Genomic DNA, 112928 nt, shown 5'->3' on the forward strand with positions numbered 1-112928 from the left:
GGCCAGGCTCCCCTCCTGGTATTGCTTGCGCCACGCGAACACCTGATTGGGATTGAGCCCGTGCCGTCGGGCGACCGCCGAAACCGTGGCTCTCGGTTCCATCGTTTCCTGCACGATGGCGAGCTTTTCTTGAACTGAACGGCGCCGCCGCCGCTCAGGTTCGGTCAGAACTTCGATGCTTTCCACAATTTGCCTAGGCTTGAAACTAGTCACAAGACTACCTCTTATTTTAAGAGGTGCCGGGTGTCCTGAGATTCAAGGGGCCGCTCCATTTCCGTACCAATCTGGAAACCGCAACTGCACCATCAATCTCGCGTGCAACTGCGCGACTGATTCAATGTCACCCAGTTCGATTTCTACAAGTTCGTGACGTGCCATGTTCCCCCCTAGAACAGGGTCTTTAGTACATGCCGGATGACGGGTCCATTAAATTTCCCTTCCGAGGGAGTGACCACCGTTGAGAATTTCGAGGATCTGCTTAGTGTCGGAAGGCATCGGAAGTCGCCTTTGGCGCTGCCCTCCTGGCCGGGTAGTCCGGGGACTGAGACCGGCCAGGAGCGGGCGGTCGACATCCTCGGCAGAATTGCACACAATCCGGCAATACGGTCTAGCAAAAGCGGGGTTATTGAAGCGCGTTCGATCACTAAACGATCGGTCGTCGGTCATCAGTAGGGCTCGCGGAGAATTGGACTGCGTGGCTCGCCGATCAATGGCAGTCCGGTCTGCTGGCTGTTGGATGAGAATGCCTAAAAATGATGCCCTGAGAACGTGCGGATATGCCCATTTGCCATGCATGCGAGTTGCTCCCATCTCAAGTACAAGAATCCTGCGATGAACCAGATGACCCATATGTCGTTTGTGAACAATGTCATATCCGACTGATGGGCAGGTCGCTCCGACCCGTAGAGTGGTTCAATCTGACTAAGAGGCATGGATGGGAGAAATATCTTCTCCATGACGACTTCTACGATCAGGATGGGGAGGCCATTAAGCCGCTTGATGATGTAGAGGAACCCCAAAAATACCCAGCTCCTGGGCTGGACCAGTTTCGTGACTCACCGGAACTGCTTCTGGATTACTCGACCACCCGATGGGCGCTGGATGAAAGCGTCCAGGCTGCGTGGCGCGCATTGCCATCTGAAGATGTTGCGCGCTGTTTGCGCACACAGCTCACGACGCCAGGCAGCTTGACACGATGCTCCGTGGCACTACGGGTAGCGGCATTGATCGGGCCCGAATGCGCGGACGTGACGGAATTGGCGTGGCAACTCTTTCCGGAGCGCGCATCATTTAGAAGTCTAGTGGATGCGACCGTGAACTGTTTGCCCCTCGAAGCAGGCTTCGAGCGGACGGCTGCGGCACTCCAACAGATGTCGCCCGAACATCGTTCGCTGCATTTTGGAACTTTGGCCCAGTTCCGCTCAATCAAAACGCTGGACTGGATCGAAGCTCACGTCCCATCTGGCGTCACCGAGTCTTGGGGAAACCTAGCCGCGGCCTCGAATCTGAGTTGGAGGCGAGCCGAAACCTGGTTCAGGTCTGGCCGGCCTCTGAGTCTGGTGGCTCTCGATGCCCTTTGTGCAATCGCGGATCCGCGAACCGTGTATCTTCGCCAAATCCGACCTGTGCTCATTGATCCCCCGAGCGAACGTGAATTGCGCGAGACGATTCACGTATTGATTGAATCCGACGACGCTATACGTGTAAGGCAACGGTCCGCGAAGATACTGGAGTCGACAGCAAATCTCGTTATCTAGACAGGGAACGCTCGGAGCGCAAGCAACCGACTGTTGCAGTTGAACGGTCGCTTGGTGACAGAACGAATATCCGCTAAGGGTCGGTCAGAACCGGCTGGATGACTGGCGGCCAGCACGGTACCGCTACGAATGGCTCATCGGTCCGGGATTGCTGTCGGTGCACGTACCGCCCACCGCCCGACGTCGGTGTTCCCATCGAAACGCGTGCAGGCAGTAATATGAGCGCTTCCTCCCTCGACTGGAAATACCGCGATGCAAGTATTGGTTGACGCAGACGCCTGCCCTGTTGTTGTCAAGGAAATGTTGTATCGGGCCGCGCAGCGAGTCGAAGTGTGCGTCACGCTGGTAGCAAATACGTATATGCGCACGCCGCCGTCTCGCTTTATCAAGGCACTGCAAGTGCCGGCCGGCTTCGACGCTGCCGATGACCGTATCGTCGAATTGGTCAGCAACGGTGACCTCGTGATTACGGCGGACATACCTCTTGCCGCCGCCGCCCTCGAAAAAGGCGCTTATGTGCTCGACCCACGAGGAAGCTGGTTTAGCCGTGAGAACATCCAGGAGCGCCTAACGATGCGTGAGGTGATGGACCAGCTCCGCAGCTCTGGCATCGACACCGGCGGTCCGGCGCCATACGCCGCACAGGATAGCAAGGCATTCGCTGGCCAATTGGATCGGTTCCTGGCACGCCATGCGTCTCCAGGTGCGACCACCTGAAGCGTGCAACCCACAGCAAGCTGGAGCTGGTAGTGTGGTTCCGGGAGGTCTCTTGCCGGCCAGGAACTGCCATTGCCAATTTGGTCGGTCAGCGTCCGTTATGCATCCATGAACAGACCCTGCAATCGTCGACCACAAGGCTAGGACCGGGTGACCGGCCCGATCTCAATGCGCCTTGCTCGTCCGCTCCGGGCATTCTTTGTGGCTTATGGCTTCTTTGGCGGCACATTCCCATCATCCGACCACAAATAATCCTTAAACATTTCTTTGTAAACTGGGTGCATTAGGAGAACCTTCTCTCCGATAAATGCCGCCGCCTCAGCGAACGTCATATTCATCAACGTCCGATTATGAATTTCATAGGCTCGCAGCATCGGCTTGTCGGGATATTTCACGAGCAAGCATTCCTTCTCTGCGTCATATTCGAACTGGATACCTTTGGAGGTCATAGTGGTGTCTCAAAACGAGATAGTCGTGTACGAATTCCCGCTGTTCCGAAACGGAGACATTCTGCATACCGGTTCATAGCCGATCTCATGCAAATTGCTGCGCCTACTGAGCCATATCATCGATCGAGTACCGGTCCTTGTTGGGTTAGGACATAGCCCGAAGCTGCGCGGTAGATGGCTATCGCACTGATGTGGCACCGCAACCGGAGTTGGCCTACCGGCAACTGACCTTAAGACTACGATTGCCAACAGCAGCACTCGGGTGTTCACCCTCGTTGGCCAGGGAACGCTCCTGACAGTCCGCGCGCAAGATCGCAGGCGTCATCCCAAAGACGGCGCGTCAACACCCCAGCGTCTTCCTCGCGGGCAAGAGCTGCCGCTTCTCCGGACCACAGCAGCGAGAGATCGTCTTTTCCCGCCTTCTCGAAGATGGCGCGTACCGGATCGATCGCACCGGTAGCGCGTGGGAACGCCGGGGCCTCGGGGTTCATCGGTCCCTGCTCACGCATGAACCGCGTCATCTGCCCGCGTGCCGGCCGTCCTGTGTAAAGGTTGGTGAGACGCGTCATGTCGTCGCGCCCAGCGCGTATCGCCGCGCGGTGCAGTTCGGACCGGCCGGCCTGAGGCGTCAGCAAGTAGGCAGTACCCAGTTGGACCGCGCTGGCGCCGAGCGCAAATGCCGCTGCTATGCCTCGACCATCGGCAATGGCGCCAGCGGCAATGACCGGCACCTTGACCGCGTCCACCACTTGCGGCAACAGCGCAAAGAGGCCCGGTTGGGCGCCGATGTCATCGGTCAGGAACATGCCCCGATGGCCGCCGGCTTCCGCGCCTTGCGCAATGACAGCGTCGACTCCACGCGCCTCCAGCCAGCGCGCCTCCTCGACCGTGGTGGCCGATGACAGGATCGTGGCGCCCGTGGCACGCACGCGCGACAGCAGGCTCTCCTCCGGCAGACCGAAATGAAAGCTCACCACCGCCGGTTGCATCTCTTCCAGCACCTCGCACATCGCCGCATCGAACGGCGCCCTCCCGGCTGCGCGCTGTGCGGCAGACAAGCTCAGGCCAGCTTCCTCGTAGTACGGTGCCAACCGCGCCACCCACCGTGCCTCGGCTTCATCGTCCGCATCGGGCGGCGTGTGGCAGAAGAAATTGACGTTGAACGGGGCCGATGTGGCCGCGCGGATGGCCTGCATCTGTTCTCGAAGCTGCTCCGCACCAAGCGCTGCGCAGGCAAGCGAGCCGAGCCCACCGGCTTCGCTGACGGCAATCACCAGTGGACTCAGGGAGCCCACCATCGGCGCCTGAATGATCGGGAGGCGGGACGGAAGCATGCGCATAGTGTTCTCGGACAGGGGATCAGTCTCGTGCGACATTGTGCCCGATTCGGCAGATCCAGACGTTCCCTGACGCTCCCTTCATCAATCACGGGCTTCAGTTCTTCAGCCGGTCTCTCGTCTCGAGTCGCCTACGACAATCATCTCCATTGGGGCCGAGGTTTTCGGCCGATTCAGCCCTTCTGTGCTCTGGTGACAAATGCCTAAGGTCGGTCTGGGAGCGCCTACGGTATCCTCCAAAAGAAAACAGCCGACATCGTCGGCTGTTTTCTTTGCGGGCGCGCCTGTGGCGTCAACCCGCAGGCCTACTGGCTACTGGCTCGCGATTACTGCTTCTTGACAGCGGCTGCGGGCGCGGCGCTTTCTGCCTTGACCGTAGCCTTCTCGGCCTTGGCCGGCGCAGCAGCCTTCTCGGCGCTCACCTTGGTTGCCTTGGCGTGCTTGGCGGCGTGCTTGTGGGTCGCGGTAGCGGCAGGCGCTTTCGCAGCCGGCGCCGTAGCTGCCGGAGTGGCCGGCGCCGCGGGAGCGACCGTGGCGGCAGCCGGGGCAACCCCTTGAGCAAAGGCGGCACCAGTGATGGCGAAAGCGGCAACGGCAGCAAACAGCTTCTTCATGATCGACAATCCTTCTGAGAGGTTTAGGCGCTGCGATGTGCCGCGCTTAGCCAAAAAACGGGGCAGCCTCACGCTCAGTTGACTGCTAACTCGTGACAATCCGTAAGGATTGTTTCTGCAGAGGCAGGGCGCGTTACAGACGACTAAACGTGCCGCTATCAAGGACGACCATCCGTACGACGCCCTTCTGCAAAAGGGGCCGCGCTATACTTCGCGGCGATGCGTCTAGTGCATCCCCACCCCGCACCACGAGAACCCGCCTTATGACCGAAGCCACCGCCCTGACGCCCGACGAACTCCAGGAGCTTGACGATCTGCTGGACGACCTGCGCCAGCGCGCTGATGAAATCCCGCAATGGGAGTTCTGCGACGGCTTTCTCACCGCCCTGGTCTGCACGCGCCGCCGCATCCCGGCTGCCGACTACCTGCCCATGCTGCTGGGCGACGGCGCGGCGCTCGACGTGACCGAGGGCAGCCCGCTGCCGTTGCTGCCGGCGTTCCGTGAAGCGGCCCAGCAGACCCGCTTCATGGAACTGTGGCAGCGTCGATGGAACGAGGTGGAGCATCAGCTCGACCAGCCCCTGGAGACGCTGGAGGACGAACACACCTTCCATCCCGAGGTCATGGACATGCGCGGCGCCATCTTGAGCCTGCCCCAGGAAGAGCGCGCGGAGATAGAGGGACGGGAAATCCCGTCGTTTGGCCAGGTGTGGGCGCTGGGCTTCATGTTCGTGGTGGAGAACTGGCCCGAGGAATGGGCCGCCCCACGCGACAAGGAAGCCGCCCAGTGGCTGGACGACGCGCTCGACGCCATTGTCGCCCTGACCGAGGCCGACACCGGCCAGCCCGAGGTCTGCATGTTCAGCGAGGATGGCCCGCCCAGCACCAGCCAGGCGCGCGTGGAAACCTTCGGCGAGGCGATCTGGGCTGTCTACGACCTGCGCCAGATCTGGAAGAGCCTGGGCCCGCGCGTGGAGGCCGCGGTGAGGGGCGACCAGCCCGGCCGCAACGACCCGTGCCCTTGCGGCAGCGGCAAGAAGTTCAAGAAGTGCCACGGGAAATAACGGATTCACAGTGTCAGCCCCCATTCATTCCGACGACGGGCCGATACTGCTACAAGCTAACCCTTTCGGATCCCGTCGCGTCACCATTAGGCCGCCCCTCCAAAGCCTCAGAAAATGTGCCTGATCCCGGCGACCACGCCGGTCTGGTTGACACCGGGCGCCACCGTTCCGCCGTTCACCACGCCGAGCGTGGATGCCCCCTTGTTGTCCATGAACGAGGCGTTGAGGTAGAGGTCCGGGCGCTTCGACAACGTATAGGCCATTGCCAGGGCATAGCTCATGGCATCGTTGGAAGAGTCGCGGCGGTCAGTGCGATAGACGCCAGCGCGCACCACGAACGCGGGCGTGAAGTTGTATGACCCGCCAATCCAGTACAGATGGGCGCGCAGCGACGGCGTGGCAATCGTGCCCTGCAGAAAGCGATAGCCGGCCGTGGCGGTGAAGGCTCCATCGGTCCACAGCAGGCCGGTGGCGTAACGCCGTTCGATGTTTTCTGCCGACGCGGCCGAAGTACCGCGCCGTTGGTCGTAGGCCAGCACCATGCCAAGCTTGCCAATGGTATACGACGTGCCTGCACCGATTTCCTGTCCGATGCGAGGATTGCCTGGCACTTCGCTGCCGCTGGCGATCGTCGAGTCGTAGCCCGCGCTGTACATGCCGGTGATGGTCAGGTTGCCAAAGTTGCCGGTGTACTTGATCGCGTTGTCCGCACGGTTGGCAAACTGCGCGTCCTGCGCCAGTAGCCCGTAGCTGGTGTAGCGCACGGGATCGAGCGGCACAAACAGATCGTAGAGCGTGTTGATCTGCCGGCCCAGCGAGATCAGTCCCCATTGATTCTGCAAACCCACGTAGGCTTGCCGCCCGAACAGGCGACCACCCTGCCCTGACGTGCCGGTGTCGCTGTTGAAGCCGCTTTCCAGCACGAATACAGCACTGAGCCCGCCGCCCAGGTCTTCCTTCCCGCGTAGGCCCCAGCGCGATCCGGTCACGTTGCCGGGCGACAGGCGATACACAGAGCCAGAGCCGTTGGTACCTGCATGGTTCAGGAATTCGATGCCCGTATCGACCAGGCCATACAACGTGACCGCGAGGCCACCGCCATGATGCAGCGTGCTGCCATGCCGGAACCCACGCGCACGGCCATCCGCAAGGAAGCGGATCGTGTCGCAAAAGCCGCGCAGATACGCGACAAGGCAGCGCCGCGCGCCAATCCGCAAGCGATACCGAACCATGCGTCCACGCAGGCCGTGGCGCTCAATGCAGGAGCCAATCCATGAATCGCATTCGGTATGGCCTGTTTGTCGTGGCAATGCTCGCCGCGCCCGTCATGGCCCAGCAACCATCGGCGCCTGGCGCCACGCGCGCGAGCGACGCGCCGGTGGGCGAGACCACGCGCACACTGCTCGACATTCAACGCGATGGCTCGCAAGCCGGGCCGATGCAGCCGCTGACCGGCGATCAGGCCGCGCTCGGCTACGCACGCTACATGCGCAGCTTCACGCATCCGTTGCCGGAGTTCTTCACCACGATGGCCACGGGGAGCCCGTTGCGCGGCGGCGCCGGCAGCCAGCAGCCAATGAACGGACAGTAGCCGCCTGTCATGCCCGCGCGTGCCAGCATCCGTCGCCAGCGCGGCGCCGTCAGCCTGATGGCGCCGCGCTGATTGCCACCGTGGCCATCGGTGCCCTGGTGTCGATCGATGTCGGCTTCCTGTTCTACAGTCAGCGGCAGTTGCAGAAGTCGGTAGACCTGGCCGCGTTGTCCGGTGCGCAGCAACTCAAGCGTGCCGATGAGCTGGACACCACCACGCTCAACGTCATGGCATCGGTGACGGCAGCGGCCAGCCAGAACGGCTACAACCATGCGGTGAGTCCGGATTGTGCGGATGCGTCAGCGGGCCAGGGCGATGGCATGCGCGCCTGCCTGGGACTTTGGGACCCAGCCGATCCGGCAAACGGCGATAGCGTGCGGCACTTCAATGCCGGCTACGACGCCACACGGGTGTCGCCCAATGCCGTACGTGTGCAGGCAACGCTGACGGTGCCGTTGATGTTCGTGCTGCCGGGCGGACAGTCGCGGCAGTTGCACGCCGAGGCCATCGCGGCCGGCAGCCCGCCTGTTGCGTCTTTTTCCATCGGGAGCGGTGTACTGAACCTGAATTCCGCGAGTGGCGTTCTGGGGTTGCTGCTTGGCAATACCGTCAGTCTTTCAGCCATCGATTGGCAGGGTCTGGCGAGCGCCAATGTCTCGCTTGAGCAACTGCGACTGCAGGCCCGGGCGGGCACGGTGGACGAACTGCTCAACACCACGCTTTCGATCCGGGAGTTCTATGCCCTCGTTCTGACTGCCGCAGGCAAGCAGTCCCTGCTTGGCGCGGCGCTCGGTAGCCCGGAGACACAACTGGGACTCAACGGCGTGGGCACCAATCTGACGCTGGCGCAACTGCTCGATCTCGGTGTGCTGACGCCGGCCGCGTCATCGGCTGCCGAGGTGGCCGTCAATGTGGCGTCGTTGCTGACAACGGCCGCTTACGTGGCGCGGGGCACCAGCGCCGTGGCGCTCAATATTCCCAACCTGACCGTGCCGCTTGCGCCGCTGGGCAGCGCTACCGGAACCGCGTCACTGACCGTCATCGATCCACCCAAGGTGGCGGTCGGCCCCGCGAAGCAGCTTGCCGACGGCTCATGGAAGACCACCGCGAGCACGGCGCAACTGGGCCTGAACCTTGCCGTGCACGCCAATGTCGGCCTGCCGCCGCTGGTGTCCGCCAGTGTCGATCTGCCGCTGCTCCTGAAAGCCGCCAAGGCCAAGGGCGATCTGACCGCCATCCAATGCGCCGCCACGCCAGCCCAGCGGACCGCGACCATCCGGGTCGATCCAACGCTGCTGGAATCGTGCCTGACCGACAACCAGCGCGAATGCACGCCGGCCAGTCAGCGCACGCTCGGGAAGGTCAGCGTCCTGACGCTGGCAATACCACCGCTGATTCCGGAAAGCGTGGGGCAGGCGAACCTGATCGTGTATCCGAAGCGACAGAGCGCGACGGTCACGCCGGGCAGCGACGTCGTTCTTCATCCCGGCGCCGAGGCTTCCACATCGGCGGTTGCGCCAGTCAGCCAGACCGTTGGCGATCTGGTGCGAAATCTCAATCCGGTTTTATCGGTGGATCTGTTCGGCCAGAAAGGACTCGGCCTGGCGCCGGGTGACCTGCTGACACCGCTGATCGTGCCAGTGGGCGCTTTACTCAATAGCGTTGCGATGTGGCTGTTAAACACGCTGGGTATCGACATTGCAAACGCCGATGTCCGGCTCAACGGCGTGGACTGCAACAACGCCGAACTTGTGTTTTGAAAAGTCTTGACGACCATGAAAGCAGAGCGCTGGGCCTACGAGAACCTTGAAGTCCATGTGTGGGAAGGCCAGTACGAAATCGCCGACCGCGTGGCGCGCTTCCTGACGCCGCTAGGTGCCGAGGTGGTACGCGCGGGCGCGCTTGACGCGTTGCCCCACGAGGCGCGCGTAAAGCCGTGTATTGCCGTAATCAGCGCCTCGGCGATCGGTTCGGCCAAGTTCACGCTGGACTGGGAAGCCGCGCACGGCATGCCCGTGATCTGGGTTGGCGCGCCGGACCGCGAGAACGATCCGGGCCGCTTCCGCCGGAGTACGCGCATATCCTGCCTCATGACTTCAACGGTGCCGATCTGCGCAACCAGATTGCCAAGCTGATGCCACAGCTGTTGGCCGCGGCCGAGGCCCGGCCCGATGTGGCGGACCTGGTGGCGGAATCGGCCGCGATGACGCAATTGCTTGAGCAGGTGGACACTTTCGCCAACTTCGACAGCAACGTGATGCTGTATGGCGAGACCGGCGCGGGCAAGGAGCGCATCGCGCGCCTGTTCCACGAACGGAACAGCCACTATGGCAAAGGGCCGTTCGTGGCCGTGAACTGTGGTGCCATCCCGGACGGACTGTTCGAGTCGCAGTTCTTTGGTCATGCCAAGGGCGCATTCACCGGCGCCATGTTCGCGCACCGCGGCTTCTTCGAGCAGGCGACGGGCGGCACGCTGTTCCTGGACGAAATTGGTGACCTGCCGCTGTTCCAGCAGGTCAAGTTGCTGCGTGTACTGGAAGAAAATGCACTGACGCGGCTTGGGTCGACCATTGCCGTGAAACTCGATTTCCGGCTTGTAGCGGCCACCAACAAGGATCTGCGCGAAGCGGTGCGCGACGGGCGCTTCCGCGCGGATCTTTATTTCCGGCTGGCCGTGATCGAATTGCAGATCCCGAGCCTTGAGGATCGCGGCCCGGGCGACAAGGTCGGGCTGCTGCAATCCTTCCTGCGCCATATGATGGGGCCGGCCACGTACGATGCGCTGCCGCCGATGCCGGACTGGCTCAAAGGCGCTGTGGGTACGGCCTACTTTATCGGCAATGTGCGCGAGCTGCGCAACCTGGCCGAGCGCGTGGGCATCACCGTGCGGCAGTTCGGTGGCTGGGACGAAGAGCGCATTCGCCCGCTGTTTCGGGGGCTGCGCCCCGGCGCGTTCGACGGCACCGAGCGCGGCGACCCGCGCGGCGATAGCGAGGAACGCCGCCGCATCATCGCCGCGCTCGATGCAAACGGCTGGCGCCGGCAGGACACGGCGGCCTGCCTGGGCATCAGTCGCAAGGTGCTATGGGAGAAGATGCGGAAATTCCAGATTGCCGACAGCGAAGCGGAGCCGGTCTGACAGCCGCTGGCTTCCTGCACAGGTTTCGATCAGTCGTGTGCGCCGTAAGGACTGGCCCCCGCACTTTCCGCCGATATCCCAGGCAAGGCATGTTGTTGCTCACCCCGGTTTGCGTCGCCCTCGCGCACGCGGCTTTGCATCTTGCTGCCCGGCCCAGGCCGGCGACGACAAGTGTTCGGCAAAGTAGTCCGCCAGCGCCGTAATCTTTGCCGGCCTGGCACGTGCCGAGGGCGTCACGAAATACAAGCCTCCGCGCGTGAGGTGCCAGCCATGCAGAAGCGTCTCCAGCCGTCCATCGGCCAGATACTCGCCGGCCATGAACTCCGGCAGTTCAGCAATCCCCTGCCCCGCTAGCAGCATTGGCAGTAACGCTTCCGAGTTGGTCACCCGCAACGGGCCGACCGGTGTCACCGGATGTTCTTCGCCCGCGTCATTGACGAACCGCCACACATCGCTCCGCGCACGATACGCATAGGAAAAGCATGTCCTGCCGGCGAGGTCGCGGGGATGGGTCGGGCGGCCAAAGCGATGCAGATATTCCGGCGCAGCGACGACGATCTGCGAAACGGGACACAACTGCCTCGCAATCAACGAGGAATCCGGTAGTGCGGCGATCCGCAGCGCGGCATCGAATCCTTGCGCCACGATGTCTACCGTGGCATCGGACAGATGCAGGTCGATCGACACTTCCGGGTAGGCTTCGAAGAAACCGGGCAGCAGCGGTGCCACCCATCGGACGCCGAAGGACATCGGCACCGCAAGCCGGATCAGCCCGCGTGGCTTGACCGACAGTTCTCGGGCGACATTCTCCGCGGCCTCCGCCTGCCGATAGAGATCGCCCGCCTGCTCGGCGATCGTGGCGCCGAATTCTGTCAGCGCCAGTTGCCGGGACGTGCGATTGAAAAGCCGCCCGCCGAGCCGCGCTTCGAGTCTGGCGACGCCGCGCGACACGGTCGCCACCGAAACCCCCATTGCGCGGGCGGCCGCCGCAAATGACCCTTCCTCCGCAACCTTGGCGAACATGGCCAGCCCTTCGAAATCCGGAAACTTCGTCATTTCATTTTTGCAACGATGGTTTGCGATCAATTCTATTTCGAAAAGTCGAGTGCGTCGATATTCTTCTCACATCGCATCACCCTTTCAGAACCTTCTGACATCAGACAAGGAGAAGCATCATGACCGGCAAGCTCGCAAACAAGATCGCACTCGTCACTGGCGGCACGAGTGGCATCGGATTGGCCACGGCCAAGCGCTTCGCCGCCGAAGGCGCGCATGTGTATGTGACGGGTCGCCGGCAGGCTGAACTCGACGCAGCCGTCGATGCCATTGGCAACGCGACTGGCGTCCGGGTGGATTCGTCGAAGCCCGAGGAGCTGGATGCGCTGTACAAGCAGATCGGCGCCGAGCGGGGGCGCCTGGACGTGCTGTTCGCCAATGCCGGCGGCGGTACGATGGTGCCGCTTGGCGACATCACGGAAGCGCACTACCACGACACCTTCGACCGTAACGTCAAGGGCACCCTGTTCACGGTGCAAAAAGCGCTGCCGCTGCTGGCCAAGGGCGCATCGGTGATTCTGGCGGGGTCGACGACCACCATCGAGGGCACGGCCGCATTCAGTGTCTATTCCGCGTCCAAGGCGGCCATCCGTGCTTTTGCGCGTAGCTGGATTCTGGACCTGAAGGACCGCGGCATCCGCGTCAACACCATCAGCCCGGGCGCCACGCGCACGCCGGGTCTGGTGGAACTGGCCGGGCCGGACGCCACGCAACAGCAGGGACTGCTGGACTATCTCGCCTCACGCATCCCGATGGGGCGTGTGGGCGAGCCGGCGGAAATCGCGGGGGCCGCCCTCTTCCTTGCATCCGACGATGCAAGCTTCGTGAACGGTGCGGAACTGTTCGTGGACGGCGGACAGGCGCAGGTTTAAGGGCAGCCGGCGGCGACTTGGGTCGCCGCCGGCAGATCCTTACTTGGGAGCAACTGCCCAGTAGGTGCGAGCGTTCGTGAATTCACGGATGCCCGCGGCGGCCAGTTCTCGGCCGTAACCGGACTTCTTGGTACCGCCAAACGGAATCCGCGCGTCCGATGCCGTGATGGCATTGATGAACGCTGCGCCGCTCGTGATTTGCTTGGCAACGGCCAAGGCCCGCTTGTTTGAGCCCGCCCACACGCTCACGGACAACCCAAACGGGGTTGCGTTTGCCAGTCGCACGGCATCGGCATCATCCTTGGCGACGGCGATGGCGGCCAGGGGCCCGAAGGTCTCTTCATCGAACGCCGCCATACCCGGTTGCAGGTTGCCCAGGACCGTTGCTTCGTAGAAGTTGCCCGGCCCTTCCACGGCCTTGCCCCCAGCCAGCAGGACCGCGCCCGCTTCCAGCGACTGCTGGACTTGGCGATCCAGAGCGTCACGCAAATCCTGACGCGCGAGCGGTCCCATCTGGGTTGCCGAATGGGTTGGATCGCCAACGACCAGGTTCTTCGTGGCTTCCACGAAACGCTCAGCGAACGCCTTGGCGATGCCTTCGGAGACGATGAATCGCTTGGCGCATACGCAACTTTGGCCGGCATTGTGAAAACGCGCCTTGACGGCCGCGGCCACGGCTGTCGTCAGATCCGCGTCGTCCAGAACGATGAAAGCATCCGAGCCACCCAATTCCAGGACGGACTTCTTGGACGCGCGTCCCGCGGCAGCGCCAACAGCCGCACCAGCGCGGTTCGAGCCCGTCAGCGTAACGGCTGCAATGCGATCATCCTGGATCAGTCCGTCGATGACCTGGGGTACCTGCGGTTCGGCCACGACCAACGTAGTCACCACGTTCTTCGGCACGCCGGCATCGAGGAACAATCGCTCAAGAGCCAGTGCGCAGCCCGTGACATTGGGTGAATGCTTCAGAAAGACGCCGTTGCCTGCGGTAATCGCCGGAATAGCGAATCGCATCACCTGCCACACCGGGAAATTCCAAGGCATGACGGCCAGTACGAGGCCGATGGGTTCATAGCTGACCCAGGCATCGACGCCATCGATATTGACCTTCTCATCAGCCAGGATGCGCTCGGCATTGTCTGCGTAGTAGAGCGCTGTGACTGCGGACTTCTCCATCTCACCGGCGGCCTCCGCGCCAACCTTGCCCATCTCCGCAGTGATCAGTTCAGCGAACGACTTGCTTTGCCGGCGCAGTTCTTCAGCGAGGCGGCGCACGGCCGCGACGCGGACTTCGAGCGGCTGTTTGCCCCACGCCGCTGCGGCAGCGTGCCCGGCATCGACAGCGTGTTCGATTTGCTCCGCACCCCACCCTTCGTAGGTTTGAAGGGCTGCTCCGGTGCTCGGGTTATAGGTCGTAATGGTATTGGTGTTGGTATTGGTCATGGCTATCCTGTCTGCCAGTATCGTTCGGTACCTGCGCCTCGAAGCCACTTTCGCGCGGGGCGCTATCGTTGCTTCAGGCGTGGTGGAAGAGCTGGGAGCAGATCGTGTTGACCTGGCTACCCTTCACCACGCAGCGATCTGCTGCCTTGCGCCATTCGGCAAAATGCGGCGCGGCCCGATGGGCGTCGATGGCCGCCTCGTCGTCATAGAGTTCATAGAACATGAAGTGATGCGGATTCTTCGTGTCCTGCGTGACATCGAAGTACTTGCAGCCGACTTCATCATTGAACGTACGTGTGGCGTTCTCCTTGATTGCAGCAAGGAATTCTTCGAGGCGTTCCGGATAGACGTCGAGGGAAACAATCAGGGCGATCATCGATAAATCCTTTTCAGGTGTTGGCGGCCGGAAGTGCCGTGCCGGTTTCGGTAGCAAGCTTGACCATGCTTTGCCAGGTGGTATCGGCAAGTGAGATGCCGGCCTCTTTCAGATGAACCGTGTTCCGGTCCTCAAGCTCGCCTGGGAAAAAGATCTCTTCAATACCGTGGGCCTTTGGAACCGATTTGACCTCGTCGATCAGCGCCTCCATACGCTGCTCGAATTCAGCGAGCGGCATGGTCGATTTGACGTCGATCGTGATCAGGAGGTGTCCGCAGCCGCTGGGGCGGTTCGCTTCATAGGGGCCTGCGACATTGGAGCCGAAGTGGCTGCCAGTCAACACACCGGCAAGGACGTCCATCATGAAGGAGATGACGTAGCCCTTGTGACCTGCCATCGGCAGAATCAGGCCGTGAATGGCCTCCCTGGCATCAGTCGTCGGTACGCCGTCTTCGTCTGCCGCCCAGGTATTCGGAATCTCGACGCCGCGCTCGGCAGCGAGGTAGATCTTGCCGCGCGCCACGGCGGTGTTCGCGATGTCCATCACCGCGACGCCACGGCTGCCGGCCGGCGCCGCGATGGACCAAGGATTCGTACCGATACTCTTGGCCTTGCCGCCCCACGGGGCCATAGCGGGGCTGGCGTTCGTGGCGAACATCGCCACGCAACCCTCCCTGGCCGCCATACGCGTGAAGTACGCAGCCGTGCCAAAGTGGTTTGAGTTGCGGACGCCGACGGCGCTGATGCCGTGCTGGCGAGCGCGATGAATGCCGAGTTCGACGGCATTTGCCGACAGTACCTGGCCAATGCCGTGGTGACCGTCCATGACAGTCACCGCGCCGCCGTCCATCACGATTTCAGGCTTTGTGACGGCCGTCATGACGCCGCTGCGCAGGCGCTCTACATACCAGGGCAGACGGAGCATGCCGTGCGAGGAGTGGCCCCAGAGTTCCGCGACCACCAGGCTATCCGCCAACAGGTGTGCGTCTTCGGTAGGGACACCGAGGGATTCAAGAACCGCTGTCCCGAAACGGGTCAATGCTTCGGCGTGAACGGTGGTTGGCATGTCAATCTCCAGATAATGCGATGTTCGTTTTTCGGGTGACGACCGGGCCGGTCAGATGGGATAGGCGCCGGTCAGTCCGCCCACAATCAGCATGACCAGCCCGACCGCAACGGCGCGCCAGATGGTCTTCCTGGCGTGCTCACCGAGCTCGACCTTGGCGAGGCCTGCAAGCAGAAGAAAGGAAGGCACAAGCGGACTGGATTGGTGCAGAGGCTGCCCGACGATTGCGGCCCGCGCCATCTCTACTGCCGAGATACCGTAGTGCGAGGCGGTCTCCGCGAGGATCGGCAGCACGCCAAAGTAGAAGGCGTCGTTGCTGGTAAAGAAAGTCATCGGAATGCTGATGACCCCAGTCACGATAGCCAAATGGGGTCCCCAGGACGCCGGGATGATTGCCACGAGCCACTTGGCCATCGCTTCAACCATCCCGCTTCCGCTCAGCACACCCGTGAGCACAGTCGCCGCAAACACCATGCCGACCACGCCGACGATGCTCGAAGCGTGAGACTTGATCTGCTCGGACTGATCCGCCACGCGGGGGAAGTTGATGACGAGTGCAACGGCCACGCCAATCAGGAAAACCACCGGCGACGGAATTACCTCGATAACGAGGAGCGTCATCACGGCCAGCGTCAGAAGCGCGTTGACCCACACGAGGTGCGGACGAGCATGGGGGCGCTTGATAATGTGCCCGTCATTCGAGAAGGGCGCGGAAAAGTCATCGTCATCCTTGCACGACGACGCAGCGGATGCGTCCACGCGCATGGAGGCCATGCCGCCAGGATGTGGCAGGGTCATGGCACCCGCCTGGGTACCGCCGAAGCTCGACGAACCGGACGTAGCCGCCGGCCGCCGCGCACCCGAGCCCAGTAGACCAGAGTCAGGCTGGATGGCAAGAATTCCGAGCCGCGTACGTTCCGCCCGTCCCAGCACGTATGCAAGAAACAGCAACGCGCACACGGAAGCGAAGATCGCGGGTGCCATCGGCACAAAGATGTCCACGGGGTTCAGCTTGAGTGCCGCTGCGGCGCGTGCGGTAGAACCACCCCACGGCACCGTGTTGAAGATGCCATTGGCTGTCGCTGCGATACATGTCAGCACCCAGGGGTTCATGCCAAGCCGGAGGTAGATCGGCAGGAAGGCCGAAGTCACGATGATGAACGTCGTCGAGCCGTCACCGTCGAGCGACACAATCGCGGTGAGGAGCGCCGTGCCGATCGCAAGACGGATCGGATCATTGTGGACGAATCGCCGAATCAGCTTGATGAGCGGGTCGAACATGCCGACGTCGATCATCATGCCAAAGTAAATAATGGCGAAGAAAAGCAGGCATGCCGTCGGCGCCACGGTCTTGATGGACTTGATGATCGACTGCCCAAGGTCGAGTCCTCCACCAGCGATCAGCCCAAAGACGATCGGCACCAGGATGAGCGCTGCCACCGGCGTGAGCCGCTTGGCCATGATCAGGGTCATGAATGCGGCAATCATGCCGAAACCGAGAATTACCAGCATCGTTGTCTCGCGTCGTTGTCTGGACCGGCAGGCGGGTATGACTTGCTAATTTGCCTGTGGGGACTGACGAGACATTGGCTCGTCGGCCGGTCATATTTTTTGAGGGCGCACGAGCCCTTCGCCCCGGCTTGATCCGGGTCGGTTCCTCGCGCTGCAAGGTCCGCGGTTATCGGCCGCAGACCTGAGATGGAGCTATCGGCGTTGCAAGATCAGCGCTTGCCGTGTTCTGCCGAGACCGGGTTCGTGGCGCCCGTTTCGGTCAGCGTGCGTGTCGCGTCGACCGTCGCGTAGATCCACATGATCTTCATTGGCTCGGTCTTGGACACGTTGCGGAAGCGGTGGTTGACGTTCGGCGGGATGAAGGTGACGTCATGCGCCTTGAGACGGTACTCGAGACCATCGATATCCAGGATCGCCTCACCTTCCATCAGAACGACGCTCTCCTGGCAGTTATGGCTGTGGAAGGGGATCTCCACACCACCATCGAACGACGTGTAGCCAGTGATGAAGCTGGTCGTGCCCAGTTCACGCGAGACCAGCGGCGTAGTACGTGCGCCACCGCCACGCTCATGCGTCGGCAGCGTTTCGGGCTTCAGGAGGACGGCGCCGGAAGGGGTCTTGCTGGTCATGCTTTGTCTCCGATCTGGATTTGCGGTCGGCTGCGGGTGAGCTGGCTGCGTGGGGAAGAATCACGACGCAGAGCGATAGCGCTTTGCATCCCGTGCCGCGCGCAAATCCCATTTGCAGCGCTGCTTGGCTGAACGAAGTATAGCTTTTTGTGATTACATAATGCAAAGAGGAAAACTTAGGCGTTTACCCGCAGCGCTGTGAAAGATAGGCGCTCAAAGTGATTACAGCGAATCGGCAGCCACCAAGAAATGCACTTTGTGCATCAATAATTGAGATTAGGAGCGGTCGTGCGCGCATCCCGCTCGGCACGGGTCAAGGCCCCCCCCCGAAGTCGCGCTCAGGACCATAGACGGCACGGATGGGGATGGAATGTGCTTGGCCGCCGCGCTGACTGCGGCAGCCAAGGGAGAAGCAGAAGCGGCGTTGTCGAACCGAGGCGGTCCTGGAAGTGCTCTATGCGTTAAGAAACAGCAATAGGCAGAGTGCGCGCGAACGCGTTGGTCAGGCGGCGCTCTTGAACACGGACTTGCTGCGCACCTTTCGTTGACGAGCGCCTTCGAGGTGCTCCCGCATCAATCCCGCCGCCTTCAAATTGTCTTGCGCGGCAATGGCGTCGAGGATAGCCAGGTGTTCGATCGCCTGCTCCTGGCGGGGCTTGCGGTCTTTGGCCTGCCCGTACTCGATGAGTCGTCGTAGCGAGTCCATTCGCTTGATGGATTGCACGAGAAAACGATTGCCCGACCACTTGGCAATCGTTTCGTGAAAGCGACTGTTGGACTCGAACAGCTCGATCGGTGTCATGGTCTTGTACCCGCCTTCCACAATTGCGCTCTGTTGGCGGCGCAAGGAGGCAAGCTCGACAGGATCGGCGCGGAACCACGGGCTCAAAAGCCCCGTGGGTTCCAAGGCAGTCCGATAGAGGTAGCTTTCCTCGTAGGCCTGTGCCGAGTCGATCATTGGCAGAAACGTCCAGCCATGCCCGATGGAGCGTTCGACCCACCCCTCCTCCTGGATTTTGGACAGCGCCTTGCGCAATGCACTGCGCGCGACATTGTATTGCCGCATCATGTCGGCTTCGGTCACAAAGTCCGGCAGTGCGCCGCTTAAGCGGTCTTCCGCGATCTTCAGATGCAGCGGATCGTCAGGCTCCTGCGAAAGCTCCTGGGCGATCGCCGACAGATCGGTGGCATTCTTGTTCAGGAAGAAGCCGCGATTGTGGTCATGGACAACCGCGCCAACCTCCACAAGATAGCGCAGCGCAACATTCACTGGTGACCGCGACACCCCGATCCGTTCGGCCAGAACACTCTCCGCAAGGTGATCGCCGGCACGAAGCGCGTCCAGGCGCGCCAAGGCAACGATTTCCCGCGCCACGCGAGTTTGCAGTTGAGAGAGATTCATGGTTCGACCGGCGGTTAGAGGTAGGGCCACCGAGTCATTTGGGGCACCCGGCGTCAACGATTCAAATGGCATTTTGCCATGACAACCGCCAATCGCCCACGCTCCCACCAGATCAGTCAATGCGCATCCCCAGCTGCTGGATCAGCTTCGACCACTTGTCGTTTTCCTTTCGAATCAGGGCAGCGAATTCGGCTCCGCCGGCTGCGGTCGGCTCGTAGAGTTGGCTCCGCAGCTTGTTGGCGTTCTCGGAGTCCTTCAGCCCGGCCAGAAGCGCCAGGCTCAGCTTTTGGCTTACCGCCGCAGGCGTTCCCTTCGGCACAACCGCCCCCGCCCAGGAAGTTGCCTCATATCCCGGGACGGCTTCCGCCATAGCGGGTACGTCGGGCAAGGCGCTGGCCCGCTTTGCCGAAGTGACAGCCAAGGCCCGAAGTTTGCCGGACTTGATGTGCGGTAGTGCGGCAAGGGGGTCCGCAATACATGCATCCACTTCTCCCCCCAGAACCACCACGACTGCCGGCGCACCGCCTTTGTAGGGCACATGGACAAGATCGATCTTTGCCAACGACTTGAGCATCTCGCCGCCCAGGTGATTACCGCTACCGTTGCCGGCGGAGCTGTACGCGAGCTTGCCGGGCCTGGACTTTGCCAGCGCAATGAACTCCTGCAGATTCTTCGCCGCCACATTCGGATTGACCACCAGGATGTTGGCCACGGATGCCATCCACACGAGGGGATCGAAATCGCTCACCGAGTATCCCGGCCGCGAATACAGGTGCGGGTTGAGCGCCATCGTCGACAGGTTGACGAAGGTCATCGTGTAGCCGTCGGGTGCGGCACGGGCGCCAAGGACCGTTCCGATGTTCCCGGCGGCCCCTGGTCGGTTGTCAATCACGATAGGCTGCCCCAGCAACCCTTGCGCTTTACCTTGGACCGTCCGGCACAGCAGATCCGCGCCACCGCCAGCAGCCTGCGGCACGATGAACGTAATGGGTTTCGAGGGAAAGGCGCTCTCTGCCATCGCAAGACGCGGGGACATCGAAGCAATGCCGGCCAGCGGCGCCGCAAGAATGCCTTGCATGAGAGTCCGACGGCGTTGGTTGGGAACGGAAGTCATGTGTTGTCTCCTGTTTGACTTTATTTGCTTATCTCTTTTTATGATCAAAGAATGCATAAAACCGGGTGGCAATCGATCCGTGGACGCCGGGCGCGATCCGCGTGGCCTCTTCGCCACGAAATTCAGTAAATCTAGGGTTTACATAGGTAAATTTCGCTCGATCAGGCTTTCCAAGCGAGTGGATTGCCAGCGGATCGCTTGCCGAAACTACCCCGGCGGCGATCTTCACTATTGCCTTTCAGGATTCATAAATGCATTTACGCGCATCATTGACACGCGCGCGGATCAGGACGAGACATGCCAACGATTGCTTATACGGGTTGCCGCACGACGGCTAAACGCAATGCACGAGGCCAGGGGATCGAAGTGTTCCTGCTCGACGGAGAAGGAAGGTGGACCCACCAGCAGAGCGTTGCGGGCATGGTCAATCCATCGTATCTGTTGGTCGACCAGGAGCGGCTTCGTCTTTTCTGCGTGCACGGCGATGAAAGCGAAGTCAGCGCATTTCGCATTGACGAGGCCAACGGTTCCCTGACCAGGCTAAATACCCAATCCACGCAAGGCACCAACCCGGTCCACCTATGCTTGACCCAGTCGGGCACCGACCTTGTGGTCGCAAACTATGCGAGCGGAACGGCCGTTGCCCTTCCTGTCATGGACGACGGCCATCTGGGTCCCGTCGCGAGCACCCTCCACTTCACAGGCCAACCCGGGCCGAACGCTGGTGAGCAGCGTGGTCCGCACCCCCACCAGGTATTGCGTTTGCCCGGTACAGACCGCTTTGTCTTCCCTGACAAGGGGACCGATGCCATTTGGTTCGCCGAGTTCGACGGCATCCGCGGAACTTGGCGGCAGGACTCCGTTCGTCGCGTTGCGGCTCGCCCGGGTGCCGGCCCCCGTCACGGGATCCTTCACCCATCTCGCCCATTGCTCTACATCGTCAACGAGCTGGACTCAACGCTGGCTACCTACCAGCTCGCTGAATCGGATTGCAAACTCGTTGGGATGTCGGACTTGCTGCCAAGCGGCTTTAAGGGACACAACCAGGCCGCAGGCATTGCTTTGAACCAAGCCGGCGATCACCTGTTTGTGAGCAACCGTGGGCACGAAACGCTTTCGACGTTGGCCATTGCCCCTGCGACCGGGATACCGCAATTGACGGGATGGGTGCCCTGCGACGGGAAGATTCCGAGATTCATCACTCTCGGTCCAGCGCAGGCCGGTCTCGTAGTCGCACATGAGGGATCGGACACCATCCGCATCTTTCCATTCCATGACGCGTCATGCCGAACCCCCTTGGGAGCGTCCCAGCAAGTAGCCAGCACCGGCAGCCCAACTTGCGTGGTTTTCGTGGCGCTCTGACGCACGTATCTCGGCAGGAGTACTCGATGCCTTCGCGCCTGACGAGATGACCGCGAAGTGACACCGTGGAACCGACGGCTCCGGCCATGAAGCGTCATCCCGTGTTGTAAGCGTCTAACACCCCCACCGCAGGCTTGGCTTCTCGATACCGTCTGATGTTATTTTGGCGGCGTTCCAGGCTCCGGCCTTGCCGGATTCAACGCAACGATCGACAGCAACCATCGAGGAGACGCCGTGAATCGCCACAAAGCGACCACGCTGAACTGGGCTGAAATTCGCAGCGATACCGCGGTCACGCGGCACTCGACGATGGTGGAGCTCGTGGGCTGGATGGTACCGCTCGATCCAGGCGTGGAGGCAGTCGACTACTTCTTGCTGGCCGCGGAGGAGCCTTGCTGCGGCAGTTGTCCGCCGTGTGACCCACTGACCAGCGTGGAAGTCTTCGCAAGTGGCAACCTGGCGCTTCACGCGGGATCTGTTCGTCTGCGCGGCCGCCTCGTGCGCCTGCACGATGATCCCTCTGGCTGGTGGTATCGGTTGGAAGATGCGGAGCTGGCGCTAACGCCCGACGCTGCCGCAACCTCCACGCTCAGGCCGAATCGGCGGGCGTTTCTGGCTCTGGGGGCTGCTTTGGGCCTCGCAGCCTGCGCCTCCGGTCGATCTTCAAACCAGTCCGGGCCGGGCGAATCCGATTCAACGCCGTGGCACCCATCGGCCGGTCTTGTCACGATTGATATGCACAGCCATGCGGGTCGCATAACGGTGTCGCGCGATCCCGCGATTGGCGCGCATCGTCCGTTCACACCAGTCAGCGCGCCAATGATCGCGGGTGGCATGAACGTCGTTTGTCTTGCGATCGTTACGGATACCCTTGTCACCCGTGTTTCCGCCGATCGTCGACGCTTCGAAGCGTGGCGCAAGCCGGAGCCTGGCGAGCTTTATAAGCTTTCCCAGGATGAATTCGCGCGCGCGAAGGCGCTTGTCGAGCATGAGCGGCTGAGCATCGTCACGCATGCGAGCGCACTGACGTCGGCCGACGCAAACGGACCTCGCGCGATCATTGCGGCAGAAGGCGCTGATTTCCTGGAAGGCAGACTTGAGCGTGTCGACGAAGCCTTTGCACTTCATAGTCTTCGGCACCTTCAGTTGACGCACTACCGGGTCAACGAACTCGGCGATATCCAGACTGAAGCCCCGGTTCATGGCGGCCTCAGTGATTTCGGCGCCGACGTGGTACGCCGCTGCAATGCGCTGGGCATCGTCGTCGACGTGGCACATGGAACCTTCGATCTTGTAAAGCGCGCGGCCGCGGTGACGACCAAGCCATTGGTCCTATCGCACACAGCGCTGGCCACGCGCGTCAATGGACGCAGTCGCCTGATTTCCGCCGATCATGCGCGGGCAGTCGCCGATACGGGCGGCGTGATTGGTGTGTGGCCAAACTCCAGTACGTTTCATGACCTGCAAGACATGGCACTTGGCTTCAAGCGCATGGCCGATGTAGTGGGTGTCGACCACGTAGGGTTGGGTACCGATATGCTCGGATTTATCTCCCCGCCTGTTTTCACCAGCTATACGCAATTGCCTTCGCTCGGCCGCGCCTTGCTGGCTGCCGGCTTTTCCCAGCCCGAAACGGAAAAGATTCTGGGCGGAAACTATCGGCGCGTCTTCGCGGCTACGGTGCGGAGCTAACCAGCATGTCGTAGTTCCGGCGCCTCCCATTGTCAGATTTCGCTGACAAACGGTCGCCATCAGGCGGCATAGGCTAACGCTTGCCGCCAGCCGCACCGCTCGGCGAAAGCATGTCGATCAGGGCTTGCATATAGCCGCGTACAAACTGGTCGGCACGCAGGCTGATGACCGCCAATGATTCGGGGAATATATCGGTCTCGATCATCGCCAGGTCAGTGTCCCTGTCTGGTTCCAGCGCCATCTGCTGAAGTACGGCAACGCCCAGGCCAGCGGCAACGTATGCCTTGACGACATTGGCATCGGTAGCCCTGACCACAACACGTGGGGAGAGCCCGTGGCGCTCGAACTCGCGTAGCACCTTCCAGCCTGAATTGAAGCGCTCGTCGTAGGCCACCAATGGGTATTGCGCGATGTCCTTGAGCGTGACCTTCTTCCGCCGCAATAGAGGATGGCCACGGGGCACGATCAGGCAACGGCGAATCGGATAGGCATCGAGCGTGACGATGCCCTCGGGCACGCTTTCTGGCAGCGTGGAGATGCCAAGGTCCACAGCGCCTTCGCTAACCCATCGCAGGATTTCCGTGGGTGTGCCCTGCGCCAGTTCCAGATCGACCTCCTGAAAGGCAGATCGGAATCGCTTGATCACATCGAGCAGCGCATACCGGGCATGGATGTGTGTAGTGCCGATACGCAGCGATCCGCTGTTCACCGTCTGGGCAGTACGCGCGAGATTTGACAACGCGCGCGTGTCATTCAGGACGCGCCTGGCAAGCGCCGCCGCTTCCTGTCCTGCATCGGTGAGGCCAACCAGCCGGTTTCCGCGCCGCACGAACAAATCGATACCGATCTCGTTCTCAAGCGCACGAATCAGCTTGCTGACCGCAGGCTGCGTGGTGTGCAGCGCTTCCGCCGCGCCCGAAACGCTCAGCTTGCGGTCAATCACGGCCTGGATGCAGCGAAGTTGTTGTAGCGTCATATCATGCCATTTTGGTAATGATTGTCTCCAAACATGTCATTTTACAGAATGGTTTGATCGACCCAGAATCACTGCTATCCCGTTTCATGACAGAGGCATCGGCAATGACCAGCAGTGTTTTCGACCAGGCCATTCAGCAGCACATGTGGAGCACAGACGAGATGCGCGCCGTATTCTCGGAAGAGAATCGGGTGCAGAAGTGGTTGGACTTCGAGGCAGCGCTGGCGCTGGAACAGGGAGAGCTGGAGATCATCCCAAAGGCCGCGGCACGGGAAATTGCCGCGCGGGCGCGTGTCGAACACCTCGACCTCGACCACCTTGCGATGGAAGCTCGCCGCATCAAGCATCCGTTGGTGCCGGCGGTGCGCGCTCTGCAGCGCTTGTGCGGCAGCGACGTGGGAGAGTTTGTGCATTTCGGCCCGACGTCTCAGGACGTGTACGACACCGGCATGATGTTGCAGGTCCGGGAAGCGCACCACGTGCTGACGCGAGACTTGGCCGCGGTGGCGCGCGTGCTGTACCAGCTTGCCGACACGCACAAGCGTACCCCGATGGCCGGCCGCACGCATTCGGTACAGGCTTTGCCCATCACCTTCGGCCATAAATGCGCGATATGGCTGGCGGAACTTGGCCGCCACAACGAGCGACTCATCGCGCTGGAGGCGCGTACCTTTGTCGGCCAGATGGTCGGAGCGGTTGGCACCAAGGCGTCTTTCGGCCCGCACGCCATCGAGCTGGAAAAGCGGGTCATGGCGCGCCTGGGATTGAATGTGGCGGAGATAAGCTGGCAGCCAGCGCGGGACCGCCTTGGCGAGTATGTCGGGGTGCTCGGACTGCTTGGCGCGACGCTGGGCAAGATCGCCAATGAGATCATGAACCTGGAATCCGACGAAGTTGGCGAAGTGGCCGAGCCTTTCCACGAAGGCAAGGTGGGCTCCTCCACCATGCCCCATAAACGCAACCCCGCGGTTGTAGAGACGGTCGTCACCCTGAGTCGCGCCATCCGCTACAGCGTGGCGATGATGCACGATGCGCAGATGGTTGAGCACGAACGCGATGTCGCCGCTGTGCGGATGGAGTGGAAAGCGATTCCCGAAGCCTGCATGATGACGGCGGCCATGCTGGACATGATGCATCAGGCGCTGTCCGGTCTGACGGTGAACACTGACAGGATGCGGGCCAACCTGGACCTGCTCGGTGGATTCCTGATGTCTGAGCGGGTGATGTTCGCGCTCGCCGAGAAAGTCGGCAAGCAAAGCGCGCATGAGTTGGTCTACGCCGCCTCCATGCAAGGCATGGAGGCTGGCATCACCTTCGAGCAGGCCCTGTTGCGCGACACCGCGGTCCGCGACGCACTGGATCCCTCGTCACTCAGGCAACTGCTGGACCCGTCCACGTATGTAGGGTTGGCGCCAGCAATCGTTGAAGCCGTCCTCGAAAGAACCCGCGCAAGCGGCTGGCTCAACTGATCGCACCAAAATCAAACATAAACGGAGACCACGCAATGTTGAAAGCCGCCAAACACCTGGGAAGACTTGTCGCAATGACGCTATGTGCAGCCGCCTCGGTGGCGCATGGCGCACAAGCCGACGCCTATCCAAGCAAGCCCGTTCGCGTGATCGTGCCGTATGCCGTTGGCGGCGGAGGCGATATCGTCGGGCGGCCGCTGGCTCAGTATCTTTCACAGCGTACCGGACAGCGTTTCATCATGGATAACCACGGCGGCGCAAACGGCAATATTGGTATGGACATGGTGGCGAAGGCGCCCAACGATGGCTATACCCTGGTACTGGCGCTGACTGCGCAACTCGCCGTCAACCAGAGCCTGTACCGCAAACTTCCGTACAGCCCCGTCAACGATTTCGAGCCAGTGTCCTTGCTGGCTTCGGCGCCATACTTCCTGGTGGTGCACCCATCGGTGCCGGCGCACAATCTGGATGAATTCATCAAGCTGGCCAAGGCCAATCCGCGCAAATACACGTATGGATCGTCGGGCAACGGCAGCGGTCCGCACCTGTCGATGGAATTGCTGAAATCAAAGGCGGGCATCGACCTCGTGCACGTTCCCTTCAAGGGCGCCGGGCCGGCCATGCCCGCACTGCTGGCCGGTCAGGTGAGCGCCATGTTTGCCAGCTATGGGCTTGCGGCGCAGCAGATCAAGGCAGGCAAGCTGCGGGTACTGGCCGTGTCGACCGCAAGTCGTGCAGCGTCGATGCCTGACGTTCCCACCATCGCCGAAGCCGGCGTGCCCGGCTACGATTCCAATGTGTGGTACGCGCTATTGGCGCCGCGCGGCACGCCGAAGCCGATCATTGCGCGCCTGAACAGCGAAATCGCCGCGCTGATCAAGAGTTCGGATCTGCGCCAGCGCTTTCTGACCGACGGCATCGTACCGGTCGGTTCCACACCGGAAGAACTGGGCGCCTATATCAAAACCGAGAGCGCCAAGTGGGGGGCCGTGGTGCAGCAGTCGGGCGCAACCATCGACTAATATGGCCCGTCGCTGTCAGTAGACGCGAGCGAATTCGCCGGAACATGGCGCACGCTCGCCGCGCAGCCGGCCTTTGTCACGCACCGCTACGGCAACAGCATCCGCATCGGTGCCAAAGCAGCCGGCCCGCTTCACGCCCGCGTTGCTGGATGTTCCGTGCCCGCACCGGGTGGCGGCCCGAGCCGTGCGGCGAATACCTGCCGGCAGATATCGAGGAAATCGCGACTCAGGATGTTGCCTTCGGCCTGCAGCGCAGTGGCCGCGATGACGGGCAGCCGAACATCGGGAATCAGCGGCACGGCGCGCAATCCCAAGGCCTCCGCACCCTGCGCGGTAGCCGCTTCGACGATGCCGACCCGCTTGCAGCGCGCGGCAAGCGCCATTACCGAGTGATAGGACAGCGCCTGCACGCTCGACTTCACGTCGATGCCGAGATCACGGCAGGTTTGCGCAAGCAGTCGCCCGATAGGATCGTCCGGGTCCGGGCCGATCAGCGCATGCTCGCCGAGAAAGGCCAGATCAATGGCATTGACCGGTGGCAGTACGCTGGGCGGGCCGATGCACATGAGCCGGCTCATTGCCAGCAGTTCCTCACGCACCGCTGGATGCGGCACGTTGTGGAACAGGATGCCGATGTCCGCGTCCAGCAGCGCGAGGTCCACCGCCGCCTGATCGGAGTAGATGGCGCGCACGGTGATGTGCGCGTTCGGATAGCGCAGCGTCATCTCGGCAACGGCATCCGCCACGAGTGTCTCTGCGAGCGCTGGCGCCGCGATGATGCGCAGGGTATCCGAACGCTCGCCACGCAGGTTCTCGGCCAGCTTGCGAATTGCACCGAGCTGCGTGTCGAGCTTTTCCATCTCCGGATACAGCTGCAGTGCCTCCCGCGTGGCGACAAGACGCCCGCGCACGCGCTGGAACAACGCGTAGCCGAGCTGCCGCTCAGCGCTATGCAGAATCTGTGTGACGGCCGGCTGGCTCAGGTTCAGCAGCTCGGCCGCCGCGCTGAGCGTGCCGGTGACGCGAATGGCATTGATGACCTCGATATGGCGCAGTCTCATCGGCACTTCTCCCAGTTGCGGCTTCGGTGACGACTATGCGCCTGCGCCACCTATGCCTTCTGCGGCAGCGCGCCATCCGCGGTCTCGTCCGCCGTATCGGCCATGTCGGCCGAAAATTTAGCACGTTGCCGGCGGAAGAAAACCAGACAGACAAGCGCTAGCGCCACGGTTGCCATCACGTAGTAGGCAGGAATCATCTTGCTCCCAGTCACCTTCGACAGCCATGCGCACGCCAGCAGCGACAGCCCCCCCACCACCGTGAAGTTGAGGTTGTGGATCAGCGCGAGGCCCGTGGTGCGCGTACCGTGCGGGAACAGCTCCGCGAGGAATGCCGGCATCGCCCCCTGGAACACCATCACGCAAGCGGTCAGCCCCGTCACGCAGATCACGTAGACCGGCACGGTCGGCACGTTCACCATCCAGAGAAACGCTGGCACGGTAAGTACCGCGGTCAGCAGCGTGCCGAGCGTGATCATGGCAAGCCGGCCATGACGATCGGACAGCGCGCCGAACACCGGTGGCAGGAGGATCTGCGCAAGGGCATAGCCCATCGCGCCATACATTCGAGTCCGCGACGGACAAGCCCAGTTCCTTCTGCGCATAGAGCGGGATATAGATGCCGAGCAGATAGTTGGTCGAGGCCGCCAGCGAGTACACGCCGATCGCGCACGCGATGCGCGCCTTCGCGGTGGCCAGCGTCGTACGTACTGGATTCGCTTCATGGCGTCCGTTCTTGAACTCCGGCGTCTCATCGACGCGGCGACGTAGCCAGTAGCCGAACGGCACGATCACGAGGCCAAGAATGAACGGCAGCCGCCACGCCCATGCAGCGATCTGCTCGCTTGGCACCGAAGCCGTCAGCACGTACGTCACCACGCTGGCCAAGCCCGTGGCCAGCCCGATTCCAACCACCTGAAAGCTGGCGAAGTAGCCACGCCGATGCCGGGGTGCATGCTCGGTGACGAACGACACCGATGTCCCGAACTCACCGCCCGCGGAAAAGCCCTGCAGGAACTTTCCAGCCACGAGCACGACCGTGCCCGCGAGGCCCCACGCGGCGTACGACGGCGCGAACGCGATCATCGCTGTGCCAACGCCCATCGCCCAGATGGTCAGCATCATGCCGGCCTTGCGCCCATGCCGATCGGCATAGCCACCGATGACGAGCGCGCCCAGCGGCCGCACGAAGTAGCTCACGCCAAAGGTGGCAAGCGTCACCAGCAGCGAAGTGTAGGGATCGGCCGTGGGAAAGAACACCCTGGCGATATAGACGGCAAGAAAGCCGTAGATGAAGAGGTCGTAGAACTCCAGCATGTTGCCGACGAGCGCCGAACCAATGACGCGGCGAAGGCGGCTGCGGGTAGCCTGATCGAGGGTATGTGTTTGCGACATGACGGACTCCGGTGTGTTCGACGGGGCCGCCATCAAGCGGTCAGGAAATCGAAAGCGGTCAGCGCGAAGGCTTCCGCGAGCGCGCGCAACTCGGTAATCGACACGTGTTCGTCGGGCGCGCCCATGTTGCGCGGCGTGAGCCCGCAGACGACGGTCGGTACACCCGCGCGGCGGTACAGCCGCGCATCGGAAGCGCCGACGCGCATGTTCACCACCGACGGCACGCCCGTGACCTCCTCGCAACAGCGCCGCAATGTCGTGACCACCGCATCCTCCGGTGACGTCCAGCTGGGTTCGTAGCGACGATCGATGATCGCTTCGACGCCGGGACACTTCTGCAGGATCTGCGCCAGCTCGTGCTCCACATCCGCCACGCTCGTCCCCACGGGCAACCGCAGATCCACGGTCGCCTCGGCTGCGTCCGCGACCAGATTGGGCAATCGACCGCCGTGAATCGTGCCGATGGTCATCGTGATCCGGCGCAGTACGTCGCTCTCGCCGGTCCCGGACAACGCTTCGGAAACCGCACTCGCCTCCCGGATCGCGGCCAGCACTGTCGGCGGCGCCGCCACCTGCATGTCACGCAGGCCCGTCATCGCATCGAGCGCACGCAGCAGCTTCTCGATCGCGCTATCGCCCTTGTGGACATGCGCTGCGTGCGCGGACTTGCCAGATGCACGCAGCGTCAGCCAGATCATGCCCTTCTCGCCGAAGCGCAGCACGCGCATCGAACCCGTGTCCGCGCTGATCATCGCGTCGCCGCGTGCGTGCGGCACGTGGTCGAGAAGGTACTGCGTGCCAGCGACGCCCATCGTCTCTTCATCGCCCACGAACGTGGCCACCACCTCGCCGCGCCACGCATGCCGGCAGTTGGCGAGCTGTCGCATCGCAACAAGAATGGCCGCGATGCCGCCCTTCATATCCGACACGCCCAGACCGAAGAGATCGCCGCCGCGCACCTCGCCGCCGGGGTCAGCGCTCCACGCCTCGGCATTGACGAGCGGAAACGTATCCATATGTCCATTGAAGACCAGCGTGGGGCCCGGTCCGTTACCCTTGAGCCGCAGCACAAGGTTCATCACGTGCGGCAAGGTGCCGTAGCGCTCCACGTCCAAGCCGGGAATATCCGCGGCAATGGTCGCGATGGCATCGGCCATCGCGTGCGTGTCGCCCGGCGGGCATGCGCTGGGTATCGCCACAAGGCGGCGGGCGATGTCGATGGCATCGACCGAAGCAGCGCGTGCGGCAGATGCTAGCCGTGCACGCGCATCGTGCGGGTCCGCTGCTGCCGGGTTGGCCGAAGCCGAGGTGTCGAGGGTGTCTTGCATGGCGAATGGACGGAGTCGAAAGGGGGATCGGTATGTGCCGCGTCTCGTCGATGACGATTGCGTGAACCCATCTTCGACGCCGTAAGGGGCGCCGTCCAATTAGCAAGTCACACGTGCCTATAAGAGAAATTAGACCTCCGCACCCTCCTGGCGCATGCCGCACCGCACCAATGACGGGCGTGCGCCACAATAGGGAAGGCAGGACGGCCTTTGCCGCGGATGAAGGACTTGCACGAATATTTCGAAGGCACGATGGCTTCGATCGCGGCGGTCATGCGCGGCGCGTGCTGGGGCATTGCCAACGACCTACGATGTGGCATGGGCCCCGACGTCAAGGATCATTGGGCAGGCCACGGCCAGTTGCCGTCATTCCCGGCAATCGTCAATGACCGCAATGGATTTGAACGCAGCCCGTCAGCGGCCGGACGAAGCCCGACCCTTGCATGCCGATGGCAGCGGAAATCGAAGTACGAACTCTCAGCCGGAGGTCACGCCTTGTGCTTCGGGAACAGAAGCTCGAATTCCGTGAATTCATACTCCACGGACTGGCAGGAAATCGAAGCGCCCCAACTGCGCAAGACGTCCCTGCAAAACGCCAGCCCGATTCCTGTCCCCCGGTGCGCGGGATAGGAAAAAAACGGCTGGAACATGCGGGCCAGAATATGCGCGGGGACACCTGGCCCCGTATCCCGAAACAGGACATAGACCTCGTTGTCCCGCACCTCGCAGCGAATCAGAATCTTGCCCTTGCCTGCCCGCTTGATCGCCTCAAGCGCATTCTTGGTCAGATTGGTGATCACCAGCTCGAATAGCTGGGCGTTACCCAGCACGTGGAGCGGTGCCGACGCTTCGATGGTGACGATATCCTGATGCGCGGGTTCGAACGGAAACCGGTCAATACTCTCCCGAACGGAGTGCACCAGGTCGAATACATCCTGTTTGGCCGCCTTCGGGTCTTTGGAATTCGCAACAAGCAAATCGATGCTGCTACTGACATGCGCAAGATCGGCCTGCAAGCGGTCAATGGCCTGCAGAAGACCTTCACGATGCGCTGCCTGCGCGTCCAGCGCCGCCGGCAACCTGCCTTTTAGTCCCGCAACGGTCATCGTCAGACTCATCAGCGGCGTGCGTAGTTCGTGCGCGACCGTTGCCAGGGCGACGGCCATCCCCCGCCGCTTTTCTTCGACCAGCAACTGACGGTCCAGCTTGATCACGACAAGCACGGCGATGACGAACGCAATGATCGGCAGTTGCAAAAGCAACGGTTGCCAGGGAATACCCGCAATGGAGTGACCGGCCACCACAAACAATGCAAATGCGCCGGCCGCTCCCGATAGCAAGGCAATCGTCGCGAACGCCGAACTGAAGTGGTATAGGACCACCACCGCGATGATGACCGACTCTGCCCATACCAGAGAGCCATTGTTCTCCAGGTAGAAGAAGATAAAAGCGAACGGCATCCCGACGGTAATGGCAAACAGCGCATAGGCCGAGAGCCATCGCTTTTGCGACAGCGCGGACGCGAACAACAGCGGCACAAACAGCGCCGTGCAGATCAGCCGGAGCCACAGGTTCTCGTAAGCCTGGGGAAAAACATAGGACCAGATGACGTAGTAAAGCGGGTGGCCAATCACCCCAAGCGCACCCACCATCTGGATGCGACGCAGGCGCACGACGCTTTCCTCGTCGAGCAACGTCGTCCTGGAGGCCGTCTCAAATACGGCACGCCGGGCATCCCTGACGAGTCGAACCCACAACGATTCGCCCCCTGCCTGCTCTTGCATGGCTTCCATCTCGAGCTTCTGACCCCTGGAAGTTTACGGCGCTGAGCTGCCTATTGAATGGGTATGGCCGCGATGCGCGCGGCGTGTCGATGACCACTCCGCCAGCCTGACCTCGTCCCGAATCTTCGCAAGAACATCGATCAGCCGGTCCATATCGGAGGGGGTGAGTTTCGCATGCAGCGTAAGGCGCATCAATGCCCTATTTTTGGGGGTAGCAGGCGAGCAAAAAACGGCACCGAAGATGCCATGCCGTTGCAGAGCGTTGCGCAGAACCATGACCTGGGGTTCCGTGCCGGCCTCCAGCCCGATGATCTGCTCGCTCCCGTCGCTGATGTTGTAGCCAAGCTCGGTGATGGCCGCGCGCGTGGTCCGGGTAATGGCATGCAGGCGCTCCCTGCGATCGTCCGCGCGCGCGATGAAATCCGTCGCGGCATCGAACCAGGCGATTTCATGGCGCAGCAGACCAGAGCTGAAGATGGCCGGGCGCGCCTCCACCGCAAAGAAATCCTTGAATCTGGTGGAACAGGCCACAAACCCCGCGCGGCCGGCGAACGCCTTGGCCAGCGACGCTGTCCGGAAGTGGACGCGCTCCGAGAGCCGGAGCGCCGGGACAAGCCCTCCTCCCGCCGGGCCATGCGTGCCCAAGGAATGTGACTCATCAACCACCAGAACACTACCCGTCGCTTCCGCCATCTGAACATACGCTTCCAGCGGCGCCACGCTGCCCGTGGTGCTATAGACGGAATCCACCATGATGACGCCCGGACCCAGACGCTCGATCTGGCGTGCGGCATGGGCGAAGTCGTTGTGGCGGACCGGCACGGCCTGTGCCCCCGCCGCGCTGATGCCTTCCCACAGGGAGGCATGACCGTTCATGTCGATGTAGACCGGCACTCCCGGCCCCGCAATGCACTGCACCAATCCGACGTTGGCCGCCCATCCCGACTGGGCGATCAGGCCATCTTCCGCCTGCATCAGCGTGGCGAGCTTTCGTTCGACCTGCTGTTGTGGCGTGTCGCCGTGCCGGAAAACCGAAGACATCAGCAGCTCCGGCGCCTCGTCAGTTAGCGCCCGCGCCTGCGCCTGAACCAGCGCCGATTCGCCCAGCAGGCATAGATAGTCGTTACTGCTCAGGTGCAAGGCGTCTGGCCCCGGGACGCGGCCGTGCAGCAGGTGATCCCCTCCCCAGAGCTTTTCCATTCTGTCGACAAAATGGGCAGCCATCCGATCCGAAATCCAGGCCGGTAATGGCGCGGACTGAATACGACTGACAGATTTTGTCGGTTGGGAATGAAGATTGGCGGGCGACATCGGTTCTCCTCCAAAGAATTAAGCGCCAAAATCAAAAAAAGGGATTGATTCGAAAGCTCTAGGTCCGCATTGGGAAGCCGCTCGCGTTGCAGGCCGCGCGGGCAAGCGTAGGCTAAGCCAAAGCCTGTCGGGGACGCCAACTGGCCGCTCGCCACCGTTCGCGCAGACTACACCGGCACGCTGCCATTCTTCGGCTCTCGTTCGAAGTACGGCACGGCAATGCATGACAGTTTGCGTCATCCATTCGACGCCAATAGGAAAACGCCCGCGCCGTTACTGAAGACGCATGAACGACTGCATTGGGCATGAGAAATTTATGCCAGCACCCATGCCGGGACGACGCGATATACGAGGCGGAATTACGAAATCGTGCGCGCGTGAAATGCAAATTCCCGCGGAGGTATTGGTCGGCAGGCGCTTTCTGGAGAGCGAGCTTGCGCAAGCATTGGCGCCCTCTTCGTCTTAGGGAGTCTGAAAGTTTTCAGGCGCTACAGGCCCACTGGGCCGTTTGGGAAAATCTGTCCGTCAGCTAAGCATGGATACGACAGCATCGCGCATCCACCGATGCGACAGCGACGCGTCCCAGCGCGAATGCCATGCAATCGAGTACATGCGATTCGGCAATTCGGCGGGCAATTCCAGCATGCTTAGGTCGAACTGGTTTGCCAGAATCCTCGCGACGCGCACCGGCAGCGTTATTGCTGCGTTGCTGTCGCGCATGGCGAACGGCGCCAGGGACAGGGTCGAAACGTACATCGGGAATTTACGTTTCGGCAATCCATGCTTCTTGAGCAAGTTGTCGACGTCGTTGTCCCGGCCAAGCATGTTGATCGTGCTGATAAACCGCATCTCGGGCAGATCGGCCAGTTCCAGCCGTTTTTCGGCAAGCGGATGATCACGCCGCACCAGGCATACGCGCCGCTCTTCGAACAGCGGGAGGAACGTCACGTTGCGCGCCTGGCGGTCGAAGCGACCGATTGCGATGTCAATGGCACCGGCCTCCAGATCTTCGACGGGCGTGACGTCCCCATAGGCCGGGAAAAAATACGCACCTGCGTTGGGCGCCGCGGCTTCCAGGAACTTGTGCAGTAACGGGGCCAGCAAGAGTTCGATGGCACTCGTCGTACCGATCTTGAATACCTGCGTTGACTCGGACGGGCGGAAGCCCCCGCCCTCCTCTAGCGCGTGGTCAACGGCTTCGAGGGCGCGCCTGACCGTGTCGCGGAGATTGCGCGCCAGCTCGGTGGGCTCCAGTCTTCCCCGGACCCTGACAAACAGCGGGTCGGACAACTCTTCGCGTAACCGGGCGAGATCCCGGCTCACGCCCGGCTGCGTGCGCGCCAGCTTTTCCGCGGTCTTGGTGACGCTTCCCGTTTCCATCAGGGATTCGAAAACCACCAGCAGATTCAGGTCGAAGCGTCGGAGCGACAGGAGATTCATGTTTCGGTCTGGGGGATGGCCGGCGGCCGTACGCATCTGCATCTGCATTTGCCAGGCGGCGCGGCTTCGGGGCGAATGACAGCATACCAATTACGGTATGTCATAGCGCATAAATATGATGAAAAGTTGAGGTTGCCCGGGTCCATACTTCTCGCACAAGCAGGCGTTGCAGATCGCAGCAGCCTGAATTGCGGAGACTGAAGATGAAGCATGTTTTCCTGGCACTGACGTGCTGCAGTGCCGCGGCCGCCACCTGTCTGGCCCCCACCGCGTTCGCTCAGGACACCTTCCCGGCCAAGCCGATCCGGCTGGTGGTGCCGCTCCCGCCGGGCGGCGGTGCGGACGGCCTTGCGCGCATCTGGGGCGATTACGTGGCCCGGCATCTGGGTGCGACCGTCGTGGTGGAAAACCGCGCCGGCGCGAATGGCTCGATTGCGGCGGCTTACGTTGCCACCCAGCCAGCAGACGGCTACACGATCCTGCTTGGCACCCAGTCCAATCTCGCGCTCAACCGATTCTCGTTTGGCAAGCTGAACTACGATCCCGACCAGGGCTTCGCCGGCATCGGCATTCTTGCCAGCACGCCGCAAGTCTTGCTGGCCAGCAACGCGGTTCCGGCCAACAACGTCGCCGACCTGATCCGTCTGGCAAAGGCATCGCCGGGCAAGTACTCCTACAGCACGGCGGGAAAAGGCAACTCGACCCACCTGAACATGGAGATATTCGCCAGGCACGCAGGCGTGGATCTTCTGAACGTTCCCTACAAGGGCAGCGCCGCGGCCTTGCTGGCCGTGGTGGGTGGCGAAACCCAGTTGACCAGCGCAGTGGTCTTCTCCGCCATCCCGTTCGTCAAGGAAAAGAAGGTCAAGCCGCTGGTCGTATTTGCGGACAAGCGCGTGCCCGAGATGCCCGACGTCCCCACGCAAGCGGAAATCGGCATTCCCAAGTCACTGGGCGGTGGCTGGTACGCCCTGGTGGCGCCGAAGGGCACACCGGACGCCGTCATCCAAAAGCTCAATGTGGCCACCGCGAAGATGTGGGCGGACCCCGAATCGCGGCAAAAGCTGGGCAGGATCTACATGACCGAGCCCGCCGACAAGACGACATCCGCCGTGGCGAAAGCCACCCGCCAGGACACCGAGCAGTGGGGCCCGCTGGTCAAATCGCTGAATCTGGCCGCGCAGTAAGCCCTCGTTCCGGGCAAGTCTTCTCGCCCCTCTGATAACTGCTGGATGAAGGAAATTCGAATGCATGCAGCGCAATACTTCCCGCTGGTGGACGTGACCGGCGGCCCATACAACCGCGGACTCCAACACGGGCGCGCGGTGCCCGAACGCATTGCGGCAGGCGCCGCGCTATACCGCGCCCAGCTTGGCCGTCGCGGCCTGGACGATGCCACGATCGACCGTCTCGCACGCGCCATGCTCCCGCAAATCGAAGCCTTCGATCCGGCCTATCTCGAGGAAATGCGCGGCATCGCCGAAGGGGCGGGTACATCCCTTGAAAACGTCGTCGTTATCAATTGCCGGACAGAAATGCTCTATGGCTTCTCGACCATCGGCGCCAATGCGGCATTGGAAGACGGCAACGAGGACGGCGATTGCACCGGACTCGTGGTGTTGCCAAAGCGCTCCGCCACGGGCCGGCTGCTGCACGCCCACAATTGGGACTGGCGACAGGAATGCGTCGACACCTGCATCGTGTTGCGCATCCGCGCCGACAATGGCCCCGATATCCTCGCATTCACGGAAGCCGGTGCCCTGGCGCGACACGGCTTCAACAGCCACGGCGTGTCGCTCACGGGAAATGCATTGTCCTGCCATGAGGATTACCAGCATTGCCCCGGCGTTCCGGTCGTGCTCTTGCGCCGGCGGCTGCTGGAATCCACGAACCTTGCGCACGCGATGCGAACCGTATGGAACGCGCGCCGCTACTGCTCGAGCAACATGATCCTCGCGCAGAGCAGCGCCACCGACGGGGCATGCGCAAGCCTTGAAGCCGCGCCCACCGACGTGTACTGGACGCTTCCCGAGGACGATGTGCTGGTGCATGCCAATCACTGGCTATCGCCCGTCGCAGTGTCCCGACTGCGGGACCCGGGTCTGGCCGCGCGGCCCGACAGTTTGTATCGGCAGCATCGCGTGGAGCACGCACTGCGGTCCATTACGGAACGTGGCATTGAATGGAACGACATCCGCGCCATCCTGGCCGACGACTTCGGTTTCCCCGACGGGGTCCTGCGCAGCCCCAAACCCGGCGATTTCAGCAGCATCTCGGCGACGGTGGCCACAACGCTGATGGATGTCGCCAGGAAAGTCATGTGGGTTGCGCGCAAGCCATATGAGTGCCGCGAGTTCCAGGAATACACGCTCTAGGGTTCGGGCAGCGCCCGGCTCAGCCATTAAAGATCGCCCTCACCCCGGAGTTTTTCGTGCCATTCAGTGCATTGGACCTCTTCAAGATCGGTATCGGGCCGTCCAGCTCGCACACGGTCGGCCCCATGCGGGCAGCACGGCAGTTCGTGCAGTCACTGGAGGGCCACGGCTTGCTCGCCAGCGTGACGCAACTGCGGGCCGAGCTGTACGGATCGCTTGGCGCAACCGGAAAGGGACATGGCAGCGACACCGCGATCCTGCTCGGTCTTTCCGGCCATGATCCCGATACGGTCGACGTTGCCCGCGTCCCGGAATACCTGGCCGATATCCGCAACACCGGCACGATCGTCCTGAATGGCCACCAATCGATTGCCTTCGATGCGCGCAAGGACGTCGTCTTCTACCGGCGTACCCTGCCGTTGCACGCGAACGGCATGCGCTTCGTCGCGTTCACCGCTAGCGGCACCGAACTGCGCGCCGCGACGTTCTACTCGGTCGGCGGCGGATTCGTCGTGCCCGAACCAGCGATGGAGCGGGAAGGCAGCGAAATGCCCCGGGAAATAGCGCTGCCACTGCCATTCGATAACGCCGATGACCTGCTGGTCATCGCGACGAGGCTGGGCATCTCGATTGCGGAGATCATGCGCAGGAACGAGGAATACTGGCGGCCCGCCGCGGATACGCGCGCCGCGCTGCTGGCCATCTGGAAGACGATGCAGGATTGCGTGGCGCGAGGTTGCCGCGCCGAGGGTGTCCTGCCCGGAGGCTTTGAGGTTCGCAGGCGTGCGGCCCCGCTGTTCCGCAAGCTGAGCACGCGTGACGCCTCGCGCGACAGGCTCGATGCAATGGACTGGGTCACGCTGTATGCCCTGGCGGTGAACGAGGAAAACGCGGCCGGTGGCCGCGTGGTGACAGCGCCAACAAACGGCGCCGCAGGCATCATTCCGGCCGTCCTCCACTACTACATGAAGTTCGAGGCCGGCGCCTGCGAGGACGGCGTTGTCGAATTCCTGCTGACCGCCGCGGCCATCGGCATCCTCTTCAAGAAAAACGCTTCCATCTCGGGCGCGGAAGTCGGATGCCAGGGCGAGGTGGGCGTCGCGTGCTCGATGGCGGCGGCCGGGCTGTGCGCGGTACTGGGCGGCACGGTCGCGCAGGTCGAGAATGCCGCGGAAATTGCAATGGAGCATCACCTGGGGCTAACCTGCGACCCCGTGGGCGGCCTCGTACAGATACCGTGTATCGAAAGAAATGCGATTGGCGCGATCAAGGCGATTGGCGCCGCTCGCATGGCGCTTCATGGCGACGGCAGGCACCACGTAAGCCTGGACAAGGTCATCAAGACGATGCGCGAAACCGGCGCCGATATGAAGACCAAGTACAAGGAAACCGCCAGGGGCGGTCTGGCGGTCAACATTATCGAATGTTGAAATATGGTGGTGTTGCGATAGCCCGCCACTTGGCCCCGAAGACAATGCGTAAGCACTCCCCGCCTACAATTTCCCGGTCCGCCTATCCTCGGCTACCTTCAGAATGGGTGGCGCAGTATCCATGAACCCAGGTTGAACTCTTTCCCAGAGGCTTCCCTTGCCGAGCTCTCGTCCCAGCTTATCCTCCCGCTCGAGCCACTCCTCCACGCTTCTGATGCGATTGGGGTGAATCTCGTCAAGCAGCGCGTAGTCTCTCTGAACAACACCGTATTTCCAGATGTTCCAGAAACCGGTGAAGTTATCGCGGAAGCTCATCGTGCTTTTGTCATTGGGATCGGCGTTGTAACCTGCCGGCAACGCACCGGCCGCCTTCAGCGGACCATTCCAGTACGCACTCATTTCGGTGTCGATGTATTGCGCCGGATGTCCAGTCACTTTCTCGAAGGCCGCCGCAAGTTGGTGATAGCCGACATGCTCGATCGCAACTTCGAGATCCATGCCATTCGCTCGCTCCCGATTATCGAAAAGCCAGCGCGCGTAGTATCCGCAGTCCTCCAGTGCGACGTGAGGCACGGCACCGTTCCCCAGCGGAACCCTCCAGGTCAGCACGCCATCCTCCACCGATGGCGTCATCGGTGTCCGTGAGGAAATCGCCATTTCCATATAGGGCCCTGTGGTAAGCAGCGCGGCCCCCATTCGGTCTCTGTTCACCTGGTTCTGAAACAGGATCCATTCGCCAATACGGCCTTTGCCGTCATAGTGGCCGGCGCGAAATTTGGAATCGTAGCCAGACTTCTTGAGCGCGTAGTCCAGATTCCCGTACACGAAGAACTTGACGCCCTCTTCCAAAGCGATCTCGTAGCTGCGCATGGCCCAGTACATCTCCGTCTTCTCGCCGGTATTGAAGCCGTCAATATTGATATATGCCCCGTCGCAGCCACGGAAGCCCTCTCGCAATACGGCTTCGTCCGCGAAGGTGCCTTCAAGGATGGAGACATTGCCAAGGGCGACCAGCGCCTTGGCCCGGCGTGACGCTGCATCGCGGGTAAGTGCGCGAACCGTGTACTTCTTGTCGGCAACCAGACCGCCGACGACCGGCAAGCCTTGAGCGCCAGTGCCACCAACAACGAAGATCCTGGACTCGGAACCAGAGGGCATGATGTCTCCACGGATTGGAAGGGGGATGAACTGTCCGGCGCTCGCCAATGCCCGCACCGTTCCCGAGCTTCACCGTTTCCGCCAGTCTCTCTTATAATAAGAGTGACAGTCCGCAATGGCAAGCGACTTATCATGCGGCCTGCATGACAATGGTCTTGAGAGAACTTAAGGAAGCAGCGAGATGCGCTCGAAGGGTTTCGACGGAATGGTTTGTTCGATCGCCGGTGTGATGGCGATGATCGGTGACCGCTGGGGGCTGCTGATCCTGCGCGATCTGGTATGCGGCCTGAGCCGGTACGAGGATTTCCGCCAATCGTCAGGGATTACCAACGCCACGCTGAGCGACCGGTTGAAGCATCTGGAAGCCAGCGGCCTTGTCGAGCGGCGACGCTATCAAGAGAATCCGGAACGGTTCGAATATCTCTTGACCCCGAAAGGCTGGCATGTCGCCCCGGTGATGCCAGTGCTCGCACAGATCGGTGATCGACTGGGGGTGTCCGGCGCTTCCGCGCCGCCACTCCAGTTTGTGAATAGAGAATCGGGCGCCGACGTGGGCTGGAGCTTTTTTGACAGCGATACCGGCAAGCCCATCAGCGCGACGGATGTGATTGTCAAGGCGGGGCCAGGGGCCGACGATCTGGTCCGGTGGCGCGTTGCCCACGCGGAGCGCAGACGCAATGAAAGCGATAAGTAGCCGGGCGCACGGCGTTCCGCCTACAGCAATGCGTCCCGCGTTGCCGGCGTGGCGGCCTGCCAGCCACCACCCAACGCCTTGAACGCGGCGATGGCCGCGCGGGCCGATTGCGCTTCGGCCTGCGCCTTGGCATCGGAAGTCTTCAGCAGATTCTCGTCGGCGAGCAGCACCTCGATCAGGCGAACGACGCCCTTCTGGTAGGCCGCGAACGAGGAGTTCCGGGCCTGACGCAGCGCCAGTTCCCCGCGTTCGAGGGTATTGGTCTGTTCCTCGCGCTTGACCAGCGCCGTGAAGGCATTTTCGACATCTTCCGATGCGTGCAGCACGGCCAGCCGATAGCCGGCCAGTGCCTCGGCCTCCTGCCCCTTGGCCTGATCGATCTGCGCCCCGATACGACCGAAGTCGAACAGCCGCCAGCGCAATCCGGCAACCCCCGCCGCCTGATTGGCGCCGGCCGAGAACAGATTGCCGCTGGCCACGGTAGTCGCGCTGCCCAGGAGTCCGCTGAGGGAGACCTTCGGATAGTACTCAGCGATGGCGGCGCCGATGCGGGCATTCGATGCCGCCAACCGGCGCTCTGCCACGATCAGGTCCGGGCGCCGCCGGAGCAAGTCGGCAGGTGTGCCAGTGTCTTCGATGCGTGGAGCGGCCGGGATCGCCTTGATGTCGGCAAGTTCGGCGCGGTAGGTGCCCGGAGGGGTGCCGAGCAGCACGTCCATCGCATTCATCGCGGCATCGAGTCCGAATTCGAGTTCCGGAATGGTGGCCTCCACCTGTGCGAGCGCGCCTTCCGCCTGCTGTACCTCCAGCGCGGCGGCAAGTCCCTTGGCGTAGAGCAGCCTGACGGTCGAGACCAGCTTCCGCTGTGTCTCCACCTGCTGCCGCGCAATCGACAGCCGGGCCTGAAGGCCACGGATGGTCACGTAAGTGTCGGCGGCCTGTGCCGCCACTTCCACGCGCGTAGCAGCCAGTCCCGCCTCCGACGCCTGGTACTCCGCCTGCGAGGCCTGGCGCTCGCGCCGCAGGCCCCCGAAGATATCGATCTCCCAGCTTGCGGTGAGGTCTGCCTCGTATAGGCTGCCATGCCGGTCGAAGTTCGGCGTTGCGTTCAGCACCCGGCCCAATGGTGTCTCGACGGACTGGTATTGCTTCGCGGCCTGGGCACTGACTCCGCCCGACGGCAACAGCGCGGCCGTGGCAAAGCGCAGCCCGGCCCCGGCCTGCGTGACTCGCGCCGAGGCGGCCGCCAGGTCGAGGTTCTGGTCGAGCGCCAGCCGCACGAAGCGTGTCAGTTGCGGGTCGCCAAACCCTTCCCACCAGACTTCGAGATCCGCCCGGGTGGCGGCCTGACGCTGCTCCACGTCGCGTTGCCCAAGAAAGCGTTCCGCGTTGGGCACATCGGGCTTGTGGTAGTCGGGGCCGACAGCACAGCCGGCAAGTGCCGCCACGGCAGTCGCGGTGACAACAAGGGCGGGCAGGCCATCGAGAGATCGGAAGCGAAGAGACGGGAAATGCATAGGTTGGCGGAATAACATGATCGGTTGCATTGCGTGACGTGTGACCATAATACAAACTAGTCACTCTTTGTCAATGACCAATCACCGTGTAAGCTCATGCCATGACCGACACCCAACCCATCCCTCCTCTGCCCCGCGGCCCCGTGGACCATAGCGTGCGCAGCCAGATCGTGGACGCCGCCACGGAGCACTTCAGCCTCTACGGATACGAAAAGACAACGGTTTCCGACCTGGCCAAGGCCATCGGATTCTCAAAGGCCTACGTCTACAAGTTCTTCGACTCCAAGCAGGCAATCGGCGAGGTCATTTGCGGCAACTGCCTGGCCCAGATGCGCCAGGCCGTGGACGAGGCGGTGGCCGGAGCGGATTCCGCCTCGGAGCGGCTGCGACGCCTCTTTGGCACGCTGGCCGAGGCTGGCAGCCGGCTTTTCTTCCAGGACCGCAAGCTGTACGCCATTGCCGTGGTGGCCTGCGAAGAGCAGTGGGGATCGGCTCGCGCCTACGACGCCCACATGCAGCAACTAATCCTCCAGATCGTGCGCGAGGGGCGTGAGGCGGGTGAATTCGAGCGCAAAACGCCCCTCGACGAGACGGCTCACGCCATCTACCTCGTGATGAAGCCCTACCTCGATCCGCTGCAACTCCAGCACAACCTCGACTTTGTCGAAGTGGCGCCGGCGCAGCTCAGCAACCTGATCCTGCGAAGTCTGGCGCCCTGACATCTCGCGCGTCCTCGGCACACGCCATGTGAATTTGCGCAGTGACCATTGACTATTTTGGTCACTGTTTATACAGTGAAGGCCATTCGTATGGAGGGCCCTCATGCTTCAGCGCCGCTTTTTCGCATCCACCGTCACCCACGCCGCCACCCGCACCACTACCTTCGCTGCCATCTGTCTTGTGCCGCTCGCCCTTGCGGCATGCGGCGGCGAGCCGAAGCCAGATCCCCGCGTGCTGGCACCGTTGGTGAGGGTGGAAAACGTTCAGGACGCATCCGCCGTCCGGCGCGCCTTCACCGGCGTCGTTGCCGCCCGGGTGCAGAGCGACCTGGGCTTTCGCGTCTCGGGCAAGGTGCTGGAGCGCCTGGTCGACACCGGCCAATCCGTGAAGCGCGGCCAGCCGTTGATGCGACTCGATCCCATCGACCTGAAGCTGGCGGCACGCGCGCGACAGGAAGCCGTGGCCGCCGCCAAGGCCCGCGCCACGCAACTGGCGGCTGACGAGGAGCGCTACCGCGATCTCGTGGCGGCCGGGGCGGTGTCCGCGTCCGCTTATGACCAGATCAAGGCTTCCGCCGACTCGGCGCGGGCCCAGCTCCGGGCGGAAGAGGCGCAGGCCGACGTGGCGCGAAACGCATCCGACTATGCCGTGTTGCTGGCCGATGCCGACGGGGTTGTGGTCGAAACCGTCGCCGAAGCCGGACAGGTGGTGAATGCTGGCCAAGTGGTGGTGCGACTGGCCCGTGCCGGGCAGCGCGAAGCCATCATCCATCTGCCGGAAACCCTGCGCCCGCCGGCAGGCTCCACGGCCCGCGCAACGCTCTATGGCAAGGACGGCGAGGCAGTTACCGCGACCCTGCGGCAGCTTTCCGACGCTGCCGACAGACAAACCCGCACCTATGAAGCGCGCTACGTGCTTGGCGGTGCGCTGACCGACGCGCCGCTCGGCGCCACCGTCACGCTGCAGGTGGCCGACCCGAAAGAAGCGGCATCCGGCCTGCAAGTCCCCATCGGCGCCCTCCACGATCCGGGCAAGGGCCCCGGCGTCTGGGTAGTCACAGGCAATCCCGCGCACGCAACGTGGCGACCGGTAACCGTGCGCGCCATCGGCGACGATACCGCGCGGATCGAGGGCCAGATTCAGCCTGGCGACCGCGTGGTGGCGCTGGGCGTCCACTTGCTGACCGAAGGACAGCAGGTCAGGGTGGCGTCCGACGTGAAGGTGGCGGAAGCCGCCCCGGCCGCCCAAACCGGTAAAGGCGCGCATGCCGTCAACGGCGTACGGGGACAGCAATGAGTGGCTTCAATCTCTCGGCACTCGCGGTGCGCGAACGTGCCGTCACGCTCTTCCTGATTATTCTTGTCTCGATCGCCGGCGTTGTCGCCTTCTTCCAGCTCGGCCGCGCGGAGGACCCGCCATTCACGGTCAAGTCGATGATCTTCATCACGGCATGGCCCGGCGCGACAGCGCAGGAAATGCAGGACCAGGTCGCGGAAAAACTGGAAAAGCGCATGCAGGAACTGCGCTACTACGACCGGACGGAAACCTACACGCGGCCTGGACTGGCTTTCACCACCGTCACGCTGCTCGATAGCACGCCGCCAAAGGAAGTGCCGGAGGAGTTCTACCAGGCCCGCAAGAAACTCGGCGACGAGGCGCGGTCCCTGCCGGCGGGCGTTATCGGCCCGCTCATCAACGACGAATACTCGGACGTGACCTTCGGCCTCTTCGCGCTGAAGGCCAGGGGCGAGCCGCAACGGCTGCTGGTGCGCGAAGCGGAGACCATCCGCCAGCGCCTGCTGCATGTGGCCGGCGTGAAGAAGGTCAACATCATCGGCGAGCAGGCGGAGCGCATCTACGTGTCGTTCTCGCATGACCGGCTGGCCACGCTTGGCGTAACGCCACAGGACATCTTCGCCGCACTCAACAGCCAGAACGTGCTCACCCCCGCGGGCTCCATCGACACCAACGGGCCGCAGGTCTTCGTGCGGCTCGACGGCGCGTTCGACAAGCTCGACCCCATCCGTGACACCCCCGTGGTGGCGCACGGCCGCACACTGAAACTGTCCGATATCGCCACCGTCGAACGCGGCTATCAGGACCCGGCCACCTTCGTTGTACGCAACAAGGGCGAGCCGGCGCTGCTGCTCGGCATCGTGATGCGCGACGGCTGGAACGGCCTCGACCTCGGCAAGTCGCTCGATGCGGAAGTGGCGAAGATCGGCGCCGAACTGCCGCTGGGGATGGAACTGAGCAAGGTTACCGACCAGGCCGTCAACATCAAGGCGTCGGTCGACGAGTTCATGGTCAAGTTCTTCGCCGCGCTGATCGTGGTGCTAGTGGTGAGCTTTGTCAGCATGGGCTGGAGAGTCGGGATCGTGGTCGCCGCGGCAGTGCCGCTGACGTTGGCCGCCGTCTTCGTGGTCATGGCCGCCACCGGAAAGAACTTCGACCGCATCACGCTGGGCTCCCTGATACTGGCACTCGGACTGCTGGTTGACGATGCCATCATCGCCATCGAAATGATGGTGGTGAAGATGGAGGAAGGCTATGGACGGATCGCGGCGTCGGCCTACGCATGGAGCCATACGGCAGCGCCGATGCTCTCCGGCACGCTTGTCACTGCGGTGGGCTTCATGCCGAACGGCTTCGCGAAGTCTTCCGCGGGCGAATACACCGGCAACCAGTTCTGGATCGTGGGGATCGCACTGATCGCGTCGTGGATCGTCGCAGTCGCCTTCACGCCCTATCTCGGCGTGAAGCTGCTGCCTGAAATGAAGAAGGTGGAAGGCGGCCATCATGCTATCTACGCCACGCCGAACTACCAGCGCTTTCGCGGGTTGCTGGGGCGGGTGATCGGGCGGAAATGGCTGGTGGCGGCAATCGTCGTCGGACTGTTCGCCGCGAGCGCCGTCGGCATGGGTGCCGTGCGCAAGCAGTTCTTCCCGACTTCCGATCGTCCCGAGGTGCTGGTGGAGGTGCAGATGCCCTATGGCACGTCCATCGAACAGACCAGCGCCGCGGCGCAAAAGGTGGAAGCGTGGCTCGACAAGCAGCCAGAAGCGAAGATCGTGACGTCCTATATCGGCCAGGGGGCACCGCGCTTCTACCTGGCCATGTCGCCGGAACTGCCTGACCCGTCCTTCGCCAAGATCGTGGTGCGAACCGACAGCCAGGAAGAACGCGACGTACTCAAGGGCCGGCTCCGCCAGGCCGTCGCCGAAGGTTTGGCATCGGGCGCGCGCGTGCGCGTGACGCAATTGGTGTTCGGGCCTTATTCACCCTTCCCTGTCGCGTTTCGTGTCATGGGTCCCGACCCCGACAAGCTGCGCGTCATCGCGAAGCAGGTTGAGGACGTGATGAATGCCAGCCCGCTGATGCGCACCGTCAACACCGACTGGGGCCCGCGCGTGCCGGCGCTGCACTTCTCGCTGCAGCAGGACCGCCTGCAGGCGGTCGGCCTGACCTCGCACGATGTGGCGCAGCAGCTCGAATTCCTGCTCACCGGTGTGCCGGTGACCGAGGTACGCGAGGACATTCGCTCGGTGCAGGTGCTGGCGCGCGCCGCGGGCGACATCCGCCTCGATCCGGAACGCATCGCCGGCTTTACGCTGATCGGCGCCAACGGCGAGCGCGTCCCCCTCTCGCAGGTCGGCACCGTGGACGTGCGCACCGAAGATCCCGTCCTGCGCCGCCGTGACCGCACGCCGACCATCACGGTGCGGGGCGATATTGCCGACGACCAGCAGCCGCCCGACGTATCGAAGGCCATCCTGGCGCAACTGCAGCCGGTCATCCAGAAGCTGCCCTCCGGATATCGCATCGAGATGGCCGGCTCCATCGAGGAAGCGGGCAAGGCGAACAAGGCGCTGGCGCCCCTGTTCCCCATCATGCTGGCCATCACGCTGCTGATCATCATGTTCCAGGTGCGGTCGATGGCCGGCATGGTGATGGTCATCCTGACGAGTCCGCTCGGCCTGATCGGCGTCGTTCCGACCCTGCTGCTGTTCCACCAGCCGTTCGGCATCAATGCACTCGTGGGGCTGGTGGCGCTGTCTGGCATCCTCATGCGGAACACGCTGATCCTGATCGGACAGATCCAGGGCAATCTGAAGGATGGACTGTCGCCGTACGACGCGGTAGTGGAAGCCACCGTGCAACGGGCCCGCCCCGTTCTGCTGACCGCCGCGGCAGCCGTTCTCGCCTTCATCCCGCTTACGCACTCGGTGTTCTGGGGCACACTGGCCTATACGCTGATCGGCGGGACGCTCGCCGGCACGCTGCTGACACTGGCGTTCCTGCCAGCGATGTATGCCATCTGGTTCCGGATCCGGCCGCCGGCGCAGGAGGCGGCGCGGCAAACCCGCGTGGAAGAGGTGGCGCGGGTGTCGTGAGGCAGCGCGGTCGCCCGAGGGACGCCAGCACTCCGCTGGCGTGCCGTTATCCACGGGCATTGGTACCGGGGATCAGACCGAAGTCAGCCGCAGCACGGTCGGCGGGCCGTCCATGAACGCGCCCATTGCTTTGCCGATCGTTCTGAAGTGGTCCGATTTTCGATGCGCGTCCGCCGCATCGGCGTCTCGATACTTCTCCACGAACGCATAGACCCCGGTTTCATTTGTTCGCCAAAGATCGTACTCGACGCAGCCCGCCTCCTGGCGGGATGCCGCCGCGAGTTCCGCCGCGATCGCTTCGAACTGTGCCTCGGCACCCGGCTTTACTTTTATTTGTGCGACTACAGCCAACATTTCCGTCTGCTCCTCTTTGTATGGGTTCTTCAGAGAGCCTAACCTGACCAAACGATGCAGTCCATCGGGTGAAAGCGGCGTGGATTCAACGATCGTTCGGTATTCGCCCGCGCAGTATCAGGACGCGATCACTCCGGGTGGCGATGTTCTGCAAGGCAGTCGTTGACCCGGCAGTTTTTGGCCGGACAGGTGTGATTTTTTCGGGCGTTGCGGCACTCCCGCCCGGAAAGCCGCCATCAACGATTGCGTTCACCGGCCCACGCGACTTTAGGCTGACGGTTAAAGTTGGCACGGACATTGCTCCCTGATCCGCCACTGCATATTGATGACAGACTCATTGGCGTCTGATTTTTCGGGGAGCGTTTGATGAAGAAAAAGATTGCGCGCTTGGCAGCCTTGGCGCTGTCCGTTGGCGTACTGGCTTTCGGTACTGGCTGCGCGCTGGCGCAGACATATCCATCCAAGACGATCAGGCTGGTGGTACCTTTTCCGCCGGCCGGTGCCACTGACGTCCTGGGCAGGGCGATTGCGCAGAAGCTGTCCGAAGGGCTTGGGCAGCCGGTGGTAGTCGAGAACCGGCCTGGTGCAGGCAGCACCATCGGATCGGACATCGTTGCGAAGGCGGCGCCGGATGGCTACACGCTATTGTTGGCGTCAGGCTCGCTTGCCATCGCATCCAACCTTTACACCAAACTCGGCTTCGATGTTCTGAAGAGCTTCACCCCGATCTCGCTTGTGGGCCACGTACCCCACATGCTGGTCGTGAGCCCTTCGATTCCAGCGAATTCGGTCAAGGAGCTGGTCGCGCTGGCCAAGTCCAAGCCCGGACAGCTAAGCGCCGCTTCGCAGGGAAACGGCACACTGTCGCACCTGGAACTGGAAATGTTCAAGTTGTCCACTGGCGCCGACATGCTGCACGTCCCTTATAAGGGCAGCAATAACGTCATGCCCGATCTGCTTGCCGGCAATGTCTCGGTGTTCTTTGATAGCGTGCCGTCTTCCATGCCGCTGGTGAAGAGCGGCAAGCTCAAAGCGCTTGCTGTCGTAGGGGCCAAGCGCCTGCCCATGAGCCCGGACATTCCGACACTGGCCGAAGCCGGACTTCCCGGGTTCGAAATGAAGAACTGGTTCGCGCTACTGGCACCCGCAGGCACGCCGGCCGAGATTGTCGAGTTGCTCAACACGCAGGTGCAAAAGGCCGTTGCCTCCCCGGATCTTGCCGCGCGGCTGGCCGACCAGGGTGTCATCCTGGAAGCCAGCACGCCGAAGCAGTTGGCCACGCTGATGCAATCGGACGTCGCAAAGTGGGGCAAGCTCATCAAAAGTGCAAACGTGCACCTGAACTGAGTGCAGCGGCGAGGCTCTCCCCAAGGAATCCGCGTCATTCGGCGCGGATTCGCCTTCCCGGCATTCCGCCTCCTCACGCTTCGGGAACGCCAGTTTCGCCGGCTGCAAATTGTTTGGCGCGAGCATTGGCTTGCGACGGTGCCGCGGCAAGCAAGACGAGTGCAATCAACGCTCTGATACGTCGATGGTCGCCTGGATCTTCTCGCACGTATGGGTGCTGGTCAGGCCGAGCAGCTCTGAGACGCGCTCGCGCGGCACGCCGGCAATGAGCAGACGCCTGCAGTACGTATTTCTAAGAATGCGCGGTCCCATGTCATCACTGGCTTGGCCGATCTCATTGAGCGCATCGCGCACGAATATCCCAAAACTCATATCCGTGATGGGCTCCCCCGACGCACGCAGTGCGAAGAGCAGGTCGCCCAGAATCGGTAGTTGCCTGCGCCGGGCCTGCCATGCTTCCAAGGCCGGCATGGCAAAAGACTCCAGCGGGATTCTTCTATCCGGCCGTCCTCGCGCACCGTGAACGTACAGATGCGGAAAAGACCCCGTCGGATAAATGTCCTGGAGTGCTACGGATCGGCCTTCGCGGGCCGTGATGCCAGTCCCAAGGAATATTGCCACCACCGCACGCCTGCGCAGCATCGATACGCCATCGGCGGTGTCTGGCTGAACAAAGCGCTGTAGACGTAAGTCCGCCGCCTCCGAAAGAAATGGCGGCACCGCGCCTCGCGCTGGCCAGGCAGCACTGCTTGCGAGACGCGATGCCGGGTTGCTTTCCCTGACGCCGATAGCCACCAGATGCTGGCATAGGCGATCGAGCAGTTTCAGGTAGCGGGTACGCGTGCCCGGCGCATGCGTATCCGCCTCGGGGGTCGACCAGAAAGCTTCGATGTGGTGGCTCTCGAAATCCGCCAGGCTCACGCCGTGCGTCCTGAGATACCGGTTGAATCGGTCGACCATTGCCCGTTGCTGCACCACCGATTGCGGAGCCAGACCGCGCTCCATTTCAGCGCGAGCGTGGTCCTGCCAAAGTGCATAAGCAATGGATGGGTTCCTGATCCATATCTCCTTCATGTCATTCACCAAACGAGTAACTAGAGAAACGTTTCGTCGACGCATGACAGCCACGGGCTGCGCTCATGATCGACGGCAAAAGGCTCCCCCTGGCTGGTGGAAATGCTCCAGCCTCTCGTCAATGGATCGCCTGATTTGCCTGATGGAGGGTTGTCTACTTGAATCTGGCTGAATGCACGCGGTGCACAAGGACCTACGTCTGTCTGGTCCCCAGATCCAGTCATCGATTCCTGATGACAATGGTAGAAAAAGCCAGCACGAAACGTGGGTTACAGACGTCGGATACCTCGAGCGGAACAGTGCTTTGCCGTGGCGACGTTCGCCGGCCCGCCCCACAACTGTTCCGCTTCCTGATCGCTGTATCTGTACCTCGCGTGGCACGGCCGTGCGCCATGCCGTGCCAGTGCTACGCCACCCGCTTCAGCGAGCGCAGCTCATCCGCCACAAAGACCCGGGCCAGCGTGATCCAGGGGAAACGCTCGGATGCGCCCGGCCGGTAGAAAGAGATCAAAGGAAAGTGGCCGTCCAGAATGCACCGGAAATGCCGCGTCCCCTTCTGGGAATGGCTCACCGTGTAGCAGCCGCCGTGCGCGAGTTCAAACTCCACCGGACCCTGGATGAATCTCAGCGCACGCGCCTGGCCATCGCATTCGGCCATCTTGCGCGCCACCGCGTCGATCCTGCCGGCAAACCAGTCGTCGAACGCCAATGTCGTCTTGCCGTCTCCTACCTCCATCAGCCACTGGTCAACGCGGGAGCATGGCGGCGAAATCGCGTCGACATCGATCAGTTGGAATGCCATCTTCATCTCGATTCATTTGAATGGGTTGCGGACATGCCTCAGTCTCCTTCCGTCGCATGCTTCGTCACCGGCATGGGGGCGTTCTTCCAACCACCGCCAAGTGCCTCGAAGAGCGCCACCTGCTTCAGCGCGACCTGTGCATCCGAATCGGCCAGCGCCTGTTCCACGTCGGCCAGCACGCGGTCCGCATCCAGGCTGGTCAGCGACGACACCTTTCCTCCCGCATACAGCTCCCGCTTTTCCGTGGCGGCTACCGCCGCGGCATCGCGTGATTTCTGAAGACCGGCATTGCGCTCCAGTTCGTAGCCATAGGCGCTCAGTGCCGTTCTGGTTTCTTCAAGGGCTTTGAGCACGACGCCATCGAACCTGGCCAAGGCGGCATCGGAGGCCGCGCGTACGCCGTGGATGTGTGGAAGTGCGCCATTGCTTGGGAAGTTCCAGGTGATCATCGGGCCGACTCCCCAGTGCACGGTCGCACCCGAGCCCAGGTCGTCCAGTACGCCGGTGACCCCGGCGGAAGCGCCGAGCCGAACGGTGGGGAACAGATCGGCAGTGGCCACACCAATACGCGCTACGTGCGATGCAAGCTCGCGCTCGGCCTGCCGGACATCCGGGCGACGCCTGAGCAGCGCGGTGCCGTCGCCAACAGGCACCGGGCGCTGCACCACTGGCAGGCCATGACAATCCTGTCGTACCGAACCGGGCGGCTCTCCAAGCATGACCGACAGGCGATACGACGCCGACGCCTGCCGGGCCTTGAATTGCGGAAGCACCGCGCGCAGGCGCTCGGCCTGCGCATTGGCCTGTGCCACGTCTCCCGGTTCATTGCGCCCGGCGGCAACAAGCCTGCGCGTCAGGCTCACCGCACGCTCCTGGATCTCAAGCTGGCGCTCGGCGACATGCAGTTCATGCGATGCCGCGCAGCCTTCAACGTAGGCGCGCACCGTCTGTGCGACCACCGCAACCCGTACGGAGTCCAGCGCCGCCTGGCTTGCCTCGACATTCGCCAACGCAGCCTCGTCGGCCCTGGCCAGCTTGCCGAACAGGTCCAGCAGGTACGACACGCCAATGCCATAGTCGCCAATATTGAGGACCGGCACCTTCTTCGTTTGCAGAAAGCTCTCGCCAGATAGTTGTGTGCGCTGGGTTGCCGCGCTGACACTGCCCTGGACCAGGTTCTCCGCCTCAACCTCGTGATAATTCGCAATGGAACGCTGCAGATTGGCCGCAGCCACACGCAGGTTCGTGTTGGCCAGCAACGCTCGCTTTACCAGTTCATCGACCTTCGGATCATCGTAGAGACGCCACCAGTCATCCGGCACCGCGCCACGGGTCGTGATCTTGCTGTCGGCATCCACCAGTGCGGCACCGGCCGCTGGGTCAGTTATCACCGCATCCCGCGGCACCTTGTAGTCGGGACCCACCGTGGTGCAGGCAAACAGTGTTGGCAAGAGCCCGGCGATGACCATCGGGCCAAGGTTCAGCCTTCTCATCTCGAAGCCTCCTTCCCGGGGCGAATCGATGTTACGGAGCCAGTCGACTCACGCACACTAACCGTCGCCGTCCTGCCCGAGACGAGCCTGACATTGGCGGGGACATCCCGAAGTGCCACGCGCACCGGCACCCGCTGGGCCAGCCGCACCCAGTTGAATGTCGGATTGACGTTGGGAAGGAGATTGGCGCCAACGTTGCGATCGCGATCCTCGATCCCGGCGGACACGCTCTGTACCACGCCGTGCAGCACCTCGTGCTCGCCCATCAGCTGTACATCGGCGGCGTCGCCAATGTGAATGCGTGGGAGCTTGGTTTCCTCGAAATAGCCTTCGATATAGATGGCGTGCTGGTCGACCATCGACAGCGCGGGCTTTCCGGTCACGACATAGTCGCCCAGTCTTGGCAGGCGGTCGTTGAGATACCCGTCCACAGGCGCCACGACGTGAGAGCGCTCCAGGTCGAGACGGGCCTGGTCCACGGCTGCCGTGGCCTGGGCGACTTCCGCCTGCCCTTCCTCCACCCTTGCCTGCGTCATCTCGGTGGCCTCCGTTGCCACGACCGAAGCCAGTTCCCGATTGCGCCTGTTCTCGCGCTGGGCCTGTGCCAGCGTCGCGCGCTTCTGTGCGAGCGTCGCCTCCGCCTTGCGCAGCGCGAGGTTGAATCGGTCGGGATCCACGATGAACAAGACCTGCCCGCGATGAACTGTCGCGTTGTCCGCTACCAGGACCTGCGTGACAAGCCCCGAAACGTCCGGCGAGACCTGCACGACGTCCGCTCTCACGTGGCCATCGCGCGTCCACGGGGCCGCCTTGTAGTAGTCCCAAAGATGGACACAGGCAGGGACGGCGCAGATCACCGCGAGGACAGTCACGACGACGGGCGTTACTAGCAGAGCTCTCTGTTTCATACCAATCCAGACACACGACACCAGGGGGAAGAGCCGGTAGAGGCCATCGCGGATACCGCACGGATGGACCGGCGCGACGTCTTTGAAGTCGCTGGCCGAAGCGTAGGGAATGCGGCCGATTCTGCAGAGATACAGATGTCGGGAAAGGGATGAAGATCAGTTGGCGCGCATCACGCGCTGCACGCAGGCGACGCAAACTGTTCCGCTTCAATCGCGTCGATTTTGTATGCGTAACCGTTCGACCCTGTCTCCTACCATGCCTTCCAGCAGGCCAGCATGTCATCCGCCACGGCGGTCGGTGCCTCGGAACACGAGGCGTCATGACAGCCAATGTCCTGCGCGACACGCAATCTTTCGAAAGGAAACCAGATCATGAAAGTCGACCTCTCCACCCTTGTTTCCGGCGTCATCCTTGGTGCCAGCATCCTGATCTACGCCCCCGCTCAGGCACAGGGCCCGGTAGCGCACGCAGCAAGCGCGGACAGTTACGACTACGCGCTTCACAAGACCGGCTTCAGCACCTATACCGACGGGGCCAACGGCATCAAGCGTCCCGAGCCCTATACAGACGGTGCCAACGGCATCAAGGCGGCCGACCCGTACAGCGACGGTGCAAACGTCCTGGACAAGCGTAGTCCGTTCACCGACGGTGCCCACGGCAGTGCCGGTCTCGAAGTGGCGGGCATGGACCACACCGGTGTCTCTGCGCCGCCAGCACGCAGCATCCTGGACGGCGAGGGCAGTGCGGCCTGAGATGCATTGACGCCCTGACCGGGCGTCGCGATCCGATGGCGGGGCTTGGCACAAGCCCCAGCCATGACGAACCAACCAGCACAGATCCCCTGATGAAATCCGCGCTCTCCTTTCTTCTCTTCACCGTCACGCTCGGTGCCAGCATCGCCGCGCATGCGGGCCCCAACTGGCAAGTCATTGACGCCGCACGCGCACACGCGCGTCAGGCGGCTGCCGCACACTGCGCCGCCTCGCACGCCATCGCAACGCACAACCGTTGATGGAACAACCGCGGGGCCGAACCCCGCGCCGGTCTCTGCCGGTTCGCATCACGTGGCGTCCTGGCGACGTCCGGCATGCCTCAAGATTTCACGCGGCAATCCGTTGACGTCGAAGTGTCACTTCCGACGGAATCGCATTGCACCCGAATCATCGCCCCCTCCCGTACGCCGCCGACCTGGCAGCCGGGCGCGACATCTCGCCCGCGCAAGGCGAGTCCCCCATCCTTGAATGGCTGCTGCATGACGACCAGGTGATGCGGGAGTGCTTTGGCCACGCTACCGCCATTCTGAAAAGCGTGACGCAAGCGACCATATCGGCAGTGCTGCTACTGGATGCGGAACACCAGCACTACAGGGCCGAGGTGGGGCTGTCCGTACTCCCCATTCCACGCAGGCAGTCGCTGTGCAACTACGCGGTGCAGGCCGATGACCTCTTCATCGTGGCCGATACGTTGGCGGATACGCGGTTCGTCGACTGCAGGTTGGTCACATCGGCGCCTTTCGCCCGATCCTATGCCGCAATCCCGTTGCGCGGACCCGATGGCGACATCGTCGGTGCGCTCTGCGCTATGGATCCGCAACCCGCCCGCTTCTCCCCCGCTCACGCCGAAGTATTCCGGTACCTGCGCGCAATGATCGAGAACGACCTCCGGTTGCGCACGGCCACCGCCACGGATCCGCTCACCAGTCTCTTCAACCGGCGTTACATGCTGGAGAGCATCCGCAGATCATGGGACGGGGCCGCCGACGGCACCGAGATGGGCGCGGTGATGGTCGATATCGACTGGTTCAAGCAGTACAACGACACCTACGGTCATCAGGCCGGTGATGCCTGCCTGCGCCAGGTAGCCACCGAGCTCCAGAGCATCGCAGAGGCGTACAAGATGATTGCGGGCCGCCTCGGCGGCGAGGAGTTCGGCCTGTCGCAGTGCGGACTCCGGCGGGCAACCTTTGAGGCCGCGCTGGAAAAGCTGCGCGCCGGCGTGGCCAGCCTGGCCATCCAGCATCGCCAGTCGCCGGCCGGCATCGTGACAGTGAGCATCGGCGCGGCCGTGACGCAACGGACAGGCAGCACCGATCTTGCGCGCCAGATGACGTTCGCTTCCGCGGATCGCGCGCTCTACCGCGCCAAGGCCGAGGGGCGCAACCGCGTGGTGATGGACTAGATCGCCTGGCTGTCGCCTCGGTGCGCCGCCGCGGCTAGCTCAGCCACCGGTCCAGCGCATAGAAGGGCAACAGCCCCGCCGACTGGCGCACATTGCGAGGGGCCACGCGCACGAACCCCATGACATCTCCGAGCCATGACACCGAGGCCGAACCCTGTTGCGCATGGATGGCGACGCGATCGCAGCCGTCGTCGGAACTGGCCAGCGACGCCCGGAAGAACTGGTCAAGGCCGCTGGCGGCTGGTGGCTCGGCCTGCTCCGTCCGGACAGACCTGACGGGCGGAAAGATCGTCTCGCGCCCCTGAAGCCTCCTGAGCATCGGCGTCACCAGCAACGTGAACGTGGTGTAGGCGGCGGCAGGATTCCCCGGCAGGCACACGGCGATCTTGTTGCGCACCTGGCCCAGCGTGATGGGCATGCCGGGCGTCATGTTCACCTTGCGGCACAACAAATGGCCGCCAGCGGAAATCAGCGCGGGTTCCACCAGGTCGCGATCACCGCCGGACGTGCCGCCGGTAATCAGCACGATATCGGATTCGCCTGCCAGCTCGATAATGGCCTGATGCAGCTCGTGCTCGTCATCGTGAACATGCCTGCGGTTAACGACAATCGCGCCGATGGACTCGACCATTGACTCGAGCATGGGTCCATTGACATCGCGCACCTTGTGAGGCGCGGCCGCGACGTCCGCGAAGCAAAGCTCGTCGCCGGTAATCAGCAACGAGACCTCCACGATGCGGAAGGCCCACACCGATTCGATCCCCTGGGAGGCCAGCGTCGCGATATGGCCGGCAGTCAGCACCGTGCCGGCCGTGATCATCACATCGCCCTCCTTGCTGTCCTCGCCTTTGCGCCTGACGTTTGCGCCGCGCCGATGCTGTGCATCCAGCCGGACGCCGGCCTCGCATACCTCCGCATCCTCGACGCAGATCACCGTGTCGGCGCCCGCTGGCATCACCGAGCCGGTGAACAGTCGAATGACATGCCCCGGCTTCAGGGCCTCGGGCGCCATGCCCGCGTAGCAGATCTGCTGCACCGGCAGCACGCCGCCGGCTGCCGCGTCTTCCATCGCCAGGGCGTAGCCGTCAACGGCACTCTTGTCCGCCGACGGGGAATCGGCGCAGGCGACCACATCCCGGGCCAACACGCGCCCTGCCGCACCGCCGAGCCAGATTCGCTCCGTTTCGGCGACGGGCTCAATGGATGACGCAAAGAGGACCTGCGCCTCGTCAAAACTTAGCATCGCGCATCTCCGCATAGTCGGCGCGCAGGGTTTCACTTGTCGTTGAAACCCACACGCATCCGCATATCTCCCGACAGGAATCCACTCGCGCCGGCGCTTTGACGGGAACGTTGCATCCGGAGCCGAACGCTAGTCTGGCAACATGCGCGCCGTGGGGCGGAGTACAGATGATTGACTTCCGCCGCACTACAGACCACCCATGCGCGGCGACACGGCTTGCGTGGCGTCCCGAGCCAGGAAATCCACCGATAACGCCACTTGTGACCGACAGCGGAGGCGCGAACTGTCATCCCTATCGCAGCCAACGGCGCATCACAATGACGTGGTCGCGGCGCACAAGTCCTGCAAGCTTCCCCAGCTTGCCGTCCTTCCCCCCAAAGGACATCCCTCCACTCCCGGACTTTCCCGCGACACCTCCGCCCCCGGCTTACCTCTCCCGATTCCGATACACAGTTCCCGTCGCGCAAGACCAGAACAGTGGTTTTCCACCGGCGCGCGCATATTCCCGGGACCATTGCCACATCAGGCGTGCAGCTCGTTTTCCTACTGATTCGCCGCGAAACGGCCAGAACTGTATCTCCCGGAAAAGCGCTGCGTTTCTTACTCTTCGGCATCGCGTCACGCGGCCCAGCACCGACGCCAACCCGAGGAGCACATGCGATGCACGGACTCACAGCATTCGAGCTGGCACGAATACAGTTTGCTTTCACAGTCTCGTTTCACATCATCTTTCCCGCCATCACCATTGGACTCGCGAGTTTTCTCGCCTTCCTGGAAGCCCGATGGCTCATGACCAGGAATCCCGTCTACAAGACGCTCTTTGACTTCTGGGTCAAGATCTTTGCCCTGAATTTCGGCATGGGGGTGGTGTCCGGGCTGGTCATGGCCTACGAATTCGGCACCAACTGGAGCTTCTTCTCCGAATTCGCCGGTGGCGTCACGGGTCCATTGCTGACCTACGAGGTACTCACCGCGTTCTTCCTGGAAGCCGGTTTCCTGGGCGTCATGCTCTTTGGCTGGAGCCGCGTGGGTCCGGGCCTGCATTTCTTCTCGACGCTCATGGTTGCCCTGGGCACCCTGATTTCCGCCACCTGGATCCTGGTGTCCAACAGCTGGATGCAGACGCCCGTGGGGTACGCCATCGTGGCCGGCAAGGTGGTGCCGACCGACTGGCTGGCGATCATCTTCAACCCATCCTTCCCGTACCGCCTGGCGCATATGGTCGTCGCCGCGATGCTGTCGACCGCGCTCTTCGTTGCGGCGGCCGGTGCATGGCAGCTGCTGCGCGGCAAGGCCAACCCCGCCGTGCGCAAGATGTTCTCCCTGGCCATGTGGATGGTGCTGGTGATCGCACCAATCCAGGCCGTCGTCGGCGATGCCCACGGCATCAACACGCTGGAACACCAGCCGGCCAAGATCGCCGCCGTGGAGGGTCACTGGAACAGCGCCAAGCCCGGTGACACCGGTGGCTTCCCGCTGATCGTGTTCGGCATCCCGGACATGGAGCGCGAAGAGACCCGCTATGCCATCGAGATTCCCCGGCTTGGCAGCCTGATTCTCACGCATTCGCTGGACGGACAGATTCCCGGCCTCAAGTCATTCCCCAAAGAAGATCGCCCGAACTCCACCATCCTCTTCTTCACGTTCCGCGCGATGGTCGGGCTGGGCGTGCTGATGATCCTGTTCGGCGCGCTCGGCCTGCTGCTGCGCCGCACCGATGTGCTGTACCGGTCGAAGGCATTCCTCCGCATGGCGGTAGTCATGGGCCCGAGCGGACTGGTTGCACTGCTGGCTGGCTGGATGACGACCGAGATTGGCCGGCAGCCCTGGGTGGTCTATGGCCTGCTGCGTACCCGCGACGCGGTGTCCAACCATGACTTCGGTCCTGTAGCCATTTCGCTGGTGATGTTCGTGGTGGTGTACTTCGTCGTGTTCGGGATTGGCATCCGCTACATGCTCAAGCTCGTGAACAAGGGTCCTTCCGAGGCCGAACACAACGCCCCGGACCGCGCATCGTTCCCGGTTTCCATCGCACGACCGGTCTCCGCGCTCGGCAGCCATCAACATTAATCAGGAGACAGCAATGGGTATCAATCTTCCCGTCATCTGGGCGGTACTGATCTTCTTCGGCGTGATGATGTACGTCATCATGGATGGCTTCGACCTTGGCATCGGCATCCTCTTCCCGTTCGTCGGCGACCGCCATGATCGCGACGTGATGATGAACACGGTTGCGCCGGTCTGGGACGGCAACGAGACGTGGCTGGTGCTGGGTGGCGCCGCCATGCTGGCCGCCTTTCCGCTGGCCTATTCGGTGTTGCTGAGCGCGTTCTACCTGCCGCTCATGTTCATGCTGATCGGGCTGATCTTCCGTGGCGTCGCCTTCGAGTTTCGCTTCAAGGCCAGTGATCGCAGCCGTCCGCACTGGGACAAGGCGTTCATTGGCGGATCCCTCACCGCCGCCTTCTTCCAGGGCGTGACGCTGGGCGCCTATATCGATGGCGTGGCGATGAATGGCCGGCACTACGTGGGGGGCGCATTCGACTGGGTTGCACCGTTCCCGCTGTTCACCGGTGTTGGCGTCGTCGTGGCCTATGCGTTCCTGGGCGGCACGTGGCTCATCATGAAAACGGAGGGCCGCCTTCAATGGACGATGCTGCGCCTGACCAACGTGTTGATCGGCGTGGTGCTCGCATTCATTGCAGCCGTCAGCGTCTGGACGCCGCTGACCCATCCGGAGATCGCGCAACGCTGGTTCTCGCTGCCCAACCTGTTCTTCTTTCTGCCTGTTCCGCTGCTGGTGGTAGCCGCGGCAGCCGGACTGTATCGCGCCATTCAGCATCGACCGAATGTTTCGCCGTTCCTGCTTGCGCTGGTGATCGTCTTCCTGGGATACACCGGCCTGGCCATCAGCATCTGGCCCAACATCATCCCGCCGGGTATCTCGATCTGGGACGCCTCGTCGGCACCGCAAAGCCAGGGCTTCGCCCTCGTGGGCACGCTGTTTATCGTACCGATCATCCTGACCTACACGTCGTGGTCCTATTACGTGTTCCGCGGCAAGGTCAAGCGTGGCGAGGGGTATCACTGATGACAACGCAAGCGAAACAACCTCTGGCCAATCAACTGCTCTGGCTGCTGGCGCTGTGGTGCGGGGGTTTCGGCGCCGCATTCGCCCTGGCGTGCGTGATACGTGGGGCCATGCATCTGGCCGGCATGACCAGCTGATGGATCGTCGATGAACGCTGCTTCGAAGCGCATCGCGGCCAGCCAGCCACTGGCCACATGGCTGAGCAAGGATATGCGGCGATGGGTCTACGCCATCAAGGTGTTTGGCGCTGCCATGCTGGCGCTGTACATTGCGCTGGCGCTCGGCCTGTCGCGGCCATACTGGGCCGTGGCAACCGTCTACCTGGTGTCCAGCCCCCTGACCGGTGCAACCCGGTCGAAGGGCCTTTACCGGGTAGCCGGCACGCTGCTTGGCGCGGCCGCCGCGGTAGGCATGGTGCCGACGCTGGTCAACGAGCCCGTGGTGCTGATGGCCGCGATTTCGCTGTGGGCCGGCGCCATGCTCTATCTTTCATTGCTGGAGCCGTCGCCGCGCAGCTACGTCTTCCTGCTGGCGGCGTACACGCTGCCGATCGTGGCGCTGCCGGCGGTGTCCGACCCCGCGAGCATCTTCGATGTGGCCCTGCTGCGGGTGGAAGAGATCGTCATCGGCATCGTCTGCGCGAGCATGGTCAGCGCGTTGATCTTGCCGTCGAACATCGCCCCCGAGCTGGAGGAGCGATTTGCGGGATGGGTCGCGCAGGCACAGGCCTGGACCACCGGCATCCCGATGGACCGCATCGATTCGCACACCCGGATCGAGCGGCACCGCAAGCTGACCGCGGAACTCCACACCATTCGAACGCTGATGGCACAAGCTGCCCATGAATCCGGCAACAAACGGACACTGGCGCGAGGTGCCGCCCTGCAGATGCGGTTGCAGGAAATGCTGCAGGCCCTGGAGGCACACGGCATGACCGACCCTGCCGCCGCCAACGCGCCGTACGCCCCGCGCGACGCGGCCACGCCTTCAATCCCGGCGGCTCTCCGCGATCATCGCCGGATGCTGGTGCAATCGGCGTCCGCCGCAACCGCCACGTTCCTGGCCGGTGCTCTCTGGATGCTCTCTGGCTGGATCGATGGCGCTGGTGCGGTGAGCCTGGCAGCGCTGACTGCCTGCTTCGTCAGCACCCTGGATGTACCACGGCACGCTGTCCGGCGTGTGCTCCTGTCGAGCGTCGCCTGCCTGTTGCTGGCCTGTTTCTACCAGTTCGTCGTACTGCCGAACGCTATCGATTTCCTGTCGCTGGTCTGCCTGTTTGCCATACCCTATCTATGCATCGGCTTCCTGATGACACGGCCGGACTTTGGCATTACCGGCGTCCTGCTGGCAGTCACTACCGCCTCCTTCGCGAACGTCCAGCAAATCTACGAGGCCAACTTCGCCGACTTGTTCAATACGAGCCTGGCGGCTTCGGCCGGCATCCTGTTCGCCGCAGCCTGGGTCGTGATCGCAAGGCCGCTCGGCAACAATGGGGCACCGAAAGCGGGCCGACGAGGCATGGGTACCGCATCCGTTGCACGCCCCACCGCCGCCGCAAGAAGGGTCCAGGCCAAGACACCCACTGTCCGGGAGGCCAGCCATGCAGATGAATGACTTCGATATCTATGGGGTATTCGTCCCCGCCTTGCTGTTCTGGATGCTTGTGGCGCTGGCGGTAACGGCGGCCATCAGAGGAGCGTTGTCGTGGGCGGGCCTGTACCGGATGGTGTGGCACCGCTCGCTGTTCAACGCCTCGGCCTACCTGATCGTGCTGGCCATCATCGTCTGGATGACGCGATAGCCCGCGGGCCGGTCACCGGCGGCGTTCACACAGGTTCGTCGCCAGTCGGCCCAGCGTCTGCAAGGCCGCGTCGAGTTCGGGCGACCATTCCCAACTGTAGTTCAGCCGGATGCAATGACTGTAGGTGAACCCCGGCGCGAACATATGGCCGGGTGCGACAGTGATGCGCGATTCCAGCGCGGCGTGGTACAAGTCCATAGCGTCGACGCCGTCCGGCATCTGTACCCAGAGCACGTAGCCGCCAGCGGGCCGTGACGTGGTGGTGCCTTCCGGAAAGAAGCGGCGAACGCTGGCCGTCATGATCTTCGCCTGCTGCGCATAAGCCTTGCGGACGCGCCTCAGGTGGTAGTCATAGCCATCGTTCTTCAGGAACTCGGCAATGGCCAGTTGCGGCAGCGACGGCGTGGTCAGGGTATTCAGGAATTTCAGCCTTTCCACGCGATCATGGTAGCGGCCGGCCAGGGTCCAGCCAATGCGCGACGCATTGGTCAGCGTTTTCGAGAACGACGAGCAATGCAGGATGATGCCGGCCGTATCGTACGTCTTCAGGGAACTCGGATGGCTGGCCTCATAGTAGAGCTCGCCGTAGACATCGTTCTCGATGGCGGGAATGTCCTTTTCCGTCAGCATTTCCACGAGCTTGCGCTTCTTGTCGTCCGGCATCTGGAAGCCCAGCGGATTCTGGAAGTTCGGCATCACCATGCACGCGGTGATCTGTTTTTCGTCGATCAGTTTCGCCAGCGCATCCAGGTCGATACCTTCCGTCGGATCGGTGGCCACTTCCACCGCCCGCATGCCCAGCCGTTCGATGGCATGGAGCATGGCGTAATACGTGGGAGATTCCACCGCGATGGCGTCGCCGGGCTTGGCCACCGCCTGCAGGCACAGGTTGATGGCCTCGGTGGCGCCGATGGTGATGATCATCTCGTTGGGATCGATCGCGTAGCCATTTTCCAGGTAGCGCCGCGAGATCTGCCGGATCAGCTGGGGGCTGCCAGGCGGCAGGTCATCCAGCACGTTCCATTTCGTGTATCGCCTGGCGATGTTGTTCGAATACTGCGTAATGCGCTGCCAGGGAAACATCGATGAGTCGGGATAGGGGGAGCCCAGTGCCACTGCCTCGTCGGAGCGGATCGACCGCAGCGTGGAAAGCACCAGCGCGCTTACGTCAACCGCGGACGGGCGCTCGCTGGGCCGCGACGCACGCAGCTCGACCACGGGCTCGCCCGAGCGCTTGCGGACAAAGTAGCCCGATTGCGGGCGGCTTTCGATGACGCCCCGGCTCTCAAGTTGCGCGTACGCCCGGATCACCGTCGTCAGGCTCAATCGATGATGCTGGCTCGTTTGCCGTACAGAAGGAATGCGCTCCCCGGGCAGCAGCACCCCTTGCTGAACCATGCCCTCGATCTCTCCAGCGAGCTTTTCGTACAGTTTCACTCACGTCTCCTGCTTGCTTGTTTTGTGATGAGAATCACGCTCTCCGCCGCCTCCCCCGGCACGCTGGCGCAGTCTGCAAAGCAAGATCCATTGCCAGGCGGTGCCTGGCAATGCCAATAGTCATAGTATGCAAGCAGGTGCCACCGCTCCAACCCGCCAGTATGCGGCAGTGCACGCTAACGTCTTGTGCGCCGCACCAGGGCGCCCCCGATTGGGGCGCCGTGCCGCATCCAAACTGGCTGCCTCGGCGGCGCTCACGCCGCGGCTTTCTCCTGGCTCCTTGCCAGATTCAGGATCACCGGCACCGATTTGGAGGTGGGGGTGTTGCACCCGTCGCCGGTGCTTTCCAGCGGCACCAGCGGATTCGTTTCGGGATAGTAGGCACCCACGCAGCCTTCGGGGATGTCGTACTCCACCAGCTGGAAGTCCTCTACCCGCCGCGTGACACCGTCGCCCCAGACACTGGTGATGTCGACTTTCTGCCCTGCCTTGAACCCCAGCCTTGCAAGATCGGCCGCGTTCATGAACACCACCCGGCGCAGTCCGAATACCCCGCGGTAGCGGTCATCGAGGCCATAGATCGTGGTGTTGTACTGGTCATGGGAGCGCGTCGTCATCATCACCATCAGCGCGTCGCCATACTGCTCGCGTGCGCGGTGGATGGGCGAGTCCTTGTCGATGGCGTGCACCTTGAACTCGGCCTTGCCAGATGGGGTATGCCATACGCGATGGCATGCAGGCGGCGTCAGGTGGAACCCACCCGGCACCTCCACACGCGCGTTGTAGTCGTCGAACCCATCCAGTACCTTCTCGATGACATCGCGAATGCGCGCGTAGTCCCGCGCATACCAGCGCCAGTCGATCTGGCGGGAGCCCAGCGTGGCATGCGCCATGCCTGCAACGATGGCCGTCTCCGAAAGCAGGTAGGGCGATGCGGGCCGGTTCATCCCGTATGAGATGTGGACCATGCACACGGAATCCTCCACTGTGACACCCTGTGCCACGCCGTCCTGCATGTCGATTTCGGTGCGGCCGAGAGTGGGCAGGATGAGCGACTGCTTGCCGTGCACCAGGTGGCTTCGATTGAGCTTGGTGGAGATATTCACCGTCAGGTCGCATTGCCGCAGGGCATCGAAGGTGCGCAAGGTGTCCGGGGTCGCCGTCGCAAAATTCCCGCCCAGGCCAACAAAGACCTTGACCTTGCCCTCGAGCATCGCCGAGATCGTGTGCACCACGTCGTAACCGTGCTCGCGGGGCGGCTCGAAACCGAATACCTGCTTCAGCCGGTCCAGAAACTGCGGCTCGGGCTTTTCCTCGATGCCCACGGTACGATCACCCTGCACGTTCGAATGGCCCCGTATCGGCAGCAGGCCTGCACCCGGCCGGCCGATGTTTCCCCGCATCATCGTCAGGTTCGAAAGTATCTGGATGGTCGGCACCGAATGCTTGTGCTGCGTCAGGCCCATGCCCCAGCAGGCGATCACGCGCTGCCCCTTTGCATAGACCTGCGTGAGCGCGTCGATGTCTTCGTACCCGACGCCCGACTCCGCGACGATGTCCGACCATGATTCCGCGCGCAAATCTTCGGCAAAGGCTTCATAGCCGTCGGTATGCTCGCGCACGAAATCCAGATCGATCAGACGCTCGTGGCCGTGCTCGGCGGCCCGGTCATCCATTTCCACGAGGCGTTTGGCCATCCCCTTGATCAGCGCGAAGTCGCCCCCAAGCTTTGGCTGGACGAACATCGACGCAATCTTGGTACTGCTGCCGGTGATCATTTCCATCGGGTGCTGCGGGCTCGTGAAGCGTTCGAGTCCACGCTCGCGCAGCGGATTGATCGATACGATTTTGGTCCCCCGCCGCACACATTCGCGCAGCTCGCCGAGCATGCGAGGATGGTTGGTCGCTGCGTTGTGGCCGAAGATCAGAATTGTGTCGGCGTGCTCGAAGTCATCCAGCACCACGGTGGCCTTTCCCACGCCGATTGTCCCCGGCAGGCCACGGCTGGTCGCTTCGTGGCACATGTTCGAGCAGTCGGGAAAGTTGTTCGTGCCATACGCGCGCACAAACAGCTGATACAGGAACGCTGACTCATTGCTCGCGCGCCCGGACGTGTAGAAGCTGGCCTGATTGGGATCGTCCAGTGCGCGGAGATGCCGGCCGATCATCGCAAACGCCTCGTCCCATTCGATGGGCCGATACTTGTCAATCTTGCCGTCATAGACCATCGGGTGGGTCAACCTGCCGTGCTGCTCCAGTTCAAAGTCCGTCTGTTGCATCAGCGACGACACGGTGTTCTGCGCGAAAAACTCCGGCGTCACCCGCTTGCTTGTTGCCTCGGCCGCCACGGCCTTTACACCGTTCTCGCAGAACTCAAAGGTCGAGGCGTGATCGCGATCCGGCCATGCGCAGCCCGGACAGTCAAAGCCGTCTGCCTGATTCTGCTTGAACAGCAGCTTGTACTTGTCCAGACCAACCTTCTCTTTGATCAGGTTGATGGCGACGTACTTCAATGCCCCCCAGCCGGCAGCGGGGTGGGTGTAAGGTTCGATTTCGCCTTTCTCGGGTAAGGGAGCATTCATGGGGGCGGTTCCTGTCAGATGTGCGCGCCTTGGGCCCAGCCACTGTGGCCAATCGCTTCGCGCTGCGTGTGGGAATGAGCGCAGATTACGAGCAGCCGCCAAGCGAAGGCGCGTACAAAAATCCGGGAAGCGTCAGAGTACAGTGAGGCGCCATGAATGATGGCTGCGTGCCGCATCAACTGACCCCCTGTGGAATGAAGCCAACTGTATCTCTCGCCGGGGTCCGCACTCTCTATATTTGCGGCGAAACCGGCTCAGGTGAGTTGGTAGCGGTCATCGGGCCGCATCTCCTGCGGTGTTTCACAACCGCAGAGCTCCATCAATGACCGCTCGATATTGCACGCGATGGCATCAAGCGGCAGGGCGTTCGGGGCCAGGCCGAACGGGTCCGAGACTTCGTCGGCGATAGCTTCCAGTGCGATCAGCGTGTAGGCAACAAAGACGCTGATGATCGGCGTGAAGAGTTCCGTCGAGTCGACGAGGCCGAACGGTAGCATGATGCAGTAGGCGTAGACGGTGCGGTGTAGCAGCACACCATAGGCAAACGGGATTGGTGTGGAGACGATTCGCTCGCAGCTGCCGACAGTTACCTCCAACGCGTTGAGCTGCGCATCGAACATCCATAGCGTCGTGTCGGCTGCCGGCCTGGTTGACACGATTGCAGCAAGCTCGGAGCGCACTTCGTTCAGGATCGCCACGGGCCGGTAGTGCTTGCCCTGGAGCGCGTTCGCTTCCTCCTGGTCCAGAAGCCGATACAGGTCACTGAACGGATCGGTCTTCCGCAACTGATGCTTCAATGCGTAGCCAAATGCCACGATCTTGCGGACCATCACCACGCGGTCCACGCCACCGCCCTCTGGCAAATAGCTAAGGATCTGGGACGTAAGCGAGCGGGAAGCAATCAGAACGGCGCCCCATACCAGCCTGGCTTCTTTGTAGCGCTCAAAGCTTGCGTTGTTCCGAAACGCCAGAAAGATGGTGAGTGCCACGCCAAACAACGTGAATGGGGCGGTATTCAACGGGATCTTCTCGCCCAGAACGCGGCCTTGCGTGAGCACCGCGAAGCCACTGACGAAAGCCAGGAAGAGGAGCTGGGGAATAATGGTTTGCAGTACGGAGCCATTCCAGACGAACAGCATACTGAACCAGTTTTCCTTCGGTCGCACAATCATGTCCGTCCTCCAGCGCCACAACGGTCCTCCGCGCCCCGGCGGCGCCCGCGCTGCTATCCTGCCTGCCGCGATTCACCCCCCGTCTTGCTGGCCTCCTTCTTCGCGCCGGCCTCCTTTGCCGTCGTGGTCTTTGCCGTTGGCTTCTTGTCCTTTGCCTTCGCGGCCGCCGGTGCCTTGGTGATGGTCACTTCCTCCTTGTCCTTGTCGTAGCCCATTTCAACGGTATCGCCAGACGATATCCCGTCGCCGAGAATCTGCTTTGCGAGCCTGGTCTCCACCTCCTGGCGAATCTGGCGCTTCAGTTCGCGCGCGCCAAACTCGGGCTGATAGCCAATGTCGACCAGATGATCAACCAGCGCTTCGCTCGGCTTGATGACAATGTCCTGGGCCGCGGCCGTGCGTATGACCCGGTCAAGCTGAATTTCGACCACTGCACGGATGTTCTCGCGCGTCAGTGCATGGAACACGATGATGTCGTCGATTCGGTTCAGGAACTCAGGCCTGAAATGGCCTTTCAACACCTTCATCAGTTCGTCGCGCAACGCCTTCTCGTTGCGGCGGGACGCCTCCGGACGTTCAAGGTTTTCCATGATGACGGAGGCGCCGAGATTGCTGGTGGCGATGATGATCGTGTTGCTGAAGTCCACCACGCGCCCCTTGCCGTCGGTCAGGCGTCCATCGTCAAACACTTGCAGCAGCACGTTATTGACGTCCGGATGCGCCTTCTCGATTTCGTCCAGAAGAATCACGCTGTAAGGACGCCGCCGGACGCGCTCGGTCAGTTGCCCACCTTCGTCGTAGCCAACGTATCCCGGTGGCGCCCCGATCAGCCGTGCCACGGCATGGCGCTCCATGTACTCCGACATATCGATGCGGATAATGGCCTGTTCGTTGCCAAACACCGTTTCAGCCAGCGCCTTGGCAAGCTCGGTCTTCCCGACGCCCGTCGGGCCAAGGAACAGGAAGGTTGCGATGGGCCGATGAGTCTGGCCAAGTCCGGCGCGCGACAGACGCACCGCGTCGCTGACCGCCAGCACCGCGTCGTCTTGCCCAACGACGCGCTCGCGCAGTCTCTCCTCCATCTTGAGAAGCTTCTGGCGCTCCTCCTGCGTCAGGTCCGTGACGGGGATGCCGGTCAGGCGCGAAACGACCTCCGCCACCGATGCCACCGTCACCTCCAGCGTTTCGGAGCCGGTCTTCCGCTGCCACTCCTCGGTCAGGTCATCGAGCCGCTTTTGCTTGTCATTGATGCGGGATTCGAACTCCTTGGCCTCGTCGAACCGCTTGCGTGAGGACGCATAGTCCTGCTCACGCTTGAGCTGAGCAATCTCCGCTTCAAGCTCCTGGATCTCGGGTGGCCGCGACGTCGAACTGATTCGCACACGCGCGGCGGCCTGGTCGATCAGGTCGATCGCCTTGTCCGGCAGGAATCGAGACGTGATGTAACGGTCCGACAATTCCGCCGAAGCCACGAATGCGTCGTCCGAGAACGTGACCTGGTGATGGGCTTCGAGTTTGTCGCGCAAACCCCTGAGGATAACGATCGTCTGCTCGACCGTGGGTTCCGGGACCAGCACGGGCTGGAATCGCCGCTCCAGGGCAGCATCCTTCTCGATGTACTTCTGGTATTCGTTCAGCGTGGTGGCGCCGATCAGGCTCAGTTCGCCGCGTGCCAGTGCCGGCTTCAGTACGTTGGCGATGTCGAGTCCGCCCTCGCCCCCGCCCTGGCCGGCGCCCACAATCATGTGCAGCTCGTCGATAAACAGGATCAACTCGTCATGCTTGGCAGTCACCTCGTCGATCAATTGCTTGGCACGCTCTTCGAACTCACCGCGGTACTTTGCGCCCGCGACCATCGAGTTGATATTGACTTCCACGAGCCGCTTGCCGCGCAAGACCTCCGGAACGTCGCCATTGACAATACGCTGCGCCAGCCCTTCGACGATAGCGGTCTTGCCGACCCCAGGTTCGCCAATCAGCACGGGGTTGTTCTTCTTGCGCCGTGCGAGCACTTCGATAGCGTTCTCTATCTCCAACGCCCGACCCAAAACGGGGTCCAACTTGCCTTGACGCGCCATGACCGTGAGGTCACGGCCGAACTTGTCCAGCGTGGGCGTGCCCGATGGCGTATCGACCCGCCCGTCCTCGGCGCCCTTTCCAACGATCTTGACCACCTTCTGACGCAACGCCTCGGCGCTGACGCCGTACTTCTTGAGCAGCGTTCCGGCAATACTCTCCGGCACGCTGGCCAACCCGATCAGCAGGTGTTCCGGACCGACATAGGAATGGCCGAGATCCCTCGACGCCTGAAACGCATACTGGAAGGCCTTCTTCAATCTGGGCGAAATGGTCATGCGATCCAGTGAGGCATCGGGGTCAGCCGTGCCTTTCTGTGCATGCTGGTCGATGTAGCCCCTGATGTCTTGCGGGGAAAGCTTCAGTTCCTTTAGCAGCGCCGCCACGACATCGGTATCGGCCAGGACGTAAAGCAGATGTTCCGTATCGAGCTCCCGCCGATGGAGTTCGTGCGCCTTTTCGGCGGCACGCTGCAGCAGCTCCATCGTCTGCTCGCTGAATGCGTCCGTTACATCGACCGATTCGCGGGGCACCTCGGCGGACATGGCCTCGTCGTCATGGCCCATCGCCCCGTCCAGGCCGCCAAGAAACTGCGACAGTCCCCCGCCGCCGAGCAGCGAATCGAACGGATTCTGCATGCTCTGGTGGCGCATGAGCTGCCGATAGTCGTAATCACAGATCGACAGCGATTTCCGCTCGCCATTCTGTACCACCGTCACCCGCGCTACAGCAGGGCGCGCATTGCAGATTTCGCAAAGAGTCGGCATGACAATCTTCCTCCTCGGACCATTCGATATCCAGGCGTTCCAGACCGTGCCACATGCGGCATATTGCAGCGCTGGCTCAACCAGGCTCGGCGCGGACTACCCTTACCGGTATCGATTTGTAGGACGGCGTACCACTGTCCGGATCGATGTAGTCAAGCGGAACCAGTACGTTGGCTTCGGGATAGTAGGCGGCGACCGAGCCGCGGACGATGTTGTCGTACGCAATGGCCGTTAAGCCCTTCAGATGCAGTTTGCGATTGGAGACCACCGTTTCGATATCGACAATATCGCCATGTTCGAGCCCGCGCCCCGCCATGTCGGCTTCGTGCATGAACAGAACGTCCCGACGACCAAACACGCCACGATAGCGGTCGTCCAGAGCATAGATCGTGGTGTTGTATTGATCGTGGCTGCGAATCGTCATTAGACGCAGCACGTCCTGAGCGCCAAGCACGTCAGCATCTTCCTTCACGCCGCCATAGACCGAGAACACCGCCTTGCCTGATGGCGTGGTCCATCTTCGCTCCGTGGGGGGCAATGGCAGCCGAAAGCCGCCGGGTTCTCGAATGCGCGCGTTGAAGTCTTCGAAACCGGGCACGGTTTTTTCGACCAGGTCACGAATCTTGTCGTAATCGGCAATGAGCTCCGACCAAGGCACTTTGCTGTTTGGCAAGGTTGCCTCCGCCATTCCGGCAATAATCGCCGGCTCTGAGCGCAGATGCTCGGATGCAGGGGGCAGCCTGCCTGCGGACGCATGCACCATCGACATCGAATCTTCAACGGTGACCGACTGTGGCCCACCCGCCTGGATATCCAGCTCGGTTCGGCCCAGGCAAGGAAAGAGATAGGTTTCCTTGGCAACCAGCAAATGGGTCCGATTGAGCTTGGTGCCGATATGCACGCTGAGGTCGAGCTTGCTCATGGCTGGGAATGCCTGGTCCGAATCGGGGAGTGCCACTGCGAAGTTACCGCCCAGGCAAATCAGCGCTTTCGATTTTCCTTCGATCATCGCCTGCATGGTTTTCACCGCGTCCCGTCCATGCTCGCGCGGCGGCTTGAAACCAACGGTGTTCTCGATTCGCTGAAGAAAGTCCTCCGACGGCTTTTCCGTGATGCCGACCGTACGGTTTCCTTGCACGTTCGAGTGGCCGCGCAGCGGGCAGATTCCAGCGCCAGGCTTGCCGAAGTTGCCGCGCAGGAAAAGCAGGTCGGCGATCAGCCGAACATTCGCCGTTCCCCGGCTATGCTGGGTCACGCCCATGCCGTAAGTCACGATCGTCGCATTCGACTTTGCATAGAGCCCAGCAACGGATTCAAGCTCGGCCCGGGTCAGGCCGCTCGCCTTCTCGATGTCCTCCCACGACGTAGCCTCCAGATCCTTCGAGAACGCTTCAAAACCTTCGGTATAGAGCGCGATGAAATCCTTGTCGAGGATATCCCCCTGGTCGCCCTCCATTTTCAACAATGCTTTCATAATGCCCTTGAGGGCGGCTGCGTCCCCGCCAGCGGCAACCTGATAATAGGTCGACGCGATTTGCGTCGAACCATAGGTCGCCATCTCCAGCCAGTTTTGCGGATCGGCAAATCTTTCCAGCGCCCGTTCCTTCAGCGGGTTGAAGACAATAATCGGAACATTACGCCTGGATATTTCATGCAATGTTCCCATCATGCGAGGATGGTTGGTTCCTGGATTATGGCCAATCGCAATTACCAGCTCGCATTTATCAAAGTCGTCCAGTGAAACCGTTCCTTTTCCGATGCCTATCGAAAGAGGCAGCCCGACGCTGGTGGGCTCATGGCACATATTCGAACAATCGGGAAAATTATTACTCCCGTATTCCCGGGCAAACAGCTGATAGAGATAGGCCGCTTCATTCGAGGCCCGTCCCGACGTATAAAAATCGACCTGTTCTGGCGACAAGCTCCGGAGGATTTCTCCAATTCGGCTAAATGCCGCGCTCCATTCGACCGGCCGGAACGTATCGGTTGTCCTGTCATACACCATCGGATTGGTGATGCGGCCCATGTCTTCGAGCTGGTAATCAGACATTTGCAGCAGGGACGTCACCGTGTTGCTCGCGAAGAAGTCCGGGCGCACTCGTTTGGTGGTGGCCTCCCACGTCACGGCCTTGGCACCGTTTTCACAGAACTGGAAAGTGGATCGATGCTCCTTGTCGGGCCAGGCACAACCAGGGCAATCGAATCCGTCCGGCTGGTTGGTCCTGAGCAGCGTGATTGGCGCCTTGACGCTATCCATCTGCGTGCGAATCGCCTGAGTGGTTGCCCGCAGTGCTCCCCATCCCCCGGCCGGTCCGTCATAAGGACGCACGCCGGGCACCTCGCGTCGAATTGCCATGATCGCTCCCTCAACAGATTTGCCGAGATCTATGCTCGCGCTCACATAGGACACCTCAAACTAATCGCAACGATAGTGCGCCCTGTTCGAATGTGGCATCGGCTGTTACAAATTTGGCGACCATAATCATTCGAAGTGATGAAACCCACACGCGATGCCGCCGCGTATATAAAAAATGTGGTCACAGCAGTATATAAACACGGCGATGCAACAACGGATTTCTTGCGAAGGACCGGATTAGCGACTAAATATTCCTTTACGTTGCCTGGCATCCGAAGCAACAACAGTGGAGCCGAATAAGCATGGAAACCTACAGCTCTGCTGCTCTCGATCTGGCGCGCTTTCAGTTTGCCTTCACAGTCGGCTTTCACATCATCTTCCCCGCCATCACCATTGGTCTGGCCAGCTACCTGACAGTGCTGGAAGGTTTGTGGCTCAAGACGGGGCAGGATGCCTACCGAAACCTCTATCTCTTCTGGTCGAAGATTTTTGCCATAAATTTCGGAATGGGCGTGGTTTCCGGATTGGTCATGGCTTATCAATTCGGAACGAATTGGAGTCGATTTTCGTACTTTGCCGGCGGCATCACCGGTCCCCTGCTGACCTACGAGGTGCTGACCGCGTTCTTTCTGGAAGCGGGCTTCCTGGGCGTCATGCTGTTCGGATGGGAGCGCGTGGGAAGAGGCCTGCACTTCTTTGCCACGGCGATGGTGGCCATCGGCACGCTGATCTCCACGTTCTGGATCCTGGCGTCCAACAGCTGGATGCACACGCCGCAAGGGCACGCCATCATCGACGGACGGGCAGTTCCCGTGGATTGGCTGGCCGTCATCTTCAATCCGTCGTTTCCGTTCCGGCTTGCCCACATGGCTATCGCCGCGTTCTTGTCCACCGCCATGTTCGTCGGTGCAACGGGTGCCTGGCATCTGCTGCGCCGGCAGGACTCTCCGGAAAGCCGGACCATGCTCTCAATGGCAATGTGGATGGCGTTGATCGTGGCCCCCATCCAGGCAGTGGTGGGCGATGCGCATGGGCTCAACACACTCGAGCATCAGCCGGCGAAGATCGCGGCAATCGAAGGCCATTGGGAGAACGTGCCCGGCGAGCCTTCACCACTGGTCCTGGTCGGCTGGCCCGACATGAAAGCCGAGACAACGCATTTCGCCATCGAGATTCCCGTGCTCGGTAGTCTCATCCTGACACACAGCCTGGACCGGCAGATTCCGGCCTTGAAATCCTTCCCGCCGGAAGACCGCCCCAATTCGACTGTCATTTTCTGGACCTTCCGCATGATGGTTGGCCTCGGTGTAATGATGATTTTCCTCGGACTCTGGAGCCTCCTGCTGCGCCGCAACGGCAGGCTCCATACGTCGCGCGCCTTTCTCACGGTGGCGTTATGCATGGGGCCGGCCGGACTGCTCGCGTTGCTCGCCGGATGGGTAACCACGGAGATGGGCCGGCAGCCCTGGGTGGTCTATGGTCTGATGCGCACCGCCGACGCGTCATCGCCGCTCGAAGCAGCACAGGTCGGGCTGAGCCTGCTGCTTTTTATCGTCGTATATTTCGCGCTATTCGGTGCGGGCATTGGCTACATGCTGCGTCTCGTGCACAAGGGGCCACGTCCTGCGGAGCCCGACGTCACGATCGATACGGGCGGCCAGCAGCGTCGGCCCGCACGTCCGCTCTCGGCGGCGGACGATGCGACGGCCGCCGAGAGCGATTCCAGTTCGAGGAGATAACGTCATGGGCGTCGACATTACCCTGATCTGGGCGCTGATCATCGTGTTTGGCGTGATGATGTACGTCATCATGGACGGCTTCGACCTCGGCATTGGCGTGCTGTTCCTGATCGTCAAAGGCAAGGAAGAGCGCGACGTCATGATGAATACCGTCGCACCCGTGTGGGATGGCAACGAGACGTGGCTCGTGCTGGGTGGCGCGGGACTGTTCGGCGCGTTCCCGCTGGCGTACTCGGTGGTACTCAGCGCGCTGTACCTGCCGCTGGTGTTCATGCTTCTAGGACTGATCTTCCGGGGCGTGGCGTTCGAATTCCGCTTCAAGGCGAGCGAGAAGAGACGGCATCTATGGGACAAGGCTTTCATAGGTGGATCGATCACCGCCACGCTGGCGCAGGGCATCGTCCTTGGCGCCTTTATCGACGGGCTGCCTGTGCAGAACAATGCGTATGCCGGCGGTAGCTTCGACTGGCTGCGGCCGTTTCCCCTATTCTGCGGCGTGGCACTGGTCATCGCCTATGCGCAGCTGGGGTGCACATGGCTAGTGATGAAAACGGAGGGACGGCTGCAGACAGAGATGTATCGCTATGCCTCGTACCTTGCATGGCTGCTGTTGATCGGCATCGCGATTGTCAGCGTCTGGACCCCACTTGCCCATTCCCGGATATCCGAACGATGGTTCAGCATGCCCAATCTGCTCTACTTTCTTCCGGTACCCGTGCTGGTCGTCGTCAGTTTCATCGCCACGCTGAAGGCGCTGGCCCATCGCGCCACGGCCACGCCGTTCCTGATTACGCTGCTCATCATATTCCTGGGATACAGCGGTCTTGGCATCAGCCTCTGGCCGAACATCATCCCGCCCTCGATCACCTTGTGGCAGGCGGCCTCGCCCGTGCAAAGCCAGCTCTTCTCGTTGATCGGTGCGCTGTTCATCCTGCCTTTTATTCTCGTCTACACGAGCTGGAGCTACTACGTATTCCGCGGAAAAGTAAAGCTGGGAGAAGGCTATCACCACTAGGGCATTCATCCCCCGACCGACTGCTACGCAGACACACACCATGAAGGAAGACAGGATGCCGGAACAGAGACTACCCGTTCGCAACCGCCGCAAACAGTTGATCTGGCTGGCGGGGCTGTGGGCCGCCAGCGTCTCTGTTGTCGCGCTGGCCGCCGAACTGCTTAGACTGCTGATGTCGGCCGTTGGCATGACATCGCATTAGCCTTCGTCGGTTCAGGTGTCACTGAAAGGAACCACGCATATGGACGAATTCGACTTCTATATCAACCTTGCAAAACCGTCGCTCGGCCTGTACGTCCGCAAGGGAGCGGGTCTTCCCGATCTCGCCGACGCAAGCGCCTGGCAACTGGACGGCACCATGACAAAAGCCGATATAACGCCCGCATTGCTAAAAGAGCTCGAAGCCAACGGCCATGCGTTCGAGGAGCTCGATAGCGAATAGGTGACAGAACGGGCCAATATGCTCGCCGAGCGCGAGGCTGGCGAGCATCTGGCCGACTGCGGCGTCACTACGTTGAGCTTTTGCAGGCCGCAGACGGTGGAAACGCGCTGCTCGGCGCCATGCAGGAACGACTCAAAGGGTTCGACAACCAGGCCGTGATCGCGGCAATGGGCTGCGCGCAGCGCGGCGGTGACCAACGGGTTTCCGAGATCGGTCGCGAGCGTTCAGCGCGGTTCGCTCAGATATACTTTTGCGACTAGCGGCAACTTCTTTTGAAGATGATCTTTGGCAGCAAGCAGGACTTTGCGATCGAGGCAATGCTGGAGCCCGATCTGACGCCACCCTCCGCCGTCTACGGTCGAATGCGCGTATGGTGCAAAAACGTCCAACTCGGGGATTTCTCGGATCCTAGGTGCGCGTTGTATCCAGCGTATCTTGGTTTCAAAGAACTACTACAGACACTCCCTGATCTCTGGCTGGAAGACCTCAATGGTCTGAGCGATCTGCAACTGGCAGACCGAGTCGATCTGTTGTTGTATGGTGCCCGAGGCGATCAATTGATCAATGACACCCGCGCTGTTGATGAGTGTCAACGCGACTGGCACAGCTATGCGCGCTTCAGCTTTCTAAAGAATTGGGGGGAACAGTTCGATCACGATGCCAAGTCCTTCATCTTTTGTCCGCCGTCGCGCCAAGTCAAGATTCTCATTCGTACAGCAGATGTAGAGGAGGTCATTTCATTGCAGACCTCGTTACTTGATATCCCGGCAGCTATTCAATATTTTCTTGAATGGTTTGAAGATTCCGCGGCGCTGCTCTCCAAGGGAACGGACCAAGTATGAATCGAGATATGGCCTAGGTAAATCAAGGAGTTGCTGAGCGCCGTCGCAAACTACCCGGGTCGAAATCTCACAGTTAGTGGGTAAAAGGGGCGGCCCGTCTCACAGTATGTGGGTACAAAGGGACGGCTAGCGGACGGCAGGCCGGAAGTCAGTTCCAGCCGCAGAAGTGTTCAGGGCTTATCGTCGAAGCCAAACGCCAGGTTCCGATTGGGCACGCTCCGAGGCGGGCGGCGTGGTGAATAGAGGGGCTCTTCCCGGCCAAGAAACGACATTCGACTTGGGCGGCCATATCGTCGACAATCAAGCGCTGTTACTCGCGACGCTGCGCGAATAGGCATGATGGAGTAGATAATGAGTTTCCAACTTCAAGTTGCATCGGATATTCAACGAGACGGACTAGGTCTTGAGTTGCTGAACGAAAGCGGAGAGGTTGTCGCTGAAATCTTTCGAAGCGATGCTAACAACTCGTTGGAAGTCTCCCTATTCGAAAACGGCTTACCGTTCGTTGAGATCGAGCGCTTGCTAAGGATTGCGCGGACCGAACTTGGCGCATTCGAGGATGGAACCACTTTGCCGACTCCACTGGCTTAACTCAGCACATAACTGCGTTATTGCGAACGCGTGGTCACCATTACCCGCTTCCGGCTGTCGGAAGTCGCCTCTGGCCTAAGGACACCCTTACACGGATAGGCCAAGGGCCGACACCGGCCAGAAGCGGACAGTCGACGTCGACACCTGGATCGTGGACAATTTTCTTTCCGTCTCGAGACAAGGAAAAGCTAGTGGGACACAAATTGACCGATGATGGTCTGGAGCTGTACAGGCGAGTGGATGAAGTTCTGTTCTATGTTTGGGACCCGATTGGCGTCGCAAACAGCCCCGCAGCACGCGACGAGTACTACGGGTACCTATGGATGAAAGGTTTCGCCGCGCTTCAGCATGCCGACGAATTCCTCGATCTTGCGCATGCGTGTTGCTTGCGTCTTGACGTTCTGTAACCGGAACAGGATGGCGTAGCGGTTGCGGCTGTTCAGTGTCGCAAAGAATGCGTTGGCTGCTGGATTGGCGTCCAGTGCGGCCTGGAGGTCGTCCGGCACGACCGCGTTGCTGGCGGACGCATAGGCAGCCTGCCAGCGGCCGTCCTTCCTGGCCTTCTCGATCTCCCGCATGCCCGCTGGCCGCATCTTTCCTGCGGCGACAAGCGCTTCGGCCCTTTCCTTGTTGAGCTTGGACCAGATACTTCTTGCAGAACGTCGAGTAAAGCGTTGCAGCCAGTAATTGTCACTCCCAGCCTGTTTTTGACCGTCAATCCAGCCGTGGCAAAGCGCGGTGGCCAGCGCCTGTTCGTAAGTCAAGGTCGACTCCCCGCCGCCTTTCCTCGCAAGACGCAGCCATACCCCGGTCGAGGTGTCGCCGTTTTGTGCCAACCAGTCTTCCCACTCGTTCTGGTTCGAAAACGTCAGGTGCGGTTCGGTCATGGAATCATCCGGATATTCACGATCAAGGAGAGTCGCGAAGACGGTCGTTCATCACTGCCGCAACCCAGTCGATGAACACACGCAGCTTCGCGCTGACGTGGCGATTTGGTGGATACGCAATGTAGAGCGGCATCGGATCCAGTTGCCAGCCCTCGAACAGCGCAACGAGTTCGCCCTTTTTCAGATGTTTCGACATATAGCGGGGGAGCCAAAGGATGCCCAGGCCGGCCAACCCCGCCGCAAGATAGGCGTTGCCGTCATCTACGGCGAGGACATATCGGGCCTTCACCTCCGCCCTCTCGCCCCGACGATGCATGACGAGGGGATAAAGATGGCCCGCGCGTCCCCAGGAAAACCCGACGATGCGGTGATGCGAGTCTTCGAGTTCCTCAGGATGTGAAGGCACACCGGCCATTGCAAGATACCCCGGCGACGCGAAGACGCCGAGCGGAAGCTCGGCCACGCGCCGGGCGATCATGGACTGATCCTTCGGTTCGCCTCCCCGCACGACGCAATCCACGTTCTCGCCAATGATGTCTACCGTGCGATCACTAACGCCCAGGTCGAGCTGAATGTCAGGATAGCGGGCGAAAAAATCCGGTAGCGCCGGGATGAGAAGCAGGCGCGCGATGGGGCTTGGCACATCTACGCGAAGGCGGCCTCGCGGTGCAGCCGATGCACTCGACAGACTCGTCTCGGCATCGTCCATGTCGGCAAGCAGCCGCGTCACGCGCTCATAGTATGCGACGCCGTCTGGTGTGACGTTGAGCTTCCGTGTCGTCCTGTTCAACAGCCGCACACGCAAGCGTGTTTCGAGCTGCTGTACCAGATGCGTCACCGTGGTCTTGCTCATGTGAAGCGTGTCGGCCGCCTTTGTAAAGCTGCCTGCCTCGACCACCCGAACGAAAGCGCGCATCGCGTCGAAACGATCCATGAGTGTTGCCCAGTACCCGAATTGTTTGCATTCTACAAACAGTCATGACCAGGGTCAGCGGTTTATCGTCCGGGGCACCACCGGTAGAGTAACTCTGGTCGAAATCAATGACTTTTCAACTGAGGCAAGAGTGAGCATGCGCGATGTGATATTCCCGCCGGAGCGCCGGGCTCTTTATGAGCGCAACCGGTATTCCCCCGCTGTACGTGCAAATGGCTCGTTGTTTGTGTCTGGCCAGGTCGGCAGCCGCGAAGACGGAAGCCCTGAGCCGGACCTCCAGGAACAGGTGCGGCTTGCTTTTCGAAACCTGAATGCGATCCTGCGCGAGGCCGGATGCACGTTCGACGATGTGGTGGACGTCACGGTGTTCTTGGTCGATCCCCAATCGATTTTCGAACGCGTGTGGCAGATTGTTCCCGAGTTCTGGGGTGAAGCACCGCACCCGGCGCTCACCGCAATCGGAGTGACATGGCTTTACGGCTTCGATTTCGAGATCAAGGTCATTGCCAAGCTGCCGTGCAATGCCTGAAGAGTCGGGCAGATGAGCCGGCCCGCCTGTGTACGGCAACTGCATCTTCGACTGTATGGCCTTGCTCTACTCGTGCCGGCGTTCCGAAACGGGCGGCGCGTGCGCGCAAAGAGGCTGTAACCGAAAATCGATCTCTGAAACTAGACGGTCTGCTTCGGACTATTGGCTGCCTATTGCCTGGCAAGCCCATATCCTAGCGGGGAAGAGGTCTGAGTTCGGCCAGAAGCGGACAGTCGACACGATCGACGCGGCCAGTTCGGCGTGGCGAACACGCGGTTACCGTTGACCGTATAGCATCGGAACGCCTGACACTGGAAATGCGCTGAACCATCAAAGGGATCATTGTTGCGACCGCCCAACGATAGTGCAGAGCGTTGCAATATTGCTGAGACAGTCCTCCCTCTCCGCTTGATCGAAGCGTAACGGCGGTGTAATGATCGGGAGCCCCGCAAAGGGAATAAAAATCAAAAGGGAGATAACAACAATGCGTCGACTTGCTGCTCTACTCGCCGTGCCTGCCGCGTTTGCCTGCGGCTACCTTGCTGCGCACCTGGAACTGCCACTGGCTCACGCGCAGACCCCGCCCGCCGGGCTCGCGCCGCAAATCATCAATCTCGCGGCCATGAGCAACGAAGACATCGGGCCGCAAGTTCCCAACATGGGCACGCTCCGCACGAAAGGACTGGTCTCGACGCCGCACGGCACGGTAGCGGTGCAGGCCGGCAACGTGCCGAAGCACTACCACACCAGCGCCGACGAGATTCAGTACGTCATTGCCGGCAAGGGCACGTTCTGGCTCGGCAACGAGCAGCGCGAGGTTGGCCCAGGCGACCTGATCATCATTCCGAAGGGCGCGGCCCACGCGGGGTCGATGGCCTCCAACGGCGAGTTCAAGGCGCTGGCCATCAAGCTGCCGCCGCAAGCCGCCGGCGATACCCATCTGCTGCCCTGAACTCCTGCAGGCTGGAAGCACAATGCAAAACGGCGACGCCACCAGGCGTCGCCGTTTCCGTGACGGCTGTGGCCACGTTCTTCCACCAGAGTTGCGCGAGCTTCGGATAGTCGGGCAGCTTCGAGGAAGTGCCGCTGTCCCCTAAGGGTCGGTCAGAGCCGGCCGGCCATGACGGCCGTCATCCGGTGGGCCCAGACCGGCCATTCTGAGACGGTCAACACCGCCACACGAATCATCGACAATCCCGAGATCCGATGCCCGATACGAAGCCGACAATGACAGTCGATCAGATCATTGCAGCCCTCAACGAGTTTGTAGCCGAAAGCGATACTAACGGCGATGATCTCTATGACCTACTGGGAGACGACTTCAAAGCGCTGCCCGTCGAAGACAAAACCCGAGTGCTTCCTGCTATGTTCGACGTCATGGAGCGTTCGCCGGATGCCGACCTAGGCAGTCCAGGCCCACTTATTCACGCAATTGAATCCCTTGGCGTTGCTGCATATGAACAACGACTCGCCGAATCGGTTCGCCGTAGACCAATGTACCTGAATCTATGGATGGTCAATCGAATCCTGAACGTCAAAACGGACGCATCGGAAAGGGCAACATTGCTCGGCCTGCTGCGGGGAGTACGGAAGCATCCTCTTGGAGCGAATGTCGTCCAGGAGGCGGAGGGCTTCCTGGAGCATCAGGCTAAACGCTCGGGAGGATAACTCACCCTACCGACTCCGCAGCCATCGAACGGCCGTTTCGGAGAAGTCTGGGTGGCCGCTAAGGGTCGGTCTGAGACAGTCACTCTTGCGGTAGACCGAGATCCGTACCGGCTATCTCGCCTCGCCACAGCGCGAGCGGAAACCCTTCCCTGAAGGCCAGCCCCTCCTGCGACACCCCGCCACACCCCCGCGCAAGTTCCTAAGTTTTGTTCTAAACTTTCACAAATTTCTAAAAATTCAAAACAGACAATGCAGCTCTCGCCCCTGATCCAGCGCTTTGTCCTCCACTTCGGTGAGATGGGCAGCCGCTGGGGGATCAACCGTACGGTTGGTCAGATATACGCCCTTCTCTTCACTGCGGCGCGCCCCCTGAACGCCGACGAGATCGCCGAATCGCTTGGCTTTTCGCGCTCCAACGTCAGTATCGGGCTCAAGGAGCTGGAGTCCTGGAATCTGGTGAAGCTGTCGCACCAGCCCGGTGATCGCCGCGAATATTTCTCCGCGCCCGACGACGTCTGGGCGATCTTCCGTACGCTGGCCGAGGAACGGCGCCGGCGCGAGATCGATCCCACGCTGTCGATGCTGCGCGAAGTCCAGCTGGAAACGCCGTTGTCCGATGAAGACCGCCATGCGCAGGCGCGCATGAAGGAAATGTACGGACTGATCCTGCTGGTCACCACCTGGTTTGGCGACATGCAGAATCTCGACGTCGCCACGCTCGAAAAATTGATGCGCCTGGGCTCGCGCGTCACCAAGCTGCTGGACGTCAAGGACCGGCTGACCTCTGCCATCGGCATGGGCGGCGCGGCCAGGGACAAAGCGGACAAGGCGCCCGCCAAATCCGCCAGCAGCAAAGCCCCCGCAAAGTCCGCCCGCCCCCGCAAGGAGTAACCCGTGTTTGCAAGTGTCGATCCGGTGATACTGGCCCGCATCCAGTTCGCCGCGAATATCACGTTCCACATCCTGTTCCCGACGATCAGCATCTCGCTGGGCTGGGTGCTGCTGTTCTTCAAGCTGCGCTACAACAAGACCAGCGATGAAAGCTGGATGGACGCCTATCGCGTCTGGGTCAAAATCTTTGCGCTGACCTTCGCAATGGGCGTGGTGAGCGGCATCACCATGAGCTTCCAGTTCGGTACCAACTGGCCCGGCTATATGGAAACCGTGGGCAATATCGCGGGGCCGCTGCTGGCCTACGAGGTGCTGACCGCGTTCTTCCTGGAAGCCACGTTCCTGGGCATCATGCTGTTCGGCATGCGTCGCGTCAGCAACCGCATGCACACCATCGCCACGCTGCTGGTGGCCGGCGGCACGACGTTGTCGGCGTTCTGGATTCTGGCGCTGAACTCGTGGATGCAAACCCCGGCCGGCTTCGAAATGATCGATGGCCGCGCCCACGTGGTGAGCTGGATCGAAGTCATCTTCAACCCATCGTTCCCGTATCGGCTCGTACATATGCTGCTGGCTTCGGGCCTGACGGTGGCGTTCCTGCTGGCGGGTATCTCGGCCTATCGCTGGCTGCGCCACGACCGCGGCCGCGAAGTCATGCATTCCCTGCGCACCGGCGTCACGCTTGCGGCGATGCTGATTCCGCTGCAGATCGTGGCGGGAGACCTGCACGGCCTGAACACGCTGCACCATCAGCCGGCCAAGATCGCGGCGATGGAAGGCATCTGGAAGACCGAAAAAGGCGCGCCGGCCGTGCTGTTTGGGCTACCTAACGCCAAAACGCAATCGAATGATTTCGAAATTGCGATTCCCAAGCTCGCGTCGATCTACCTGACTCACAAGGCGGATGGCGAGATCAAGGGCATCGACGCGTTTGCCGACCGTCATCCGCCGGTGGCCCCACTGTTCTTCGCATTCCGCATCATGGTGGGCGTGGGCCTTCTCATGCTGGCGGTGTCATGGCTTGGCACGTGGCAGATCCGCCGCCAGGGTGCCCCGTCGGCGTGGCTGGCGCGCGTCTTGGTGGCGATGACGTTTTCGGGTTGGATCGCGCTGGTGGCCGGCTGGTATGTGACCGAAATCGGACGGCAGCCCTACCTGGTGTATGGCGTGCTGACCACGGCGCAGGCCGCCTCGAAGGTGCCCGCCACGATGATCGGCAGCACGCTGGCAATGTACCTGTCGCTCTATTTGCTGCTGATCGTCGCCTACATTTCCGTGGTGTTCCACCTGGCCCGCAAGGCGGGTAAATCCGGCCACGATGTCGAAACATCGCAACCCCTCATCGGCCAACCCAGGAGCGCGCAATGAACCCGGCCACGATTCACGATCTGAGCCAGCCGGCTGGCTGGATGCCGCTGGTATTCCTGGCGCTGATGGGGCTGTCGATGCTGATCTACGTGATCCTCGACGGCTACGACCTTGGCGTGGGCGTGCTGCTGCGCCGCGCCGACGATGCCGACAAGGACACGATGATCGCGTCGATCGGCCCATTCTGGGACGCCAATGAAACCTGGCTGGTGCTGGGCGTAGGGCTGCTGCTGACGGCGTTTCCGCTCGCGCACGGGGTGATCCTGACCAACCTCTACCTGCCGGTGGCGATGATGCTGGCCGGCCTGATCATCCGTGGCGTGGCATTCGACTTCCGCGTGAAGGCCCGCGACCCGCACAAGCCGTGGTGGAACTTTGCGTTCTACGCCGGCTCGCTGTTGGCCAGCTTCTCGCAGGGGCTGATGCTGGGGCTCTATATCACCGGGTTCCGCTACGACCTGCCCAACCTGCTGTTCGCCGTGGCCGTGGGCCTGTGCCTGGTGGCCGGCTACTGCCTGCTTGGCGCCTCGTGGCTGATCATGAAGACCACCGGAAGTCTGCAACTGCGCGCCATTTACTGGGCACGGCGCAGCCTGTGGCTGACGGCGATCGGCGTGGCCGCGATCTCGGTCGTCACGCCGATGGTCAGCACGCGCATCTTCGACAAGTGGTTTGCGCTGCCGAACATCATCATGCTGGCGCCGATCCCGTTGCTGACGATGGGTCTGTTCGTGGTGATCGAGCGGTTCCTGCGGCGCATGCGCAATCAGCACGCAAGCGGTAACGACCGCTGGTGCTGGGTGCCTTTCGCAGGCACGGCCGTGATCTTTGTGCTGGCCTTCAACGGCCTGGCCTACAGCCTGTTCCCGTATCTGGTGGTCGATCGCATCGACATCTGGCAGGCCGCCAGCGCACCGGAATCGCTGATGGTCATTCTGCTTGGCGCGGTCATCGTGCTGCCGACGATCCTGGGCTACACGGCATACGCGTATCGCGTGTTCTGGGGCAAGGCAACGGACCTGCGCTACGACTGATACGCATCGGGCATATCGGGGGTGTATGCTGACGAGCATCGAGCCATCGCCCCCGATCCCTACCCTTGGCAGCTACACCCGACCCATCCAGCCGTGCGCCCACGGGCGCAACCACCGTTCCACTGCTGCAACGGCTGCGCAGCCAGGCCGGCGCTAATGTGCGTGCGCTGACGCGCAGCAACTCCGGGCTGACGCTCGACTACGACAATCCGCCAGGCGACCCGGGCCTGTTCGGCCCCGACGCGGTTTGCTGGCGCGTGCACGCGGACTTCCCGGCCATGCTGGCCGGCGGCGTCAGCGCGCTGTTGCTGCAGGCGCTGCATCCTCGCGCGCTGGCTGGCGTCTGGGACCACTCCACCTTCCGCACCGACATGCAGGGCCGCCTGGGCCGGACCGCGCAGTTCATCGCCGGCACCACCTACGGCAGCCACGCGGACGCGATGCAACTGATCGAACGGGTGCGCCGCATCCATGCGTCGATCAAGGGAATGGCGCCCGACGGCCAGCCGTATGCCGCGGACGACCCCGAGCTGCTGACGTGGGTGCACGTGGCGGAAGTGTCGAGCTTCATGGCGGGATACCTGCGCTATGTGGGTCCGCTATCGCTGGCGGAACAGGGCCAGTACTTCGAGGAAGAAGCGCGCGTAGCAGCCCTGCTGGGCGCGCCCGATGTGCCGCGATCACGCGCGCAGATCGACGCCTATCTGGAATCGCAACGGCCCGGCCTGGTGAACAGCGATCGCACCAAGGAAGTGGTCCGGCTGATCATGGCCATGCCGGTAGCCAACCCGCTGCTGGTGCCTGCCGTGAGGACGATGGCGGATGCGGGCGTGGCGTTGCTGCCGCCGTGGGCGCGCCGGATGCTGGGACTACACAGGCCATCGTTGCGCCGGTCGCTGGCATTGGCCGGTATGCGCGGACTGGCGCCAACCCTGCGCTGGGCGTTGGGACCGGGGCTGGCTGCACGGGCGCGCAGACGGGTGCAGTCGCCGGCCGCTGTTTGATGTCGACGCTCCCGTGCGCGGGACGCGGAAGACAACAACCCGGCCCTTGCGCAGCTACTCCGCCGCCGCGGCCACCTTTGTCGCGGCGACCGGGCTGCCGCGCAATGTGGTTTCCTTCAGCCGCGCCACAAAGAACGGCGCAATCAGCGACACGCCGGCACTCATCAGGAACAGCACGCGGAATGCATGCTCGGCGGCCGCGCGCACGGCAGCGGCATCATTCTGGTCCGTCGCGGCGATGGCCCGTCGGAACATGCTCATCAGCACGTCTTCGCCACCACTCAGATCCGATACCGCTACGCCGCTATGGCGCAGCAGCGCGATCAGCACCGTCGTCAGAACCGCCACACCGACCGCACCGCCCAGCAGCCGCGAGAACGCCGTTAGCGCCGTGGCAATGCCAACCTGCTGCGGTGGCACGGAATTCTGCGTCGCCACCAGGCCACTGGGCAGTTGCAGCCCGATCGACAGACCCAGCACGATCATGACCAGCGCCGCCAGCCACACGGCGCCGGGCGGCGTGAAGGCCAGCGCCACGATGGCAACGGGCGCCACCAGGGAGCCCGTCATCTGCAATGGCTTATAGCGGCCGCTCCACGACATCAGCCGCCCCGATATATAGGCGCCGAACGGAATCGCGAGCGTCAGCGGCACCAGCCGCAGTGCAGCCGTATCGGCGTGCGCGCCACCCACCACTTGAAAGCGCAGCGGTAGCAGCACGGACATCGCAATCAACTGGAAGAAGCACAGGAACAACGTCAGGCAGCAGATTGCCACGGTGGGCACCGCCAGCATCGCCAGCGGAATCACGGGATCGGTCGCGCGACGCTCCTGCCAGAAGAACAGCACCAGCCCGATCAGGCCCGCCGCCAGCAAACCAATCGTCTGGGGCTCCAGCGGCGAATGCCCCTGCCCGAGCCGCGTCAGAAAGACCAGCACGCCCGACAGTCCGCCGCCGAACAGCAGCGCGCCCAGGTAGTCGATCTTGTGCTTGCGGCCACTGACCGGCAGGTGCCGCAACGCGCGCCGCACCACAACCAGTGCCACCAGAGCCAGCGGAATGTTGATCCAGAATATCCAGCGCCATGACAGAAAGTGCGCCAGGTACCCGCCAATCACGGGACCGGCCATGCTGGCCACGGCCCACACGCCGCTCACATAGCCCTGATACTTGCCACGTTCGCGCAGCGGCACCACATCCGCGATGGTCGCCTGCGACACCGAGATCAGGCCACCGCCGCCCAGCCCTTGCAGGATGCGCGCGCCAATCAACATCGGCATCGTCGTGGCCATCGCACACGCAATCGATGCCAGCAGGAACAGCACGATCGAAAAGGTCAGCACCGAGCGGCGCCCCAGCACATCGGAGAGCTTGCCGTAGATGGGCGTCACCACCGTCGACGCCACCAGGTAGGCCGAGATCACCCACGCCATGTCCTCGAACCCGTTCAGCTGCAGCGCGATGTCGGGCAGCACCACGGCCACGATCGATTGTTCGAGTGCGCCGAGCAGAATGGCCAGCATCAGGCCAAAAATAACCTGCATCACGGGCACGTCGGCCGGGGGAGCGTCAGGAGAAAGCCTGGAGGATGGCGCTGCGGACATGGTGTGGCCTGGCTGGCAGATGAAGACCCGGACGGGCTTCGCTGCTCTTCTGTCGGATGAAGGGGAGCCGGTATTTTAGGCGACTGCTGAAAACCGTGCTTGTCCATTCCCTTTCAGCGCCACCGCACCGGAGCCAAAAAGAGACACGCGCCACACTTTGCGGTCAATCCGCTGTCACGCAGAGGCGCCGGCCTGCAGCGGATGGGGCCGCCGCGAACGGCGGCCCGGCATCATTGCGCGACCGCTAGCGGTCAGAAGGTCTCCCAATCGCCCGCATCGGCCGCGCCGGGTACCGGAGCGGCTGCCGGACGCCGGCGCGCGGGGGTGGCCAGCACGGGCTCCTTGCGCTGATGCGTGACGGGCGCGCGGGGCTTGGCCGACTGGCGAGCCAGCACGGGGTCTGCCTTTGTCTTGCGCTGCACCGGCGGCCGGGCTGCCGCTGGCACGGCGGCCACGCGCGTCACGGCCGGCTGTGCCGCTTTGGTTGCCTGCACCGCAGGCGCTTTCTTCACCGGCGCGGCAGCGGCAGCCACCGGGCGGGGCAGCGCGGGAGTTGGTTTCGCGGGAGTTGCCTTCGCGGGAGTTGGCTTGGCTGGAGCCGGCTTCGATGCGATCCGGCGCACGGGCTGCGGAGCAGCCACGGTAGCCACGGCAGCCACTGCGGCCACACGCGGGGCGGCCGCGCGCGGGGCCGTCAAGCGCGGGGCAGGCTCTCGCTCGGCGGCCAGACTACCGGCCTGGCCCAGATCGAAACGCGCCACTTCGCTCACCAGTCCGCCAGCCTGCTGCATCAGGCTTTCGGCGGCGGCGCTGGCTTCTTCCACCAGCGCGGCGTTCTGTTGCGTCACGCTTTCCATTTGCGTGATGGCCAGGCTCACCTGCTCGATGCCGGCGGTCTGTTCCTCGCTGGCGGCGGTGATCTCGCCCATGATGTCCGTCACGCGGCGCACGGCACCGACGATGTCATCCATCGTCTTGCCAGCCACTTCCACCTGCTTGGCGCCGTCCTGTACCTGCCGCACCGAGCCGTTGATCAGCTCGCCAATCTCCTTTGCCGCCGACGACGACCGCTGCGCCAGGCTGCGGACTTCGGCAGCCACCACGCTGAAGCCACGGCCCTGCTCGCCGGCACGAGCCGCTTCCACGGCCGCGTTCAGCGCCAGGATATTGGTCTGGAACGCGATGCCTTCGATGACGCCGATGATTTCCGATACGCGGGCCGACGACTTGGAAATACCGTCCATCGTGTCCACCACGCTGCGCACCACGCGGCCGCCTTCCGTGGCCACGTCCGAAGCGTTGACCGCAAGCTGGTTGGCCTGCCGGGCGTTCTCGGCATTCTGGCGCACCGTCGACGTGAGCTGCTCCATCGATGCGGCGGTCTGCTCCAGCGAAGCGGCCTGCTCTTCCGTGCGTTGCGACAGGTCGGTATTGCCGCTGGAAATCTCGCGCGCGGCCGTGTCGATCGACCCGGCTGCCTGCTGGATGCCGCGCACCAGCGTACCGAGCTGGCCGAAGGCCCGCTCCAGCGCGCCAAGCATGCGGCCCATTTCATCGTTGCTGCGTACGTGGATCGCATGGCCGAGCTGACCTTGCGCCAGCGCTTCGGCGGCGTCCAGCGCCTGGTTTGCCGGGCGCGTGACCGATCGGGTCAATGCAACACCCAGCAGCGCGGCGATGATCGCGGCCGCCACGGAGATGCCGATCAGCAGGTTGCGCGTGAATACGTATTGGCGGGAAGCATCGTCGACGGCGGCCACGGCCATCGTGCGGCCCAGTTCGGCTACGGCGTCGAGCTTTTCGAAATAGGCAGCCTGTGCCGCGGGCAACGTCACCACCAGGCCCGCCCGCGCGCCATCAAAGGCGCCGCCGCGCAGCTGCTGCAGGACGAGGTCGAGCTGGCCGTTGTAATTGGCGCGTACCTGCATCAGTTCTTCGAGCCTGGCCTTGGAGTCGGGATTCGCGGACGCCCGCATCACCTTGCCCAGATCCTCAAGCGTCGCGCCGATCTGCTCGCGGAGCTTGTTGATCTTTTCCGCGTTCTGTTCGGCCAGTGCCGGGTCCTCGGTCAGGGCGGCATCGCGTACCAGGATGCCGATCGTCAGTCCCTGCTCCTTGGCGACCTTCAGGTCCATCACCCGCATCAGGCGCTGCTCCACGGCCTGATGCATCGCGTCGTTCATGCCGCTCAGTGCCCTGACACCCAGCGTGGCCACCGCTGCAAGCAGTACCACCACGGCCAGGAACGCCAGCAACATCCGCGCGCCGATACCCATTTTCCGCAAGCCCATCACGTCGTACCTTTCGCTCTGTTCGTTTGTGTTTGTACGCGCTGCATTCGCCCGTCACGGGGCATCGCACCGCCCGGTAACGGCGCGGGATGCAGGGCACTTGAGCGAATATTTGAATTGAGGGGAAAAGTCGCTGCTCTTCCACAAATTGGGGGTGCGGCGGGTGGCGTCTAATCTGACCCGTGCATTCCGAGCCGCAGCAACCGGCGGACGTGGCAGACACCGCAAACAGACGGATCGCCGCGAAGGACGCGGGCTGAAAAAAAAGAAGCCCACGCGCGGGGTGCTCGTAGGCTTTCAGGACTGCTGTGAAGGGACCGGCTGTACCCGGACCCGAACCCGGAATATAAACCCGCTTACATGAGGTGTAAATCGCGCTTCTATCAGGGATTCCCCCGATAGCGGATGTAACTGATGGGCCACTTGAATGCTAAAAATGATGGTCTAGCGCACTTTTATTCTTATCGATGAATAACGGACGCTTCCCGGAAACCTTTAGCTGGCGCGGGTTGTGGAGCAGGCGTCAATTACAGCCGATGAAACAAATCCGAAAAGTGCTACACAAATCACTATTAAGCGGCAACTGAATAAATAGAGCTTTTCCTCTAGGCTCAGGTCATCCGGTGCTTCGTCAACGGTTGTAAAACTTTGTTACTCTCCCGCCTGAAGTATTCCCCTTCTCTCCTGGCAGCGCCGACCATATCCGGCAGCTGGGCAGTGCTATCCACTTTCGTGAAACGCCTGTCAGCTGCAATCATGGCGCCACGTCCCAGCGCCGGTTCCGAGAGCGAATGTTTCAATTCTCGCCGCGATCAGCTCGCGCTCGACGTCACTTTTAGTGCGACGCCAGCCGTAGTTACTGATCATCGGACCGTTGTCAGCCGCCAGAACCCTCGCGGGCTCTTCCGGAGAAGTTGTGAAGAAGGAAATCAAGGCTCCCAGACCCAGCAGAAAGCTGCAGCAGTTGCAGTTCGCCGCGCACAGTGCCAGCCGCGCCGCAGTGGTGGTGCATCTGTCAAACGGCACGCGACTGAACGGCATCGTGCTGTCATCGGACAATTACATGATCCTGCTCGGACGCTCCGCGGAGGATCCCACCCCCACATTGATCTACAAGCGCGCCATCACGGTGGTGACGCCCGCCCACGCGTCCAACGACGCCACGGCGATGCTCGATGCCGAGGAGTCGCCGGACTTCGTGCGCATCTTCATTCCACGCACACGCAAGCGCCGCTGAACCGCCCGGCCGGGCCTGGCGGGCCGGACAGCGCCGGTGCCGCCGCCCGTGCGCCTATATATATAGAGGCACACAAACTCAGGGGCCGGAAATGGCCGGTTGTCAGGCTCAACACGGCCCATACACCAGATCCGGCTACGCCCGCAACTCGCTCAAAAGTCACTCTAAAGTCTTCTCACCCACGGTCGATAACCTTTGCAACGGAGGCACTCTACGTCCTGCTTAGCAGGCAGCCAACGTTACGGCACCCGCCGGAATGCCTAAAACATTGCAAATAGGAGTCGTACCATGGCGCAAGTCATCAACACCAACATTCTGTCGCTGCAAACGCAGAGCAACCTGAACACGTCGCAGTCGTCGCTGAACAGCGCTATCCAACGCCTGTCGTCGGGTCTGCGTATCAACAGCGCCAAGGACGATGCAGCTGGCCAGGCTATCGCCAACCGCTTCACCGCCAACATCAAGGGCCTGACGCAAGCTTCGCGTAACGCCAACGACGGTATCTCGATCGCTCAAACGACCGAAGGCGCGCTGAGCGAAGTCAACAACAACCTGCAACGTGTGCGTGAACTGTCGGTGCAAGCCGCCAACGGCACGAACTCGTCGTCGGACCTGAAGTCGATCCAGGACGAAATCAAGCAACGTCTGTCGGAAATCGACCGCGTGTCGGCTCAGACCCAGTTCAACGGCGTGAAGGTCCTGGCCAAGGATCAAAACATGTCGATCCAGGTTGGCGCCAACGACAGCGAAACGATTTCGATCGCCCTGAAACAAATCACGTCGAAGACCCTGGGCGTTGCAGGCTTCAGCGTTGCCGGCCCGCAAGGCGCAACGGCTGCCATCGACAGCACCTCGGCTCAAGCAGCTCTGGGTTCCGCTACCCCGGTGACGGCCGCTTCGGCCACCGGCGTTGCCAACGCTGACATCCAGCGCGCTCTGGGCCTGGGCACCGGCGCTTCGGTGAACTCGCAATCCGTGGTGTCCGATTCGAAGGGCAACTGGTTCGTGCAAGTGAGCATGAACGGCCTGACCGCTTCCGACGACGCCGCTCTGAGCTCGAAGGGCTTCGCTGGTAACGGCACGGCCACGTCGATGACGATGTACATCGCCGTCAAGCCGAGCGACGCTTCGGTCAACGGTAGCACCGCTGGCTTCACGCTGACCGGTTCGTCGCTGCAAGCTTCGGACTTCCAGCAAGCTGCCACGACCAACCCGCTGGCCACGCTGGACAAGGCCCTGGCAACGGTTGACAACCTGCGCTCGAGCCTGGGTGCTGTGCAGAACCGCTTCGAATCGACGATCAACAACCTGAGCACGACGGTGAACAACCTGTCGGCTTCGCGTTCGCGCATCGAAGACGCTGACTACGCAACGGAAGTGTCGAACATGACCCGCGCGCAGATCCTGCAACAAGCTGGTACGTCGGTGCTGTCGCAAGCGAACCAGACCACGCAAAACGTGCTGTCGCTGCTGCGTTAATCGCATCGCCGCAAGAAACCGGGCCGCAAGGCCCGGTTTTTTTGCTGGAGTGTTTTGCAGGCAGACCGCTGCCTGCAAAGCATTTCAACCGTAGTGTTCTTCCTGCCCTACCGGACGGAGCTGATCATGGCATCCACTCAACCCGTTTCCATGCCGGCGGCACGCATTTCCGCCGAACCCGCGGCCATTGGTCCCGCACCCTCCGTGCCGGCCACGGCCGCTGGTGCCGTTCGTCCGGTGTCCGCAAGCCAGAACATGGATGCCTACACCGGCTCCGGCGACACCCCGCCCAACATGACAGCGGCGGTGGAAGAACTGGTCGATGTACTCAAGACCACGTCGATCGGCCTGCGCTTCGAAATCGACGACACCACCCACCGCGTGATCACCAAGGTTGTCGACAAGGAAACCGGTGAACTGATCCGCCAGTTGCCCAGTGAAGAAGTGCTGCGCTTTGCGCGCGCCATCGACAAGCTCCAGGGTCTGTTCGTCAGTCACGCAGTCTGATTCACCGCAAGCCCATCAGTTGAAGCGATAACAACAGGTAGAAAAACATGTCCGGAATCTCCTCCATCGGCATCGGCTCCAATCTCCAGCTGCAGGATCTGCTCGACAAAATCGAGACGAACGAGAACGTTGCGCTCGACACGATCAACACCCAGGCCAAGAGCTACCAGGCTCAACTGAGCGGCTACGGCACCATCAAGAGCGTGCTGGACGCCTACTCGGCCGCCGCCAAGACGCTGGCCACCGCATCGACGTTCGGCGCCGTGAAGGCATCGGTCGGCAGCGACAGCGTTCTGTCGGCCACCACTAGCACCACCGCCGTCGCCGGCAGCTACACCATCAACGTCACGTCGCTGGCCAAGGCACAGAGCCTGGTGTCCAAGCAGGTGGCCGACCAGACCGCCGCCATCGGCGGTGGCACGATCACGGTGGACTTTGGCGAGAACCTTGGCTCGGGCGGCACGCCGACCAGCACCAAGACCGTGACGATCGGCTCCGACACGTCGCTGCAAGGCATCCGCGATTCGATCAACAAGGCCGGCATCGGCGTGACGGCCAGCATCATCAACGACGGCAGCGGCACGCCCTACCGTCTGGTGCTGACGTCCGACAAGACCGGCACGCAGTCGTCGATGCGCATCTCGGCCGATAACAGCGCCGTGAACGACGTGGTCGGCTTCGACCCGTCGGTCGCCGTGCAGCCCAACGGCATGCAGGAAAAAGTCACGGCCGCCAACGCCGCCCTGACCATCAACGGCATCGACATCACGAGCCAGAGCAACACCGTGGCGGAAGCCGCCCAGGGCGTGACGCTGACGCTGAAGGGCACCGGCACCACGAGCATGAACGTGACGCGCGACGACGCGTCGATCAAGACTGCCGTGCAAAGCCTGGTCACCGCCTACAACAACGTGCTGGCAGCCTCCAAGACGCTGACGGCATTCGACACCGACGCAGGCACGTCCGGCGCGCTCAACGGCGACAGCACGCTGCGCAACATCCTGACGCGCATGCGTTCGATGCTGACCACGCCGATGTCGGATGGCAAGGGCGGCACGGTCACGCTGTCGGACATGGGTGTCGAATTCAGCCTCGACAGCTCGAACTCGGGCACGCTGAAGATCAACGACGACAAGCTCAACAAGGCCATTTCCAGCAACCTGAGCACGCTGACCAGCTTCTTCTCGGGCGCCAACGGTGCCTCGGGCATGGGCAAGACCATCACCGACTACGTCGACTCGCTGAACGCCTCGGGCGGCGCGCTTTCCGCCGCCACCGACGGCATCACGTCGACGCTGAAGGACCTGGAAACCAAGTACACCGCGACGCAGGACCGTATCACCGCGACGATGGACCGCTACCGCGCCCAGTTCACGCAGCTTGATCTGCTGGTTTCCCAGATGAACCAGACCAGCAGCTACCTGACGCAGCAGTTCTCGGCCCTGACGAGCAGCACCAAGAAGTAACCAACTGGAGTAACGCCATGTTCGCGCGCCAAGGTATCAACGCCTATGCCCAGGTCGGTGTTCAGACCGGGGTGATGAGTGCCAGCCCGCACAAGCTGATCGTCATGCTGTACGACGGCGCGCGGTCGGCCATCGCCCGGGCGAAGTTCCATCTGGAAAACGGCGAGCTGGAAGCGCGCGGCAATGCAATCTCCAAGGCCATTAACATCATCGATAACGGCCTGCGCGCGGTGCTGGATCATGAGGCGGGCGGAGAAATCTCCGCCAACCTCGAATCGCTGTATGAGTACATGACGCGTCGTCTGATGCTGGCCAACCTGCGCAGCGACGCCGAAATGCTGTCTGAAGTGGATGCCCTGCTCGAGAATCTTTCCTCGGCATGGGCCGTCATCGATCCGGCAGCACCCGCGGACGCCGTGCCTGCGGAGCCGGCCGTGGCGTCACAACCCGTTTCGCAGGACAACTGATGATGTTTGCCATGTCCCCCATTGTTCGCAGCTACGAAGAGCTGCTGGTGCTCTCCGAGCAAATGCTCGAGGCCGCGCGCGCGTCGAACTGGGACGCGCTGACCGATCTGCAGAAGGTCTATATGGCCGAAGTGGATCGCCTGCGCCTGCTTGACCACGCCGTGCAGCTTTCCGACGACGAACGCCTGCGCCGCTTCCAGCTGCTGGAGCGCATCCTGGCCTACGATGCCCGGATTCGTGACCTGACCAATCCGCGTCTGGCCGAACTGGGCGCCTTGCTCAACAACTCGCGTCGCAAGCTCGAACTCTCCGCAGCCTACGGCGCCGTCTGAAGCGCGCGTGCTCCGGTAACACCGGGGTGGCGCGATGCGTATCACATCCGTTCTTATCGCTGACACGCGCCCATGACCGGCATCCAGATTCCTTCCAGCCTGATACCGCAGCAGGCACCGGATCCGCAGCTATCGCGTCCCGCGTTGGCCATCGACAAGCTCGCGGCGCTGATGCCGGTACCCGAGGTCTCGCAGGGCGATGTGCAATCGTCCACCGGCGAGACGGTGCAGGCGCGCCAGCCCAACACCATCGCGCCGGGCAGCGGCGATCCCCGCCTGGCCGGGCAGACCGGTTCCACGCGCGAAACGCTGAGCTTTGCCGCCAAGGCGATTCTCGACCTGTTCGAGGCTGGCGACGCCATTCCCGCACGGCCGAATTCGCCGCTGCTCGCCACGTCGCCCGCCGGTAATCCGGGCGCCACGCAGGACCTGGCCAGCGCACTGGCTCGCTTCGTGGATCAGAGCGGGCTGTTCTATGAATCGCACCTGACGCAATGGGTAACGGGCCAGCGCCCGTTGTCGACGCTGCTGCAGGAACCGCAAGCCGCGCTGCGCAATCCGGCGCAGGCATCGGCGCAGCCACAGGGGCAGCCCGCCACTGCCGCGCCATCGGCACCGGCACCGGCCGCGTTGCTGCCCTACGGCGGCCCCGCCGCATCGAGCACGCAGCCGCCGCCCAGTGCCACGATCCTTGCCGAACTGACGCGCCCGGTCATCTATCCGCTATCCACCGGCATGCCCGTGCAAGCGGCGCATGGCGATCCGCATGCCGCCGCCAGCGCACAGACGGCCCAAGGCAACGCGGCCGCGGCGCAGCCCCAGACACCGCAAAGCCCGGCCGCCGAACAACGCCTGGCCGCGCACGCCAACGCCGCGGCACACGCTTATCAGGTCACCGCCGAGATTTCGCAAGAGGGCCACCATGTCGCGCGCGCGCAGCACGCGGCGATCGTCGCCAGCTGGAACGCGCCGGACAGCCCAAGCACCCAGGCGCAACCCGACCGGGGTCCGCCTATCCATCCTTCCAGCGAAGGGGTTGTGCGCCAGCAGCTTGAACTGCTGGCATCGCAACAATTTCGCGCAACGATCGATGCATGGCCGGGCATGCCCGTGGATTGGGAAATCACGCGCGATCACGGCCGCGAAGCCGGCGGCAGCGCCGAGGCTGCCAGTTGGAGCACTCGCCTGCGTCTGAACCTGCCGGCGCTGGGCAGCGTCGACGCCGTGCTCACGCTCGGCGCACACGGGCTGGAGGCGCGCTTCGTCGCCATCGACAGCGATGCGGCCGCACGGCTGATCCAGGGCCGCGCGGACTTCCGCGCGCAACTGGAAGCGCGCGGCATCTCGCTGCTGAACATGAATGTGTCGACACAGGATGCCCCGTCGACACCCACCGTCATCGCCCTGCCAGCATGAGCGACAACCCGTCCGATCGCGGCGCCGCCGTCGCCCTCTCCTATCAGTCCAGCGACAACGCACCGCGCGTGGTGGCCAAAGGCTATGGCATGTCCGCCGAAGCCATCATCACGCGCGCGCGGGAGGCCGGCGTCTACGTGCATGGCTCTCCCGCGCTGGTCAATCTGCTGATGCAGGTGGATCTGGACAGCCAGATTCCGCCCCAGCTCTATGTGGCCGTGGCCGAGCTGTTGGCATGGCTGCATCGGATGGACGGGACGGACAGCCCCCTCGCTCTCCCCGGCTCAAGCACCGCCACCAGCGCCGTCTGACGCGCCTCGTGCGCCACCCGGCGCATGTCCGGCTTGAAATAGCGCCAAATCCGCCCGGTTTTCCGGCCGCTGGCGTCGGACACCTCTTGTTAATGTGCTCGCATCCGTCAGCCCCGAGCTGAAACAGCGTCAATTCCAGAGCACGACGTCATGAACAAGAAGGTATCGATGGACCCAACGCGCCGCGCGCTACAGACGGCGTGGGGTGCCTACTATGAGGGCAAGTATGAGGATGCGCTCAAGCGCGCGCGCGCAGCAAAGCGCGGTGCCGCAGGGACGCTCCCCGAACCATACTATCTGGAAGCCCTCTCGCTTTCGGCGTTGAAGCAACACGCCGAAGCGCGAAATCTTGCGGATGCCGGCCGGCGGCGTTTCCCCCAACACCCCGGCTTCAGCGGGTTGCTCGGCACGCTCGAAGTCAATCTTGGCAACTACCGCGCCGGTATCGAGCTGCTTCGTGAAGTACTGAAAGTCCAGCCCAACGCCGGGCACCTGTGGCAGGTCCTGGGCAATGCGCATTTCACGATCGCCGAGTATGAAGAATCGCGCATCGCATGCGAGCGCGCGGCCGAACTGCTGCCTAACGATGCCGCGGTCGTCGGTAACTATGCGGCCGCTGTGCGTGAATCGGGCTCCACGCTCGAAGCCATTCCGATCAACCGTCGTGCCATTGCGCTGGACCCACTGCAACGGGTGAACCGGGCAAACCTGCTGTTTTCACTGCTCTACGACGATCGCATCGGCGCGGACGAACTGCGCCGCGAAGCCACCGACTGGGCTGAAACGCTGGCACGGACGCCAGTGAACGCGCCGCCGCTGCAACCGAGCGAAGGCAATCGCATCCGCATTGGCGTGCTGTCCAATGACTTGCGCCGCCATGCCTGCGCGTACTACCTGATTCCGCTGATCGCCAATCTGGATCGCACACGCTTCGAGGTACATCTGTTCTCGCTCTCCGGCGTGTCCGACAACGTCACGCTGAAGATCCGCCAGTACGCCGACAAGTTCCACGACGTTCACGGTATGAACGAGGAAACGCTGGTCCGCGCCGCGCGTGCGCAGCGTTGCGACGTGATGATCGACCTTGGCGGCTATACCGGCGCATCGCCGTTGCAGTACATGGTGCATCGCCTGGCGCCCGTCCAGCTTGCCTGGCTGGGCTACCCGAGCACCACAGGCATGAAGGAAGTTCAGTATCGGATCACCGACCTGATCGGCGACCCCCCTGGCTTCGAATCGAACTACACCGAGACGCTGCTGCGTGCGCCGCTGTTCTGCGCATACCATCCGCATGTCACGGACCCGCTCGCCATCTACGAGCCGAAGTACCGCGTTCAGCCGACTCCGGCACTGGAGAACGGCTACATCACGTTCGGGTCGTGCAACCACATCGCCAAGCTCGGTCCCAAGACGATGCGACTGTGGAGCGCGGTACTGGCGAAGTGCCCGAACAGCAAGCTGCTGATCGAAGCATCGGGCCTGGACCGCGAAACCGTGTCCACCATGCTGAAGAAACGCATGACCGAGTACGGCATCGACACGGACCGCGTCATCCTGGTACCGCGCGATGGCACGAACCAGTACATCACGTACAACCGCATCGACATCGCACTGGACACCGCGCCGGTAACCGGCGGCACCACCACCTGCGACACGCTCTGGATGGGCGTGCCGCTCGTGACGCTGGCCGGCGACACGTTCCACCAGCGGGTTTCGGCACCGTTCCTGCACGTCACTGGCCTGCAGGACCTGATCTGCGAGACCGAGGAACAGTATGTCGAGATGGCGTGCGCGCTCGCATCCGACGTCGGGGTACTCAATTCGATCCGCATGTCGCTGCGCGACCGTGTGGAGAAAGGCATCATGTGCGATGCCGCCGCCTTCGCCGGATGGTTCGGCGAACAGATGGCCGAGATCGTCAAAGAATTCAAGCCGACCCCGGACGGCGGTGCCGAGCGCGAGGACGGCGTCTTCTTCGGCGGCACGTGGTTCCGCAGCCAGGACCTGATTCTGTCCGCGGCCGCGCACCTGCATGAAGGCGACTACATCAAGGCCCGCAACCTGCTGGAAAACGTGACGTCGACCTGGTATCGCCACTGGATGGTGGCGTTCGGCCTGGCCGTGATCAAGTACCAGGAAGGCAAGAAGGACGAAGCCATCGAATTGCTGGTGGAAAGCATCGGCATGCGCCCGTACGGCCTGCCGCTGTACCGCCTGCTGGCCCACTGGCTGGACGAATGCGGTCTGGATAAGTCCGATCTGGCCGGCCTGTTGCAGGACCAGTTCGGCTTGTCGCTCGACGCGCTGGAGGCATCGCCGCCGCCATCGGTGTTCGAAGCCCTGGGCATCGACCTGAATGCCGTCATCGAAAACAGCCGTCGCGTGGAACAAGAAGAAAGCGAGGTCGCCGCATGAAAGCCGTGATCCTGGCGGGTGGCTTCGGCACCCGCATTTCCGAAGAATCGCACCTGCGGCCCAAGCCGATGATCGAGATCGGCGGCAAGCCGATCCTGTGGCACATCATGAAGATGTATTCCTCGCATGGGGTGAACGACTTCGTGATCTGCCTGGGCTACAAGGGCTACATCATCAAGGAATACTTCGCCAACTACTTCCTGCACATGTCGGACGTGACGTTCGACATGTCCGAGAACCGCATGGAAGTGCACTGCCGCAAGGCGGAGCCGTGGCGCGTCACGCTGGTGGATACCGGCGAAGACGCCCAGACCGGTGGCCGCCTGCGCCGCGTGCGCAACTACCTCACCCCCGGCGAGACGTTCTGCTTCACCTATGGTGACGGCGTATCCGACATCAATATCTCGGCGGAAATCGAATTCCACCGCCGCCACGGCCGCTGGGCCACGGTGGCCGCCGTGCAGCCTCCTGGCCGCTATGGCGCGCTGGAACGCACCGACGAGGGCATGGTCAAGGGCTTCTCCGAGAAACCGCGCGGCGACGGCGGCTGGATCAACGGCGGCTTCTTCGTGCTGCAGCCTGAAGCGATCGATCTGATCGAGACCGACGTCACGCCGTGGGAGCAGGAGCCGATGAAGGAACTGGCTCGCCTTGGGCATCTGCTGGCCTACGAGCACGTCGGCTTCTGGCAACCGATGGATACGTTGCGCGAAAAGACGCAACTGGAAGAACTCTGGCAAAGCGGCAAGGCGCCCTGGAAGTGCTGGTAATGGACGGTCTGTCTTCCAGCTTTGCCGGTCGCCGCGTGCTGGTGACCGGGCATACCGGCTTCAAGGGGTCATGGCTGTCGCTGTGGCTCGCACGGCTCGGTGCCCGGGTCACTGGTTACGCGCTGGCACCCGAGGGCGAAGCAAACCTGTTCACGCTGGCCGATATCGCCGCCGTGCTGGAGACGCATATCGTCGCCGACGTGCGCGACGCACGCGCCATGCGCGAAGCCGTGGACCGCGCGCAGCCTGAAATCGTTTTTCATCTGGCCGCGCAGCCACTGGTGCGCGCGAGCTATCAAAACCCGGCGGACACCTGGTCGACCAACGTCATGGGCACCGTGCACCTGCTCGATGCGTTGCGCCAGTGCCCATCGGTGCGCGCCGTGGTCGTGGTCACCACCGACAAGTGCTACGAAAACCAGGAGTGGTCGTGGGGTTACCGCGAGACCGATCCGCTCGGCGGGCACGATCCCTATAGCGCCAGCAAGGCCGGCACCGAAATCGTCGCGGCCAGCTATCGCCGCGCGTTCCTGGCCGAACGCAACGTGCTGCTGGCCACGGCCCGCGCCGGCAATGTGATCGGCGGCGGCGACTGGTCCGTGGACCGGTTGATCCCCGACGCGGCGCGTGCCGCCGCTGCCAACACCGCGCTGCGCATCCGCAATCCGCGTGCCACGCGCCCGTGGCAGCACGTACTCGAAGCGCTGCACGGCTATCTGCTGCTGGGCAGCCGTCTGCTGGCCGGCGACGACGCTTGCGCCCATCCATTCAACTTCGGCCCCGTACCGTCCGACAACCTGCCTGTGGACGACGTGCTGCGCCGCCTGCAACCACACTGGCCCGGTCTGCACTGGGAAGTGGAAGCACCCGCTGGCCATGCGCCGCACGAGGCGAACCTGCTCTATCTGGATGCCGCCAAGGCACGCCGGACGCTGGGCTGGGAGCCGCGCTGGACGCTCGATGAAGCGCTGGCGCAGACCGCCCGCTGGTATGCAGCCGTACAGCTCGACCCGTCACGGGCACGCACCCTGACCGAAGCCCAACTCGATTCCTTCTGCTCATGACGAACGCCTGCACTTCGCATGGTTCCTGCCGTAGCTGCGGCACCCCATTGACCCACACTTTCGTGGACCTGGGCCTGTCGCCGATCTCGAACCACTTCATCCGCCCGGAAAACGCCGCGCAAGGCGAGTTCTTCTATCCGCTGCATGCGCTCGTCTGCGACCAGTGCTGGCTCGTCCAGCTGCGCGACGTTGCCAGTGCCGACACGCACTTCCACGACGACTACGCCTACTTCTCGTCGTACTCGTCATCCTGGCTCGACCACGCACGCCGCTATGTCGATGACATGACGGGGCGCTTCGACATCTCGGGCAAGAGCAAGGTCATCGAGATCGCCAGCAACGACGGCTATCTGCTGCAGTACTTCGTGAAGGCCGGCGTGACCTGCCTGGGCGTGGAGCCGACGGCGAACACGGCGGCGGCCGCGCGCGAGAAAGGCGTGCAGACGCGCGAAGTGTTCTTTGGCCGGGAAACGGCGACCGCGCTGCGCGAGGAAGGCTGGCAGGCCGACCTGCTGCTGGGCAACAACGTACTGGCGCATGTCCCCGACCTGAACGACTTTGTCGGCGGCATGCCGATCGTGCTCGCGCCGGAAGGCGTGGTCACGATGGAGTTTCCGCATCTGCTGCGCCTGATCGAGCAGACGCAGTTCGACACGCTGTATCACGAACACTTCTCTTACCTGTCGCTGCTGGCGTTGCAACCGGTTTTCGCACGAGCCGGCCTGCGCGTGTTCGATATCGAGCACCTTGGCACGCACGGCGGCAGTCTGCGCGTCTACCTGTGCCACGACAAGGCCAGCCACGCCACGCTGCCGGCGGTTGCCGAGTGCCTGGATGCCGAGCGCGCAGCGGGACTCGACACGCTGCGCCCGTACCAGGCGTTCGCGTCCGCCGTGGCCGAAACCAAGCGCGACCTGCTTGCGTTCCTGATCGAAGCACGTCGCGCCGGCAAGCGCGTTGCCGCCTATGGCGCGCCCGCCAAGGGCAACACGTTGCTCAACTACTGCGGCGTGGGCACGGATCTGATCGACTTCACCGTCGACCGCAACCCGCACAAGCAGAACACATTGCTGCCGGGCACCCGCATTCCGGTGCTGGCACCCGAAGCCATCGACGCAAGGCGCCCCGACTACGTGGTGATCCTGCCCTGGAACCTGCGCGACGAGATCGCGGCACAGCTGGCCCACATCCGCCAATGGGGCGGCAAGTTCGTGGTGCCCATTCCGCGCGTGGAGTGCCTGTGAAGTTCATTGCGACGGACATTGCCGGCGCCTGCCTGGTGCAGCCCGAACCGCTGCGCGATACGCGCGGATACTTCGCGCGCATGTGGTGCGCGCGGGAGTTTGCGGATCACGGGCTCAATCCGTCGCTGGTTCAGTGCAATGTGTCGTTCACCGAGCAGCGCGGCACGCTGCGCGGCATGCATTACCAGACCGCGCCCCATGCCGAGGCCAAGCTGATCCGCGTGCTGCGCGGACGCGTCTACGACGTGCTGCTTGACCTGCGCGAGGGCACGCCCGGATTCGGCCGCTGGCAGGCATTCGAACTGGACAGCGAGAACGCCACGATGCTCTATGCGCCGGAAGGCGTGGCGCATGGCTTTGTGACGCTGTCCGACAACACCGAGATGTTCTATCAGATGTCCGCCGGCTACAGCGCCGGGCACGCCGCTGGCGTGCGGTGGAACGACCCGGCATTCCAGATCAAATGGCCGCTCGACAACCCACTGTTATCGCCGCGCGACCAGCAGCACCCCCTGTGGAACCACCCAAACTGATTGTGGAGACCTGAAATGATTCCGATGTTCAAACCGCTGATCGAGGCCGAGGAAATCCAGGCCAGCCGCGAAGCCCTGGAACTGGGCTGGCTTGGCATGGGCAGCTATGTGTCCGCCTTCGAGGAAGAAGTCAAGAAGATCATCGGCAACGAGAACAAGTATGTGGCCGCGCTGAGCACCGGCACCGCCGGCCTGCACGTCGGCCTGCTGGTTGCGGGCGTTGGCCCCGGCGACGAAGTGATCGTGTCCTCGTTCAACTGCTCGGCCGACTTCCAGGTCATCACGCAGGTGGGCGCCGATATCGTGTTCTGCGACTGCGAGGACGACACGCTCTGCATCGACCTGAAGGCTGCCGAAAAGCTCGTCACGCCGCGCACCAAGGCCATCATCGTGATGGACTATGACTGCCTGCTGTGCGACCACGACGAAGTGGCCGCATTCGCCAAGCGCCACAACCTGCGCGTGATCCACGACGCGGCGCACTCGTTCGGTTCGTACTACAAGGGCAAGCCGGTGGGCAGCTTCTCGGACATCACCGTGTTCAGCCACGACCCGGTCAAGACCGTGACGTGCCTGGATGGCGGCACGATCGTCGTCAGCTCGCCGGAAGACCTGAAGCTGGTGCACGAGCTGCGCCTGCTGGGCATGCAGCAGCCCGCCGCCGTCATGTACAAGAACCAGCGTGCCTGGACGTTCGACGTGGAGCGCGTGGGTTACCGCTATCACATGATCAACATGCACGGCGCCGTGGGCCTGGCCCAGATTCGCAAGCTGCCGGTCATCGCCGAATCGCGCCGCAACGCCTGCAAGGAATACAGCCGCCTGCTGGCCGGCATTCCGCAAGTGCGCACGCCGAAGTCGAGCTTCGAGGAAGTGAACCCGTTCCTGTACTACATCCGTGTGCCGGAAGGCCAGCGCGACAACCTGCGCGCATGGCTCAAGGAAAACGGCGTGGACACCGGCATCCACTGGCAGCCGGGCCACTGGTTCACGCTGTGGAAGGATTGCAAGGCTGGCGACCTGTCGGTAACCGACCGCGTCGGCAAGGAAATCCTGTCGCTGCCGCTGTACTCCAAGATGGATCTGGCCATCGTGGCCGAAGTGGCCGCCAAGGTTCGTCAGTACTTTGAAACGCAGGTGTGAGATGAGCAACCAGCCCGCCGGACGTGCGCTGATCGCCGGTATCAAGGCCAGCGCCGCAATGAATCGTGTGTCGTTGTCGATTCCCGTTGGCCGCCCCGTGCGGGCGGTCCTGCGCCCCATTCCCACGCGCGAAGGCTGCATCTCGCAGACCGATCTCGAACTGCTCAGCGAATGGCGCAACCGTTACGTCAAGTCGTTCCTGACGGAATTCGTTGCCCATGCCACGCGCACGGAACGGTGGCTCGTGGACTTCGTCCATGCCAACCCGTCGAAGCTGCTCTTCATGGTGGATGACCTGGACGGCAAGCCGCTGGGCCATATCGGTATCGATTTCATCGACTGGGAAGCCGGGTATGGCGAAGCCGATGCCATCGTGAGCGGTGGAGACTCGCCGCGCGGCCTGATGAAGGAAGCGCTGCAAACCATGCTCCAGTGGGCGGGAGACCAGCTCGGGCTGTCGCATCTGGCCGTACGTGTCCGCTCGGACAACACGGCGCTCGAGTTCTATCGCAAGGTGGGATTCGTCGAGCAGAAGCGTGTGCCGCTGAACGTCGAACGCACGGAACACATGGTGCGCTGGTATGAGGACCCGGCAGTGAACAATGCCGCGGCCTCGCTGGTGTACATGGACTATCACGTTCCCGCATGAACCTCATCGGAACCCATCGTTCCGGACTGGTCAGCTACGTCAACACGCAGCTGGCCAATTTTTTTCCGGACGGCGCCGACCATCGCGCCACGATCGACCGCTATGTGGACGACGCATTGGCCCGCACCGCGCGCTGCGTGGATGCGGTCAGGATGTGGCGGCCGGGCGAATTCAACTACCTGCATTCGAGCCAGTACTGCACGTTCCTGTACTACCTGTCGAACTGCATCTGGCGCGACAAGGGTGACCTGACGGTTGCCACCAAGCTGTTCGGCCTCAACAAGGCGCTCAACGCCATCGATCTGTTCTACGAGATCGAGATGCCCGAGGTATTCCTGATCGGCCACTCGGTGGGCATCGTGCTGGCCAAGGCCACCTACGGCAACTACCTGGTGCTGTATCAGAACTCCACGGTTGGCAAGAACCACGGTGTTGCACCGGTGATCGGCGAGGGTGTGGTGATGTACCCGAACACCGCCATCATCGGCCGCAGCCATGTGCGCGACAACTCGGTTGTTGCGCAAGGCGTCAGCGTGCTGAACCGCGAAACGCCGGGCAACTGCCTGGTCTATGGCGGCCAGGCCGGTGAACTCGTGTACAAGCCAGCCCGCGAGCGCGCCGCCGAAGAGTATTTCCGCCTGTGAAACCGTGCGGCCGCGTGCCGCCGGAAATGGAAAAGGCCATGCCGCCGGAAGCGGACATGGCCTTTTTGCCGTGGCCGGCGCGCCCTGAGACGCGCCGCATCCATCAAACCGGCATGTTCATCATTTCCTGATACGCGGCGGCCAGGCGGTTACGCACCTGCACGGCCGTCTGGAAGGAAATGTTCGCCTTCTGCATGTCGATCATCACGTCGTTGAGCGACACGCCGGGCTTGCCTACTTCAAAGGCTTCAGCCTGGCCGTAGGCGCGTTCCTGGGTGGCGTTCAGGCGTTGCAGCGAACGTTGCAGCTCGCCGGCAAAGCCAGCGGTGGAAGCCGCCGCAGTCGCCTGTGAGGTGGAACCGCCGCCAGCCACCTGCGCCAGGCCGCGCAGTTGCTGGAGCATGCCCTCAATGGAAGAAATGGTCATGGCACGTACAGGTTAGAGATAGTCGGGACAGGTGGACGTGATGAAAACACCACTCGCCATCCTGTTTCAGCCCTCGCACTGTACTGGCCGGCCGGTTCCTCCCAAAGGCTGAAATCGGCGGGAAAACCTCGCCTATTCAGCCGATTGTTCCGCGCCCGTCTGACCGATCATCGCTACCGTGCCGGATCTGGCGGTTCGCCGCGCTTTGCCTTACCGCCCACGGCCCGAGGAACATCAACTATCGCGGAGAGTGCGCGTGTTTTGTCTGCAGCGTAATGTGAGCCGTGCCGAAATGAATAACGGCAGCGAAGGCCTGAGTGGTAAGGGCAGGGTATGCCCGGCCAAGCCGGAGACGCGCGCATGAACGCGGCCGCCACCCTGCCGAACGGCGCAGCCCTGGTCGACAAGCTCAAGGGCAACCCGCGCCTGCCCATGATGCTGGGCGGCGCGGCGCTGGTCGCCGCCATCGCCGTGGGCGTCATGTGGTCGCGCCAGCCGGACTACAAGGTGCTGTACACCAACCTGTCCGAGCGCGACGGCGGTGCAGTGATCCAGTCGCTGCAGCAGATGAACGTGCCGTACAAGTTCGCCGAAGGCGGCGGTGCGGTGATGGTGCCGTCCGACAAGGTGGCCGAGACGCGCCTGCGCCTGGCCAGCCAGGGCCTGCCCAAGAGCGGTACCACGGGCATGGAACTGATGGATAACCAGAAGTTCGGCATCAGCCAGTTTGCCGAGCAGGTGAACTACCAGCGCGGCCTGGAAGGCGAGCTGGCACGCTCGATCGAATCGATCGGCGCCGTGCAGTCGGCCCGTGTGCACCTGGCCATTCCCAAGCCCACGCTGTTCGTGCGTGAGCGCCAGAAGCCCACCGCGTCGGTGGTGCTGCAGCTCTACCCCGGCCGCGCGGTCGACGAAGGCCAGGTGGCCGCGATCACGCACCTGGTGTCGTCGAGCGTTCCGGAACTGACCCCGAAGTCGATCTCGATCGTCGACCAGCACGGCAACCTGCTGTCGGGCACCAGCGACCGCTCGATGGACGCCACCCAGCTCAAGTTCGTGCAGCAGGTGGAACAGAGCTACGTCAAGCGCGTGGAATCGATCCTGGCCCCGATCCTCGGCAAGGACAACGTCCACGCCCAGGTGACGGCCGATATCGATTTCTCGTCGGTGGAACATACCGACGAAAGCTTCAAGCCGAACCAGGACCCCACGAAGTCCGCGATCCGCAGCCAGCAGACCAGCGAATCGAACCAGCAGGGCGGCTCGGCCGTCGGCGGCGTGCCCGGCGCGCTGTCGAACCAGCCGCCTGCCGCCGCCGTGGCTCCGGTGACCACGCCGCAACCGCCGCGCCAGCCCGGCCAGCCGAATCCGCCTGCCCAGGCCAATCAGGCTACGCAGACCGCCGAGAAGACCGGCCCGAGCAGCAACCGCCGCGACGCCACGACCAATTACGAACTCGACCGCACCGTGCGCCACGTGCAGCAGGCTCCGGGCGGCGTGAAGCGCCTGTCGGTGGCCGTGGTCGTGAACTATCGCAGCAAGGTCGACGCCAAGGGCAAGCCCATCACTGAAGCGCTGTCCGCCAAGGAACTGGCCCAGATCGAGAACCTGACCAAGGAAGCGATGGGATTCTCGACCGAGCGCGGCGACTCGCTGAACGTGGTCAACAGCCCGTTCACGTCCGACACCAAGACGGAACCGGAACTGCCGCTGTGGAAGCAGCCGCAAATGATCGACCTGGCCAAGACCGGCGTCGGCTACCTGCTGCTGGCACTGCTGGCCGTGTTCCTGTGGTTCAAGGTGGCACGCCCGGTGCTGCGCAAGTACACCGCGCCGCCGCTGCCCGCCACCACCGACTCCTCGGAATCTGCCACTGCAGAGGCCGTGCTGCTGCCGCCGGAAGAAGAAACCAATCCGGAAGTGCTGCGCCTGGCCGCGAAATACGAAAGCGATCTCGCCCTGGTGCGCGACGCCGCGCAACGCGACCCGCGCCTGGTCGCCAGCGTAATCAAGACCTGGATGGCAAATGACGAAGGCTAACAAGGGAGCCCCCGAAAAGGGCCTGCAGAAGAGCGCCATCCTGATGATGGCGGTGGGCGAGGATTCGGCCGCCGAGGTCTTCAAGCATCTGTCGCCGCGCGAAGTCCAGCAACTTGGCTCGGCAATGGCCAACCTGTCGGCCGTGACCCGCGAGGAGATGGCCGAGGTGCTGGCCGAATTCCGCGGCGAGACCGAGCAGTACCTGGCGCTGAACGTCGACTCCAGCTCGTTCATCAAGAGCGTGCTGAACAAGGCCCTCGGCGAGGAACGCGCCCTGTCGGTGATCGAGGACATCCTGGAAGCCCGCGACCCGGGCGGCGGCATCGACTCGCTGAACTGGATGGAAGCCACCACGGTGGCCGAGCTGATCAAGGACGAACACCCGCAGATCATCGCCACGATCCTGATCCACCTGGACCGCCAGAAGTCGTCGGAAGTGCTCGGCTTCTTCACCGAGCGTCTGCGCAACGACGTGGTGCTGCGTATCGCCACGTTCGGCGGCGTACAGCCGGGCGCGCTGCAGGAGCTGACCGATGTGCTGACCAAGCTGCTGGCGGGCCAGAGCCTGAAGCGCAGCCGCATGGGCGGCGTCCGCACGGCGGCCGAGATCATCAACCTGATGAGCACGGCCCACGAGGAAGCGGTCATCGACGGCGTGCGCACGCACGACGCCGACCTGGCGCAGAAGATCATCGACGAGATGTTCCTGTTCGAGAACCTGCTGGAAGTGGACGAACGCGGTATCCAGCGCGTGCTCAAGGAAATCGCCACGGAATCGCTCATCGTTGCGCTCAAGGGCGCACCGCAGGAGCTGCGCGACAAGTTCATCCGCAACATGTCGACGCGTGCCGGCGAAATGCTGCGCGAGGACCTGGAAGCTCTGGGTCCGGTGCGTGTGTCGCAGGTCGAGGCCGAGCAGAAGGCCATCCTGCAGGTGGTGAGACGCCTGGCCGAGGCCGGCGAAATCCAAATTGGCGGAGGCGACGATGCCTACGTTTGAGCGCGGCTTTGCCGCAGGGCGCGGCCCAGGCCGCGGCGACCCCGGATTCTTCGGCGCGCCCAGCGCGCCGCAGGGCACCGGCGGTCTCTCCAGCGGCCTGAACGGTGGACTGACCAACGTCCACCACAGCGACGAAGGATTCCAGGGCTTCGAGCCGCCCGTGCGCAGCCATATGGGCGGCGACGCCTGGAAGCGCTGGCAGCCCGAATCGCTGGACCCGCGCGATGCACTGAAGAAAGTGCTGGCCGCGCAGTTGCCGGTCGAACCCCCGCCCCCGCCGCCGATCGACTTCGCGGCGCTGGATGCGATGCGCGAAGGCGCCCGCAAGGAAGGCTACGCGCAAGGCTATACCCAGGGTCAGACACAGGGCTACGGCGACGGCCACCGCGAAGGCTACGCGCGCGGCCTGGAATCGGCCCGCAGCGAAGCGGCCCGCCTGCAGGAACTGGCCAGCAACTTCCGCGACGCGCTGGGCCGCGTCGATACGGAAATCTCCGACGCACTGATTTCTCTGGCGCTCGATGTGGCGCGCCAGCTCGTGCGCACGACGATGGAAATGGACCCGGCCGCGCTGGTGCCTGCCGCACGCGAGCTGATCAATGCCGAACCGCCGCTCTCCGGCGCCCCCTGCCTGCTGCTCAACCCCGATGACGTCGCGCTGGTGGAAACGCACCTGCAAGGCGAGCTGCAAGCCGCCGGCTGGACGCTGCGCGCCGACGCCACCGTGGCGCGCGGCGGCTGCATCGCCAGTGCCGCGAGCGGCGAGCTCGACGGCACGCTGCGCACGCGCTGGGAGCGAGTGATCAAGGCACTGGGCCGCAACGATCCGTGGGAGCCGCCGCATGCATGAGTCCCAGGCCACGGCACACGACACCGACGCCGCGGCGGCACACACGGGCCGCTGGCGCGAAGCGCTGGCGTCCGCGTCGTCGAGCATCACCGAGATCGACAGCAAGCGCACCTGCGGCCGTCTGACACGTGCTGCCGGCCTGGTGCTCGAAGCCGTGGGCCTGCGCATGCCGGTTGGCAGCGACTGCCTGATCGAACTACCGGGCGGGCAGCATTCGCACGGCGGTCCGCGCACCGCCGAGGCCGAAGTGGTTGGCTTTGGCGCCGATCGCCTCTACCTGATGCCGCAGTCGGATGTGGCCGGCCTGGTACCGGGCGCCCGCGTCTATCCGCTGGAACCGTCGCCGCTGCCCAAGGGCGTGAGCGCCCCGCGCGAACCCGGTTCTAAGCGCCTGCCCGTGGGCGATGGCCTGCTGGGCCGCGTGCTCGATGCCGCCGGACGTCCGCTCGATGGCCTCGGCCCGATCAACGCCGCCAGCGAAGTACCGCTTTCCGGCGCGCAGATCAATCCGCTGATGCGTGCCCCGATCGAAACGGTGCTCGATACCGGCGTGCGCGCGATCAACGGCATGCTGACCGTTGGCCGTGGCCAGCGCATGGGCCTGTTCGCGGGCTCCGGCGTGGGTAAGTCCGTGCTGCTGGGCATGATGGCCCGCTACACGAACGCCGACGTGATCGTGGTGGGCCTGATCGGCGAACGCGGCCGCGAAGTGAAGGAATTCATCGAGAACATCCTGGGCGAGGAAGGCCGCAAGCGTTCCGTGGTGGTGGCCGCGCCGGCCGACTGCTCGCCGCTGCTGCGCATGCAGGGCGCCGCCTATGCCACGCGCTTGGCCGAGTATTTCCGCGACAAGGGTCAGCACGTGCTGCTGATCATGGACTCGCTGACCCGTTATGCGATGGCCCAGCGCGAGATTGCGCTGGCCATCGGCGAACCGCCCGCCACCAAGGGCTATCCGCCTTCGGTGTTCGCCAAGCTGCCGACGCTGGTGGAGCGCACGGGTAACGGACCCGAAGGCGGTGGTTCGATCACCGCGTTCTACACGGTGCTGACCGAAGGCGACGACCAGCAGGACCCGATCGCCGACTCGGCCCGAGCCATTCTGGACGGCCATATCGTGCTGTCACGCAGTCTCGCCGAAGCCGGCCACTACCCGGCCATCGACGTGGAAGCTTCGATCAGTCGCGCCATGACCGCACTGATCGAGCCGCCGCAATTTGCCTCCGTGCGGCGGTTCAAGCAGTTGATGTCGCGCTACCAGCGAAATCGCGACCTGATCAGCGTCGGCGCCTATGTGCCCGGCAACGATCCGGAGCTGGATCTTGCGATTCGCCTGCATCCGCGCATGGAGGCATTCCTGCAGCAGGACATCCACGAGCGCGCCGACTATGAGGCGTCGATTGCCCAGCTGCACGCGACCATCGGAGCAACACATCATGTCTAAGACTTCTCCGCTGAACACGCTGGCTGACATCGCACAGGACAACACGGACAAGGCCGCGCGCGAGCTCGGCCGCCTGCAGGGGCTGCGCACGCAGGCCGAGCAGCAACTGAATGCGCTGACCGAATACCGCCACGAATATCGCGCGCGCATGCAGGCGATTGCCGCGGAGGGCATGACGTCGAGCCGCTGGCATGATTTTTCGCGCTTTCTCGACTCGCTCGACCACGCGATCCGCCAACAGACCGCGACGCTGGCCAAGGCCGAGGCCGACCTGCTGGCGGGCCGCACGCACTGGCAGCAAGAGAAGCGCCGCCAGAATTCCTTCGACACCCTGATCACTCGCGCGGAAGTACGCGAGCAACAGATTGCCACGCGCCGCGAACAGCGCGCCAACGACGAATACGCCGCCCGCATCGCCCGCCAGCCGGCAAGCGGCCAGAACTGATCTGCCAATACCCACAATGATCGATATCAGCCAGATTGTCGGCAACGCCGCAGCCGCCCTCAGCAACCTGAAGTCGCCAGAGGCGGGCAAGAATGCCGATGCCAACGTGTTCCACGACGTGCTCTCCCGCGCGCGCCAGGACGGCAAGCAGGCCGCGCCGGCCGCACCGCAGGCGAAGGTGCCCGCGAAGGACGGCAAGCAGGCCGACGCATCGACGGACGCCGCTGCGCAAAAGCCCCAGCAGCCCGCGGCGAACAACGCGCCGCCGCAGAAGGACAGCGGCAAGGTTGCAGCCAAGGGCACGCAAGCCGACGACGCCGCCGCCGAAGACGAGGCCGATGACACCGTATCGAGCGATGCTGCCGCAGCCGCCGCGGCTCTGGCCGCAGCCGCGCTGCTGAACCAGCCCGCGCCCGCGCCGACCACCGCCGCGGCCAACCCCGCGAGCGCCGACGCCGCCGTCATCAATGCCCTGCCGACGCTGCCGGCGCAGAGCGCGGCACAAGCCGCCGCAACGGCAGCCGCTGCCGCTGCCGCAGCCGCAGCCGCGACGGCCACCAAGGCAGCCGACCCGGCCGCCGACGCCGCCGCGTTGCAGGCCCAGGTCGATGCGCAACTGCCGGCCGCCACCATCGACACCGCCGCAAAGGGCACGACGCCCAGCCCGACGGACACGCTGGCACTGATCGCCCAGCAGCGGGCCACGCTGCAAAACAACACCCCTACGACTGCCGACAAGATCGCGGCGGCCAGCACCACGCTGCCCCAGGCCTCGGCACAGGACGCACGCGGCCAGGGCGCCGGCCAGCAGCAGGCCAATCTGGGGCATTCGAACCAGCCTGCCTTGACCACTCCCGATGGCAACCAGGCAGCCCAGCCGACGCAGCAGCCCACCACGCCGTTCGCGGCCGCACAGGCCAGCGCACGTACGGGCGAAGCCGCGGACACCGGCGCCACCAATAGCAGCAGCGCCGCAACGATCGCTTCCGCATTGGCCGCGGCGCAAGCGCCGGCCCATACGGCCCAGGCCACCGCGGCAGCCGCTGCAGCACGCCCGGTCATCGCGCCGAACGTGGCCGACAGCCAGTGGTCGCAAGCGCTGGGCCAGCAGATGGTGCGCCTGTCGACGCAGGGCAACCAGACCGCCGAACTGGATCTGAACCCGCCCAACCTTGGCCCGCTGAAAGTGGTGCTGAACGTGGTCAACGATCAGGCCCAGGCGCAGTTCGTATCGCCCCATCAGGCGGTGCGTGCCGCAGTGGAAGCAGCGCTGCCGCAACTGCGCACGTCGATGGCCGAAGCCGGCATCCAGCTCGGCCAGACTTCGGTTGGCGCCGACAGCTTTGCCCAGGCCAACTCGGGTGGCCAGCAACAGCAACAACAGCAGCGTCAGGCCAGCAACGGCAGCTTTGGCCAGGCCATGAACTTCGGCAATGAACCGGCCACGCCGGTCGCCGCCACGCCGCGCACCCCGCGTCCGCTGGCACGCGGTGAAGTGGATACCTTCGCCTGACACGTGGTGTTTGCCCCGCTCTCACGACGTGGGAGCGGGGGTACTTCAGCGGAACTTCGTCCGCCCCGGCATGGTCACTTGTGCGCCCCTCATGCACAAGCCGAGCCCGACCATGCCAAGCCGCCGCCCTCCCCTCGTTCGTCCGATCCTGCTTGCAGCGCTCGCGCTGACCGCCCCGCTCAGCCACGCCGCCGATGACGGCCCGGCCTACGGCCCCGAACTCGAAGGCTTCGACTATCCGTATCCGGTCCAGCGCTACAAGTTCACGTCGCAAGGCCAGCCCGTCGAAATGGCGTTCATGGACATCAGGCCCGAGAAGCCGAACGGCCGCGCCGTGGTACTGCTGCATGGCAAGAACTTCTGCGGTGCCACGTGGCAGGAGACGATCCGTCAGCTCAGCGGCGCCGGCTACCGCGTGGTGGCACCGGACCAGATAGGCTTCTGCAAATCGACCAAACCCGCGCAGTACCAGTACACGTTCCAGCAACTTGCGCGCAACACGCACGACCTGCTGGCATCGATCGGTATCCGCGACGTCACTGTGATGGGCCACTCCACGGGCGGCATGCTGGCCATGCGCTATGCGCTGATGTACCCGCGCGAGACCCGGCAGATGGTGCTGGTGAACCCCATCGGCCTGGAAGACTGGAAGGCCAAAGGTGTGCCATCACTCTCGGTGGACCAGTGGTACGCACGTGAACTGAACACCACGGCCGACCGTATCCGGAACTACGAAAAGTCCACCTA

101 protein-coding genes and 2 pseudogenes (1 of these 103 cut by a window edge) are annotated in these 112928 nt (G+C 62.8%); 63 read left to right on the top strand and 40 right to left on the bottom strand.

The genetic code is table 11. The annotated features are described in order from the left end of the window. Positions 1-177, bottom strand: a 177-nt coding sequence (locus tag AC3FLX_RS12115; RefSeq protein ID WP_488697333.1) for a transposase, incomplete at its 3' end; no start/stop codon positions are given. 1832 nt (positions 178-2009) lie between these two features. On the opposite strand from AC3FLX_RS12115, the gene AC3FLX_RS12120 reads away from it, so the two are divergent. Continuing rightward, positions 2010-2474 (top strand): YaiI/YqxD family protein, encoded by a 465-nt coding sequence (locus AC3FLX_RS12120; protein ID WP_488696789.1) that lies wholly within the window; start codon positions 2010-2012, stop codon positions 2472-2474. A gap of 206 nt (positions 2475-2680) precedes the next feature. On the opposite strand, the gene AC3FLX_RS12125 is transcribed toward AC3FLX_RS12120, so the two are convergent. The 3 genes from AC3FLX_RS12125 to AC3FLX_RS12135 form a co-directional block, all read right to left on the bottom strand. Further along, positions 2681-2923 carry a hypothetical protein gene (locus tag AC3FLX_RS12125; protein WP_488696791.1) on the bottom strand — a complete coding sequence of 81 codons (243 nt, stop codon included), beginning with the start codon at positions 2921-2923 and terminating at the stop codon, positions 2681-2683. A gap of 266 nt (positions 2924-3189) precedes the next feature. Next, positions 3190-4263: an NAD(P)H-dependent flavin oxidoreductase gene (locus AC3FLX_RS12130; RefSeq protein ID WP_488696793.1), complete on the bottom strand. Its 1074-nt coding sequence runs from the start codon at positions 4261-4263 to the stop codon at positions 3190-3192. A 323-nt stretch (positions 4264-4586) separates the two neighbouring features. After that, on the bottom strand, positions 4587-4874 hold the full coding sequence (locus AC3FLX_RS12135) for a hypothetical protein (RefSeq protein ID WP_488696794.1): 288 nt from the start codon (positions 4872-4874) through the stop codon (positions 4587-4589). 263 nt (positions 4875-5137) lie between these two features. Between AC3FLX_RS12135 and AC3FLX_RS12140 the strand changes: the two genes are divergently transcribed. After that, positions 5138-5938, top strand: a complete 801-nt coding sequence (locus tag AC3FLX_RS12140) for a YecA/YgfB family protein (protein WP_488696796.1) — start codon at positions 5138-5140, stop codon at positions 5936-5938. Between the two features lie 107 nt (positions 5939-6045). Here AC3FLX_RS12140 and AC3FLX_RS12145 read toward each other — a convergent pair whose 3' ends face one another. After that, positions 6046-7047 carry a porin gene (locus AC3FLX_RS12145; RefSeq protein ID WP_488697334.1) on the bottom strand — a complete coding sequence of 334 codons (1002 nt, stop codon included), beginning with the start codon at positions 7045-7047 and terminating at the stop codon, positions 6046-6048. Here AC3FLX_RS12145 and AC3FLX_RS12150 point away from each other — a divergent pair. The 4 genes and pseudogenes from AC3FLX_RS12150 (at position 6976) to AC3FLX_RS12165 (ending at position 10668) form a co-directional block, all read left to right on the top strand. Beyond that, complete coding sequence (locus AC3FLX_RS12150; protein WP_488697364.1) at positions 6976-7215, top strand: hypothetical protein; 240 nt, start codon at positions 6976-6978, stop codon at positions 7213-7215. The genes AC3FLX_RS12145 and AC3FLX_RS12150 overlap by 72 nt on opposite strands. Beyond that, the gene (locus tag AC3FLX_RS12155; protein WP_488696798.1) at positions 7212-7529 is read left to right on the top strand and encodes a DUF3613 domain-containing protein; all 318 of its coding nucleotides are present in this window, start codon (positions 7212-7214) and stop codon (positions 7527-7529) included. The genes AC3FLX_RS12150 and AC3FLX_RS12155 overlap by 4 nt, the downstream gene beginning before the upstream one ends. Positions 7530-7609: 80 nt before the next feature. Continuing rightward, positions 7610-9289 (top strand): TadG family pilus assembly protein, encoded by a 1680-nt coding sequence (locus AC3FLX_RS12160; RefSeq protein WP_488696800.1) that lies wholly within the window; start codon positions 7610-7612, stop codon positions 9287-9289. A gap of 15 nt (positions 9290-9304) precedes the next feature. Further along, positions 9305-10668 (top strand): annotated as a pseudogene (locus AC3FLX_RS12165) (sigma 54-interacting transcriptional regulator). Positions 10669-10767: 99 nt separating this feature from the next. Here AC3FLX_RS12165 and AC3FLX_RS12170 read toward each other — a convergent pair. Further along, positions 10768-11724 carry a LysR family transcriptional regulator gene (locus AC3FLX_RS12170; RefSeq protein WP_488696801.1) on the bottom strand — a complete coding sequence of 319 codons (957 nt, stop codon included), beginning with the start codon at positions 11722-11724 and terminating at the stop codon, positions 10768-10770. A 119-nt stretch (positions 11725-11843) separates the two neighbouring features. Here AC3FLX_RS12170 and AC3FLX_RS12175 point away from each other — a divergent pair, with 119 nt between their 5' ends. Next, the gene (locus AC3FLX_RS12175; protein WP_488696802.1) at positions 11844-12596 is read left to right on the top strand and encodes an SDR family NAD(P)-dependent oxidoreductase; all 753 of its coding nucleotides are present in this window, start codon (positions 11844-11846) and stop codon (positions 12594-12596) included. A gap of 39 nt (positions 12597-12635) precedes the next feature. On the opposite strand, the gene AC3FLX_RS12180 is transcribed toward AC3FLX_RS12175, so the two are convergent. From AC3FLX_RS12180 to AC3FLX_RS12215, 8 genes are all read right to left on the bottom strand, one after another. Beyond that, positions 12636-14039: an aldehyde dehydrogenase family protein gene (locus tag AC3FLX_RS12180; protein ID WP_488696803.1), complete on the bottom strand. Its 1404-nt coding sequence runs from the start codon at positions 14037-14039 to the stop codon at positions 12636-12638. Between the two features lie 73 nt (positions 14040-14112). Then, positions 14113-14415 carry a putative quinol monooxygenase gene (locus tag AC3FLX_RS12185; protein WP_488696805.1) on the bottom strand — a complete coding sequence of 101 codons (303 nt, stop codon included), beginning with the start codon at positions 14413-14415 and terminating at the stop codon, positions 14113-14115. 13 nt (positions 14416-14428) lie between these two features. Further along, positions 14429-15481 carry an Ldh family oxidoreductase gene (locus AC3FLX_RS12190; protein WP_488696807.1) on the bottom strand — a complete coding sequence of 351 codons (1053 nt, stop codon included), beginning with the start codon at positions 15479-15481 and terminating at the stop codon, positions 14429-14431. Between the two features lie 51 nt (positions 15482-15532). Further along, on the bottom strand, positions 15533-16993 hold the full coding sequence (locus AC3FLX_RS12195) for a CitMHS family transporter (RefSeq protein ID WP_488696808.1): 1461 nt from the start codon (positions 16991-16993) through the stop codon (positions 15533-15535). 209 nt (positions 16994-17202) lie between these two features. After that, positions 17203-17622 carry a cupin domain-containing protein gene (locus AC3FLX_RS12200; protein ID WP_092603358.1) on the bottom strand — a complete coding sequence of 140 codons (420 nt, stop codon included), beginning with the start codon at positions 17620-17622 and terminating at the stop codon, positions 17203-17205. A gap of 502 nt (positions 17623-18124) precedes the next feature. Continuing rightward, a complete protein-coding gene (locus AC3FLX_RS12205; protein WP_488696809.1) occupies positions 18125-19024 on the bottom strand; it encodes a GntR family transcriptional regulator in 900 nt (299 codons plus the stop codon). A gap of 112 nt (positions 19025-19136) precedes the next feature. Continuing rightward, a complete protein-coding gene (locus AC3FLX_RS12210; RefSeq protein ID WP_488696810.1) occupies positions 19137-20138 on the bottom strand; it encodes a Bug family tripartite tricarboxylate transporter substrate binding protein in 1002 nt (333 codons plus the stop codon). Positions 20139-20166: 28 nt separating this feature from the next. Further along, positions 20167-20367: a hypothetical protein gene (locus AC3FLX_RS12215; protein ID WP_488696812.1), complete on the bottom strand. Its 201-nt coding sequence runs from the start codon at positions 20365-20367 to the stop codon at positions 20167-20169. Positions 20368-20435: 68 nt separating this feature from the next. On the opposite strand from AC3FLX_RS12215, the gene AC3FLX_RS12220 reads away from it, so the two are divergent. Together AC3FLX_RS12220 and AC3FLX_RS12225 are read left to right on the top strand one after the other, a co-directional pair. Continuing rightward, complete coding sequence (locus tag AC3FLX_RS12220; RefSeq protein ID WP_488696814.1) at positions 20436-21500, top strand: lactonase family protein; 1065 nt, start codon at positions 20436-20438, stop codon at positions 21498-21500. A 309-nt stretch (positions 21501-21809) separates the two neighbouring features. Continuing rightward, positions 21810-23192 (top strand): dipeptidase, encoded by a 1383-nt coding sequence (locus AC3FLX_RS12225; RefSeq protein ID WP_488696815.1) that lies wholly within the window; start codon positions 21810-21812, stop codon positions 23190-23192. Between the two features lie 73 nt (positions 23193-23265). Here the strand turns inward: AC3FLX_RS12225 and AC3FLX_RS12230 are convergent, their stop codons facing one another. Continuing rightward, the gene (locus AC3FLX_RS12230; protein ID WP_488696817.1) at positions 23266-24168 is read right to left on the bottom strand and encodes a LysR substrate-binding domain-containing protein; all 903 of its coding nucleotides are present in this window, start codon (positions 24166-24168) and stop codon (positions 23266-23268) included. 104 nt (positions 24169-24272) lie between these two features. Between AC3FLX_RS12230 and purB the strand changes: the two genes are divergently transcribed. Continuing rightward, positions 24273-25637 carry an adenylosuccinate lyase gene (gene purB, locus AC3FLX_RS12235; protein ID WP_488697336.1) on the top strand — a complete coding sequence of 455 codons (1365 nt, stop codon included), beginning with the start codon at positions 24273-24275 and terminating at the stop codon, positions 25635-25637. Positions 25638-25711: 74 nt separating this feature from the next. Then, entirely contained in the window at positions 25712-26659 is a 948-nt protein-coding gene (locus tag AC3FLX_RS12240) for a Bug family tripartite tricarboxylate transporter substrate binding protein (protein WP_488696819.1), read from the top strand. A 131-nt stretch (positions 26660-26790) separates the two neighbouring features. Here the strand turns inward: AC3FLX_RS12240 and AC3FLX_RS12245 are convergent, their stop codons facing one another. The 7 genes and pseudogenes from AC3FLX_RS12245 to AC3FLX_RS12275 form a co-directional block, all read right to left on the bottom strand. After that, positions 26791-27720: a LysR family transcriptional regulator gene (locus tag AC3FLX_RS12245; RefSeq protein WP_488696821.1), complete on the bottom strand. Its 930-nt coding sequence runs from the start codon at positions 27718-27720 to the stop codon at positions 26791-26793. A 50-nt stretch (positions 27721-27770) separates the two neighbouring features. Then, positions 27771-28322 (bottom strand): MFS transporter, encoded by a 552-nt coding sequence (locus AC3FLX_RS12250; RefSeq protein ID WP_488697338.1) that lies wholly within the window; start codon positions 28320-28322, stop codon positions 27771-27773. Continuing rightward, positions 28306-29145: pseudogene (locus tag AC3FLX_RS12255) on the bottom strand (MFS transporter); the annotation flags it as partial. The gene AC3FLX_RS12250 and the pseudogene AC3FLX_RS12255, both read right to left, overlap by 17 nt. Further along, entirely contained in the window at positions 29145-30440 is a 1296-nt protein-coding gene (locus AC3FLX_RS12260; RefSeq protein ID WP_488696823.1) for a M20/M25/M40 family metallo-hydrolase, read from the bottom strand. The gene AC3FLX_RS12260 and the pseudogene AC3FLX_RS12255, both read right to left, overlap by 1 nt. A gap of 488 nt (positions 30441-30928) precedes the next feature. Continuing rightward, the gene (locus AC3FLX_RS12265) at positions 30929-32233 is read right to left on the bottom strand and encodes a sensor histidine kinase (RefSeq protein ID WP_488696825.1); all 1305 of its coding nucleotides are present in this window, start codon (positions 32231-32233) and stop codon (positions 30929-30931) included. A 24-nt stretch (positions 32234-32257) separates the two neighbouring features. Then, the gene (cqsA, locus tag AC3FLX_RS12270; protein ID WP_488696826.1) at positions 32258-33535 is read right to left on the bottom strand and encodes an alpha-hydroxyketone-type quorum-sensing autoinducer synthase; all 1278 of its coding nucleotides are present in this window, start codon (positions 33533-33535) and stop codon (positions 32258-32260) included. Between the two features lie 525 nt (positions 33536-34060). Further along, positions 34061-34975 carry a LysR family transcriptional regulator gene (locus tag AC3FLX_RS12275; RefSeq protein ID WP_488696827.1) on the bottom strand — a complete coding sequence of 305 codons (915 nt, stop codon included), beginning with the start codon at positions 34973-34975 and terminating at the stop codon, positions 34061-34063. Positions 34976-35178: 203 nt separating this feature from the next. Between AC3FLX_RS12275 and AC3FLX_RS12280 the strand changes: the two genes are divergently transcribed. The 3 genes from AC3FLX_RS12280 to AC3FLX_RS12290 are packed head-to-tail and all read left to right on the top strand — an operon-like array spanning position 35179 to position 38780. Further along, complete coding sequence (locus tag AC3FLX_RS12280) at positions 35179-36162, top strand: Bug family tripartite tricarboxylate transporter substrate binding protein (protein WP_488696829.1); 984 nt, start codon at positions 35179-35181, stop codon at positions 36160-36162. Positions 36163-36222: 60 nt separating this feature from the next. Then, positions 36223-37350, top strand: a complete 1128-nt coding sequence (locus tag AC3FLX_RS12285) for a C45 family autoproteolytic acyltransferase/hydrolase (protein WP_488696830.1) — start codon at positions 36223-36225, stop codon at positions 37348-37350. A gap of 56 nt (positions 37351-37406) precedes the next feature. Beyond that, positions 37407-38780: an L-serine ammonia-lyase gene (locus AC3FLX_RS12290; RefSeq protein ID WP_488696832.1), complete on the top strand. Its 1374-nt coding sequence runs from the start codon at positions 37407-37409 to the stop codon at positions 38778-38780. Between the two features lie 63 nt (positions 38781-38843). Here AC3FLX_RS12290 and AC3FLX_RS12295 read toward each other — a convergent pair whose 3' ends face one another. Further along, positions 38844-39938: an NmrA family NAD(P)-binding protein gene (locus tag AC3FLX_RS12295; protein WP_488696834.1), complete on the bottom strand. Its 1095-nt coding sequence runs from the start codon at positions 39936-39938 to the stop codon at positions 38844-38846. A 181-nt stretch (positions 39939-40119) separates the two neighbouring features. Here AC3FLX_RS12295 and AC3FLX_RS12300 point away from each other — a divergent pair, with 181 nt between their 5' ends. Continuing rightward, a complete protein-coding gene (locus tag AC3FLX_RS12300) occupies positions 40120-40632 on the top strand; it encodes a winged helix-turn-helix transcriptional regulator (protein ID WP_488696836.1) in 513 nt (170 codons plus the stop codon). A gap of 20 nt (positions 40633-40652) precedes the next feature. Here AC3FLX_RS12300 and AC3FLX_RS12305 read toward each other — a convergent pair whose 3' ends face one another. Beyond that, a complete protein-coding gene (locus AC3FLX_RS12305; protein WP_488696838.1) occupies positions 40653-42149 on the bottom strand; it encodes an efflux transporter outer membrane subunit in 1497 nt (498 codons plus the stop codon). Between the two features lie 101 nt (positions 42150-42250). Between AC3FLX_RS12305 and AC3FLX_RS12310 the strand changes: the two genes are divergently transcribed. The 3 genes from AC3FLX_RS12310 to AC3FLX_RS12320 all read left to right on the top strand — a co-directional run bounded on the left by AC3FLX_RS12310 (position 42251) and on the right by AC3FLX_RS12320 (position 47263). Further along, on the top strand, positions 42251-42868 hold the full coding sequence (locus AC3FLX_RS12310; protein WP_488696840.1) for a TetR/AcrR family transcriptional regulator: 618 nt from the start codon (positions 42251-42253) through the stop codon (positions 42866-42868). 103 nt (positions 42869-42971) lie between these two features. Next, a complete protein-coding gene (locus tag AC3FLX_RS12315; protein WP_488696842.1) occupies positions 42972-44165 on the top strand; it encodes an efflux RND transporter periplasmic adaptor subunit in 1194 nt (397 codons plus the stop codon). After that, complete coding sequence (locus AC3FLX_RS12320) at positions 44162-47263, top strand: efflux RND transporter permease subunit (RefSeq protein WP_488696844.1); 3102 nt, start codon at positions 44162-44164, stop codon at positions 47261-47263. Before AC3FLX_RS12315 ends, AC3FLX_RS12320 begins: the two co-directional genes overlap by 4 nt. A 72-nt stretch (positions 47264-47335) precedes the next feature. Here the strand turns inward: AC3FLX_RS12320 and AC3FLX_RS12325 are convergent, their stop codons facing one another. After that, on the bottom strand, positions 47336-47617 hold the full coding sequence (locus AC3FLX_RS12325; protein ID WP_488696846.1) for a putative quinol monooxygenase: 282 nt from the start codon (positions 47615-47617) through the stop codon (positions 47336-47338). 366 nt (positions 47618-47983) lie between these two features. On the opposite strand from AC3FLX_RS12325, the gene AC3FLX_RS12330 reads away from it, so the two are divergent. Then, on the top strand, positions 47984-48964 hold the full coding sequence (locus tag AC3FLX_RS12330) for a Bug family tripartite tricarboxylate transporter substrate binding protein (protein WP_488696848.1): 981 nt from the start codon (positions 47984-47986) through the stop codon (positions 48962-48964). Between the two features lie 165 nt (positions 48965-49129). Here AC3FLX_RS12330 and AC3FLX_RS12335 read toward each other — a convergent pair whose 3' ends face one another. The 4 genes from AC3FLX_RS12335 to AC3FLX_RS12350 all read right to left on the bottom strand — a co-directional run bounded on the left by AC3FLX_RS12335 (position 49130) and on the right by AC3FLX_RS12350 (position 53241). Continuing rightward, positions 49130-50038: a tyrosine-type recombinase/integrase gene (locus AC3FLX_RS12335; RefSeq protein WP_488696849.1), complete on the bottom strand. Its 909-nt coding sequence runs from the start codon at positions 50036-50038 to the stop codon at positions 49130-49132. Positions 50039-50444: 406 nt separating this feature from the next. Further along, positions 50445-50840, bottom strand: coding sequence for a hypothetical protein (locus tag AC3FLX_RS12340; protein WP_488696851.1), 396 nt, complete (start codon positions 50838-50840; stop codon positions 50445-50447). 38 nt (positions 50841-50878) lie between these two features. Then, positions 50879-52333 (bottom strand): efflux transporter outer membrane subunit, encoded by a 1455-nt coding sequence (locus tag AC3FLX_RS12345; protein WP_488696852.1) that lies wholly within the window; start codon positions 52331-52333, stop codon positions 50879-50881. Continuing rightward, on the bottom strand, positions 52330-53241 hold the full coding sequence (locus AC3FLX_RS12350) for an efflux RND transporter periplasmic adaptor subunit (protein ID WP_488696854.1): 912 nt from the start codon (positions 53239-53241) through the stop codon (positions 52330-52332). The genes AC3FLX_RS12345 and AC3FLX_RS12350 overlap by 4 nt, the downstream gene beginning before the upstream one ends. A gap of 372 nt (positions 53242-53613) precedes the next feature. Here AC3FLX_RS12350 and AC3FLX_RS12355 point away from each other — a divergent pair, with 372 nt between their 5' ends. The 3 genes from AC3FLX_RS12355 to AC3FLX_RS12365 all read left to right on the top strand — a co-directional run bounded on the left by AC3FLX_RS12355 (position 53614) and on the right by AC3FLX_RS12365 (position 55420). Next, positions 53614-53994, top strand: coding sequence for a hypothetical protein (locus AC3FLX_RS12355; RefSeq protein ID WP_488696856.1), 381 nt, complete (start codon positions 53614-53616; stop codon positions 53992-53994). Positions 53995-54086: 92 nt separating this feature from the next. Next, positions 54087-54254, top strand: coding sequence for a hypothetical protein (locus AC3FLX_RS12360; RefSeq protein ID WP_488696858.1), 168 nt, complete (start codon positions 54087-54089; stop codon positions 54252-54254). Between the two features lie 137 nt (positions 54255-54391). Further along, a complete protein-coding gene (locus AC3FLX_RS12365; RefSeq protein ID WP_488696860.1) occupies positions 54392-55420 on the top strand; it encodes a GGDEF domain-containing protein in 1029 nt (342 codons plus the stop codon). Positions 55421-55454: 34 nt separating this feature from the next. Here AC3FLX_RS12365 and AC3FLX_RS12370 read toward each other — a convergent pair whose 3' ends face one another. Next, positions 55455-56663, bottom strand: a complete 1209-nt coding sequence (locus AC3FLX_RS12370; RefSeq protein WP_488696862.1) for a molybdopterin molybdotransferase MoeA — start codon at positions 56661-56663, stop codon at positions 55455-55457. A gap of 660 nt (positions 56664-57323) precedes the next feature. Here AC3FLX_RS12370 and AC3FLX_RS12375 point away from each other — a divergent pair. From AC3FLX_RS12375 to AC3FLX_RS12395, 5 genes are read left to right on the top strand one after another with little or no spacing between them, the layout of a single operon-like run. Continuing rightward, positions 57324-58733 (top strand): cytochrome ubiquinol oxidase subunit I, encoded by a 1410-nt coding sequence (locus AC3FLX_RS12375; RefSeq protein ID WP_488696864.1) that lies wholly within the window; start codon positions 57324-57326, stop codon positions 58731-58733. Between the two features lie 13 nt (positions 58734-58746). Further along, positions 58747-59754 carry a cytochrome d ubiquinol oxidase subunit II gene (cydB, locus tag AC3FLX_RS12380; protein ID WP_488696866.1) on the top strand — a complete coding sequence of 336 codons (1008 nt, stop codon included), beginning with the start codon at positions 58747-58749 and terminating at the stop codon, positions 59752-59754. Continuing rightward, positions 59754-59891: a DUF2474 domain-containing protein gene (locus AC3FLX_RS12385; protein WP_488696867.1), complete on the top strand. Its 138-nt coding sequence runs from the start codon at positions 59754-59756 to the stop codon at positions 59889-59891. The genes cydB (AC3FLX_RS12380) and AC3FLX_RS12385 overlap by 1 nt, the downstream gene beginning before the upstream one ends. Positions 59892-59901: 10 nt before the next feature. After that, positions 59902-61368 carry an FUSC family protein gene (locus AC3FLX_RS12390; protein WP_488696869.1) on the top strand — a complete coding sequence of 489 codons (1467 nt, stop codon included), beginning with the start codon at positions 59902-59904 and terminating at the stop codon, positions 61366-61368. After that, positions 61355-61555, top strand: a complete 201-nt coding sequence (locus tag AC3FLX_RS12395) for a DUF1656 domain-containing protein (RefSeq protein ID WP_488696871.1) — start codon at positions 61355-61357, stop codon at positions 61553-61555. Before AC3FLX_RS12390 ends, AC3FLX_RS12395 begins: the two co-directional genes overlap by 14 nt. Positions 61556-61567: 12 nt before the next feature. Here the strand turns inward: AC3FLX_RS12395 and AC3FLX_RS12400 are convergent, their stop codons facing one another. The 5 genes from AC3FLX_RS12400 to AC3FLX_RS12420 form a co-directional block, all read right to left on the bottom strand. Further along, positions 61568-62992 carry an aminotransferase-like domain-containing protein gene (locus AC3FLX_RS12400; protein WP_488696873.1) on the bottom strand — a complete coding sequence of 475 codons (1425 nt, stop codon included), beginning with the start codon at positions 62990-62992 and terminating at the stop codon, positions 61568-61570. A 254-nt stretch (positions 62993-63246) separates the two neighbouring features. Beyond that, a complete protein-coding gene (locus AC3FLX_RS12405) occupies positions 63247-65574 on the bottom strand; it encodes an FdhF/YdeP family oxidoreductase (RefSeq protein WP_488696875.1) in 2328 nt (775 codons plus the stop codon). Between the two features lie 254 nt (positions 65575-65828). Beyond that, complete coding sequence (locus tag AC3FLX_RS12410; protein ID WP_488696876.1) at positions 65829-66746, bottom strand: bestrophin family protein; 918 nt, start codon at positions 66744-66746, stop codon at positions 65829-65831. A 53-nt stretch (positions 66747-66799) separates the two neighbouring features. After that, entirely contained in the window at positions 66800-69589 is a 2790-nt protein-coding gene (locus AC3FLX_RS12415; protein WP_488696877.1) for an ATP-dependent Clp protease ATP-binding subunit, read from the bottom strand. Positions 69590-69665: 76 nt separating this feature from the next. Then, the gene (locus AC3FLX_RS12420) at positions 69666-71945 is read right to left on the bottom strand and encodes an FdhF/YdeP family oxidoreductase (protein ID WP_488696879.1); all 2280 of its coding nucleotides are present in this window, start codon (positions 71943-71945) and stop codon (positions 69666-69668) included. 302 nt (positions 71946-72247) lie between these two features. Between AC3FLX_RS12420 and AC3FLX_RS12425 the strand changes: the two genes are divergently transcribed. The 6 genes from AC3FLX_RS12425 to AC3FLX_RS12450 all read left to right on the top strand — a co-directional run bounded on the left by AC3FLX_RS12425 (position 72248) and on the right by AC3FLX_RS12450 (position 76574). Beyond that, on the top strand, positions 72248-73684 hold the full coding sequence (locus tag AC3FLX_RS12425) for a cytochrome ubiquinol oxidase subunit I (protein ID WP_488696881.1): 1437 nt from the start codon (positions 72248-72250) through the stop codon (positions 73682-73684). A gap of 4 nt (positions 73685-73688) precedes the next feature. Then, the gene (cydB, locus tag AC3FLX_RS12430) at positions 73689-74699 is read left to right on the top strand and encodes a cytochrome d ubiquinol oxidase subunit II (RefSeq protein WP_488696883.1); all 1011 of its coding nucleotides are present in this window, start codon (positions 73689-73691) and stop codon (positions 74697-74699) included. A 40-nt stretch (positions 74700-74739) separates the two neighbouring features. Next, the gene (locus AC3FLX_RS12435; RefSeq protein ID WP_488696885.1) at positions 74740-74901 is read left to right on the top strand and encodes a DUF2474 family protein; all 162 of its coding nucleotides are present in this window, start codon (positions 74740-74742) and stop codon (positions 74899-74901) included. Positions 74902-74940: 39 nt separating this feature from the next. After that, the gene (locus AC3FLX_RS12440; protein WP_488696887.1) at positions 74941-75141 is read left to right on the top strand and encodes a hypothetical protein; all 201 of its coding nucleotides are present in this window, start codon (positions 74941-74943) and stop codon (positions 75139-75141) included. 278 nt (positions 75142-75419) lie between these two features. Continuing rightward, positions 75420-75983 (top strand): Imm42 family immunity protein, encoded by a 564-nt coding sequence (locus AC3FLX_RS12445; protein WP_488697340.1) that lies wholly within the window; start codon positions 75420-75422, stop codon positions 75981-75983. A gap of 351 nt (positions 75984-76334) precedes the next feature. After that, positions 76335-76574 (top strand): hypothetical protein, encoded by a 240-nt coding sequence (locus tag AC3FLX_RS12450; RefSeq protein WP_488696889.1) that lies wholly within the window; start codon positions 76335-76337, stop codon positions 76572-76574. A gap of 317 nt (positions 76575-76891) precedes the next feature. Here the strand turns inward: AC3FLX_RS12450 and AC3FLX_RS12455 are convergent, their stop codons facing one another. Then, positions 76892-77461, bottom strand: coding sequence for a YdeI/OmpD-associated family protein (locus tag AC3FLX_RS12455; RefSeq protein ID WP_488696891.1), 570 nt, complete (start codon positions 77459-77461; stop codon positions 76892-76894). Positions 77462-77483: 22 nt separating this feature from the next. After that, on the bottom strand, positions 77484-78395 hold the full coding sequence (locus AC3FLX_RS12460; RefSeq protein ID WP_488696893.1) for a LysR family transcriptional regulator: 912 nt from the start codon (positions 78393-78395) through the stop codon (positions 77484-77486). 136 nt (positions 78396-78531) lie between these two features. Here AC3FLX_RS12460 and AC3FLX_RS12465 point away from each other — a divergent pair, with 136 nt between their 5' ends. The 7 genes from AC3FLX_RS12465 (at position 78532) to AC3FLX_RS12495 (ending at position 84889) form a co-directional block, all read left to right on the top strand. Further along, positions 78532-78924, top strand: coding sequence for a RidA family protein (locus AC3FLX_RS12465; protein ID WP_488697342.1), 393 nt, complete (start codon positions 78532-78534; stop codon positions 78922-78924). A gap of 484 nt (positions 78925-79408) precedes the next feature. Continuing rightward, complete coding sequence (locus AC3FLX_RS12470; RefSeq protein WP_488696895.1) at positions 79409-79876, top strand: cupin domain-containing protein; 468 nt, start codon at positions 79409-79411, stop codon at positions 79874-79876. Positions 79877-80130: 254 nt separating this feature from the next. Next, positions 80131-80592, top strand: a complete 462-nt coding sequence (locus tag AC3FLX_RS12475; RefSeq protein ID WP_488696897.1) for a hypothetical protein — start codon at positions 80131-80133, stop codon at positions 80590-80592. Positions 80593-80841: 249 nt separating this feature from the next. After that, entirely contained in the window at positions 80842-81483 is a 642-nt protein-coding gene (locus tag AC3FLX_RS12480) for a GbsR/MarR family transcriptional regulator (protein ID WP_488696899.1), read from the top strand. 3 nt (positions 81484-81486) lie between these two features. Beyond that, positions 81487-82851 carry a cytochrome ubiquinol oxidase subunit I gene (locus AC3FLX_RS12485; protein ID WP_488696901.1) on the top strand — a complete coding sequence of 455 codons (1365 nt, stop codon included), beginning with the start codon at positions 81487-81489 and terminating at the stop codon, positions 82849-82851. Beyond that, positions 82848-83885 (top strand): cytochrome d ubiquinol oxidase subunit II, encoded by a 1038-nt coding sequence (locus AC3FLX_RS12490; protein WP_488696903.1) that lies wholly within the window; start codon positions 82848-82850, stop codon positions 83883-83885. The genes AC3FLX_RS12485 and AC3FLX_RS12490 overlap by 4 nt, the downstream gene beginning before the upstream one ends. A gap of 65 nt (positions 83886-83950) precedes the next feature. Continuing rightward, positions 83951-84889, top strand: a complete 939-nt coding sequence (locus AC3FLX_RS12495) for an oxygenase MpaB family protein (RefSeq protein WP_488696905.1) — start codon at positions 83951-83953, stop codon at positions 84887-84889. Positions 84890-84943: 54 nt separating this feature from the next. Here the strand turns inward: AC3FLX_RS12495 and AC3FLX_RS12500 are convergent, their stop codons facing one another. Together AC3FLX_RS12500 and AC3FLX_RS12505 are read right to left on the bottom strand one after the other, a co-directional pair. Then, positions 84944-86494, bottom strand: coding sequence for an MDR family MFS transporter (locus AC3FLX_RS12500; protein ID WP_488696906.1), 1551 nt, complete (start codon positions 86492-86494; stop codon positions 84944-84946). 251 nt (positions 86495-86745) lie between these two features. Continuing rightward, positions 86746-88785, bottom strand: a complete 2040-nt coding sequence (locus AC3FLX_RS12505; protein WP_488696908.1) for a methyl-accepting chemotaxis protein — start codon at positions 88783-88785, stop codon at positions 86746-86748. A 916-nt stretch (positions 88786-89701) separates the two neighbouring features. Between AC3FLX_RS12505 and AC3FLX_RS12510 the strand changes: the two genes are divergently transcribed. The 16 genes from AC3FLX_RS12510 (at position 89702) to AC3FLX_RS12585 (ending at position 104462) form a co-directional block, all read left to right on the top strand. Further along, positions 89702-90022: an RNA chaperone Hfq gene (locus AC3FLX_RS12510; RefSeq protein ID WP_488696910.1), complete on the top strand. Its 321-nt coding sequence runs from the start codon at positions 89702-89704 to the stop codon at positions 90020-90022. A 288-nt stretch (positions 90023-90310) separates the two neighbouring features. Beyond that, positions 90311-91501, top strand: a complete 1191-nt coding sequence (locus AC3FLX_RS12515) for a FliC/FljB family flagellin (RefSeq protein ID WP_488696912.1) — start codon at positions 90311-90313, stop codon at positions 91499-91501. A 126-nt stretch (positions 91502-91627) separates the two neighbouring features. Beyond that, positions 91628-92008 (top strand): flagellar protein FlaG, encoded by a 381-nt coding sequence (locus tag AC3FLX_RS12520; protein WP_488696913.1) that lies wholly within the window; start codon positions 91628-91630, stop codon positions 92006-92008. A 47-nt stretch (positions 92009-92055) separates the two neighbouring features. Beyond that, complete coding sequence (fliD, locus tag AC3FLX_RS12525; protein WP_488696915.1) at positions 92056-93474, top strand: flagellar filament capping protein FliD; 1419 nt, start codon at positions 92056-92058, stop codon at positions 93472-93474. A 17-nt stretch (positions 93475-93491) separates the two neighbouring features. Then, positions 93492-93941, top strand: a complete 450-nt coding sequence (fliS, locus tag AC3FLX_RS12530) for a flagellar export chaperone FliS (protein ID WP_488696917.1) — start codon at positions 93492-93494, stop codon at positions 93939-93941. A 2-nt stretch (positions 93942-93943) separates the two neighbouring features. After that, positions 93944-94273, top strand: coding sequence for a flagellar protein FliT (locus AC3FLX_RS12535; RefSeq protein WP_488697344.1), 330 nt, complete (start codon positions 93944-93946; stop codon positions 94271-94273). Positions 94274-94345: 72 nt separating this feature from the next. Beyond that, positions 94346-95689, top strand: a complete 1344-nt coding sequence (gene fliK / locus AC3FLX_RS12540) for a flagellar hook-length control protein FliK (RefSeq protein ID WP_488696919.1) — start codon at positions 94346-94348, stop codon at positions 95687-95689. Beyond that, positions 95686-96000 carry an EscU/YscU/HrcU family type III secretion system export apparatus switch protein gene (locus AC3FLX_RS12545; protein WP_488696920.1) on the top strand — a complete coding sequence of 105 codons (315 nt, stop codon included), beginning with the start codon at positions 95686-95688 and terminating at the stop codon, positions 95998-96000. Before fliK ends, AC3FLX_RS12545 begins: the two co-directional genes overlap by 4 nt. 150 nt (positions 96001-96150) lie before the next feature. After that, a complete protein-coding gene (locus tag AC3FLX_RS12550; RefSeq protein WP_488696921.1) occupies positions 96151-98415 on the top strand; it encodes an O-linked N-acetylglucosamine transferase, SPINDLY family protein in 2265 nt (754 codons plus the stop codon). Further along, positions 98412-99185, top strand: a complete 774-nt coding sequence (rfbF, locus tag AC3FLX_RS12555) for a glucose-1-phosphate cytidylyltransferase (RefSeq protein WP_488696924.1) — start codon at positions 98412-98414, stop codon at positions 99183-99185. Before AC3FLX_RS12550 ends, rfbF begins: the two co-directional genes overlap by 4 nt. Continuing rightward, positions 99185-100249 carry a CDP-glucose 4,6-dehydratase gene (rfbG, locus tag AC3FLX_RS12560; protein WP_488696926.1) on the top strand — a complete coding sequence of 355 codons (1065 nt, stop codon included), beginning with the start codon at positions 99185-99187 and terminating at the stop codon, positions 100247-100249. The genes rfbF and rfbG overlap by 1 nt, the downstream gene beginning before the upstream one ends. Continuing rightward, the gene (locus AC3FLX_RS12565) at positions 100246-101493 is read left to right on the top strand and encodes a methyltransferase domain-containing protein (RefSeq protein WP_488696927.1); all 1248 of its coding nucleotides are present in this window, start codon (positions 100246-100248) and stop codon (positions 101491-101493) included. Before rfbG ends, AC3FLX_RS12565 begins: the two co-directional genes overlap by 4 nt. Beyond that, on the top strand, positions 101490-102026 hold the full coding sequence (rfbC, locus tag AC3FLX_RS12570) for a dTDP-4-dehydrorhamnose 3,5-epimerase (RefSeq protein WP_488696929.1): 537 nt from the start codon (positions 101490-101492) through the stop codon (positions 102024-102026). The genes AC3FLX_RS12565 and rfbC overlap by 4 nt, the downstream gene beginning before the upstream one ends. 15 nt (positions 102027-102041) lie before the next feature. Further along, positions 102042-103169, top strand: a complete 1128-nt coding sequence (locus AC3FLX_RS12575; protein WP_488696931.1) for a DegT/DnrJ/EryC1/StrS family aminotransferase — start codon at positions 102042-102044, stop codon at positions 103167-103169. 1 nt (position 103170) lies between these two features. Then, positions 103171-103818, top strand: a complete 648-nt coding sequence (locus tag AC3FLX_RS12580; RefSeq protein WP_488696933.1) for a GNAT family N-acetyltransferase — start codon at positions 103171-103173, stop codon at positions 103816-103818. Then, a complete protein-coding gene (locus tag AC3FLX_RS12585) occupies positions 103815-104462 on the top strand; it encodes an LbetaH domain-containing protein (protein WP_488696935.1) in 648 nt (215 codons plus the stop codon). Before AC3FLX_RS12580 ends, AC3FLX_RS12585 begins: the two co-directional genes overlap by 4 nt. A 103-nt stretch (positions 104463-104565) precedes the next feature. On the opposite strand, the gene fliE is transcribed toward AC3FLX_RS12585, so the two are convergent. After that, positions 104566-104889, bottom strand: a complete 324-nt coding sequence (gene fliE / locus AC3FLX_RS12590) for a flagellar hook-basal body complex protein FliE (RefSeq protein ID WP_488696937.1) — start codon at positions 104887-104889, stop codon at positions 104566-104568. 360 nt (positions 104890-105249) lie between these two features. Here fliE and fliF point away from each other — a divergent pair, with 360 nt between their 5' ends. The 7 genes from fliF to AC3FLX_RS12625 all read left to right on the top strand — a co-directional run. Next, positions 105250-106929: a flagellar basal-body MS-ring/collar protein FliF gene (fliF, locus tag AC3FLX_RS12595; RefSeq protein ID WP_488696939.1), complete on the top strand. Its 1680-nt coding sequence runs from the start codon at positions 105250-105252 to the stop codon at positions 106927-106929. Continuing rightward, positions 106916-107929 (top strand): flagellar motor switch protein FliG, encoded by a 1014-nt coding sequence (fliG, locus tag AC3FLX_RS12600; protein ID WP_488696940.1) that lies wholly within the window; start codon positions 106916-106918, stop codon positions 107927-107929. Before fliF ends, fliG begins: the two co-directional genes overlap by 14 nt. Then, complete coding sequence (gene fliH / locus AC3FLX_RS12605) at positions 107916-108779, top strand: flagellar assembly protein FliH (RefSeq protein ID WP_488696941.1); 864 nt, start codon at positions 107916-107918, stop codon at positions 108777-108779. Before fliG ends, fliH begins: the two co-directional genes overlap by 14 nt. Further along, positions 108772-110223, top strand: a complete 1452-nt coding sequence (gene fliI / locus AC3FLX_RS12610; RefSeq protein ID WP_488696942.1) for a flagellar protein export ATPase FliI — start codon at positions 108772-108774, stop codon at positions 110221-110223. Before fliH ends, fliI begins: the two co-directional genes overlap by 8 nt. After that, positions 110216-110668, top strand: coding sequence for a flagellar export protein FliJ (gene fliJ / locus AC3FLX_RS12615; protein WP_488696944.1), 453 nt, complete (start codon positions 110216-110218; stop codon positions 110666-110668). The genes fliI and fliJ overlap by 8 nt, the downstream gene beginning before the upstream one ends. A 16-nt stretch (positions 110669-110684) precedes the next feature. After that, entirely contained in the window at positions 110685-112181 is a 1497-nt protein-coding gene (locus AC3FLX_RS12620) for a flagellar hook-length control protein FliK (protein ID WP_488696945.1), read from the top strand. Positions 112182-112293: 112 nt separating this feature from the next. Next, positions 112294-112928 carry the 5' portion of an alpha/beta fold hydrolase gene (locus tag AC3FLX_RS12625; RefSeq protein ID WP_488696947.1) on the top strand. The gene runs 391 nt beyond the window's last position, so only the first 635 of its 1026 coding nucleotides appear in the window; the start codon lies at positions 112294-112296; its stop codon lies off the right edge, out of view.

The organism is Cupriavidus sp. 291-E7 (genome assembly GCF_057798835.1).

What these genes read in the sequence shown, in the direction of transcription:
- AC3FLX_RS12370 (WP_488696862.1), bottom strand. Translation starts at nt 56,663, where the DNA reads ATGCTAAGTTTTGACGAGGCGCAGGTCCTCTTTGCGTCATCCATTGAG.
- AC3FLX_RS12460 (WP_488696893.1), bottom strand. Translation starts at nt 78,395, where the DNA reads ATGGATCGTTTCGACGCGATGCGCGCTTTCGTTCGGGTGGTCGAGGCA.
- AC3FLX_RS12140 (WP_488696796.1), top strand. Translation starts at nt 5,138, where the DNA reads ATGACCGAAGCCACCGCCCTGACGCCCGACGAACTCCAGGAGCTTGAC.
- AC3FLX_RS12480 (WP_488696899.1), top strand. Translation starts at nt 80,842, where the DNA reads ATGCAGCTCTCGCCCCTGATCCAGCGCTTTGTCCTCCACTTCGGTGAG.
- AC3FLX_RS12450 (WP_488696889.1), top strand. Translation starts at nt 76,335, where the DNA reads ATGAGTTTCCAACTTCAAGTTGCATCGGATATTCAACGAGACGGACTA.
- AC3FLX_RS12405 (WP_488696875.1), bottom strand. Translation starts at nt 65,574, where the DNA reads ATGAATGCTCCCTTACCCGAGAAAGGCGAAATCGAACCTTACACCCAC.
- fliS (WP_488696917.1), top strand. Translation starts at nt 93,492, where the DNA reads ATGTTCGCGCGCCAAGGTATCAACGCCTATGCCCAGGTCGGTGTTCAG.
- AC3FLX_RS12295 (WP_488696834.1), bottom strand. Translation starts at nt 39,938, where the DNA reads ATGCCCTCTGGTTCCGAGTCCAGGATCTTCGTTGTTGGTGGCACTGGC.
- AC3FLX_RS12190 (WP_488696807.1), bottom strand. Translation starts at nt 15,481, where the DNA reads ATGCCAACCACCGTTCACGCCGAAGCATTGACCCGTTTCGGGACAGCG.
- AC3FLX_RS12470 (WP_488696895.1), top strand. Translation starts at nt 79,409, where the DNA reads ATGCGTCGACTTGCTGCTCTACTCGCCGTGCCTGCCGCGTTTGCCTGC.
- cydB (WP_488696866.1), top strand. Translation starts at nt 58,747, where the DNA reads ATGGGTATCAATCTTCCCGTCATCTGGGCGGTACTGATCTTCTTCGGC.
- AC3FLX_RS12445 (WP_488697340.1), top strand. Translation starts at nt 75,420, where the DNA reads ATGATCTTTGGCAGCAAGCAGGACTTTGCGATCGAGGCAATGCTGGAG.
- AC3FLX_RS12580 (WP_488696933.1), top strand. Translation starts at nt 103,171, where the DNA reads ATGAGCAACCAGCCCGCCGGACGTGCGCTGATCGCCGGTATCAAGGCC.
- AC3FLX_RS12520 (WP_488696913.1), top strand. Translation starts at nt 91,628, where the DNA reads ATGGCATCCACTCAACCCGTTTCCATGCCGGCGGCACGCATTTCCGCC.
- AC3FLX_RS12310 (WP_488696840.1), top strand. Translation starts at nt 42,251, where the DNA reads ATGACCGACACCCAACCCATCCCTCCTCTGCCCCGCGGCCCCGTGGAC.
- AC3FLX_RS12245 (WP_488696821.1), bottom strand. Translation starts at nt 27,720, where the DNA reads ATGAGACTGCGCCATATCGAGGTCATCAATGCCATTCGCGTCACCGGC.
- fliH (WP_488696941.1), top strand. Translation starts at nt 107,916, where the DNA reads ATGCCTACGTTTGAGCGCGGCTTTGCCGCAGGGCGCGGCCCAGGCCGC.
- AC3FLX_RS12325 (WP_488696846.1), bottom strand. Translation starts at nt 47,617, where the DNA reads ATGTTGGCTGTAGTCGCACAAATAAAAGTAAAGCCGGGTGCCGAGGCA.
- AC3FLX_RS12150 (WP_488697364.1), top strand. Translation starts at nt 6,976, where the DNA reads ATGGTTCAGGAATTCGATGCCCGTATCGACCAGGCCATACAACGTGAC.
- AC3FLX_RS12175 (WP_488696802.1), top strand. Translation starts at nt 11,844, where the DNA reads ATGACCGGCAAGCTCGCAAACAAGATCGCACTCGTCACTGGCGGCACG.
- AC3FLX_RS12500 (WP_488696906.1), bottom strand. Translation starts at nt 86,494, where the DNA reads ATGTCCGCAGCGCCATCCTCCAGGCTTTCTCCTGACGCTCCCCCGGCC.
- AC3FLX_RS12390 (WP_488696869.1), top strand. Translation starts at nt 59,902, where the DNA reads ATGAACGCTGCTTCGAAGCGCATCGCGGCCAGCCAGCCACTGGCCACA.
- AC3FLX_RS12335 (WP_488696849.1), bottom strand. Translation starts at nt 50,038, where the DNA reads ATGAAGGAGATATGGATCAGGAACCCATCCATTGCTTATGCACTTTGG.
- AC3FLX_RS12375 (WP_488696864.1), top strand. Translation starts at nt 57,324, where the DNA reads ATGCACGGACTCACAGCATTCGAGCTGGCACGAATACAGTTTGCTTTC.
- AC3FLX_RS12260 (WP_488696823.1), bottom strand. Translation starts at nt 30,440, where the DNA reads ATGCAAGACACCCTCGACACCTCGGCTTCGGCCAACCCGGCAGCAGCG.
- AC3FLX_RS12575 (WP_488696931.1), top strand. Translation starts at nt 102,042, where the DNA reads ATGATTCCGATGTTCAAACCGCTGATCGAGGCCGAGGAAATCCAGGCC.
- AC3FLX_RS12305 (WP_488696838.1), bottom strand. Translation starts at nt 42,149, where the DNA reads ATGCATTTCCCGTCTCTTCGCTTCCGATCTCTCGATGGCCTGCCCGCC.
- AC3FLX_RS12340 (WP_488696851.1), bottom strand. Translation starts at nt 50,840, where the DNA reads ATGGCATTCCAACTGATCGATGTCGACGCGATTTCGCCGCCATGCTCC.
- AC3FLX_RS12550 (WP_488696921.1), top strand. Translation starts at nt 96,151, where the DNA reads ATGAACAAGAAGGTATCGATGGACCCAACGCGCCGCGCGCTACAGACG.
- AC3FLX_RS12490 (WP_488696903.1), top strand. Translation starts at nt 82,848, where the DNA reads ATGAACCCGGCCACGATTCACGATCTGAGCCAGCCGGCTGGCTGGATG.
- fliE (WP_488696937.1), bottom strand. Translation starts at nt 104,889, where the DNA reads ATGACCATTTCTTCCATTGAGGGCATGCTCCAGCAACTGCGCGGCCTG.
- AC3FLX_RS12195 (WP_488696808.1), bottom strand. Translation starts at nt 16,993, where the DNA reads ATGCTGGTAATTCTCGGTTTCGGCATGATTGCCGCATTCATGACCCTG.
- AC3FLX_RS12185 (WP_488696805.1), bottom strand. Translation starts at nt 14,415, where the DNA reads ATGATCGCCCTGATTGTTTCCCTCGACGTCTATCCGGAACGCCTCGAA.
- fliD (WP_488696915.1), top strand. Translation starts at nt 92,056, where the DNA reads ATGTCCGGAATCTCCTCCATCGGCATCGGCTCCAATCTCCAGCTGCAG.
- AC3FLX_RS12475 (WP_488696897.1), top strand. Translation starts at nt 80,131, where the DNA reads ATGCCCGATACGAAGCCGACAATGACAGTCGATCAGATCATTGCAGCC.
- rfbG (WP_488696926.1), top strand. Translation starts at nt 99,185, where the DNA reads ATGGACGGTCTGTCTTCCAGCTTTGCCGGTCGCCGCGTGCTGGTGACC.
- AC3FLX_RS12435 (WP_488696885.1), top strand. Translation starts at nt 74,740, where the DNA reads ATGAAGGAAGACAGGATGCCGGAACAGAGACTACCCGTTCGCAACCGC.
- AC3FLX_RS12395 (WP_488696871.1), top strand. Translation starts at nt 61,355, where the DNA reads ATGCAGATGAATGACTTCGATATCTATGGGGTATTCGTCCCCGCCTTG.
- AC3FLX_RS12565 (WP_488696927.1), top strand. Translation starts at nt 100,246, where the DNA reads ATGACGAACGCCTGCACTTCGCATGGTTCCTGCCGTAGCTGCGGCACC.
- AC3FLX_RS12180 (WP_488696803.1), bottom strand. Translation starts at nt 14,039, where the DNA reads ATGACCAATACCAACACCAATACCATTACGACCTATAACCCGAGCACC.
- cydB (WP_488696883.1), top strand. Translation starts at nt 73,689, where the DNA reads ATGGGCGTCGACATTACCCTGATCTGGGCGCTGATCATCGTGTTTGGC.
- AC3FLX_RS12415 (WP_488696877.1), bottom strand. Translation starts at nt 69,589, where the DNA reads ATGCCGACTCTTTGCGAAATCTGCAATGCGCGCCCTGCTGTAGCGCGG.
- fliF (WP_488696939.1), top strand. Translation starts at nt 105,250, where the DNA reads ATGAACGCGGCCGCCACCCTGCCGAACGGCGCAGCCCTGGTCGACAAG.
- AC3FLX_RS12455 (WP_488696891.1), bottom strand. Translation starts at nt 77,461, where the DNA reads ATGACCGAACCGCACCTGACGTTTTCGAACCAGAACGAGTGGGAAGAC.
- AC3FLX_RS12410 (WP_488696876.1), bottom strand. Translation starts at nt 66,746, where the DNA reads ATGATTGTGCGACCGAAGGAAAACTGGTTCAGTATGCTGTTCGTCTGG.
- AC3FLX_RS12230 (WP_488696817.1), bottom strand. Translation starts at nt 24,168, where the DNA reads ATGACGCTACAACAACTTCGCTGCATCCAGGCCGTGATTGACCGCAAG.
- AC3FLX_RS12220 (WP_488696814.1), top strand. Translation starts at nt 20,436, where the DNA reads ATGCCAACGATTGCTTATACGGGTTGCCGCACGACGGCTAAACGCAAT.
- AC3FLX_RS12155 (WP_488696798.1), top strand. Translation starts at nt 7,212, where the DNA reads ATGAATCGCATTCGGTATGGCCTGTTTGTCGTGGCAATGCTCGCCGCG.
- fliG (WP_488696940.1), top strand. Translation starts at nt 106,916, where the DNA reads ATGACGAAGGCTAACAAGGGAGCCCCCGAAAAGGGCCTGCAGAAGAGC.
- AC3FLX_RS12205 (WP_488696809.1), bottom strand. Translation starts at nt 19,024, where the DNA reads ATGAATCTCTCTCAACTGCAAACTCGCGTGGCGCGGGAAATCGTTGCC.
- AC3FLX_RS12345 (WP_488696852.1), bottom strand. Translation starts at nt 52,333, where the DNA reads ATGAGAAGGCTGAACCTTGGCCCGATGGTCATCGCCGGGCTCTTGCCA.
- rfbF (WP_488696924.1), top strand. Translation starts at nt 98,412, where the DNA reads ATGAAAGCCGTGATCCTGGCGGGTGGCTTCGGCACCCGCATTTCCGAA.
- AC3FLX_RS12265 (WP_488696825.1), bottom strand. Translation starts at nt 32,233, where the DNA reads ATGGAAGCCATGCAAGAGCAGGCAGGGGGCGAATCGTTGTGGGTTCGA.
- AC3FLX_RS12545 (WP_488696920.1), top strand. Translation starts at nt 95,686, where the DNA reads ATGAGCGACAACCCGTCCGATCGCGGCGCCGCCGTCGCCCTCTCCTAT.
- AC3FLX_RS12210 (WP_488696810.1), bottom strand. Translation starts at nt 20,138, where the DNA reads ATGACTTCCGTTCCCAACCAACGCCGTCGGACTCTCATGCAAGGCATT.
- AC3FLX_RS12585 (WP_488696935.1), top strand. Translation starts at nt 103,815, where the DNA reads ATGAACCTCATCGGAACCCATCGTTCCGGACTGGTCAGCTACGTCAAC.
- AC3FLX_RS12440 (WP_488696887.1), top strand. Translation starts at nt 74,941, where the DNA reads ATGGACGAATTCGACTTCTATATCAACCTTGCAAAACCGTCGCTCGGC.
- AC3FLX_RS12620 (WP_488696945.1), top strand. Translation starts at nt 110,685, where the DNA reads ATGATCGATATCAGCCAGATTGTCGGCAACGCCGCAGCCGCCCTCAGC.
- AC3FLX_RS12330 (WP_488696848.1), top strand. Translation starts at nt 47,984, where the DNA reads ATGAAGAAAAAGATTGCGCGCTTGGCAGCCTTGGCGCTGTCCGTTGGC.
- purB (WP_488697336.1), top strand. Translation starts at nt 24,273, where the DNA reads ATGACCAGCAGTGTTTTCGACCAGGCCATTCAGCAGCACATGTGGAGC.
- fliJ (WP_488696944.1), top strand. Translation starts at nt 110,216, where the DNA reads ATGTCTAAGACTTCTCCGCTGAACACGCTGGCTGACATCGCACAGGAC.
- AC3FLX_RS12315 (WP_488696842.1), top strand. Translation starts at nt 42,972, where the DNA reads ATGCTTCAGCGCCGCTTTTTCGCATCCACCGTCACCCACGCCGCCACC.
- AC3FLX_RS12385 (WP_488696867.1), top strand. Translation starts at nt 59,754, where the DNA reads ATGACAACGCAAGCGAAACAACCTCTGGCCAATCAACTGCTCTGGCTG.
- AC3FLX_RS12285 (WP_488696830.1), top strand. Translation starts at nt 36,223, where the DNA reads ATGCATGCAGCGCAATACTTCCCGCTGGTGGACGTGACCGGCGGCCCA.
- AC3FLX_RS12420 (WP_488696879.1), bottom strand. Translation starts at nt 71,945, where the DNA reads ATGGCAATTCGACGCGAGGTGCCCGGCGTGCGTCCTTATGACGGACCG.
- AC3FLX_RS12535 (WP_488697344.1), top strand. Translation starts at nt 93,944, where the DNA reads ATGTTTGCCATGTCCCCCATTGTTCGCAGCTACGAAGAGCTGCTGGTG.
- AC3FLX_RS12135 (WP_488696794.1), bottom strand. Translation starts at nt 4,874, where the DNA reads ATGAAGAAGCTGTTTGCTGCCGTTGCCGCTTTCGCCATCACTGGTGCC.
- AC3FLX_RS12125 (WP_488696791.1), bottom strand. Translation starts at nt 2,923, where the DNA reads ATGACCTCCAAAGGTATCCAGTTCGAATATGACGCAGAGAAGGAATGC.
- AC3FLX_RS12280 (WP_488696829.1), top strand. Translation starts at nt 35,179, where the DNA reads ATGAAGCATGTTTTCCTGGCACTGACGTGCTGCAGTGCCGCGGCCGCC.
- fliI (WP_488696942.1), top strand. Translation starts at nt 108,772, where the DNA reads ATGCATGAGTCCCAGGCCACGGCACACGACACCGACGCCGCGGCGGCA.
- AC3FLX_RS12425 (WP_488696881.1), top strand. Translation starts at nt 72,248, where the DNA reads ATGGAAACCTACAGCTCTGCTGCTCTCGATCTGGCGCGCTTTCAGTTT.
- AC3FLX_RS12300 (WP_488696836.1), top strand. Translation starts at nt 40,120, where the DNA reads ATGCGCTCGAAGGGTTTCGACGGAATGGTTTGTTCGATCGCCGGTGTG.
- AC3FLX_RS12350 (WP_488696854.1), bottom strand. Translation starts at nt 53,241, where the DNA reads ATGAAACAGAGAGCTCTGCTAGTAACGCCCGTCGTCGTGACTGTCCTC.
- AC3FLX_RS12200 (WP_092603358.1), bottom strand. Translation starts at nt 17,622, where the DNA reads ATGACCAGCAAGACCCCTTCCGGCGCCGTCCTCCTGAAGCCCGAAACG.
- AC3FLX_RS12275 (WP_488696827.1), bottom strand. Translation starts at nt 34,975, where the DNA reads ATGAATCTCCTGTCGCTCCGACGCTTCGACCTGAATCTGCTGGTGGTT.
- AC3FLX_RS12120 (WP_488696789.1), top strand. Translation starts at nt 2,010, where the DNA reads ATGCAAGTATTGGTTGACGCAGACGCCTGCCCTGTTGTTGTCAAGGAA.
- AC3FLX_RS12505 (WP_488696908.1), bottom strand. Translation starts at nt 88,785, where the DNA reads ATGGGCTTGCGGAAAATGGGTATCGGCGCGCGGATGTTGCTGGCGTTC.
- AC3FLX_RS12355 (WP_488696856.1), top strand. Translation starts at nt 53,614, where the DNA reads ATGAAAGTCGACCTCTCCACCCTTGTTTCCGGCGTCATCCTTGGTGCC.
- AC3FLX_RS12250 (WP_488697338.1), bottom strand. Translation starts at nt 28,322, where the DNA reads ATGCGCAGAAGGAACTGGGCTTGTCCGTCGCGGACTCGAATGTATGGC.
- AC3FLX_RS12170 (WP_488696801.1), bottom strand. Translation starts at nt 11,724, where the DNA reads ATGACGAAGTTTCCGGATTTCGAAGGGCTGGCCATGTTCGCCAAGGTT.
- AC3FLX_RS12360 (WP_488696858.1), top strand. Translation starts at nt 54,087, where the DNA reads ATGAAATCCGCGCTCTCCTTTCTTCTCTTCACCGTCACGCTCGGTGCC.
- AC3FLX_RS12320 (WP_488696844.1), top strand. Translation starts at nt 44,162, where the DNA reads ATGAGTGGCTTCAATCTCTCGGCACTCGCGGTGCGCGAACGTGCCGTC.
- AC3FLX_RS12515 (WP_488696912.1), top strand. Translation starts at nt 90,311, where the DNA reads ATGGCGCAAGTCATCAACACCAACATTCTGTCGCTGCAAACGCAGAGC.
- cqsA (WP_488696826.1), bottom strand. Translation starts at nt 33,535, where the DNA reads ATGTCGCCCGCCAATCTTCATTCCCAACCGACAAAATCTGTCAGTCGT.
- AC3FLX_RS12465 (WP_488697342.1), top strand. Translation starts at nt 78,532, where the DNA reads ATGCGCGATGTGATATTCCCGCCGGAGCGCCGGGCTCTTTATGAGCGC.
- AC3FLX_RS12240 (WP_488696819.1), top strand. Translation starts at nt 25,712, where the DNA reads ATGACGCTATGTGCAGCCGCCTCGGTGGCGCATGGCGCACAAGCCGAC.
- AC3FLX_RS12225 (WP_488696815.1), top strand. Translation starts at nt 21,810, where the DNA reads ATGGTGGAGCTCGTGGGCTGGATGGTACCGCTCGATCCAGGCGTGGAG.
- fliK (WP_488696919.1), top strand. Translation starts at nt 94,346, where the DNA reads ATGACCGGCATCCAGATTCCTTCCAGCCTGATACCGCAGCAGGCACCG.
- AC3FLX_RS12130 (WP_488696793.1), bottom strand. Translation starts at nt 4,263, where the DNA reads ATGCGCATGCTTCCGTCCCGCCTCCCGATCATTCAGGCGCCGATGGTG.